Below are 106,287 nucleotides of genomic sequence, written 5' to 3' on the forward strand. Positions count from 1 at the left end.
TATGCATTTGATGGATTAGGAACACGTTTAAAGTTTAGTTCGGAACTTTATTTTAAATATATGGACAGGTTGGTGCCTTATATGATGGATAATGTGCGACTGAAATACCTGGCAGATCAGGAAGCGAAAGGTTATACTTTAGGAGCTGATTTTAGTTTGGGAGGGGAGTTTGTGAAAGACTTGCTGTCCTATTTTAGAGTATCCGTGATGAAGTCGAGCCAGGATATTAAAAATGATGCGTATGGCTATATGAAAAGACCTACAGATCAGCGGATCAATTTCTCAGCATATTTTCAAGATCGTTTGTTAAATAGTCCAACTTACAAAGTTCATTTGAGTTTGCTTTTTGGAACCAAACTGCCTGTGGGATCACCACTTACACAACAATACAGTGACAACTTTCACATTCCAGCTTACAAACGTGCAGATATTGGATTCTCTAAAGACTTCTTAGATGATTTTAGTGTAAAAAAATCAAGTTTCTTAGAGAAATATTTTAGTTCGTTTACAGGATATGTTGAAGTATTTAATTTGCTAAATATTAATAATACAGTTTCTTATTTGTGGTTGAAGGATGTTGATAACGTACAATATGCTGTTCCAAACTACTTAACGGGTAGGCGCCTCAACCTGAAATTAGTGATGAAGTTTCAGAAAACCAAACGATAAACGGCATAAAAATGTTACATTTACCATCAATAAAACTACTATAAAAAATGAGACATAATTTCGGCGCAGGACCCTGTATTTTACCGCAGGAAGTATTCAAGCAAGCATCAAGGGCTGTTTTAGATTTCAAAGACGGCCTGTCTATCCTAGAAATCTCTCACCGAACATCAGAATTTGAAGCTGTTGTTAATGAGACTGAAAATCTGGTAAAAGAATTATTAAATGTTCCTTCAGGTTATTCCGTTGTATTGTTACAAGGTGGTGCAAGCTTACAATTTGCTATGGTTCCTATGAATCTATTGCCTGAGGGCGGTACTGCTGCTTATCTGGAAACAGGTGTGTGGGCAAATAAAGCAATCAAAGAAGTGAAAAACTTTGGTAAAGCGAATATCGTAGCTTCGTCTAAAGATGCAAATTATACTTTTGTTCCAAAAGATTATAGCATCCCTGAAGACAGTGCTTATTTCCACTGTACTTCTAACAATACTATTTACGGAACTGAAATGTTTAGCTTACCAGAAACAAAAGTTCCTGTAGTGTGTGATATGTCTTCTGACATTATGAGCCGTGTAATTGATGTATCTCAGTATGACTTGATCTACGCTGGTGCACAAAAAAATATTGGCCCTGCCGGCTTGACAATTGCAATCGTAAAAGATGAAATTTTAGGTAAATCAGGTAGAAACATTCCTTCAATGCTGGATTATAAAGTTCATATTGATGGTGGTTCAATGTACAACACTCCACCGGTATTTTCTATTTATGTAGCTATGCTAAACCTAAGATGGTTAAAATCTAAGGGTGGTGTTGCTGAAATTGAAAAAGAAAACATCGCAAAAGCAAAAGCTTTATATACAGAGATTGATAGAAATCCTTTGTTTAAAGGTACTTGTGCTGTTGAGGATCGTTCAAGAATGAACGTTTGTTTCGTAATGGAAAACCCTGAGCTTGAAAAACCTTTCCTTAAATTTGCTGAAGAAAATGGTATCGAAGGCATAAAAGGTCATAGAAGTGTAGGCGGTTTCAGAGCATCAATGTACAATGCTTTGCCAATTACAAGCGTTCACGCCCTAATAGAATTAATGCAGATTTTTGCAGAGAACCACAAATAAAATAAATAAATGATTAAGATTCTTGCTAACGATGGGATTGATCCTATCGGTAAAAAATTATTAGAAGAAGCCGGTTTTGTGGTGGATACCGAAACTGTTCCTCAGGATCAATTGGTAGAAGCCTTGAAAAATTATGATGGCATTACAGTTAGAAGTGCAACCAAACTACGTAAAGAGCTGATCGATCAGGTACCTAACTTGAAATTGATTGGAAGAGGTGGTGTTGGTATGGATAATATTGATGTAGAATATGCTCGTAGCAAAGGTATTGCAGTAGTAAATACACCTGCAGCATCTTCATTATCAGTTGCTGAATTGGTATTCGCACATTTATTTACTGGTATCCGTTTTTTACAGGATTCTAACAGAAAAATGCCAGTTGAAGGTGCTACAAAGTTCAATGCTTTGAAGAAAGCATATGCCGGTGGTGTAGAGCTTCAAGGTAAAACTATGGGTATCATCGGTTTCGGTCGTATTGGTCGTGAAACTGCTAAAGTTGCCCTTAGATTAGGAATGAATGTATTGGCTTATGATCTTTATCCTGCTGAAGGTACTTTACCTTTAACTTTCCAGGGTGGTGCTTCTGTAGAAATTCCTTTCAAAACGGTATCATTGGATGAAGTAATTGCAAACAGTGATTTCATTAGCTTACATACTCCTTTTGCTGATAAACCTATTTTAGGTGCAGAAGAGTTTGCAAAAATGAAACAAGGTGTTGGTGTAGTTAACTGTTCTAGAGGTGGAACAATTGATGAGGCAGCTTTAATTGCGGCTTTAGACAGCGGTAAATTGGCTTTTGCTGGTTTAGATGTGTTCGATAATGAACCTACTCCTGATACTGCAATTTTACAGCACGCAAAAATATCTTTAACGCCTCATATCGGTGCTGCAACTAATGAAGCTCAGGAACGCATTGGCGTTGAGCTGGCTTCATTAATTATTGAGCACTTTAGTAAATAAGTAAAATTATATAAAGGGTACCCAATTAAATCGGGTACCCTTTTTTTGTTTCTAACCAAATATGTCTTGTATAAAACCCTTCTGCGCATTTATGCCCGCAGGACCTTTGCTATCGGCAGTAGTCACGCGCCCGCTTGAAAATTACAGTACGGGAGAAGCTCGTTTAATTGCTTCTGAAAATGCATGTAGCTTTTTACATCTGATTGATCCTGAATTGGATAATCCATATTTAAGAGGGACAAAACAAGAGCTGATATTCAAAAAGATTAGTGAGAATCTAGAAAGTTTTATTGAACAAAAATACCTGCAGCAATATGCTGAACCAGCTATTTACATTTATCAGGTTAAGCATGATGGTTTTTTACAAACCGGAATCTGGACATTAACGCATATTGATGATTATTTGGAAGGCAGGATAAAAAAGCATGAAGCTACAGTTGAACGACGAGAAATATTACTGGCGGATTATCTGCAACAAACAGGGCTGGATGCCAATCCGGTACTCATTACTTATCAACCTGATGTAATTATCGATAGCATTACAAATCAATATCTGGAGCAAACACCTACACTGGATTTTAGTTTTACTGATGGTACAGCGCATAAAATATGGGCTGTAACTGATAAAAAGGACATTGATGCTGTAGTAAAAGCATTTGCTGATATGCCAGATGTGTATATAGCGGATGGACATCACCGTGCTGCTTCAATGGCAAAAATGGGACTGCAAAAGAAAATGCTGGGTGGCAAAAAACATCAGGGGACTGAGCTGTACAATTATTTTAGTACAGTCTATATGAACACCCATGAGGTTAAGGTACTTGAATTTAACAGATTAGTAAGGGATCTAGGAGGATTAAGTGATGAAGGTTTTTTATCAGGTTTAACTCATTCTTTTATAGTAGAAAAAAGTGAAAAGTCAATAAAGCCTGATGCTCTTCATAAAATAGGAATGTATTTTAAGGGCCAATGGTATATACTTTTACCAAAGCCCGAAATATATGATGCGCATAATCCTGTTGATGTACTTGACGTGAGTATTTTGCAGAACTTTATTCTTGAACCTTTATTGAAGATCAAAGATCCGAGAACTGATGCCAGATTAACATTTGAAGGGGGGAGAACAGCGGTTGCAGATTTGCAGACTAAAGTTGATAATGGATTATTTGCAGTAGCTTTTGTCTTGTACCCCACATCTGTTTCCCAGGTTATAGCCGTAGCTGATGCCGGAGGTGTAATGCCCCCAAAATCGACCTGGGTTGAGCCTAAATTTTTAGTAGGTCTGCTAACCAGTTATTTCAACTAAAGAGAATTGGTTAGCGTCCAGTATTTGTAGCCAAGTATGGCCTTCTGTACATTGGTTAATTTCATTGGATCAACCTTATATAGTTTTGGCAATAACAGCTTATTTAGCTTAACCAGTATTTTAAAAAACTGCTTTTTCATTATCGTATGTTAAAGATGTCGTTTGTTAAAGATATCCGTTTTATTTTCCTTGTAAAGAACAAGATCAGTGCTGCTATTGATAAAACAAGAAAAGCAATAACTAAATTTGAAAGATTGCGGCCTACTTTATGCGACTGTGCTTCTTTATGAAGCTTTTCATTTTGATCTTGTAATGTTTTGATGGCTAGTTTATAATTCTGAATCCTGTCGCTGGTTTGATTAGCATCATTTTTAACCGCTGTTACCTCAAGATCTTTATATTCCATCAGCGTCTTAAGTTCTTTGAAGATATTGTTGTCATTCAAGACAATCTGCCGTAGAATTTCATTTGAGTTTCTGATGTCTCTCTTAGTTTGAAATCCGAATATCCCAGTGCGGGCATTCAGACTTTCATCATATTGACCAAATTTAGAACTACGTTCTGCCAGTAAAGCATTAACCCTTAAACGTTGTGTTTGGTATGCACTGGTATCGCCTTGCAAAGACAGGCTTTGTTCTCCTAAGGCCATCACATCAAAGCTGATGCAGACAAATAGGATGATAAATAAGTTTTTAACCATTTTTTCGCCGTTTGCTAAGTATCAAGCAAACTCCATGCCTCAGCCTTCACTTTAAAGTTTGGCTTTACAACAGCCCAGGTTGTTTTGAAAAGATCGGATTGCCGATAAGCATTTAAATGTTGTTCATCGTTCCAATGACTAATCGTAAAGAATATTTCAGGATCATTCTGGTCCTGGAGCAATTGTACACTCGAGCATCCATCAAATGATTCTATTTTCGGTTGTACCGATTTAAAAATTGTGCTGAACTCGCTAACAAATGCTGCATTAAAGTGCATTTTGACAATTCTGATTAACATATTTATTTTTAAGAATGAAATTCGACCCTAACAATATCATTAAGGTGTAAGCCCAGTAAGCCACTTGCTTTACCTTTGTTTATGGCAATTTCTAAGTGATTACTAATGCCAAACAAGCAGAGTTTTTCTCCTTCTGGTACTTCGTTGTAATGCCAGCTGAGCTGACTGATTGTTTCGCTCTTTCTGAAATATAAAGTAAAATCTCTGTTCCGTTGAATTTTCGTGAATAATTCTTTAGTAATATTGGTAATGACATTACTGAATGTGTCAATATAGATCACACTTCCACGGATGATGTCGCGCTCAATAACTGGGCTTAACAGCATTCGTTCTTCAACACTTTCTGTAGGAACACCAATGTCTTTTAATTTTGCACCCTTTGCTAATTGTGTTGCTGCTTTCACAAAAATATCAACCAATGGAAAATGTAGATATTTCAAATCCTGCATGATATTCAGCTCTACAACTTCATCAGGTTTTTCATCAAAAAGCAAAGAAAAAATTCCATTGTCAGCACCCACAAAATAATGATCTTTATATTTTAAAGCAATGTACTTTGTATGCTGACTATATACAGAGTCAATCCCAATAAGGTGGACGGTCTCTTTTGGAAAGTAAGGATAAACGTTTTTTAAAACGAAGGCGGCATGAGAAATATTGAACGAAGGCACTTCGTGTGTTACATCAACAATTGTAGCTGAAGGCAAGATACTCAGTATACTACCCTTAAGGGCAGCCTGATAAAAATCTTTTGAACCTAAATCTGTTGTTAAAGTAATAATGGCCATTAAAAATTGAATATTTATTCTTAACCTTGCGTAAGCGGCAAATCGCGTACAAATATATCAAAATATACACTCCTATCTAAAAAACAATATTTTGAACGAACTAAAATTAACATTAGAATCGGTAAATCCGGCCCAGTTTTGGGGTACTAATAATGAGCATTACGAATTAATGAAGAATGCTTTCCCAAAATTAAAAATCGTAGCAAGAGGTAATGAAGTTAAGGTACTTGGTGATGATCAGGAACTTAAGGGTTTTGAACTGAAATATAATCAGCTGATTGACCATCTGGAAAAATATAGTTCGTTAACACCAAATGATGTGGAATCAATTTTAGCATCAAAAAAATCAACAGCAATTGTTGAAAATGGAGTGGAAAAAACTACATCTGGTTCTGGTGGTGGCGGTGGTGAGGTGATAGTTTTTGGAACGAATGGCCTGATGGTTAAAGCCAGAACAGCCAATCAGCGTAGAATGGTTGATAGTATCGGAAAGAACGATGTTCTTTTTGCGATCGGACCTGCCGGAACTGGAAAAACTTATACCGCTGTAGCACTTGCAGTAAGAGCATTAAAGAATAAAGAGATTAAACGGATTATACTTACACGCCCAGCTGTTGAAGCGGGTGAGAATTTAGGTTTCCTTCCGGGAGATTTAAAAGAAAAAGTAGATCCTTATTTACGTCCTTTATATGATGCCCTGGATGATATGATTCCGGCAGAAAAGTTGAAAACTTATATAGAGAACAGAACCATTGAAATTGCACCTTTGGCATTTATGCGCGGAAGGACATTGGATAATTGTTTTGTTATTTTGGATGAGGCTCAGAACTCAACTGATTTGCAATTGAAAATGTTCCTGACTCGTATGGGACCTTCTGCTAAATTTATTGTTACCGGTGATGTTACGCAAATTGATTTACCTAAAAAACAGATGTCCGGTTTGCATAATGCTTTGAGGATTTTGGATGATATACCTGGGATTGAAATTATCTATCTGACAGGGGAAGATGTGGTAAGACATAAATTGGTGAAAAGAATATTAAAAGCTTATGGGGATATACAGTAGTCTGTAGTGCCCAAAATTAGGTTGAAAGAATCGAGTTAGAGATTAAGGATGAAAGCGCAAAGAATTAAGGAACAGGGAACAGGATTTAAGGATTGGTGAGTGAGGATTAACGAGGACAGAGAAATGATTAGAATACAAGAAGCTAGAGACGAGTTGATCGTCTAAACAACAAATAAAAATAACAATGACAGCAATTAAAGGAACAAATTTTAGTTTTCCAAAACAGACCAGTTTTTATAAAGGAAAAGTGCGCGACGTGTACACAATTAATAACCAGTATATGGTTATGGTAGTTACAGACAGAATTTCTGCGTTTGATGTGGTTTTACCTGAAGCAATACCCTTTAAAGGGCAGGTGTTAAATCAGATTGCGTCTAAGTTTTTAAATGCAACAAAGGATATTGTACCGAACTGGGTGATCAGTGTACCGGATGAAATGGTAACAGTAGGACGCATTTGCGAGCCATTTAAAGTTGAAATGGTTGTGAGAGGATATATGGCAGGTCACTTATGGAGAGAGTACAGTGCTGGCAGACGTACGGTTTGTGGTGTTACTTTACCAGAAGGATTAAATGAAAATGATAAACTTCCAAATCCTATTATTACGCCAACAACTAAAGCGGCAGTGGGTCATGATGAAGACATATCAAGAGAGGATATATTGGCAAAAGGAATTGTTTCTTTAGCTGATTATACCTTATTAGAAAAATATACTTATGCTTTATATGAGCGTGGTACACAAATGGCAGCGGAGAGAGGTTTGATCCTTGTAGATACAAAATATGAGTTTGGTAAAGTTGGTGATGAAGTTTATTTGATTGATGAGATTCATACACCTGATTCATCACGTTATTTCTATATGGATGGTTATGCAGAACGTCAGGAAAAGAAAGAACCACAGAAACAATTATCTAAAGAGTTTGTGCGCAAATGGTTAATCGAGAATAATTTTCAAGGGAAAGATGGTCAGACGATTCCTGAAATGACACCTGAAATCGTTAACTCTATTTCGGAGCGATATGTTGAGCTTTATGAGCAGATTATTGGTGAGAAATTTGTAAAAAACGAACAAGCAGATGTCAATGCACGTATCGAAAAAAATGTAATTGCTTTTTTGAATGGCCTTTAATATTCAAAACAGATTTTACATATACAGATAAAATTAATTACTTTCGTATTAGACTAAACAATCAATATCATGAAATTTTCAGTAGATAAGCATGAAAAGTATGTAGTTTTAAAGCTTAACGAATCGAAGTTAACGAACGACAATACACCGAAGTTGAAATCTGAGTTCATTTTATTGAACACAGATGGATATTGCAATATCGTATTAGACCTTTCAGCAGTAAAACAATGTAATGATTCACAAGATCTGAGTAGTTTGCTTTTTGGAGACAGACTTTGTAAACAGCATAGTGGATTATTTATTGTGACTGGTGTTAACCCAGATGTTGCGAAGATCCTGGAGATGTCTAATCTTGATCAGTCATTAACCATCGTTTCGAAAGTTGATGAAGCTACGGATCTGATTTTTATGGAAGAAATAGAGAAAGAATTGCTAGGGAGCGTAGATAAGGATTAATGAAATTTGAGGTTACTATTTTAGGCAGTAGTTCTGCAACCCCTGTATACAATAGGAATCCTACAGCTCAGTTATTAAACTGCAACGAGAAGTTCTATTTAATTGATTGCGGTGAAGGAACCCAGCAACAGTTGATCAGATACGGATTCAAAGCAAATAAAATAGATTATATTTTTATTAGCCATTTGCATGGCGACCATTATTTTGGTCTGATTGGATTGCTTTCCAGTCTGCACCTAAATGGACGCATGAAGCCTATGCATATATTTGCACCGGCGGCATTGTTGGAAATACTTACTTTACAATTCAAACATTCTGAAACAGAAATCAGATATCCGATAGAGTTTGTAGCTACACAAGCTGAAAGACCTGAACAGATATTTGAAAATGCTGACCTGACGGTTGAATCTTTTGTTTTAAACCACAGGATTCCCTGTACAGGATTTTCTTTTGTACAAAAGAAAAGATTACGTAAGCTGATTATAGAGAAGTTGGAAGCAGAGCAAATCCCTATTGAATATTATACTTTGTTAAAAAGAGGGGTAGACCTTGACTTGCCTGATGGTAGTGTATTGCTAAATGCAGACTATACTACGGATTCAGATATACCAAAAAAATATAGCTATTGCTCTGATACTTTAATGGATGTGCGTTATTTAGATAGCATCAAAGGTTGTGATACTTTGTATCATGAGGCAACATTTTTACATGAGATGTTGGATAGAGCTAATCAAACGCATCATACAACTGCACTACAAGCCGCACAAATTGCTAAATCTACCCATGCATCCAAATTGTTGATTGGGCATTTTTCATCCCGATATAAGAGCTTACAGCCTTTGCTGGATGAAGCGAGGACCGAGTTCCCTGAGACAGAATTGGCTATAGAGGGAATTACCTATACAATATAACAAGCGTACAAACATTCATATAATAAGAGAGGGCTTCAACATTGTTGAAGCCCTCTCTTATTATAGCTTTTTTAGCAATGCTATTTATCTTTTTTGCCTCCTCCGAATACAGAGAAATGAACATAGCGTTTAGGATTCTGCTTTAGATCAATAATCAGGTTATCCAGGTTTTTTGAAGCATTGTTCAGGTTGTCGTACATTTTAGTATCGTTAACCAACAAACCTAAAGAACCTTGTCCGTTATTTACTTTAGACACGATTCCCTGTAAGTCAGCTACAGCTTTATTAGCATTGTCTATAGTCTGTTTAAAGTTAGCTGCAGCAACCTGATCTGTTACGGTACCAATATTATCTAAGATAGCATTGATCTTTTCGTTGTTCTTCTTCAGGTTATTGGAAATAGATTCTACGTTCGCTAATATAGCAGATACTCGTGAACCTTCAGAGCCAACTAGGTGATCTACTTTTTTAGAAGTAGCTTCTAAAGAAGAAAGGGTAGAAGCGATGCTGTTAAAGCTCTTGTCAACGTTTTTCTGAAAGTCAGGATTCAGGATAGAGTTAACACTTGTTAAAATAGAATCCATTTTAGCAATAATCACCTCTGCCTTTTTTTGAACTGGTTGTACAGTTTCAAGTAAACCTTTGGCTACATTGGCATTTAACGTATCCCCATCCAGAGCATAATCAGTTCCTGCACCTAAAGCCATTACAATTGCTTTACTACCTAAAAGATCTGTTTGTTCCAGTTTTGCAATACTACTTTTAGGAATTTCATATTTTCCCTTAATCTTTAAGGTAGCCAGAATGCTACCATCAGGTTGTAATTCCAGTTTATCTACACGTCCAATCTGGAAACCATTAATCAAAACAGGTTTTGATACCGCCAATCCATCTACATGAGAATATTTGGCGTAAAGAATCGTTTCGTTCGAGAAGATGGCATTACCCTTTAGGAAATTGTAGCCTATAATCAATATGGCGATAGAAAAGGCTGCCATTATGCCCACTTTGGTTTCGTTTGCGATCTTCATTAGGTATGATATTTAATTTATCTCAGTTTCTTTCTTATATGTTTTTACAGCTTTGAAAATCGAGTTTACGATTTCATCCTGACCACTAGCCGAATTCATGTAGTCTTCTTCAGTTGGGTTCGAAATAAAGCCTATTTCGGTTAATACAGCAGGCATTCCACATCTTTGTAAAATCAAAAGCCCTTGCTCTTTTACACCTCTGTTTACCCTTTTACTATCTTCTGTATAGTTGTTCTGGATCAAGCGCGCTAATTTTAAACTTTTATCTCTAAAAGTATTTTTGAACAAAGATAATATAATAAATGTCTCTGGATCGTTGGGGTCATAACCATCATAATTTTCTTTATAGTTCTTTTCCAGTTTAATATCCGCATTCTCACGAATTGCAGCATCTTGTTCATTTAAACGATGCGAACCAGCTACAAATGTTTCCGTACCACTGGTAGATGTATTTTTTACATAACCATACTTAGGCACCTTTTTACCACTTCTTGTTTTGGTATAACCAGTTACCACTCTTCTGTCTGGCATAGAGTTACAGTGTATAGAAATGAAGATATCAGCTTTGTTGTCGTTAGCCAATGCAGCGCGTTTGTGAAATTCCACATCAATATCTGTCTTTCTGGTGTATAAGATCTTAACATCTGGCATTTCTTCTTCAAATTTCTTGCCTAATTTTAAAGCTACTTTTAAAGCAACATTTTTTTCTACAGAATAACTCCCTGCAGCACCAGGTTTAGGACCTCCGTGTCCAGCATCAATAACGATGGTTTTAACTTTATATCCCTGCGAAAAAGCAACTTGTGAACTTGTAAATAATGAAAGCGCAAATAGGAATACAACTTTTTTTAATCTCATCTCTCTATATACTTTTAATCTTTATAATCTTACTCTTTAGTCTTTAACTTTTGTTTCTTCTTCCAGGATCTTTAATCCTTGTTGTTAATCCTTGTTCTACTTAGCCTTCAATACCTTTTCTATAGTTTTGAATAGCTTTCAATAAGCAGGCCGTAATTTCATGCTGACCAGCTTCGGAGTTCATATAATTTTCTTCTTCAGGATTACTGATAAAACCTATCTCCGTTAAAATAGCCGGCATTCCTGCGCGGGCCAATACTGCAAGACTTTTTTCCTGCACTCCGCGGTCTACACGGCCAACATTAATATATTGATCCTGAACCAATTTTGCCAATTTCAAGCTCTGAGTCCGGAACGTATTTTTCATCAAAGATAGGATAATATAATTTTCGGGGTTGTTTGGATCAAAACCTTCATAATTTTCTTTGTAATTATCCTCCAGAAATATGGCTGCATTTTCTCTTTTAATAACCTCATCCTGTTCATTCATGCGACCCATACCCGAAACAAAAGTTTCTACACCTCTGGTAGAGGTACTTTTGCGGTATACGGTTTCAGTAATAGGTACTCTTTTACCTTTGATTTTTTTATATCCGGTAACAACAGTGGATCGGTGTACCGGCATATCATTGCAATGGATAGAGATAAAAAGGTCCGCTTTTGCATTATTTGCAATAGCAATTCGCTCGTAAAGAGGGATAAATTCATCAGTACTACGAGTATAAATGACTTTAACATCTTTCATTTGCTCCTTAATAGCCTCGCCAAGATGAAGCGCTGTTTTTAAAGCTACATCCTTTTCTGTCGAGAATATCCCCCTTGTCGACCCATCTTTACCTCCATGCCCGGCATCGATAACAATCGTTTTTATTTTATATTCTTGCGTAAAAGCTTGATTAACAGATGAAATGTTGATGATTATAGAAATAAATAAAATCAAAATAACATTTGCTCTAAGCAATGGTATATTTTTCATTAATTTTGAACGTTTTGGATTAAACATTAATGCAAAAATAACATTCACACACGAATTTGAAACTTTTACGCTATATCATTTTTTTAAAAGCGATTGTTTTATTAACATCTGTTAGTAACCATGCTCTTGCTTTTGCTTCTTTTTCTCCTTTTCAGGTTGTTCCTAAAAGCGATGTAATTAAAACAAACACGCTTAAGAAAAACGCTGGAATTGAACAGGACACGCTAAAACGTCGTACAACGGTAATTAATCAGGATTCGTTAAAACGTAGTATTCCTGCCGATCAGGATACATTGAAACGGGGCGGGATTCCAGGCGACCCTAAAGGAGATCTTAAAAGCAATCCGAACGATACTACAGCCTCAGAAAAAATTCAATACACAGCAAGAGATTCTGTTTCATTCAGTAAAGACAGCAGTATAGTTTATCTGTACGGAAAAGCAAGGGTAATTTACCAGGGACTTGAGCTGGATGCTGATTATATCACTTTTAATAATAAAACCAGTCTGATTTATGCCAGCGGAACTACTGATGCCAAAGGTAAGTATATAGGCAGGCCGATTTTTAAGATGGAAGGTCAGAGCACATCAATGGCCGATTCGCTAAGGTTTAATACAGTAACCAAGGCTGGTAATATCTGGGGTGTGTATACAGAGCAGGAAGGTGGTTTTTTTACTGGTGGTAAAGCCAAGAAGCAACCGGATGACGAGATACATAGTAAGGGGCAAACGTATAGTACCTGTAATCTGCCGCATCCTCATTTTGGAATTCATTTTACCAAGGCTATTGTTACGGAAAATCAGATTATAGCAGGACCACTTTATCTAAAGATTGAAGATATTCCATTGCCATTGGGACTACCCTTTGCTTTCTTTCCCAAACCGAACAAGAAGAGTTCTGGTATTATTTTGCCAACCCCCGGTGAGGACTTCTCAAGGGGTTTCTTTTTACAGGATGGCGGGTATTATCTGGGACTGAGTGATTACTGGGATGCGAAAATAACTGGCTCCATTTATTCTTATGGATCATATAGCGGTCGTGTTGCCTCAAACTATACTAAGAGGTATAAGTTTAACGGCAATGTAAATCTGGATTATGCATTTAATAAATTTGGTACCCAGGGTACTTCAGATTACAGAACAAGTAAGGATTTTAGAATCAACTGGAGTCACTCGCAAAATCCAAATGCTAAGCCTGGAACAACTTTCTCTGCAAGTGTAGATGCGGGAACAAGTAGCTATGATAGAGAAACAGCTGCGGGTGGTACATATGATCCAAATCAAATTGCCAGAAATACTTTAGGATCCAGTATTGCCTATAGCCGTGTTTTTGGCAAAGGGATTAATATGACCGCTGCTTTGCGTCACTCACAAGAAACGCAGACAAAGAGCGTGAGTTTAACTTTGCCTGATATTACCTTATCCGTACCTACGTTTAATCCCTTCGCCTCTAAAGACAGAGTAGGAGAGCAGAGATGGTATGAAAAGATATCTGTTGGTTATAGCATGCAGGCTACTAATAGTATAACCTCTCCAGATTCATTGTTGTTCAAAAAGGAAACATTGAGCAAGTTCAGGAGTGGGGTGCAACATAATATTCCTATTAATATGTCTTTCAACATCTTGAAATACTTTAATTTTAATACGGGGGTAAATTACCTGGAAAGATGGCATTATCAAACCATCAGAAAAACTTATGCTAAGGTTCCAAATGCTCCAGATGCAGTTTTTATAGATACTATTCCTGGTTTCAACAGATCTGGACAATATACGGTTAGTGGTGGTTTGTCGACTAAGATCTATTCAACAGCACAGTTTAAAAATTTGGGTAAATTTAAGGCGCTACGTCACGTGATGACTCCAAGTGTGAACTTTGGTTATACTCCTGATTTTTCTGATGTAAGTAAAGGGAATTTTAAAAATGCATTTTACCAGAATGGCGATATGGTCTATACCACTAATTTCAAAGGTGAAACCGTTCCGCTTAAATATTCTATTCATGAAGGTTCTGCTTATGGTGGTCCTGGTGAAGGTAGGAATGCATCGATAGGTTTCTCTATCGATAATACCGTGGAAGCAAAGTTTTTGAATCCAAAAGATACGACTGGTACAGGGGAAAAGAAAATCCCAATTATTCAGGGTTTGGGAATCAGTGGAAACTATAATCTGTTAGCAGAGAACTTTAAATTATCAACGCTAAGTTTAAGCGGTCGTTCGCAATTCACAGATAAGTTAGGGATTAACTATTACGGTACCTTGAATCCATATTTATATGCAGATTCGGTAAATGCAATGACAGGTCAGAGACAACGTTACCTGATTGATGAATATACCTGGACAAAAGGTAGGCTGCCACGTTTAACCAATTTTGGTTTTTCTTTTAACTATAGCCTGAACCCTGAAGCTTTAAAGAGAAAGAATGATGAGCAGGATAAGATTAAAGACCAACAGAATACAGGAGCAATAACTGCTGAGCAAGCAGAAGCACTGGCTAAAGTAAGTCGCGATCCGAATGCATTTGTTGATTTTAATATTCCATGGAATTTCGCTTTCTCTTATACTTTCAATTACAATACAGATGCTGTTGGTCAAAACGGAACTGTTACCAATACGCTGAACTTTAACGGGGATGCCAATATTACTCCAAAATGGAAAGTTACTTTTAGTTCAGGTTGGGATTTTCAACGTAAAACCATCTCACAGACCAACTTCTCTATATACAGAGATTTACATTGCTGGGATATGAGCTTTACCTGGGTACCTTTTGGTTTTTACCAGAGTTATTCAGTTGATATTAAAGTTAAAGCTTCTGTTCTTCAGGATTTAAAACTGAGCAAGAGAAAGGGATATTATACCAGATTCTAAAACCTATTTTATGTTAGCAGAAATTATAACAATTGGTGATGAAATACTGATTGGTCAGATTGTGGATACAAATTCGGCCTGGATGGCAAGAGAGTTAAATCTGATAGGTATAACGGTAAAGCAGGTGAGTTCTGTTTCTGACAATGCAGATCATATTATTGAAGCTTTACAGCTTGCCGAAAAACGTGCGGATATTATTTTAATAACGGGTGGGCTAGGGCCAACTAAAGATGATATTACTAAAATTACCATGGCAAAGTATTTTAATATGGGTTTTAGACGTGATCAGGAAATCCTGGATCATGTAACTGATATTTTTGTGCGGTTTAATAAACCGATGATTGAAATGAACCGCAAGCAGGCAGATGTTCCAGATGGTTGTACGGTGATTAAAAATAAAAATGGTACAGCACCATGTATGTGGTTTGAAGAGCGGGGGAAAATATTTGTTTCTATGCCTGGAGTACCATTCGAAATGATGTACCTCATGACAGAGGAAATTCTTCCACGTCTGAAAAAAGCATTCAAGCTTCCGTTTATTACACATAAAACTATACTTACCGCTAATATTGGTGAATCATTTTTAGCAGTTGAAATTGAGGATATTGAAGATAGTTTGCCTGAACATATCAAGCTGGCTTATCTGCCTAAACTCGGACAAATCAGACTACGGCTAAGTGCTACAGGAACAGATGAAGCTGTACTGAAAGCTGAAGTAGAGGTATATGCTCAACAAATTATTTCAAGGGTAAAGAAATATGTGGTTATTGATGAGGATGTGGCATTGGAGAAAGCATTGCTGGATATTATGGAGGCCAATCAACTTACTTTATCTACCGCCGAAAGTTGCACAGGGGGATATATTGCACATTTAATTACGCAACACCCGGGATGTTCATCTGTATATGCAGGTGGAGCAGTGACTTATTCTAACGCACTTAAAATGTCGGTCTTAGGTGTTCACGCTGAAACTTTGGATACTTATGGTGCCGTTAGCGAACAAACGGTAAAGGAAATGGCTTATGGTGCCAGAGTTCATTTTAAAACAGATTATGCTGTTGCTGTAAGCGGAGTGGCTGGTCCGGATGGAGGATCGGAAGAGAAACCAGTTGGTACCGTTTGGATTGCGGTGGCCAATCAACATCATGTAATTGCCCGTTTATTCAATTTTAGCAATCGTCGCATACAAAATATTGAACGTTCTGCTATAGCCGCATTAGCTATGGTTTTGAATGAACTTAAGCAGGATGTGGTTTAAGTCTTCAAAATACTTTACTTTTGCACTCGATACAAATCATAAAATAAAAAATGGCTCAATACGAATTATTGTTACCGAAAATGGGGGAGAGTGTTGCAGAAGCAACTATCATAAAGTGGGTTAAGCAACCAGGTGATAGAATTGAACTTGACGATACCGTTTTAGAAATTGCAACTGATAAGGTGGATTCTGAAGTTCCTTCACCAATAGCTGGTAAGTTGATAAAGCAATTATTTAAAGAAGATGATATTGTACAGGTAGGAGCTGTCATTGCAATTATTGAAACAGATGGTGGTGATGATCAGGTTGCTGCTGAAGTTATTGAGAGTCCTGCCGTTGTAGAAGAGAAGAATGTTGAAGTTGCCCTGGAAGATATACCAGGGATTTCTCAACTCGAAGTTGAAAGTACGTCTGAGCGTTTCTATTCTCCATTGGTGAAAAATATTGCGGCTCAGGAAGGAATTCAGTTCAATGAATTGGATGCTATTGCAGGTACAGGATCTGAGGGGCGTTTAACAAAAGATGATTTGTTAAACTATATTCAAAATAAAAAAGGAGGAGCAGCTCTATCACCTGCTACAAATGGCTTAAAGCAAGCAGAACAAGCTTCATCAGTAATTCAGCAAGCTGCAACACCTCAAATTGTAACAGCACCAGCGAAACAAGTCGCAACAAGTGTTGGTGGCACAGATGAAATTATAGAGATGGACAGGATGCGTAAGCTGATTGCTGATCACATGATTATGAGTAAGCAAACCTCTCCGCACGTTACTTCTTTTGTTGAAGCTGATGTGACGAATATGGTTATATGGCGCGAAAAAGTAAAAAGGAATTTTGAAAAACGTGAAAACGAAAAGATCACTTTTACACCAATCTTTGTAGAAGCAGTTAGTAAGGCTATTAAAGATTTTCCAATGATCAATGTATCTGTAAATGGAACACAGATCATTAAGAAAAAAGATATTAATATTGGTATGGCAGCAGCTCTTCCTAGTGGAAATCTGATTGTACCGGTTATAAAAAATGCAGATCAATTGAACCTTGTTGGCTTAACAAAATCTGTTAATGATCTGGCTTCACGTGCGCGTAATTCGAAGTTAAAACCAGATGAAACTCAAAATGGTACTTTCACTTTAACCAATGTAGGTTCTTTTGGTAATATCATGGGTACACCTATTATTAACCAGCCCCAGGTTGCTATATTAGCTGTTGGAGCGATTAAAAAGAAACCAGCTGTATTGGAGACTGAATTTGGGGATGTAATTGCTATCAGACACATGATGTACCTTTCTTTATCTTATGACCATAGAGTGGTTGATGGTGCCCTTGGCGGCTCTTTTGTACGCAGGGTAGCAGATTACCTGGAGAACTGGGATGTAAACAGAGAAATATAAAATCGATTGAATAGAAAAAGGCCTCCTAAGAGGCCTTTTTCATGATCAAAACAAAATAAATTTAGCTTAATAGAACACCTTCTTGAGCTAGTGCCTCAATCTGCTTTTCAGTATAAGTGTATTTGCCTGTATGGGCAATAAAAACATCTTTCTGCTCAAGTAAAGCCCAATTGGCAATCAGGTTTTTTAAGTTTACATTTCCGATTACATATTTGTAATCATCACGTGAGAATCTTTCTACGATGTTTTCAATTTGCAGTTTTTCTACAGTATACTCATGAGTATAACGCAGGTAAACTTCAAGGTTTACATCATCAGTATGTAGCAAGCCGTTGTGCTGATTGTATTTTCTGTATTCGTAACGGTAATCGTACCTCAACGCAGCAATGTCAGACAATACAGCCGCTCCTGTAGGGTGACCTCCAGCTCCTTTTCCAAAGAAGAATTGTTTATCAGCAAAAGCTGCTTGTACAGTTACACCATTATATTCATTCTCTACGTTGTAAAGGAAATCGTCCGACTTAACAAATTTTGGCAATACATAGGTAACCACTTGTTTGGTGCTGATTTTACGTGCAGTAGGAACCAGTTTTATTTTAAAGTTCTTTTCTCTTGCATACCTGATGTCATTTTCAGAAAGGTGTTGAATACCTACATTCAGAATATTATCAGGGTTAATAAACAGACCGTAAGCATGTGCAGTAGCAATAGCCAGTTTAAATTTAGGATCGTAGCCTCCAACATCCAGAATAGGGTTTGACTCCGCAAAACCAAGATCCTGAGCTTGTTTTAATGCTACTCCATATTCCAGGTTTTCATTGAAAATTTTAGAAAGGATATAGTTTGAAGAACCATTAAAAATACCACTGATACCATGAAGTAATTCGTTATCATAATATTCTTCAAGGTTACGAATAATTGGAATACTACCACATACAGCACCTTCATAAAGTAAAGATGCATCATGTTTATTCTGCAATTCAACCAGTTCAGCAAGGTGAGTAGCGATCATTTTTTTATTCGCTGATACTACATTTTTACCACTGATTAATGCTCTTTTAACAATGTTATAAGCTGCATCTGCATCATCTATCAATTCAACAATAGTATTGATTTCACTGTTATTTAACAGTTCATCATGATCTGTAGTAAAAAGATGTGCATCTAATGTGCGCTTCTTTTCAGGATTTTTAATTGCGATTTTAATGATTTCAAGATTTAAGTCCTGACCGCGAATAATATCGAGTAATCCCTGTCCAACTACCCCAAAACCAAATAAACCAATTTTAAGTTTCTTGCTCATCTAATTATCATGCTGTTTTAAGTAATTTAATTATTTTCTTGTTGATACTTTCTTTAAGGAAAGTGCCAATTACGTTTGTTAATGTGTCGGTTTCAATAAGAAATCCGTCATGCCCATATGCAGATCTTAGTTTGTAAAATTCTGCATATGCAATATGTTTAGACAAAAACTCTTGTTCTGATAAAGGGAAAAGAACATCATTCTCAATTCCAATGACCAATGTATTTGCTTTTACTCTTGCCAATGCTTCAGTAACACTTTGTCGGCCACGCCCAACATTATGACTGTCCATCGCTTTACTTAAATACCAGTAACTATAAGCATTAAAACGCTTGCATAGTTTTTCTCCCTGATAGTTCTGGTAAGATGACGCTCTGAAATTGTCAGTTTTATCATTTACACTTTCCAACTGTGTTGCTCCGTAAGCATCGTAAGTCCTGTAAGATAATAAAGCGATACTCCTTGCTACTTTTAGTCCTTTTAAACCCCCATTATGTTGTTGTGCATAAAAACTGCGATCGGCCGCAATAGCCAGACGCTGACTTTCATTGAAAGCGATGCCCCATGGTGAATGCAATGCATTTGTAGCCATAAGAATCAGGTTTTTAATCATGCTTTGATCCAAAATAGCCCATTCTAAAGCTTGCTGACCACCTAAAGAACCACCAATAAGAACTTTGATTTGTTGCACATCAAGATGTGCTGCCAACACTCGATGTGCAGCTACGAGGTCTCTGATGGTAAATTCAGGAAAAGAAAGATAATAGCTTAAGCCTGTTGCCGGATTTACACTTAACGGACTGGTGCTTCCATAATGGGAGCCCAGTACATTAGCACAAATGATAAAATGATCATCAGGGTTAAATAAAGCATTGTGGCCAAATAGTCCTTTCCACCAGTCCAATACATCTGAATTGGCTGTAAGTGCATGACAAACCCAAATTACATTATCCTTTTTTGCATTCAGCTTACCATAGGTCTGATAGGCAATTTCAAGATCATGAATCATCTTACCATTTTCAAGCGTAAAGGGTTTGGTGTAATTATATATGGCTACAGTGCTCATTAATTATTTTTTTATAGCAGCAAAGGCCTGTTCAAAATCTGCTTTGATATCATCAATATGTTCAATACCAACAGATACCCTTAATTGATTAGGAGTAACACCGGCACTGATTTGCTCTGCATCACTTAATTGCTGGTGCGTGGTTGCTGCAGGTTGTATGATCAGTGTTTTAGCATCTCCAACATTGGCAAGGTGACTTACCAGTTTCAGGCTGTCTACCAATGCTGTGGCTTGTTCTTTAGCACCATGTAATTCAAACGACAATACAGCTCCAAATCCATTTTTCAGATACTTTTTAGCATTTGCATGGTATGGACTGCTTTCCAAGCCTGGGTAGCTTACACTTTTCACTGCTTCATGACCTTCAAGCCATTTCGCTAAAGCAAGTGTATTGTCTACGTGACGTTGCATACGCAATGACAATGTTTCTAAACCTTGAAGTAACTGGAAAGAGTTGAAAGGAGATATAGCTGGACCAAAATCTCTTAAGCCTTCAACACGTGCACGGATGGCAAATTGAATATTTCCGAAAGGACCTGCAGATCCGAATACGTCATTAAAGACCAATCCATGATAACCATCAGATGGCTCACTGAATTGTGGAAATTTACCATTTCCCCAGTTGTAATTTCCACCGTCAATGATTACACCACCGATACTTGTACCATGTCCGCCGATCCATTTCGTAGCAGATTGAACTACAACGTGTGCACCATGCTCTAAAGGCTTAAATAAGTATCCGGCAGCACCGAAAGTATTGTCTACAATTAAAGGTAGATCATGCTTGTTGGCAATTGCAGATATTCTTTCGAAATCGATGATGCTGTAAGCTGGGTTACCAATAGTTTCCAGGTAAATCGCTTTAGTATTTTCGTCGATTTTAGCTTCGAAATCTTCCGGATCATCTCCATTTGCGAATTTAACTTCAATGCCAAGACGTTTAAAAGCAACTTTAAATTGATTGTAAGAACCACCGTATAAGTGAGAAGAAGAAACGAAGTTATCGCCAGCTTCTAAAATGTTATTTAATGCAATAAATTGTGCAGCCATTCCAGACCCAACTGCTACTGCAGCTACACCACCTTCAAGGGCAGCAACACGTTTTTCAAAAACATCCGTAGTAGGGTTCATGATACGTGTGTATATATTTCCGAATTCCTTAAGAGCAAAAAGATTTGCACCATGTTCAGAATTTTTAAAACCGTAAGAAGAAGTTTGATAAATAGGAACTGCTCTTGAGCCTGTTGTTGGATCTATTTCCTGACCTGCATGTACTTGTAGTGTTTCGAATTTATGAGTAGTCGACATGTTAATTTATTTTTTATATGGTTTGACTAATTGTGTTAATAAGGATATGCTTCAGATAAAACATGAATGCATATTGTATTGCGTACCCGTATGGGCCTTCCGGATGAATTAAAGAATACAAAAGGAAGATTTAAAGATTACTGCATGCAGCTGCACATACACATGGTATGGGGCGTACAACAATAATGATTAAGATTAGAAATAATAGTTTTCATACGTTTAAATTTATCTTTCCAAACAAGCACCATGCTGATTGGTCAGGAATTGGCACCTTCTCCATTTTGGGAGGGTTGCCAGTGGGTCAAAGAGCCTGTCTCTCGCCACTTCTTTATAAATCAAACCTTGAAATTTCGAGGTTGACTTGATTAGCTTTCGCTAAAGAATTATTCAAATATAGGGCTAAATACAAATATATTCAAAATTTAATTCTGAATTTTTTGTAAATATTTGATAATTAGTTATTTGTGTTTCTTTATTTAGCGGTTGCTATTAGCCAAAGCTTGCTCTATGTCGGCAATTAAATCATCTATATGTTCAAGTCCGGCAGATATCCGAATTAAATTCGGTGGAGTGGTGGAGGTTGGTCCTTCTATCGAAGCACGATGTTCGATTAAACTTTCTACGCCGCCTAAGCTTGTAGCCTGAGTAAATAATTTTACCCGGTTGACAACTCTTCTTGCTTCATCACTTCCGCCTTTTACAAGGATAGATAGCATACCTCCGAAGCCATTCATTTGTTTTTTTGCAATTTCATGTCCTGGGTGACTTGATAATCCGGGATAGTATACTGCTTCTATTGCCGGGTGATTTTGCAGGTAAAGGGCCAGGGCCATACCATTTTCACAATGTCCGCGCATCCTGTAGGCTAAAGTCTTGATACTGCGTACTAATAAATAACAGTCGAAAGGAGAGGGAACAGCTCCTCCAACTTCCTGTATATTTCTGATTTTGTCCCAGAGTTCATTTTTCTCTGCAGTGATCAATATGCCGCCAAGTACATCGCTATGCCCTCCTATATATTTTGTTGAAGAGTGCATCACAATATCTGCTCCTAGTAAAATTGGGTTTTGCAATGATGGTGAAGCAAAAGTACTGTCGCAAGCCATAATTAATCCATTTTCCTTGCAAATTGCCGAGATTGTTGAAATATCTGTGATTTTTAATAATGGATTTGATGGCGTTTCTGTCCAGATCATTACCGTGTTTTCTTTGATATGACGTTTGATCTCTTCAAAATTATTAAGGTCTATAAAGTCAATACTTAAAGTATCTGCAAAAATGGTTAGTAACTGTTTTTTAAATCCCCAGTACATGTCATCTGGTGCAATGATATGACTTCCAGGTTTTAGTGCCTGGAAAACAGTCATACCTGCTGTATTGCCTGATGAAAGAGCACAAGCATCTGCTCCTTTTTCTAATTCGGTAATGATTTTCTCCAGAGCCGACCTGTTTGGATTGCTGAGTCTGCTATACATGTGTCCACCAGAATAGCCACCTTCTTCATTTCTTAAAAATGTTGTGGATAAGTTTATTGGTGGCGTAACATCTTTTGTACTGATGTCGTATAAATTTCCTGCATGGATAGCTAATGTTTCTGCTCTCATTACTATGGGATTAAATGCTTGTTTTAAAGCTGGACTGCGATAACTGTAAAGGTAAAAATTATTATCTTGAAGTTTTGGCAGGATTTATGTATTTGATATGTAAAAATACATAATATGAAAAGAATATTCCTGATAGCAGCCCTTTTTTGCGGTGTATTAATGGTGCTGCAAAGCTGTTCACCAAAAGGTGCAGCCACGACTCAACCTGTTAAAAGAAGTAATGTAACCGGTAACTGGATTTTAAATGACATTACTTTTGAAGGTATTCCAGAAATGAATGTTAAATCTTTATTCGGTGAGTCTTCTTATAAGTGCTTTATTGGAAGTGCATGGAGATTGACTAATAGTGGTAACGGTAGCTACACACTAGGAAGTGAATGTGGAAGTAAAATGCAGACTATTTACTGGTCGGCAAGCCCAAAAGAGGACACTTTCCAGTTTAAAAAGATCTATGAAGGAGATAAAGCTAAAAATGTAACTGAAGGTTATAGAATGCTGCTTTCGTCTGCGACTAAAGAAACGTTGACAATAAAAACACCGGTAGAGTATGGTAATGGTACTGCTTATATCGTGTTGAACTTTCAGGCTACAAAGTAAAAAATAACCATTCTCTTCAGAGTCTGGCATCTTTTGCTGAAGAAGCAAAAGCGCCTCAAGCCTCTTCTGAGAAGGTGATTTTTTAGTCAAAAAAAAGCCTGTGTATTGCAGGATTTAACAAACAAGCTTGTTCTTCATGCGAAGAACAAGCTTGTTTGTTTTAGCATCCTTCGGTAAAGCTTAAAGTCACCTTAATGACTCATACTAACCTCATACTGCTCTGATACTAATATCGTACTACCTGGACAGTATCAGATCAGTGGAAAAGCAGTTTAATGGTAATATTTAGCTGGAAGCAGGGCTTAATGTTATTGTTCTTCAATTAGTTCTTTGATGCGGATCAGGCGATCGTAGAAGCATTCGAAGGGACGTACATTACCGTGTTGTTTAAGTAAGGTGAGATGGGTTTGAATTAAGAGGGGGATATCATTTGCTTTTACGCCAGGACCAAGTTCTAAGGATTGGGGTAAATCTATTCCTGAAAAATAGTCTTCTAGTTCTTCAATAGTCATGGTGCAAAGATAGGATTTATTGTCTTTTACACAGGGCTGACAGGTTAAATGGGTTTAAAAAAACGCTATATGATGATTTTATACTAAATTTGTACATTATACATTACGGATGGATACTACTTCAAAACTAACTTTGATTTTAGAAGATGCTGATCTGTCAGCCGAACTAAAAGCAATAGCCTCGAAAGTTCAAAATCAGGAAAGAATTACATTTGATGAGGGCGTTTACCTTTATGAACATGCAGAGCTTGGTTATCTGGGTGTTTTGGCAAATCATATCAGAGAAAAGAAGCATGGTGACAATACCTATTTCAACAGAAACTTTCATATAGAGCCTACTAATGTTTGTGTGTACGACTGCAAGTTTTGTTCTTACTCGCGCCTGATCAAACAGCGTGAAGAGGGATGGGAAATGAGTGTAGAGGGGATGATGGATGTATTAAAAAAATACGATAATGAACCCGTTACTGAAGTCCACATTACAGGAGGTGTAGTGCCTAAACAGAATCTGGAATTTTATAGTGACTTCTTTAGACAGGCGAAAGCACATCGCCCTGATCTTCATATTAAGGCTTTAACTCCGGTTGAGTATTATTATATTTTCAAGAAGGCTAAGTTAAGTCATTATGATGGTATGAAATACTTACAGGAAGCCGGTTTGGACTCTATGCCAGGTGGAGGCGCTGAGATATTTCATCCAGAAGTTAGGGAAAAGATTGCGCATGATAAATGTAATGCTGAACAATGGCTGGATATTCATGAGCAAGCACATAAATTAGGGATGAAAACCAATGCAACCATGTTGTATGGTCATATTGAAGAGTTCTGGCATAGGGTAGACCATATGGAACGCTTACGTCAGCAACAAGATAAATCCGGAGGTTTCCAGGCCTTTATTCCACTTAAATTCAGAAATCAGAATAATCAGATGGATCATGTTCCTGAAGTTTCGGTGATTGAAGATCTGAGGAATTATGCAATTGCCCGTATCTATATGGATAACTTTGATCACATTAAAGCATATTGGGCTATGATCAGCAGGCAAACTGCACAGCTATCCTTAAATTTTGGAGTAGATGATATCGATGGAACACTGGATGATACTACCAAAATCTACTCTATGGCTGGTGCAGAAGAACAGCACCCGGCTATGAACACTCAGGAACTGGTAAATTTAATTAAACAGGTAAATCGCAAGCCTATTGAAAGAGATACATTGTATAACGTGGTTACAGATTATACTGATTTCGTTTTTGAAGATGAGGTAAAGCCTCAGTATTATAAATTGCCGGTAATAAATTAGAATGAATAAGGAACTATATATCATCAGACATGGTGAGACAGATTTAAATAAACAGGGAATTGTACAGGGACGTGGGATAAACAGTGATCTGAATGATACTGGTAGGGCACAGGCAGCTGCCTTTTATGAAATGTACAAAGACATTCCTTTTGATAAAGTATACACTTCCAAATTAAAACGTACACATCAGACAGTTAAGGGGTTTATTGATGCGGGTTTAGCCTGGGAAGAACTTTCGGGATTGGATGAACTGGCATGGGGAGTATGGGAAGGACAGCCTAATGATGAGCACGCTATTACCGCTTTTAAAGGTCTGATGGAAAAATGGGAATCTGGTGATTTTGATGCACATTTTGATGGAGGTGAAAGTCCGAATCAAGTTATGGCAAGGGAAAAAGAAGCTTTGGAGGTAATTAAAAATGCTGCAAATGAGAAAACTGTGCTGATTTGTATGCATGGACGTGCAATGCGTTTGTTCTTATGCCTGCTGACTAAACTTCCCTTATCGGAAATGACCAACTTTCCTCATTTGAATACTACTCTTTATAAAGTTACGTTAACCGGTGATGATTTTGTAATTACTGAATTTAACAACACCAACCATTTAAAATAAGCAGCATTGTTGAATAAGATTAAAATTTCTGCCGTTTCCTATACCAATACCAAGCCCTTTATTTACGGAATTGAACATTCAGCACTGCTGGATCAGATAGACCTGAGTTTAGATATACCTACTGATTGTGCTGCTAAATTAATTGATGGACAGGTAGATATAGGATTGATTCCTGTTGCTGCAATACCATTAGTTCCAAATGCTAATATCGTTGCAAATTATTGCATCGGCTCCATTGGAGCTGTGAATTCTGTATTCATTTTTAGCAAAATACCCGTTTCAGAAATTAAATCAGTAAAGCTGGATAGTCATTCGCGTACTTCAAACAATTTGGCTAAAGTATTGCTGAAATTCCACTTTAAGCAAGAAGTAAGTTTTACGACTGATCCGGATATGGAAACAGATGCCATTGTACTTATCGGCGACCGTACTTTTGGTAAAAAGGATAGCTTTGCTTATGCTTACGACATGGGCGAAGAATGGATGAAATTTACCGGCTTACCATTTGTATATGCTGCATGGGTGGCTAATAAAACTATACCACAATCATTTATCAATGATTTTAATGAAGCATTGTCTTTCGGTTTATCTAAACGCAAAACGTTGCTGGAAGAATTGCCGAAACAATCAAATTTTGATCTGGATGATTATCTGATGCATAAATTAGATTTCGAATTGACGGATAAAAAGCGCGAGGCGTTGACACTATTTTTATCTTATATTACGAAACTATAAAACCTATTCACATTTTTTAAATTTTCAACAAATCGTAATGACTACTACGCAAATAGTATCTTTACGATTTTGTAAAACATAATCATTTTGGCTAAAGATAATACTAAGGAAACCCCGTTAATGCAGCAATACAATGCGATTAAAGCAAAGTATCCGGGTGCATTATTGCTATTTAGAGTTGGCGATTTTTATGAAACATTTGGTGAAGATGCAATAAAAGCATCCCAGATTTTAGGAATTGTTTTGACTAGAAGAGGCACCGGACCAAATGGAGCCTTGGAATTGGCTGGTTTTCCACACCATTCATTGGACAATTATCTTTCTAAATTGGTGAGAGCCGGACAAAGGGTAGCGATTTGTGATCAGCTGGAAGATCCAAAAACAACAAAGACCATTGTAAAAAGAGGCGTAACGGAATTGGTTACACCAGGAGTGGCTTACAATGATAATATCCTGAGTCAGAAATCTAACAATTACCTGGCTTCAATATATTTTGATAAGAATCTGTTGGGTGTATCTTTTGTAGATATTTCGACAGGAGAATTTCATGTTGCACAGGGAAATGTTGAATATATCGACAAGCTATTGCAAGGGTTCAAACCTAATGAAGTCGTTTTTCAAAAGAGCAAAAGAAAAGAGTTTATGGAATTGTTCGGTGACAGGTTTTATACCTTTCATCTGGACGACTGGGCTTTTACCAGCGATTATGCTAACGAAATTTTGACCAAGCATTTTGAGGTTAATTCCTTGAAAGGCTTTGGTGTTGATAAACTACAGACCGGAATTGTGGCTGCCGGGGTAGCTTTACATTACTTGAATGAAACTGAACACCGTAATTTAAAGCATATTTCATCTATTTCCCGCTTAGAGGAAGATAAATATATGTGGCTTGATCGTTTTACCATTCGTAATCTGGAATTGGTAAGCTCGGCTAATGAAAATGCGGTTACGCTTTTTCAGGTTCTGGATGAGACTTCAACGCCTATGGGTGCCCGTTTGTTACACAAATGGATTATCATGCCGCTTAAGGAACTAAAGCCTATTCAGGAACGTTTGGGAATGGTCGATTTCCTGGTTAAGAACGATACACTGTTGCAGGATTTCTTATCACACATTAAACAAATTGGTGATTTAGAAAGATTGATTTCTAAGGTTGGACTGCAAAAAGTAGGACCCAGAGAATTATGTCAGCTTAAAAAATCATTGTATCATATTGAGGCCATTAAGAACCTGGCAGAAGCCTCGAAGAATCCTTTTCTTATGGCGCTTGCGGAGCAATTGGAGCCTTGCCTGAGTATCAGAGAGAAACTGGAAAGAGAGCTGCATCAGGATCCGCCAGCTTTATTGATTAAAGGAAATGTGATTGCTGATGGGGTAAATGATGAACTTGATCGTTTACGGAAAATATCTTTTGGGGGTAAAGATTATCTGGTAGAGATTCAGAAAAGAGAAGCGGCAATTACTGGTATTCCTTCATTAAAAGTAGCTTTCAATAACGTTTTTGGTTATTACCTGGAAGTTACTCATACGCATAAAGATAAAGTTCCTACAGATTGGATCCGGAAACAAACACTGGTAAGTGCTGAGCGCTATATCACACCAGAATTAAAAGAATACGAAGAACAGATTTTAGGAGCTGAAGAGAAAATTCAGCAGATTGAAGTTAAATTATACGCCGAACTGATTTATCAGGTTAGTACTTATATTAAACCTATTCAGCTCAATGCATTTTTAGTAGCACAGCTGGATGTATTGCTTTGCTTTGCACAATTGGCTGTTAAAAACCATTATGTAAAGCCAGAGATCAATAAGGGTAAAGCCCTGGATATTAAGGGTGGCCGACACCCGGTGATTGAAAAACGCTTGCCGGTAGGAGAAGAATACATTACAAATGATGTGTTTTTGGATAATGAAAGTCAGCAGATCATCATTATAACCGGTCCCAATATGTCGGGTAAATCGGCCATACTAAGGCAGACCGGCCTAATAGTATTAATGGGACAAATGGGTTGTTTTGTGCCAGCTAAGGCAGCAACCATTGGTCTGGTAGATAAGATCTTCACGCGTGTTGGTGCATCGGATAACTTATCATCCGGAGAAAGTACATTCATGGTCGAAATGAATGAGACGGCAAGTATTCTGAATAATATATCAGATAACAGTTTAATCTTATTGGATGAAATAGGAAGGGGTACGAGTACTTACGATGGGATTTCTATCGCCTGGGCTATTGCGGAGTTTTTGCATACACACCCTAATGCTAAGCCAAAAACGCTCTTTGCAACGCATTATCATGAGCTAAATGAGCTGGCCAATACCATGAGCCGTATTAAAAACTTTAATGTATCTATAAAAGAGGTTGGAAATAGAATTATATTTTTACGTAAGCTAATTCCTGGAGGTAGTGAACACAGTTTTGGTATCCATGTGGCTAAAATGGCAGGGATGCCGCCTAAATTGATCAACAGGGCTAACGAGATTTTAAAGAAATTAGAAATAGACCGTACAGAAGGTCAAAGTATAAAAGATAGTATTAAAAAAGTGCAGAACCAGGCTTATCAATTACATATGTTTGCTGTTGATGATCCTATTTTGGTTCAGATCAGAGATATGTTAAATAATCTTGATGTGAATGTGTTGACTCCAGTTGAAGCTTTATTGAAGCTGGATGAGATACAGCGATTAATTAAACAATAGTATGAGTGTATATAAAGGAACAAAAGGAAGGATTTTAATAGTGGCACTGATGTCTGCCTTGTTTTTATCTGCTTGTAGTTCAAGAAAATATACAGCAAGACCAAGTGCAGAAGCGGCTGCTAAAGCGGCTGATGCCATGTCACATTTGAAAAATAAGCAATTGTATAAATTCATTACCGATTGGGCAGGGGTTCAATATCGTTATGGAGGCCTGGATAAAAGAGGAATTGATTGTTCTGGTTTTGCTTTTTTGCTCCAAAAGGATATCTATGGTAATAATCTTCCAAGAAGATCAAGAGATCAGGCGGATGCTGTTAAGAAAAAGAGTCTAGGTAGTCTTAAAGAAGGTGATCTGATCTTTTTCTCGTTTGGCGGGGGCGAGATTGATCATGTTGGTGTATATCTGAATAATAATTTTTTTGTTCATGCATCTACCACACGTGGGGTTGTAGTGGACGATTTAAGTATTCCTGCTTATCAGAGAGCTTTTGTAAAAGCAGGTACATTATAAAAAATATCATGGCGAAAGAGAAAGAAGATTTCACATTTTGGGCTAAGTATAAAAAGTTTGCAACTACAGAAGTGCTGATGTACCTGATTATGGCTATTGGTATTGGAGTAGGGATTTTAGTGCTGAGTTAGAACGATTTTAAGTACAGCTTTTATCCTGTCGTTTGAACTTATTTTATTCATGAAAGTTGAGAAGTCAGCATATTTATCTGCTGAATAAGTTCCGTTATTTAGAACCATTTTTCTGATATAAATCAATTTTTTATCTTCTTTTTTTACACTTACGCTGTAAGAACCAAAGCTGTTTTTTATTTCTATATCCTCTGGAAGATATTCAACATCCCAATTGTCAGGAATGGTATAGGTAATTTCGTCCAGATCCATATAACCTCTATTGATAAAAACAGGGAGCGTTCTGTTTTTTATCTCTGGAATAGTCCGGTTTTTATTAAAAGCATTTAGGACAAGGTAAACGTTATTGTTATTGGTTTTCACAGCATATTTTTGAATGCTGAGATTTAACATTTCTTTGCTGCTGGGATTAGCGCTTTTATCATAACTAAGATTAAAAGAATCAAAATTAATATTATCTACGTCATAGAACTTTTTAAGAAGTTTTAGTTGTTCCGATAAGGGCTGATTTTCGAACTGTGCATAATTGTCGTATTGAGAACCACTGAAAGTCGTATTTATAGAACCATTGACATTGCCATTTGCATCAATAACAAGAGCTGCTTTACGATTCTGTAAGTTCATTTGAGTAGATAGGGTTGGGGTCTTTAATATTTTTCCACCTTCTTCTCTACAAGCCAATACGGTACGGTCGTCGGTAAAGCTGCCCAAAAAGCCGAAAGGAGTATTCTGACTGGTACATTCAAGCCAGGTCGTATCGCCTTTTAAAGGAAGACAAAGTATGATGTGATTTCCCTGTGCCATACTTGCAAAGTCGTATTCCATATCCTTTTTGAAATCACCAGCATTGACAACACAATACCAGGAAGGAATATCTACTGCTTTGAGCAGACTTTGTGTATAATTAACCAGTGCCTTACAATCCCCGTATGAAAGTTGGTGAACTTCGTTTGCATGCATGGGTTGTTGCCCTCCAATACCTATCTGTACACTAATATAACGCGTCTTTTTCTGTACATATTCATAAACTTTACGTGCTTTATCTTTATCATTCGTTAAGTCTTTCACCAGTTCCTTGATTTCAGCAACAGCCACTGGGTTTAATACTTGTCTGTCTTTTATCAGGTCATTAAAAATCCATTTGCCCAATTCTTCCCAATTCTGATATTTTCCTTTATAACCATAATAGCTAAAATCTTCAGGAGCTATTTTAACACAGGTAAGATAGTTTTCCCTATTGGGTGTATAAGGTTCAGACTTAAAAGGGAGTAAATTTTTTACAGTCCAGGTTTGACTCCTGGCTTTTTCCTGGTCTGCAACCTCTGGTTCCCCCTTATAATTGTATGTTTTTATCCTTACTTTATCTGTTGGTTTGCAGATAAATGTATAGGTGCTTTCTTCAACTGAAACATCAGGAATACGGTTGGCATACCAATCAGGTATGACTAGATTTTGTTTAGATCTGACTTCAAACTCATATGATATCGTATAAGGATAATCAGATACAGAAGGTGCGAAATGTTTTACACGGTCATCTTCAAACAAAGAGGAATTGCTTACAGCGCTATGGTCTGTAAAATTGTTCAGTGCAAATTTACCAATTGATTTCCCATCAGCATTGTATATGATCCCTTTAACGTATTTAATGCTTGTATTTTTATTATACCCAAGTACAATTTCGGAATTGCTGTCACCACCTTTATTCAATACAGTAATAACACTTTTAACTGTTTGTACCACATTATCAGGGCTGCGCATATCAACCGTAGTTTCCATTTTTCTGATTACAGTATTTACACGATTCTTTAATGTGGGAGAAATCCTATCAACAGCATAATCAGTCTGGGAATAACTGCTGAAAGAGCAGAGTATAAGTATGGCTAAAGTAATTTTTTTCAATATCATTTTTTTAACGTTTAAGAATGATATCTGTTTTTTGCAATTGTATAATTCTACTGTAGAATTCCTTTAGAGAAAGGTAGTCATGAGATTCATAAATTGGTTTGTTGAATTGCAAAAGTTGATTAAAACTGAGTAGACCTTCATTTAGGGACGTATTACATAAATATCGACCTCCGTTATTTGCCAAACCGATGCTCAGATCTTTTGGTTTATCTGTTAAAGTATAATTATCAGGCAGTTTTATAGACATGCTGATTCGAAGTTCACTTTCAGACCCCAGGTCAACGGGATAAGTACGTTCATTCAGATTAAAAGGATTTTTGGAGATTTTTTCAATAAAAAAAGGATTAAAGAATAAAGGATTATTGTTCATATCCTCAAAAACCGGCATTTCAATATCATAGGTTTCAACTAATGGATTTTCAAGACTATCTACATTATTAATTTCATGTTTAAGGATGCTAATGCCAGGCATACTCTCATCCAGCTTTTCGACATATTCATTTACGGAACTTGATTTTAGTATTTTTTCACGCTTGTTCAATGCCGCATAGCCAAAAGAATAGGATGTTAAAGTTCCTTTCAATTTCCCATCTTTTCCTAGCTCTGCACTTAAATTGTAACGTGTTGTTTGTTTCTGGCTCGCTTTAAGATCTAACCAGTAAGATGGTTTCTTCAAAGAAATTACCCGGCCTTGTCCATTGATGCAATGTAAAGGCAATAAGCCAAAAGGTAGTAAGGGTTCTGAAGCATCAAGTAAATAAGATTTACCATCAATATTTACTTTGGCGATTACGTAATTAAAATCTGTGATAACCGGAAATAAGTTATTCACTAAACCATTGGCCCGTGTTGATAAAATAACGGCTTCAGCATCCAGGTCTGCGGCATTTAGAGCTGCAATCAATGCAAAATTAATATCAGCAGTATTTCCAGATTTTACATCCAATGCTTTTTTAATTGTATTTTCACTGTAAATACCAATAAATCCACTGCTTTTAATACTATTTCTTATATAGGAATAAATAGTTTTGGCTTTACTGAGCTGGTCGGTAGTATTTCCTGTTATAGCTGGAACAATATCTTTAAAAATGTCTTTTCTTTTTAATTGTCCACCAAAATTTCTTTCAGATATGAGTTCATAATCAACGTTTTTCCATTCTTTAGTAATGCTTGTTTTAACGCCTCTAATGCTTACATAGTCTGACAATTCAAAGTTAATAGCTGACCTGAAATTACTTGGTGCAGTCATATAGTCCTCTTCAATCAGAGCCGGAACATCTTTCATGATATAGGTCATTTTTGAGCAGTCTATAGCTTGTCCCGCTATCCTTAAACATTCTCTGTAGATTTCAGCATTTTGCGAAGTCAGTTTTTGTGCTCCACGTAGTGATACGTTATAATTGTAATTGGCAGGAATATTCGCAATGAATTCGCTATGTAGCTTAGGGATTTCCGATTGAAATTCCCAGGTTCTGAAATTAAAGATGTAAGGTGATTGGATGCGATAACTGTATTCAATTATGCTTCCTTCAGATAAGCCGGGCATAGTGAATTTAGTTAGGGTAACATATTTATTCTTCTTTTCCTCGAATATTTTCTTCCTATCCAACTCAGTCATCACCATCGTTCCATTAATATAATTAACAGTACTTGCTTTTAATTCATAGATCCGATCTTCCCTATCACCGTATTTGCGTTGCGGAATGACAATGTTAGCATGATCAAATCCATTTTTGTTCAAGATTTTGATTCTTACGTGATATTGGAAGTCAATATATAGATAACCATCAGTATCATCGATACCAACTGAAGCGGTTCCAAATTCACGTAAAACCACAGCATTTGCATTGGTGTCAATTGTAGTTTTTTTAAGATTCAGCTCTTCCTGCTTAATTTTAAGGTAATCGAAATCCTGGCCAAATAATAAGGTTGAAAAAGAAAGGGAGAGCAGTAAAAGAAGATATTTCATTTTTGAGCGTTATGTATGAGCATTATAATTTATAAACTGGTGCAAGATAAGTTAGATTTTTGAAAATAAAAATCGATATCATAAGTAATAATAGATATAAACAAAGGTGTTATCAAATAAGTTAAGGTTTAATGGATGATTTTTACGACTTTTGAAGCGCTACCAATAAAGTTAAAAATGAAATTAAATTTAAAACGTCCTCTAGCTTTTTTCGATCTTGAAACTACTGGTATTAATGTAGGATCTGATCGTATTGTTGAAATCGCTATTTTGAAAGCAATGCCTGATGGGTCTGAAGAGATCAAATCATTGCGCATTAATCCGGAAATGCCTATACCTTTGCATTCGTCATTGATTCATGGGATTTATGATGAAGATATAGCTGATGCACCTACTTTTAAAGCAGTAGCAACAGAGCTATCAGATTTTATTGGTGATGCTGATCTTGCGGGTTATAATTCAAACAGATTTGATATTCCTGTATTATTGGAAGAATTCTTGAGATCAGGAATTGATTTTGATATGTCTGATCGCAAGTTTGTTGATGTTCAGAACATTTTTCATCAGATGGAGCAGCGTACATTACGTGCTGCCTATAAGTTCTATTGTGGTAAAGATATCGTAAATGCACACTCTGCAGAAGCTGATATTACTGCAACGTACCATGTTTTACTTGCCCAAATTGAACGTTATAAAGACGTTGATTTTGAAGATAAGCAAGGGAAAATATCGCAGCCTGTTTTAAATGATGTAGAGGCACTGCATATATTTACCAATATGAACAAACCTGTTGACTTTGCAGGTAGAATGGTTTTTAATGAGAATGAAGAAGAAATATTTAATTTTGGAAAGCATAAAGGTAAAACTGTAGAGCAGGTTTTTGATATAGAACCTAGTTATTATGCCTGGATGAAACAAGGTGATTTCCCTTTGTATACTAAGAAAAAGCTGGATGAGATCTGGGCAAGATGGAGCAAAAAGAAAGAAGCTTTAAAGCAGGAAAGACAGCAACAGGCGGAAGCCAACAGACCTAAACAGGTACAACAGACTAAATCTCAGCAAGGCTCAGCAAATCAGCAGGCACGTCCACAAGTTAAAAAAGATAAACCGGTAGTTGCAGTAACAGACGATATGTTAGAGCAACTAAAAATGAAATTCGGTAAGTAAGAACAAAGAATATATGATAGATCGGACTGTATAATTATACAGTCCTTTTTTATGATGAAAGTAGTCCGCTTTTTAGGAAATCAATATTCCTGTTTAATCCCTTAAATTTAGTACGTTTTACTGCTGAGTTTTTAAAAATGGTCTTAAAAACATCTTCTGTAATATCTAGCCAATCTTCCTTTTTCATATTCAACAATTGCTCATTAGCCTTAAATCTAGGCTCAGTATGCGGGGTTGAAAAGCGGTTCCATGGACATACATCTTGACAAACATCACAACCAAACATCCAGTTGTCCATCTTATTCTTAAAACTCTGGTCAATTTCCTCTCTAAGCTCAATAGTAAGGTAGGAAATACATTTCTTTGCATCAATTACAAAAGGAGATAAGATCGCTTCAGTAGGACAGGCATCAATACATTTGGTGCAGGTTCCACAATGATCAGTTTGGAAAGGTTGATCATATTCGAGTTCCAGATCAATGATTAATTCTGCTAGAAAGAAGAATGAGCCACTTTTTTTATTAATGAGATTACTGTTTTTACCTATCCATCCAATACCAGCTCGTTTAGCCCATGCGCGATCTAATACTGGTGCAGAGTCTACAAAAGCTCGCCCAGCTACCTCTCCAATTTCTACTCTGATGAAGTTTAACAACTGGAATAATTTATCTTTAATAACCTCGTGATAGTCTGCTCCATATGCATATTTTGATATTTTAGGAGCATTTGGGTCTATTTGTCTTTGTTCTGGAAAATAATTGAGACTTAATGAAATGACTGATTTTGAGTCCTCCACAAGGAGTCTGGGGTCTAGCCGCTTATCAAAATGATTTTCCATATAAGCCATCTGACCATGATGCTTGTCCTGCAACCATTTTTCCAGTTTTGGTGCTTCATCTTCGAGGAATTCTGCTTTGGCAATGCCACAATGCATAAAGCCAAGCCGCAAAGCTTCATCTTTAATTATTTTACTATATCTGGAGGCAGTGTTTAACATCGCTTACAAAGATAAGGCTTTGCATTGGAAACTTTTTAAACGCTCGATTGTTGTTAGTTTAAATAAATAAAATTGAAGTTATGGAAAATTTAGAATCACAACATACCGAAGATCCAAACAAACCACATAAACCAATAGAACACGATTATCCCAAGCACCAGGATGATCCGGGTCCTTCCCGTGAATCAATTGAAGAGAAAGATATAAATGGGGCTGCAGTAGTGCTCAGATGGCTGATACCTATATTGGTTATTGCCTTGGTTGTGTACTGGTTTGTTTATATGAAGTAAAGCTGTTATTTTAACAGCTTTACTTCATATAGGTCTTTTCTTCTGTCTTTTAATATTTTAACGGTTCCAAAATGATGAAGCTCGTCCAGTAAATGTAGGTCTACATCCACTACCAGCATCATCTCTGTATTTGGAGTCGTTTCAGCTTTCACTGCATTGGTAGGGAAGGCAAAATCGGAAGGAGTGAATACGGCCGACTGTGCGAACTGAATATCCATATTATTTACTTTAGGTAAATTACCTACACATCCAGCAATAGCCACATAACATTCATTTTCTATGGCTCTGGCCTGTGCACAATGTCTGACCCTGGTATATCCATTTTGTGTATCCGTTAAGAAAGGAACAAAGAGTATTTGCATACCCTGGTCTGCTAATATTCTACTGAGTTCCGGGAATTCTACATCATAACAGATCAATATGCCTATTTTCCCACAGTCTGTATCAAATACCTGGATATTATCCCCACCTACCATTCCATAATATTTTTGCTCGTTTGGAGTGATATGGATCTTTCTGTATTCATCGGTTTTGCCACTTCTATGGCAAAGGTAGGTAGCATTATATAACTTATTGTTTTCAATTATCGGCATGCTGCCGGATATGATATTTACATTATAAGAAAGTGCATACTGCTGTATTCGTTCTACAATTTCTTCAGTTTGCTCAGCTAGTTTGCGCATAGCTTCCATTTCGGGCAAGTGATTATATGGCTGAAGTAGGGGTGTATTGAAGAATTCAGGGAACATGATAAAATCAGATTTATAGCCGCTTACTGCATCTACAAAAAATTCAACCTGTTCGTAAAAAGCTTCGATATCAGGAAACAAACGCATCTGCCATTGCACTAAACCTATCCTAATTGTCTTTGCTGAACGTGCAGAAGCATCAATACCCTGATAATAAATGTTATTCCACTCAATGAGTGTGGCAAATTCTTTTGATTCATGGTCGCCTGGGAGATAGTTTTTTAGAACTTTCCTAACGTGGAAATCATTAGAGAGTTGGAATGTTAGGGTAGGATCATACAGCTCCTTAGCTTTTACTTTATCGATATACTGTCTGGGCGTTAGCTTATCTGCATGTTCATGATAGCCTGGGATACGTCCGCCTGCGATAATACTTTTTAAATTAAGACTTTCACAGAGTTCTTTTCTGGCTTCATAAAGCCGGCGGCCCAATCGCAATCCCCGGAATTCGGGTGAAACAAAAATTTCTATTCCATACAAAGTATCTCCATTTGGATCATGGGTAGAAAAAGTATAGGCACCGGTAATTAATTGGTAGGTATGTTTATCGCCATATTCATCGTAATCGACAATAATGGATAGGGAACAGGCGACTACTTTATCATCAACAGCAATACACAGCTGTCCTTCCGGGAATAGCTTTAAAAGTTTTGCAATGGTAACTTTACTCCATATCTGACCGCCCAGTGTATCGTATGCCTGCTGCATAGATTCTTTGAGGTCATCATAATCTTCTAAAGTAAGTTTTCTTGTTTCAATGTTCATATTAGCAAATTTAGCTAATATGAACAGAAATGATGCCTAAAATCTGTTATTAAAACAATCTTCCGGTTTGTCCTGGGAAGTTTCTCTGCAAGTGCTTATAAGCAGCTTCTGTAGCTTCTCTGCCTCTTGATGTACGCATTAAGAATCCTTCCTGAATTAAAAAGGGTTCATAAACTTCTTCAATGGTGCCTTCATCTTCACCAACTGCTGTTGCTATGGTTTTTAAACCTACTGGTCCACCTTTAAACTTATCGATAATGGTAGTAAGGATTTTATTATCCATTTCATCCAGACCATGCTCATCTACATTTAATGCTTTTAATGCATAGCGGGCTATGTCGGTATCGATTTCGCCAGTACCTTTAATCTGAGCAAAATCTCTGGTTCGTCTTAACAGGGCATTAGCGATACGAGGTGTACCACGACTGCGCCTTGCTATTTCGTAAGCACCCTCATCAGTAATTGGGGTTTTTAAAATTTCGGATGACCTCAATACAATTGTTGTCAATAGCTTGGCATCATAATAAGCCAAACGCGAGTTGATACCAAATCTAGCTCTTAAAGGAGCTGTCAACAAACCTGATCGGGTAGTTGCACCAACTAGGGTGAAGGGGTTTAAGCTGATTTGTACAGAGCGGGCATTAGGTCCGCTCTCCAGCATAATATCTATTTTAAAATCCTCCATTGCCGAATACAGGTATTCTTCAACTAAAGGGCTTAATCGGTGTATTTCATCAATAAAAAGAATGTCACCTTCGTCCAGACCAGTTAATAGGCCTGCAAGATCACCTGGTTTATCCAATACAGGGCCGGAAGTAACTTTAATTCCAACGCCCATTTCATTGGCAATGATAAGGGAAAGGGTTGTTTTACCCAGTCCGGGAGGACCGTGCAACAAAACATGGTCCAGAGGTTCGCCGCGTAACTTTGCTGCTTTTACAAAGATCTTCAGGTTTTCCATCACCTTTTCCTGTCCGGTAAAATCATCAAAAGCCTGCGGACGCAAGACTTTCTCGATGTCGCGTTCTATGGGTGAAAGGCTTTCGGATGAGGGATCAAGATTCTCGTTCATTGTTCAAAAATACGCTTAAATATTAGAATTATAGAATGGCTAACTAAATTTAGACGCCACAACAGCCTCTTTTACACCATTCGCATAGTTATAAAAACCTTCGCCAGATTTAATACCTTTATTGCCAGCAGTAACCATATTTACCAGCAACGGACATGGTGCATATTTCGGGTTCCCGAAACCATCTTGTAATACACGTAAAATAGCCAGACAAACGTCAAGGCCAATAAAATCTGCCAGTTGCAATGGTCCCATTGGATGTGCCATTCCCAGTTTCATAACGGTATCGATTTCTTCAACACCTGCAACATTTTCATAAAGTGTATAAATTGCCTCGTTGATCATAGGCATTAAGATTCTGTTAGCTACGAAGCCAGGATAATCATTTACTTCGACAGGAACTTTAGCTAGTTTTTTAGAGAGGTCCATAACCAGAGCTGTGGTTTCATTGCTTGTTGCATAACCTCTTATCACCTCGACCAGTTTCATAACTGGAACGGGGTTCATGAAGTGCATGCCAATGACTTTGTCGCCACGATTGGTAACAGATGCTATTTTAGTGATGGATATAGATGAAGTATTGCTCGCTATAATAGCTTCTGGTTTAGCAAAGGTATCCAGATCTTTGAAAATCTTTAATTTAAGTTCCAGGTTTTCTGTTGCAGCTTCTACAATAAGATCGCTTTGAGCGATGCCCGATTTCATATCTGTAAAAGTAGTAATGTTACTTAAGGTAATGGTTTTCTCTGATTCAGTAAGTGTTCCTTTTGCTACCTGACGATCGAGGTTTTTACTAATGGTATTTAGAGCTTTTTCTAAAGCTTCATTATTGATGTCGATCAGGTTTACCTGATAGCCAAATTGCGCAAAAGTATGTGCAATCCCATTGCCCATCGTTCCAGATCCAATTATTGCGATGTTTTTCATTTAGTTTTTTATGAGGTTAGTATCTTTTTATGGAGCTAATCTATTTATAATCCACGAGCCATCCACTAAATCGTATGAAATTCTGTCGTGCAACCTACTTTGACGGCCTTGCCAGAATTCAATATGCATGGGTTCAATAAGGTAACCTCCCCAATGCTCTGGATGGGGAACCTCTTTGTTTTCGTATTCTTTTGTAAGGCTGGATACTTTTTCTTCTAAAGATTCACGGCTTTCAAGTACGCGGCTTTGTGGTGATGCCATAGCACCAATCTGACTTCCGGTTGGTCTGGAATGGAAATATTTAGCGGAGGTTTCTTTATCAACTTTACTAACTATGCCTTCAATTCTTACTTGTCGTTCTAATTCCGGCCAGAAAAATACAAGTGCAGCTTGAGGATTTTCAATTAAATCCTGACCTTTTTTACTTTCGTAATTGGTATAGAAGACAAAGCCATGCTCATCAAATTCTTTTAACAGTACAATACGAGCTGAAGGTTTTCCGAAACGGTCGGCCGTAGCGAGGGTCATTACATTGGGTTCATAAAGCTGTGCATCTATTGCGGCAGAAAACCATTTTCCAAATTGCAGGATAGGGTTGCTTTCCACATCTTTTTCTGAAAGCTGTGCCGCACGGTATTCCTGTCTTAAATCGTGTAAATTATTTTTATTAAGCTCCATGTACAAAAATAGGTTTTAGTTTATTCAAATTTATCCCTAAATTTCCAAAATGATAAGCAGGTTACAACCTACAACAGGAAGATTATTGATATCAGAACCATTTCTAATGGATCCTAATTTTAAGCGTTCAGTGATTCTGATTACTGAACATCAGGAAGATGGAACAGTAGGATTTATCCTGAATCATTCTAGTGCTTTAATACTGAGTGACGTGATCCCAGAAATGGAAGATGCAAGCTACCCGATTTATTTGGGAGGGCCTGTTGAAACTGACACCATACACTTTATACATAGATGTCCTGATTTGATTACAGATGGTCAGGAAATCGCAAAAGGAATATATTGGGGTGGTAATTTTGAAGCGTTAAAGGTATTGATCGATAATAAAAGTATTAGCGGGGCTGATATTAAGTTTTTTCTAGGTTATTCGGGCTGGGGAGAGGAACAGCTAAAAATGGAGATGAAGGAGAATACCTGGATCGTATCTGATCAGTTTCATGCCGATGTGGTTTTCTCTAATAATGAAGAAAACCTATGGCGTGAGGTGATTATTAACCTGGGGCCTAAATTTGCTCATGTGAGTAATTTTCCCCAGGATCCTAATTTGAATTAATTACATATCTGCTGCGCTTTCTTCAACTTTTTTTCTCAAGTCGTCTTTATAAGACTGCATTTTTTCTGCCAATGATTCATCAGCAGTAGAAAGTATTTGAACCGCCAATAATCCTGCATTTTTAGCTGCATTTAAAGCTACCGTTGCTACAGGAATACCGTTAGGCATTTGTAAGATGGAAAGAATTGAATCCCATCCGTCAATGGAATTTGAAGATTTAACAGGTACTCCAATTACAGGTACTACAGTAATAGAGGCTACCATACCAGGTAAATGAGCTGCACCACCTGCACCTGCAATAATTACTTTTATTCCTCTTGAAGCAGCATTTTTAGCATAATCGAACATTCTTTCCGGAGTACGGTGTGCCGATACTACGGTCATTTCAAATTCTACCCCAAATTCTTTAAAAATATCAGCAGCATCTTGCATAATGTGAAGATCTGATTTGCTGCCCATGATAATACCGGCTTTTATGCTCATTTTATGAAATAACTTTTAGTGTGTTTTTAACGAAATTGGCTTTTTGTATGGCTGCTTCCCTGTTTTGATCAACAATAGTGATGTGACCCATTTTACGGAATGGCTTGGTATATTTTTTACCATATAGGTGTAAATACACACCATCTATGCCCATTATTTTTTCTAATCCCTGATACTTTGCTACACCGTTATGGTTCTTTTCTCCCAGGAGGTTAATCATTACAGCATTGCTGATGCAACGGGTATCACCCAATGGTAAATTAAAAATAGAACGCAAATGCTGTGCAAACTGTGAAATGTAGTTGCCTTCAATGGTTTGGTGGCCGCTGTTATGTGGGCGAGGAGCTAACTCATTTACAAGTAGATCGCCATTTTTGGTTACAAACATTTCTACGGCTAGCAGACCGGTAACGTTAAGAGAGGAAGCAATATTTTTTGCGATTACTTCAGCTTTGTGTTGTAAAGCTTCAGGGTAAGTAGAAGGACCGATTAGAAACTCTACCAGATTAGCTTCTGCATTGAATTCCATTTCTACCATTGGGAATGTTTTCATATCTCCCTTTGAATTCCTGGCTACAATAACTGCAACTTCTTTTTCGAAATCAACCAACTCTTCAATCAGGCAAGGTGCATCAAATGCATTGTCAATATCAGCTGCACTGTTAATTCTCATTACTCCTTTACCATCATAACCATCTTTACGTTGTTTAAGAATATATGGGAAAGCAAAATTGCTGTTTCTGATGTCTTCTCTTGTGTTTACAAGTTGAAAAGGTGCTGTAGGAATATTGTTTTCCTTGAAAAATTGTTTTTGTACACCTTTGTCTTGTATTAAGCGGATTACTCTTGATTGTGGAAATACATGTTTTCCCTCTTTTTCTAGTTGCTCAAGAGCCTCTATATTAACCTTTTCGATTTCGATAGTAATGATATCGGCTTTCTTTCCGAAATTATAAACGGTGTCGAAATCAGTAATAGAGCCACATTCAAAGTAGTTTGCTATATGTTTACAGGGTGCATCGGTATCCGGATCTAAAACCAGGGTCGTGAGGTTATAGTTGATGGCTTCCTGGATGAGCATTCTGCCCAATTGTCCGCCACCGAGTATCCCTAATTTTAAATCACTTATTTGTTTTGCCATATCTAAATGAAAAAGTTATGCTTATTTTGCACAAAAATAAACAATATAAACGGATTGATGGATGCAGATGCTATAATTATTGGAGCCGGAGCTTGTGGTTTGATGTGTGCGGTACAAGCTGGGTACCTTGGTAAGCGTGTTGTTTTGCTGGAAAAGAATGAGCAGGCGGGTGCTAAGATCCTGATTTCAGGAGGTGGACGCTGTAATTATACCAATTTGTTTGCAACGGACGAGCAGTTTATTTCTGTTAATAAACATTTCGTGAAATCTGCATTTACACAGTGGACAGTGGCTGATACGATTAGCTTTTTTGAGACTTATGGGATTGAGGGAAAAGAAAAAACACTGGGACAGCTTTTTCCTGATGGTAAAAATGCGAAGGATGTTGTTGCCGTATTCACTTCTATTTGCGAGGATTTTGGACAAGAGCTGATTTGTGGTGCTGAAGTCTCGGATATCCAACAACAGGTGGGCGGCTTTCAGGTGAAGTATAGTAAAAATGGTAAAAGTCGTATGTTAACTGCACCTAAGCTAGTGATAGCTACAGGGGGCTTACCTATTCCTAAAATGGGGGCAACCGATTTTGCTCTGCGTTTTGCGCGTAAGCATGATTTGAAAATCGTTGAAACAATGCCTGCATTAGTACCGCTGACAATTACAGGAAAAGATGAGGAATGGTATGCTCAGCTGTCCGGAAATAGTGTGTTTTGCAGGGTTAGTAATGATAAAATATCATTTGAAGAGAATATTCTTTTTACGCATTGGGGCCTAAGTGGGCCAGCCATATTGCAGATTTCATCGTATTGGAAAAGAGGAGAGATGTTTAACATAGACTTGTTGCCAGATCAAAAGGTACTCGGCTTAATTGAAACTGAGCGTAAGCAAAATGGCAAGTTGTTATTGTCGACCGTTTTTAATCGTTTTTACGCCAAGAAATTTACTGAAGCATTAGGTAAGTTTTTACCTATAGAAAAGCAGGTGGCGGTACTTACCAAAGTTGAACTTGAGAATATTGAACAGGTAATTCATCATTTTACAGTGAAGCCGGCAGGGGATAAGGGGTATGATAAGGCAGAGGTGATGCGCGGTGGTATTGATACTAATGAATTGTCATCAAAAACTTTGGAATGTAAAAAGGTTCCAGGTGTTTATTTTGGTGGGGAATGTGTGGATGTAACGGGATGGCTTGGCGGTTATAATTTCCAATGGGCCTGGGCCAGTGGTTTTGTAATAGCCCAGGGATTGTAATATACTACTCACAATTTGGAGTTGTATACGTCCATGTCTCTGAAACACCGGTCGGAAAAGTATACACCATGCCTTTGCCAGTTTCGAACCACAATTTACCTCTTAATTTTTCTCTGCTACCAATTTCATTCATCGATAAACTATCGTAAATACGGCCATTTATCATTACATATTTGATCTTTTCTGAATTTCTGATATCATCCAAAGGATTCGCATCCATAACGATTAAGTCGGCAAGTTTCCCAACTTCTAGTGAGCCGATTTCTTTGCTCATACCGAGGTAAGCAGCTCCATTTACTGTGGCACAACGAATCGCCTGTAAGGGAGTCATTCCTCCTTGTGCCAGCATCCATAATTCCCAATGTGCACCTAAACCTTGTATTTGTCCATGTGCCCCTAAATTAACTTTAGTGCCTCTGTCGGCAATGAGTTTTGCAGATTTAGCAACTTCAATATGACCATAATCACCATATTCTGATGTTGTTCTTCTTCTTGCTCTTGGATCAATAATTGATCTTGGTGTGAACGCCATCAGGCGTTCATTCTCCCAAACATTTGTTCTGTCGTACCAGTAGTTTTCTCCCCACTGACTGCCGTAGCTAACGATTAGGGTTGGTGTATAGGCTACTTCTGTTTTGTTCCAAAACGAAATAACATCCTTATAAACGGGAGCAACAGGGATGCTATGTTCAATGCCCGTATGTCCGTCGGCAATCATATTCATATTGGTGAAAAATGTAGAACCTCCTTCGGGAACAACCATCATTTTTAACTGTCTGGCCGCTTCAAGAATTTGCTGACGCTGATCACGACGAGGCTGGTTATATGATTTTACGGAAAATGCACCAACAGCTTTTAATCTGCGGAGGTTTGACAAAGCATCATCAAGGCTATTAATGACTACCTTGAAATCACCATCAGCACCATAAAGTATAGAACCAGTGGAATATAAGCGAGGACCAACCAGGCGGCCGGCCTTGATCATTTCCGACTGACTAAACACCATTTCTGTATTACTTGATGGGTCATGTGAAGTAGTTACACCAAATGCCAGATTGGCGAGGTAAGACCAGTCTTGCTGGGGACTAATTCCATCTGGACTGGTGCGTAAATGAGCATGTACATCGATCATTCCCGGCATAATTGTTTTGCCAGTTACATCTATAATCCTGGTGTTTGTCGGGATGGGAAGGTTCTTGCCGATAGACACAATCTTATTGTTTTCGATTAGAATAGAACCGTTTTCTATCACTTCATCGCCTTTCATGGTAATAATTCTTGCACCTGTTAAGGCGATTAGTCCGGAAGGAACATCAGTTTTAAGTTTTAAATTTAATGGTAGTCCAATGCTATCGGGTTCAGTAGCTGGTATCCTAAGTCCATCAGAAAAATTAAAAATGGTGTTAATGTCTCTATTGAAATACTGATCGCCCAATGTCCAGAACATTTTATTGCTATCGCGGCTCCAATGTATATATGTCCCTGCGTCTTTAGTAATTCGGGTTAGTGGGATAGCTTTGTTTGCTGAAGAAAGTTCAAGAGGTGATCCTGTTGTCACCATTGGTGTTACATAGCTATTGAAGAGTTCTGTAAAGGCCATCCATTTGCCATCCGGACTGGGTGCAAATTGAGTGGCATAGGTAGAAGTATAATGTGTCCGTTCATTGCCCCCATTCAGATCTATACTTTTAAAAACCTTTTTTCCTGCTTCTGATGATTGAAAATAGATTCTGCTATCGTCCGTATTGAATTTTGGTTTGATACCACTTTCTGAGATCAGGGTTTTTGCACCTCCAGTCACTGGCATAGTGAAAATTCCTGTTCCACGACCATAAGCATAGCCTAATACATCATTGCCTATACCTTTTCTATACACAATCTTATCACCTTTATTAGAGAATGAAGGAGAGTAGTAAAAGCCCTTTTCGTCAGTAAGCGCTGTAATTTTCCCTGATTTTATGTCTGCCTTTTTTATAGCTCCTTTAAATTCATCACTCCATGTAGCAAAAATGACTGTTTTACCATCTGCACTTATTTCTGGCTCAAATTCAAAATCCAGTCCTTTGGTAATTCGTTCAGGAATTCCGTTTGGTAAATCTTTTTTGTATAAAAACCCCGCTGCATTAAATACTACAAACTTGCCATCTGCAGAGGTGGTTAGCTGGCGGATCATTTTTACGGTAAAGTCTTCATTAAATACCTGCTGTGGGAAATGTAAGGCCTGTTGTACAGTTTGAGAGCTGGTTACATGGAACGGAATATTATTGGTAAATAAAGAGTTAAGGTCAATTTTTTTGATCTTTCCACGTGCGTAAAAAATAATGCTCTTGCCGTCCGGTGTCCAGGCATAGTTCGGGTAAACACCAAAAATTGCCCATGTTTCCTGCTGATCGTGGGATAAATCTTCATAGATAGGCCATTCCTCAGCAGTTTGCAGGTTCTGTAATACCAATACTGATTTTAATCTGATGCGTTTTACATAAGCCATTAACTTGCCATCTGGTGATATTTGAGGTCTGGCAGCGCCACCAGGTTGGGCAATTAGATTAGTGGTCTTTCCTGTTACAAGATTCAGCTGTCTGATGGCATAGATCATCCCATTAGGGTCTTTGCTATATTCAAAATTTGGGCCGGGCGACATATCTTCACTATAATAGAGGTATTTGCCATTGGGAGAAACATTGGGTTCCCCGACATCTTGCTGATCGTTTTTTCTTTTCGTTAATTGTACTCCTTCGCCACCATAAATGCTATACATCCACATTTCACCAGCACCAAGGGAACGTGTGCCTGTAAAATGTTTACGTGCAATCAGGTATTCACTATTGGGCATCCAGGTTGCATTGTTTAATAAGCGAAAGGTTTCTTTGGTCACCTGACGTTTAAAAGAACCGTCACGGTTCATGATCCATATGTTATCAGCACCGCTTTTATCACTGGTATAGGAAATGTATTTGCCATTCGGACTAAAACGAGGTTGGATATCCCAGGCTGGTCCACCACTTAATAATACTGCAGAACCGCCAGTGATAGGCATGATATATAGATCGCCCAGCAGGTCGAATATAATGTCTTTGCCATCAGGACTCACATCGAGATTCATCCATGTACCTTCATTTGTGTTTAAAGTAAAGGTTTGGGTACTCCCTCTATATTTTTCAATATCCCAATTCTCTCTCTGTGGGTTGGTCTGATCTTGAGTTAACGATTGTCCCTGACTACGTGTTTGAAGGGACGTTTGTGAGAACGACGATTGAAATATTAATGACAGAATTAATAGTATAAATAATCTTCCCATATTACCTGAATGTAATTTAAGCCGCAATTTACTAATATCAGTTCATTTTTATAGTTTTGAAGATTAGAGTTTGTGGAAAAGATGAAAGATTAAGGATAGAGGAATCAGGATTAAGGATAAAAGCGCTCAGTATATGAATGAAACAGAAGTATTAAGGCGGTATTGGGGATATGAGGGATTTAGACCTTTGCAGGATGATATCATCAGATCTGTTTTAGAAGGGAATGATACATTGGCGTTATTGCCAACAGGTGGGGGGAAATCTATTTGTTTTCAGGTTCCTGCGATGGTTAAAGAAGGGATTTGTATTGTGATTTCTCCTCTGGTTGCTTTAATGAAAGACCAGGTAGAGGGACTGAAAGCGAAAGGAATTGAGGGTGTAGCCATTTATGCAGGGATGGGTAAACGTGAAATTGATATTCTATTAGATAATTGTATTTATGGAAATATCAAGTTTCTTTACCTCTCGCCCGAACGATTGATGTCGGAATTGGTACGTATTCGCATTTCTTACATGAATGTGAATCTGATTGCTGTAGATGAAGCGCATTGTATTTCACAATGGGGATACGACTTCAGACCTCCTTATCTAAAGATCAACGAGATCAGAGAAATTCATCCAAATGTACCTGTATTGGCATTAACAGCAACTGCGACACGTTTTGTAAGGAACGATATTGTAGAGAAACTACATTTTAAAGAACCGAATATTTTTGTCCAAAGCTTTGCCCGGAAAAATCTGAGCTATGTGGTATTGGATGATGAAGATAAATACCGCAGACTAATCAAAATTCTTACGAATGTTAAGGGCAGTGGGCTGGTATATGTTAGGAACAGGAGGGAGACAGCTGAAGTAGCCGCCTTTTTAAATAGAAATGGGATTGCTGCTGATTATTATCATGCTGGTATAGAAAAGGAAGAACGTTTTAGAAAACAAGAAACCTGGAAGCTGAACCGTATAAGAGTAATGGTAGCCACTAATGCTTTTGGGATGGGGATTGATAAACCTGACGTACGTTTTGTAGTGCATCTGGATTTACCAGATAGTCTGGAAGCGTATTATCAGGAAGCTGGAAGAGCTGGTAGAGATTTACAAAAAGCATATACAGTTTTACTGGCGAATAAGTCTGATGAAGCATCTTTGAAAGCTAAATATGCAGATAGTTTCCCTTCGGTAGAGGAGATTAAAAAAGTTTACCATTACCTGGGTAATTATTATCAACTGGCTTATGGTGCTGGAGAGGGCTTGACTTTCGGGTTTGATCTGGCTGATTTTTGTAAGCGTTTTAATGTTGGTGTGCTGAAGACAATGGCTGCACTGAAGTTTTTAGAACATGATGGATATCTGACTTTATCAGAAAATATATTTTTACCATCCAGGGTTTTATTCCTTGTAGGAAGCGAGGATGTGTATCGTTTTCAGATAGAGAATGCTGGTTATGATCCGCTTATCAAAGCGATATTAAGATCGTATGGCGGAAGCTTTGAGCAATATGTGAAAATAAGTGAATCGGAAATTGCAGGGAAAATCAGAGTTTCTTATGCAGATGTGATTCGTATGATTAATAACTTGAATGAGCAGGGTTTATTGTCGTACCTGCCACAATCAGATCAGCCACAGTTACAGTATTTACGTCCCAGGCTGGATTTTAGTCACATGGACATTGATGTCAAATATATTGAACAGCGTAAGGAACTGCAGACAGAACAGATTAAAGCGGTGCTTGCTTATGCCGGTAAAAAGGAATGCAGAAGCGTTCAATTGCTAACTTATTTTGACGAGCCCGGGTCTGAGAAATGTGGAATTTGTGATGTATGTCTGGCTGAGAAAAAGGCAAATGATGCTGATCAGCTGGAAGATAAGATTGATTTTGAGATTGTAACTCTTCTGCAAACAGAAACATATTCTTTGGATGACCTGGTAAATACTATTGCTACAGGGACAGATAATGAGCGTTTAGAACGAATTCGTGCATTACTAGACGCAGGAAAAATTAAAACAGATGGTAAAAATTATTACCTTTAATCTCATGAAGAACATATCCCTTATTGCCCTATTTATTCCTGTTTTGTTAGCAGGTTGTGATAGTAAATGCATAGAAGATTCCGGTATTCCGGTTAGCAGAGCGTTAAAAGTAAAGAGTTTTGATAAAATTAAAGTAGACGGAGCAATTAAATTAATCCTTACACAGGATAGTAGTTATGTTGTGCAGGTAGATGCCGATTCTAACATCATTAGTTATGTTAAAGCAGATGTTTCAGGTTCTGAGCTTAAGATAAAATTGGATGCGGATAAATATTGTGGGACTGATTCTATTGTTGTTCATGCGGGAATTGGAGAGCTAAAAGATTTGTCTCTTGCTGGTGCAGTTAAAGTGGTTGGTGATGGACGTATTTATGCCAATGATGTTAATTTTTCTTTTTCAGGTACAACTGACCTAACAATGGATATAAATGCAGGTAAATTGACCACAAAAGTTGATGGCGTTGGTAAATTAGTATTAACAGGGCAAGCGGGGGCACATGATCTGAAGATTAACGGAACTGCGAAAGTTGATGCTTTTGATTTTATTGTGGGTATTTACAATATTGATACAGATGGAACTGGGAAAGCTAATATTAATGTGCTGAACGAGTTAAAAGTAAAAACCTCAGGTTCAAGTGAAATCTATTACAAAGGGAATCCCAAAAAGGTGGACGAGAAAAAGTCTGGCGCAACTAAACTGGAAAAAGTAATTTAGTCCTGAATGTTGTTTTTTAGCTACTTTAGTAGTCTTATTTAATACATGGAAAAAAACGATAAAAAGATTATCCGGTCCTGGGCTTTCTTTGATTGGGCCAACTCAGCTTATAATTTAGTTATCACCTCAACGATTTTCCCAGCTTACTATACTATTATTACAAGGACAGATGAGTTTGGCGATCAGGTAACTTTTTTTGGCAGGACATTTACCAATACCGCATTATCTAATTATACACTTTCTGTTGCTTACTTGTTGATGGTGATTTTATTGCCAATTCTGTCTTCGATGGCAGATTACAGGGGGAATAAAAAACTGTTCATGAAATTTTTTACCTATATGGGCGGTTTAGCCTGTATTGGGTTGTATTTTTTTGAATTGAAAACCCTGGAGTTTGGTATAATCTGTTTTGGTTTAGCAGCGATGGGCTATGTTGGAGGGGTGATGTTTAATAATTCATACCTTCCAGAAATTGCTAGTCCGGAGCATCAGGATAGGGTTAGCGCCAAAGGATTTGCTTACGGGTATGTTGGAAGTGTTTTGCTGCAATTGATCTGTTTTGTATTTGTAATGAAACCGGATTGGTTTGGTATTACTGATGCTTCTTTTCCACCGAGGTTGTCGTTTTTGCTAGTAGGTTTATGGTGGATCGTTTTTGCTCAGATTCCTTTCCGGAAATTGCCTGCGGGAAGCCCTAATTTTAAAAAGATTAATAAACATGTAATAAACAGTGGATTTGCTGAACTTGGTAAAGTATGGACACAATTAAAGCATATGCCTTTTTTAAAGGTATATTTGATCGCTTTCTTTTTTTACTCGATGGGGGTGCAGACCATTATGTTGGCGGCTGCAGGTTTTGGTGAAAAAACATTGCAACTGGGAACTGAGAATCTGATTATAGTTATCCTCATCATTCAACTGGTAGCTATTTTGGGTGCGATAATTATGTCGAAATTTGCCAAAAAAATCGGGAACATTAATGTGCTGATTATTGTTGTTGTGATTTGGGTTTTCACTTGTGGTTGTGCATATTTTGTAACAACGGCAACTCAATATTATGGCCTGGCAGCAATTGTAGGCTTAATTATGGGGGGGATTCAATCTCTGTCCCGGTCTACCTATTCTAAGAGTTTGCCTACTGATACGCCGGATAATGCCTCTTTTTTTAGTTTTTATGATATTACAGAGAAGATGGCGATTGTGATTGGACTTTTTAGTTTTGCGTTGATTGAAGAGATGACAGGTAGTATGCGCAATTCAATTATTGCTTTAGCATCGTTTTTTATCATAGGTTTGGTATTTTTGCTGGTGTTAAAGGGAGTTGAACGCAAATTAATTAGAAAGACGATCGACTAAACATAATATAAAACGTTTTATATACTGATGAAGATAGAATTATTTGTGCCGTGTTTTGTAGATCAATTGTATCCTGAAACGGCATTTAATACCATTAAGTTATTAGAAAAGTGCGGTTGTGAGGTGTTTTATAATTCAGCTCAGACTTGTTGTGGACAACCGGCATATAATGCGGGATATTGGGAACAGGCTAAGGAAACTGGTACTAAGTTTTTAAATGACTTTTCGGAAACAGATTATATTGTAGCGCCATCGGCTTCCTGTGTAGGGATGGTGAAAAGTGGTTTCAATGATTTGTTTACCAATACGATAGTGCATAATAAATGCAGGAATATACAGAGTAATATATTTGAACTTTCCGATTTTCTGATCAATGTATTGAAACGTGATTATTTTGGTGCCGAATTGGAAGGGAAAGCAGTTTACCATGATTCATGCAGCGGATTGCGCGAATGTAAGATCAAGGAGGAACCCAGACAACTATTGTCGAAGGTTCATGGTCTGGAAATGGTAGAAATGAAAGATACAGATATGTGCTGCGGATTTGGTGGTACTTTTGCAGTTAAATTTGATGCGATTTCTTCTGCTATGGCAGAGCAAAAAGTAAACAATGCATTGGAGCAGGGGGCTGAATATATGATTTCAACAGATCTATCTTGTCTGATGCATATACAAGGTTATATCGATAAAAATAATATTCCATTAAAAACCATGCATTTAGCTGATGTTTTAGCAAGTGGCTGGCTGGAAAGTACAGAATATTAATTAACTTTGCAATCGAAATAAGATCACATTGTAAGTGATTGGTATTAAATATTTTATTAATTTTTAAATCATAGTTGTAGATGATTAATATTACACTGCCTGACGGCTCTAGTCGTCAGTATGAAAAGGGCACAACCGCTCATCAAATCGCATTATCAATTTCAGAGGGGCTTGCCCGTAATGTTTTGGCTGCCGAAGTAAACGGCGAAGTTTGGGATTCATCAAGACCTATTGAGGCTGATGCTACTGTAAAATTATTGACCTGGAATGATCAGGCTGGTAAAGCTACATTCTGGCATTCTTCTGCTCATATCATGGCAGAGGCTTTAGAGATTTTGTATCCAGGAACGAAATTTGGTATTGGTCCGGCTATTGAAACCGGCTTTTACTATGATGTTGATTTTGGCGACAGAGAGTTCTCTTCTGATGATTTTAAAGCTATTGAAGCTAAGATCATCGAGCTGGCAAAACAGAAAGAAGTTTTTGAACGTAAAGCTGTTTCTAAATCAGATGCGATCGCTTATTTTGAAGAAAAGGGTGATGAATATAAGTTAGACCTTTTAGAAGGTCTAGAGGATGGTAAGATCACTTTCTATACACAAGGTGAATTTACAGACCTTTGTCGCGGGCCACATATTCCTAATACAGGTTTTGTAAAAGCAGTAAAACTGATGAACGTTGCCGGTGCTTATTGGCGCGGTGATGAAACCAGGAAACAATTAACACGTATTTATGGAGTTACTTTCCCTAAGGCAAGTGAATTGACTGAATATCTTCATATGATTGAGGAGGCTAAGAAAAGAGATCACCGTAAATTAGGTAAAGAATTGGAACTGTTTGCTTTCTCTGAGAAAGTTGGTATGGGTTTGCCATTGTGGTTACCAAAAGGTGCTGCATTACGTGAACGTCTGGTTCAGTTTTTAACTAAAGCACAAAGTAAGGCTGGTTATGAGCAGGTGGTTACACCGCATATCGGTCATAAAAATTTATACATCACATCTGGCCATTATGAAAAATATGGAAAGGATGCTTTTCAACCTATCAAAACACCTCAAGAGGGAGAAGAGTTCTTCTTAAAACCGATGAATTGCCCGCACCACTGTGAGATTTATAAGGTTAAACCTCGTTCATATAAGGACCTTCCTTTGCGTTTTGCAGAGTTTGGTACTGTATATCGTTATGAGCAGAGTGGTGAATTACATGGTTTAACACGTGTTCGTGGGTTTACTCAGGATGATGCACATTTATTCTGCAGACCTGATCAGGTAAAAGAAGAGTTTAAGAAGGTAATTGATCTAGTACTATATGTATTCAAATCATTAGGTTTTGATGACTATATCGCTCAGGTTTCTTTAAGAGACCCAGAGAATAAGACTAAGTACATCGGTAGTGATGAAAACTGGCGCATGGCAGAATCTGCTATTATTGAAGCTGCTGATGAAAAAGGTTTACCTACAGTTGTGGAATATGGTGAAGCAGCTTTTTATGGCCCTAAGCTGGATTTCATGGTTAAAGATGCTTTGGGTAGAAAATGGCAGTTAGGTACTATTCAGGTAGATTATAATTTGCCAGAGCGCTTTGAGCTGGAATACACAGGTAGTGATAACATGAAGCACAGACCGGTAATGATTCACCGTGCTCCATTTGGTTCATTGGAACGTTTTATTGCTGTTTTGATAGAACATTGTGCAGGTAATTTCCCATTGTGGCTATCACCAGAACAATTTATTATTCTTCCGATCTCTGAAAAATATGAAGAATATGCAAAAAAAGTTTCAGAAGAACTAAATAATTCCGATATTCGCGGGCTGATTGACTTTCGCGATGAAAAGATTGGAAGGAAAATCAGGGATGCAGAGGTTAAGAAAATCCCTTATATGTTGATTATCGGAGAGAAGGAAATGGCAGAAGGTAAGGCATCGGTAAGGAAACATGGTGAGGGAGATTTAGGTGAAATGACGCTGCAAGAGTTTAGTGAATTATTAATTAAAGAAATTACAGTTTAAATAAGATACAAATTTGGCATTAGGCAGACCAGGATTTAATAGGGGACCACGTCCTCCTTTTAAGAAAAAAGAAGCAGAACATAATATTAATCAGCATATCAGAGCACAAGAGGTGCGATTAGCTGGCGATAATGTTGAACCAGGGATCTATCCTTTGGCAAAAGCTTTGGCCCTAGCTGATGAGTTGGAATTGGATCTGGTAGAGATTTCTCCAAATGCAGTACCTCCCGTTTGTAGGATTATTGATTACAGTAAGTTTGTTTACGAGCAAAAGAAAAAGCAGAAAGAGATTAAAGCAAATGCTAAGCAAACTGTAATCAAGGAAATACGTTTTGGACCTAATACTAACGATCACGATTTTCAGTTTAAGCTAAAACATGCGGTTAGCTTTTTAGAGAATGGTGAGAAGGTTAGAGCTTATGTTCACTTTAAAGGTAGAGCAATCGTTTATAAAGAGCAAGGAGAGATTCTTTTGCTTAAGTTTGCTCAGGCTCTTGAAGATATAGGTAAGGTTGAACTTTTACCAAAATTAGAAGGTAAGCGTATGTTTTTAACGCTTGCACCAAAAGTTGCTAAGAAATAAATAAATTACATAAATAAACACAGGTTATGCCAAAAATGAAAACCAATTCCAGTGCTAAAAAGCGTTTTACGCTTACTGGAACAGGTAAAATCGCAAGGAAGAATGCCTACAAAAGCCACATCTTAACAAAGATGTCGACTAAACGTAAGCGTAACTTAGGACACACTTCAATGGTGTCAGACGCTGACATGGGCAACGTTAAACGTATGCTTGCAATCGGTAAATAATTAATTTTTAACCAGGTACCCGGTAGTAAGTTTGCTGTAATACGCAACACCGTTTATCAAAAAACAACAACAACATGCCACGTTCGGTAAACGCAGTAGCTTCGAGAAGAAGAAGGAAAAAGGTCTTAAATTTAGCCAAAGGTTATTGGGGATCAAGAAGCAAGGTATTCACCATTGCTAAAAATACGGTAGAAAAAGGTTTGCAATATGCTTACCGTGACCGTAAAGTTAAGAAAAGAGAATTCCGCGGATTGTGGATTCAGCGTATTAACGCTGGAGCACGTCAGCACGGTATATCTTACTCTCAGTTAATTGGTAAATTAGCTAGCAAAAACATCGGTTTAAACCGTAAAGTTTTAGCAGATTTAGCGATGAACCATCCAGAAGCTTTTAAAGCAGTAATTGATACAGTAAAATAGATATAACTGATCATATAGAAAAGGGGAAGTCAAATGATTTCCCCTTTTTTTATGGCATAAAACTGAGTTTGTCTGTGATTTCTTTTACAAGGTAATGTGTTCAGCTGCTTTCTTAATTGTTTCAGCATTAAGAATACTCATTTTAGGAATTCTCCCCAGGACTTTTACATTACTATAGTTTTCAATATACTGTTCGCTTTCTTCATTTTTTATACCATTAAATATTAGACCTGCTATTTCAATATGATGTATTTTTAGCATTTCTATTGTTAATAGCGTATGGTTAATGCTACCCAAATAGTTCTGCGACACAATAATCACTTTAGCACCCAGGCTTTTAATCAGGTCAAGGATCAATTCTTTATCATTTAAAGGAACCATTAAGCCTCCTGCACCTTCTATAATTAGGTTATTGTCTGTTTCTGGTTTTTTTATTGACGACAGAGAGATTTCAATCCCATCTAATCTTGCAGATAAATGAGGAGAAAGTGGTTCACTAAGACGATAGCTTTCCGGATGTATGATGGTATCAAGGCTAACCAGATGTTTAACAAATAAACTGTCACTGATCTCCAGATCTCCAGATTGAATAGGTTTCCAGTAATCAGCTTTTAATTTCTCTGTAAGTATGGAGCTGATGATTGTTTTGCCAATTCCAGTTCCAATCCCTGTAATAAAATAGGTATTATTCATATTTTAATTTCTTTAATTCATTGACCAGCATTTCAATTTCCTGATCGCTGTTAAATAGGTGAAGGCATATTCTTAATCTTTCTTTTCCTTTGGCAACTGTAGGACTTAATATGGCCCTTACATCTAATCCTTTACTTTGTAATGTTTGTGCAGCAAGCTTTGCGTCATTTACATTGTTGTAAAGAACCGTTTGTATAGTACTTGTACTTTCTATTGTAGGAATAGCTGTGTCTTTCAGTAAGGATTTGTACAATCGTATTTTATGTTCAATCTGTTTGGTGTAATCTGTTTTGATCAGCATTTGATAAGCTGAATTTATTGTTGTAATGGAATGAATGGGAGCTGCAGTTGTATATATAAAGGAACGTGCAAAATTTATAAGGTAGTTTCGCAGGTTTTTACTACCTAAGACTATGGCACCATGACATCCTAAAGCTTTTCCAAATGTTACAATTCTAGCAAAAATATCTTGTTCAAGTCCCAGCATTTGAACTACTCCTGAACCTTGTGATCCAAATATACCCAGGGCATGTGCTTCATCCACAATGAGGTTAGCCTGGTATTGCTTGCAAAGCTTTGAAATTTCAGTTATAGGGGCAAAATCTCCATCCATAGAATAGATGCTTTCTATAAGGATATAAACATTGCCTTTCGAAACTCTAAGTTTAGCCTCCAGTTCATTAAGGTCGTTATGTTTAAAGGTATACCGGTTGGCATGGCTAAGTCGGGCTCCATCGATCAGACTGGCATGTATGAGTTCATCAGCTATGATTGTGTCTCCACGTTGTGCCAAACTGGATATCAGGCCGATATTTGCATCATAACCAGAATTAAAGATTAATCCCGCTTCAGCATGATGGAAATTAGCAATTGCTTGTTCAGTTTCTTCGGTAAAAATATGGTTTCCGTTAAGTAAGCGTGAGCCAGTAGCTCCATTTTTATAATCGGTTATTTGTGTTAATGTTGCTGCGCTGATGGTTTTTAATTCAGCAGAGCGAGCAAACCCGAGGTAATCATTGGAAGAGAAGTCAACAAGGAGTGGTTTAGAGCTAAGTATCCTTAATATGCCCTTTTCAGCTCTTTGCTGTAGCCTGCTTTGAATAAATTCTTCTGCTTTGTTCATGATTTCCAAAAATATGCAAAGCAGTTTAAAGTATACCCGTCAAACTTAATTATTCAGTGAGACGGGTCTTATTTTATTAGCGTATCAGGTTTATGTATTTATAGATAACTATTAGTTTTTGTTTAGTTGCGAAATAGATTTTTGCATCTGCGCCATCATTGAACTTAGGGTTTCTATAGTAGGTTCTGGTGTAGGGTCAGGTAATGCGGTTGATATATAAGCTTTAGCTTTCCAAATTTCCAGGATGTCATCTGCCGGAACAGTATAAGGATCATAGATCTTATTATCCGATATTAATTTTAAATCCTTATTTTCTTTAAAACGGTTTCCAGCTCTTTTGTATACGACACCTTCATTTTTGCTGATTACAATGTAAGTTTCGCCTGTTTTAACATCATTCCAGTTATCCATATATTCAGCTACAATGATACTTCCCGGTTGTATAGGGAGCATTGAATCACCTACGATTTCAAAAGCCCTAAAGGTTCCCTGTTTTAAAAAGGGAAGTGGCAGTTGGAATTTTGGAAGGTCCTTAATGTATTGAGGGTCTGAGAATCCATTTAAGTAGCCTGCACTAGCCTTTACGGGAACCATTTCTATATTTTCATTATCATCCTTATCAACTGATATACTTAATATACGAAGATTCGATCCCTGGCTTTTGGGCTTTGGTTTCCAGTCTTCGTTGATACTTTCGTTAATAAACTCATCTATTGTTAAGTCAAAGTATTCTGCTATTTTTTTTAGCAAATCATATTTCGGCTCAGCCCTGTCTTCTTCGTAAGCCCCAATAAGTGACCTTTTAATTCCCATAGCATCAGCGAATTGCTGTTGTGTATGGCCTTTTTTCTTTCTTAAGTACTTAAGGTTGGATGAAATGTTTGACATAAAATAAAAAGTTAAAATAAATTTGTTTTTACTAAAATTGTTAGTATTATTGTGCCAATAAAGTTAGTAATATTTATTCAAATAGCAAATAGGTCTACTAACTAATTTAGTTTATTAATATTTAAGCTTAATGTTATGAAAAAATTTGTATACGTGATAACGGACAGGAACAGAGCAAGTTTACATGTAGGGATGAGTTCAGACCTAATTAAAACTTTGGATTTCTATAAGCAAATGCCTTGTTTATTCTTTGATAGCAGTCAGCAGTTAACCAGGCTGGTTTATTTTGAAGAGTTTAAAACAGAGGTTCAGGCATTAAGTCGCTTTAAACAGGTGAGCAGATTTACCAGGATGCAGAAGGAGCGTTTAGTCAGGTCTTGCAACCCTGATTGGGTAGATCTGACCATAGGATTGGATTTTGAGCACATTACTTCAGGAAAGAAAATGATCAATCAGGTAAACCTGGCATTTAACATTCTTTCTTAAATATACTTGAATAGGATTTTGATATTAACGCAATTAAAACTAGGCTTACGTTCTCAGGTTTTAGCACTTTGATATTAGCGCTCTCAAATTATTAACGCACTCGTTATTGACTCTTTTAAATGGATGAGGGTACATTTATTTCTAAATGCACCCTCATCATGTATCTTATTCGGTAGGTTTTATATTTTGGAACTTACCAGCCAGGGGCAAATGTTAAACCAAACGTACCCAATTTCAAGTCTGTACGTTGGAAAGGAATTGCATAGTAAGGCTCTAAGACAAATGCTCCAAATACATTTACCCTCACCGATATACCCACACTCAAAGCTGGAACGCGATCTAACGTTCTTGTATAAATTGGGTTTCCATTTTTATCATTTAATATTTCTCCCTGGTCATTAGTCAATGGATCAAGATCGTATGTTGGTTGGCCTTTGAAACGAACTTTAGAATCTTCATTCCATGCTAAACCAGCATCAAAAAACAAGTTCAGATCAGTAAATAGTAAATTGGAAGGTATTGCCGATAGTTTCTTCGGACCCGTAAATGGAAGTCTTATTTCCAGATTAAATACTGCCATTTTACTTCCAGATAGCTGGTTGATATCAAAACTATTTGTATATCCCGCTCCATTATTGCTATTGTACATTGAATTTGCTTCATAGCCTCTGATAAAGTAAGGATAACCAACAAATAAAGGATACAGGTTTTCGCCTTCTTTACCTAATCTGAGATAGTTGTAAGTTCTAGCTGCTATGGTTATAGGTTTAATTCGCCAGTATTTTCTTAAATCCACAGTAACTGCAGAAAATTTATAGTCTCCAAAATATTGTTCCATTCCTACTCGGTATCTAAAACCATCTAAAGGAGAAGTGATTCCATTGATGGAATTGTCTCCTACAAAAGCAGCATTTGCCTGGAAAATAGTAAAATCTTTTAACTGGGTACCGAAATAACTGGTCGCCTGGTCAATTGGTATTTTTCTCTTGTCTGAGGTAATATACCTACCAATAATATTACCACCTAAGTCCTCATAATAATTACTTATACGGTCTACCCTATAACTATACCGAGAAAATGCACCTCCTGCTTCAAAACGATGTACTTTGTTGAAAGGATAAGCACCAAATAATTGTGCCTGGTCTTCAAATGTCCTGATCAGGTCAGTTCTGTCATCCCAAACAGGAATTGCTGTTCCGTTGTTATCTAGTTGATCTTGAATAATATTTCTGACACCCGAGATATAAGGAATATGAGATACTGCTGCTCCCCAGTTAATCCTGCTTTGTTGATTAATATAACCTACCAGTCCACCAAAATCATAGATTTCTCCATTAACAGATAAGTTGGCCACAATCTGATTTTGTCCAAGTATATCACTAAACATACCTACAATACCACCTTGAACACCTGTTCCAAATCTACTGCTTGATACACCTACACCACTATTAGCCAAGTAATCCAATTTAAATTTAGGTCTGTAACGTACAAGACGCATGGAGTCAGCTTTAGTTTTTTCGAAACGCTCAAAGTTATTCAAGTTGGCATTCACAATGTCTACACCCAAGCTTTCCATAGGAGGGAGGATGGCAGCATCAAAATTTACCTCTGTTGCATCAACAGTTTTAGCTTTGAAAGAACTGGCGGGAGCATTGTAAAGTGTATATCTTTGTGAGCGATAGTAGCTATATACAATATCGTCATTTCTTGAAACAGAAATGGCAGGAGAAAACTCTGTAATACCACTTATCCCGGTAAAGTAATCTGTCAATTGTTTAACGCTATTATCACCTAGTGTGTATTCATACAAGTTTCTAAATCCATCTCTGTTTGATAGGAAGAATAACCTTTTACTATCACCAGAAAATTGTGCGTTAAGGTTATTAGCTTCTGGAAATACAGGTACATCAGTTAGTGATTTGCTTTCAACATCATAAATAGTCAGATTGATAGGGTGTACCGCTTTTTTGTTAGCACTCTGCATCGAAACCCTGTCTGAAGAGAATGCAATTTTCTTTCCATCCTGAGAATAAGCAGGAGCGTAGTCAGAGTAGGTATCATTTGTAATCTGTGTGACCTTTTTGGTTTTTAGATTGTAAGAGAATATATCACTTTGACCTTGTACCATTCCTGAGAAAGCAATGTCGTCTCCATTGGGCGACCATGACAGGTTTCCGAATTGAGCTACATTGCCCATTTCTGCACGTAGAGCTACATTTCCATTATTAACATTCACGATCATGAGCTGGTTTTTACCTTTACTGAAAATACTAAAGGCAAATTGTTTACCATCTGGCGACCATGTTCCTGCTGATTCCAGGAAGTTAAAGTCATCGATGTGAGAATTGGAAACCTGACTACTTAATTTTCTTAGGATTTTTCCGGTTTTGGCATCAGCTAGAAAGAGATCTATCCCGAAAAGGTCCTTTTCCGATAAAAAGGCGAGATATTTACCATCAGGACTGATTGCAGGTGCCACATTCATATTACCCGCATTTTTGTTATCTATGATTTTTGTACCCGTAATTCTGATTTGTGAACTATCTGCCTTTAACATCGGACGATAATGTGTTTCAATTGCATTTTTCCATAAGCCTGATAAAGCTCGGTCGTCATAACCAAAAGTATATCTTAGTCCATTTTCATAACCATACTTAGCCGTTGCTTTAAATAAAGGGACGATGGTGGTATCTCCATAAACAGAGCCTACAAATGTCCAGAAAGCCTGTCCATAACGATAAGGGAAATATTTATTAGAGTTTGTAAGATCTTTTAAAGAAGGGATATCTCTGTTTAAAAGGGCATCACGCATCCACATAGAAGTAAAAGCATCATTTTTACCTACTGAAAGATATTCTGCCATTCCCTCGATCATCCACAAAGGAATCTGACTGATACTTTCAAGACTGATAGAATCTTTTTCGAGTAACAAGTGATATTGAAATGCGTGAACTAGCTCATGACCCAGAACGTGACGTGTTTGATTGTTCAATTCCATCACTGGCATAATTACCCTGTTTTTAAACGCTTCTGTAACCCCACCTGTACCAATTCCTATGTCTCCTTGTAATGCAGTTGTTTGTTGAAAATCTGGATGGTTATTATAAAGGATAATAGGATTCTTTTTCTCGAAAGTAGCCTTGAAAATTTCCTGATGCATTTTATACCAGGTTTCTGCGTCTTCAGCAAATTTTGCTATGAGATTTTCATTCTGCAGGTAATAGTAAATTTCAAAATGAGGAGTTTGCAACACCTTAAATTTCTCGTTGTTGTAGCGCACTTTGTTTTGTCCAAAATATTGGGCCTTTATAGCAAGTGTAGATACGATGAGAAGAAAAAAGATAATCATTGATCTTCTAAGGAAAGTATAGCATTTATTCATACGGCTTATATTTCAAGAGTTACAGTTTAAATTTACAAAAAATAGCAATACATATGTTTACATCCGAATTGTATTAAAATATGGATCTAATTGTACATGTTACTGCTGTGATAAAGGTTACTCGTTATTGTTTTTCTTCTTTTCTTTTTCTTCCTGACGCTGTTTCCGTCTGAGTTCCCTTTCTTGTTTTTTTGTAAGAGGAACCTCAGTAACAGGTTGTTTTACTGGGTCAGGATTTTTCTTTTCGTCAGATTTTTGAACTACAGGAGCATTTTGAGCAGGTTGAGTTGGTTCAACCGTTGGGATTTCAAAATTTGTAGAGTCAACTTCAAGACTATCATTTGAAGTAGTATCCGGTACGTATCTTGGTGTAGGACAGTTAAGATCCTTCGTGATTTTCACTTTGGCTTTAGGGAAAGGCCCCATAGTATAACCTGTAGACTGGTCTTTGTAAACCTTTTCCATAAACTTACCGAAAATGGGAAGTGCTGTTCTTGATCCTTCGCCTGTTTCTCCGTTTTTAAAGTGTGCGGTACGCTCATCACAGCCTACCCAAATACCAGTTACCAGGTCTTTCGTAACTCCCATATACCAGGCATCCACATAATCACTGGAGGTGCCCGTTTTTCCGCCAATCTGGTTTCCTTTTTTCCAAAGATCCCATTCCCATAAAGCTTGAGATGTTCCTCCAGGTTCTTCCATACCACCTCTAAGCATGTAAAGCATGAGCCATGACATTTCTTCTGTTAGCACTCTTTTTGTTTTGGCTGTAAACTCTTCTATAATATTGCCGTCAAGATCAGTGATCTTCTCAACGAGAATAGGATCTGTTTTTAAACCTCCATTTAAGAAAGTTCCATAGGCTCTTACCATTTCAAAAACAGTAACATCATTTGGACCTAAGCTAACAGAAGGGACAGATTCTAAATGGCTGTCTATACCACATTCATGAGCCCACTTTACCACATTGTCCCAACCAACTTTTTCAGTAATCTGTGCGGTAATGGTATTCACAGATCTTGCCATTGCCAGACGTAGTGACATTTCACTATAGGTATTGCTCCAGCTTGCATTTTTAGGCTCCCAGTATTCTGTTTTTCCTTTTTCCTGATAGGCAATCCTAACCGGTTTATCCGTGAATTTATCACATGGGCCTAATCCGCTTTCCAGTGCAGCCAGATAAGCAAAAGGTTTAAATGTAGAACCAGCTTGTCTTTTTGATTGATTTACATGGTCATATTTAAAATATTTATGGTCTAATCCACCTACCCATACTTTTATTTTACCATTAAAAGGATCAAGAGTCATCATCCCGGTATTCATCATTTTTCCGTAATAACGGATAGAATCCATGGTAGAAAAGAGTGTATCACGATCACCTTTCCAGGTAAAGATTCTCATCTTTTTCTTTTTATTAAACCAGGATGTTATAGAATCTGGATTATTGGGATATTTCTTTTCCAGTAATTTATAAACAGGAAGGCTACGCATTGCACGATCTGGATAATCCACTTTTTTACCTTCAGAATCTTCCCATGGATCTTCATTGCCCCAAACACTATAAAATCTCCTCTGAATGGTTTTCATTTGCTCAGCTACGGCTTCTTCTGCATATTGCTGAAGCTTGGAGTCGATGGTTGTATATATTTTTAATCCATCTTCATATAAGTCGTAATTGTTGTCTTTACACCATTTTTCCAGGTATTTATCTACTGCTGCTCTTAAGTAAGAATCACCGTCACTACCATCATCAACTCTTCCTTCTTTAAGTTTTATCGGGGTGCTTTTATAAGTATTTAATTCGGCTGTTGAAATGTAATTGTACTTATTCATTTGTGCAAGGGCCACGTTACGACGTTCCAATGCCTTTTGAGGATTTTTAATAGGATTGTAGGTTGTTGTTCCTTTCAACATACCCACCAGAAGGGCTGCTTCAGGTACATCCAGTTGGTTGGCTTCTTTATCAAAATAAATGCGTGATGCTGTTTTGATACCATATGTATTGTTACCAAAGGATACCGTATTTAAGTACATGGTAATGATATCATTTTTAGAATAGTTAGATTCTAATTTTACTGCAGTGAGCCATTCTTTAAGTTTCGCAATAAGGGTTCGGACTACAGGAATGCGACTTAATGCACCCTGGGACTTATTGTATCTTGTTCGGTAAAGGTTTTTTGCCAATTGTTGTGTAATGGTACTTGCTCCACGTCTGTCGCCAGTCGCAGTCGAGATTCCGCTTGAAAGTAAGGAGCGAAAATCAATTCCCATATGTTTGTAGAAGCGGACATCCTCTGTCGCAATTAAAGCATTTACAATGCTTGGTGATATTTCCTTAAAAGTTACCGGTGTACGGTTTTCTTTGTAATACCGGCCTATTAATTTACCGTCCGAGGTGTATAATTCTGAACCGACACGGAGTGTAGGTGTTTTGATGTCTTCGTAAGATGGTGAGTACCCAAATAGCCATAAGAAATTGAGTTGCAGTGCACAAAAGAAGATAATGATACAAAAAAGGAATATGCTTGGATAACGGATGTACTTATTGCGAATTTCTTTAAACATGGGAGTAAAGATGAAAAAAACGTAAAACAGTTTGTGTTAAATAGTGTTAAAGTTATCAGGCAAAATTAACATATTTAATCAATAGAATTTTATTCTAAATTTAAAGCTGGCCGATTAGAATTGAAAAAAAATGGAAAATGAGATCAAACAATATTTAGTTGGAGTTGGTAAAAAGGTTTCGTTAGAGAATTACAGTACTACTTATAGCGGTGACAGAGATAAAAGAACTTCTCAACAGGAATTAGAAGAAACTAAGGAAGAGCTTGCAAAGTATCAGGAAACAATGTATGCTGCTGATTCTCGATCTGTGCTGATCATTTTTCAGGCTATGGATGCTGCAGGGAAAGATAGTGCTATTCAGCATGTGATGACTGGGTTTAATCCACAAGGCTGTCAGGTTTATAGTTTTAAAACACCAACTTCGGAAGAATATGATCATGATTTTTTATGGCGTCATTATAAAGCTTTACCCGAGCGTGGCCGTGTAGGAATTCATAATCGATCTCATTATGAGAATGTGTTGGTTTGTAAAGTGCATCCAGAATACGTGTTGAATGAAAAGATTCCTGGGTATCAGGATGTAAAAGAAGTAGATAAAGATTTTTGGAAGAGAAGATATGAAAGTATCCGGAATTTTGAGAAACACATTAGCGATAATGGAACTGTTATTGTAAAAATATTTCTGCATGTCTCTAAAGAAGAACAAAAACAACGTTTTCTGGATAGGATTGATGATCCTTCAAAAAACTGGAAGTTCTCTTCTGGTGATATAGCTGAACGGGCTTTATGGAATGATTATATGAAAGCCTATGAAGAAGCTATAGCTGAAACCTCTACAGAATCATCTCCATGGTATATTATTCCTGCAGATAAAAAATGGTATGCCCGGTTGGCAATCAGCAAAATACTGATAGAAACCTTTAAAGGTTTAAACCTTAAGTTTCCCGAGCTTCCTAAAAATGAACTGTTAAAACTAGATGAAATTAAACAGCAATTGCTGGATGAAAAATAGAAGAATCATTACTTTTTCGTATGTTTTCTGTGTAGTTCGTAATCGTAAATTAATTTCCCTATGTTTTTCATAAAAGGATAACAGATGGTTTCGTATTCATATATGCCATCGTTGTAAATGCCATCCTCATTGGATTGTACAACAGCTGTTAAGAAGAATTCGATATTGTTCTTATTATCTTTGAAGTAAGCATTATCTATAATGAAGCCATAGGAATCTCCATATTTATTGAATATTTTTAAATCAGGGTTTAATACAGCATTTTTCTCTCTGCCATAATATAGCATTTTGGCATAAGTAGGCCAGAATTCCTTAGGATTATAGGAAGGGTAACCGCTGTTTGTAGGTAGTTTACTCATGTAAGTATAAATAAGTTGATAATCTTCAGGAGTTAGTTGAAAACGTTCAGAAAGAGGAAAGGATTCTGGATAAATGAGTCTGATCATCATAGATTGCTGATCAGAAATACTAAAAGCATTCTTATTTGAAAGGTTAAAAGGCTTTGAAACAAGTTTCTCTGCGCTGTCTAAATATCCTTTTCCCATTATTGTATTTGTTAGTTCCAATGGATATTCTTTCGGGTCGTATTGAGCCTTTTGTTGATATATCAGTTTATTTGCATTGTAAAACTTTACAGGGTTAGTGTGTTTTGCAGATTCGCCGGCATCACCAATTGCCAGTCGATTTAAAATGCGACTATCATTTAAACCGTATTTTTTTAATTTTTTGTTGATTTCTGCTCGTCCAATAAATTCAAACAAGCGGTTAAAGGCATCATTATCACTTGTTAAAAGTATTTTTTTGATGTAATGTTCAATAGATGGTAATCCATTTTCAGAAGTTATGTCTTTATCAAACCTCGTTTGACCTTTCCTGGCACTATCGGTAATCATGGTACTTTTGGCTGTTAAGTCAGTTATTCTAAGCGCATTTATTTTTTCCAGTGCAAATATTACTGCTGCCAGCTTTACGGTGCTTGCCGGATAAAAGTATCTATGGTTATCTAAGTTGTAGCTATAAGTTTTAAATTTTGGACTGGTATTCTTTTTTTTAATGATTTGTGTATATAATACTTGTATCTGGTTTTTCTGAGGATGGTTTAGTACAGCAGAAAACAGATCTGGATGCTGTTGCATTAATTTTTCTATAAATATGGAGTCTGTTTTTTGAGCCATAACAGTGCTGCTGATGAGCATGAATAATGTGGAAATTAATTTATTCATTTGCGGTATGATTATTTATAAATATAAGTATTAAAAGAATATAAGAAATGCCCTTGTTGCTGATCAATAGATAATTGAGTACATTCGCATCGCTTTTGGTTTCCGTCAGGGTTAACCTGGTTGAATTAAAAGGGAATACGGTGTAATTCCGTAACTGTCCCGCAGCTGTAAGCTCTATAACGGTGTTCAAATCACACGCCACTTTTTCAAGCCTTTAAAAGGTTAGGAATGGGAAGGCTGGATACCGGGAGTAAGTCAGAAGACCTGCCATAAGTTTTAATATTTCATAGCTTTCGGGGATTGAAGCTAGGAGTGAATACTGATTTATCATATTTCATTTCCTGAATCTTTCTGTTTGCTGTGGGGAAAATCTCACAAACAAAACATTATTAAAAATGAAACTTAGTAACAAACTATTAATTGCAATGAGTGCCGGCTTTATCCAGCTTGGAGCTACAGGCAATTTACATGCGCAGGAAGTTGTTGATCTGAACGATGTGGTCATTTCTGCAACAAAAAATGATCAGAAACAATCACAGACCGGTAAGGTCGTTACGATTATTGGTCGCGAAGTATTAGATCGTAGTCATGGTCGAAGTCTTACAGATCTGTTAAACGAACAAGCAGGAATTGTAGTGGGTGGTGGAACACTTAATTCAGGCTCTAATAAAAGTCTGTTTATGCGGGGAGCATCAAGTGGCTATGCTGTGATTTTAATTGATGGGATTCCAATGAACAACCCCGCCAGTATTGGTGCTACGTTTGATTTACGTGCGTTTTCTATTGATCAGATTGATCGTATTGAAATCCTTAAGGGTGGGCAATCTACTATTTACGGCTCTGATGCTGTTGCTGGAGTTGTAAATATCATTACTAAAAAAGGATCGCAAGCAGGAAATAGTGTATATGGAGTGGGTAGTTATGGAACATATAACACTTATAAAGGAACTTTAGGGATGAACTATCATAGTAATGATTTTTCATATAATATAGCCTATACCCAAACTAAGACTGATGGAATTTCTGATGCTGCAAACCCGGTGGGTAATACTGATGTTTTTGATAAAGACGGAAATAAAACATCGGCTGTGAATGCGAATTTCTCCCTTAAGGCTACAGATCAATTAAGCATAAGTCCATTTATACGTTATTTCTATGGGAATTATGATACAGATCAGGGTGTTTTTAAAGATAATCCAACAAGCTATGTTAAGTTAAAGCATTTTAACAGCGGTGTAAATACCAAATACGATTTTGGTACTGGTAAAATTAACCTTAATTACAGTTATGAGAATTCGCAATTAGCCGATCCTACAGGTTTTGTTCCTTTTTCAGAAGGGAAAATGCATTTGGTAGACTTATTTTATAATCAGAAATTAGGTTCAAAACTAGATGTATTAGTAGGTTTGGATAACAGAGCTACAAGATTAAGTACAAGTTTAGTTGCTTCTACCAATCAGTTCAGTACTTATGCATCTGTATTTGCCCATGATTTAAGTATTTTTAACCTGGAAGTAGGAGGTCGTTATAATAAAGCAAAAGCATTTGGAGAAAATTATACTTATAATATTACACCATCTATAAATGTGGTGAAAGAAGTAAAGCTTTTTGGAACTATTTCAACAGCATTTAAAGCACCTAATTTAGATTATCTATTTACACCTTATGGAGGAAACTTAAATCTTGTTCCAGAAGAATCGAAGAATTATGAAGCCGGTGTTAGTTTGAATCTTGCAGAACAGAAGTATACACTTCGTGTTTCAGGATTTAAACGTGACCTGACAAATGCAATTGTTTATGCAGGCAATGGATATATCAATCAGCTAAAGCAAAAGGTTAAAGGATTTGAGATTGAACCTGCAGCGCAACTTGGTATTGTAAATATCAGGGGATATGTGGCGTATGTAGAGGGAAATGAATATACGTACCTGACCAGTACTGTTCTGGATTACTTATTCCGCAGGCCGAAAAATGTTTATGCAATAAATGTAGGTGTACAGGCTACAAAAGACCTTTTTATCAGCACTAATTTCAAATACAATTCAAAGAGCTATGACGCCGATTATGATACAGGGAATGTGGTTAATCTTGATGCTTATAAGTTGTTGGGGGTATATGCAGAATATACACTTATTAAAAAACAATTGAGATTATTTGCGGACCTTAAGAACGTATTGAATGAGAAGTATACAGAAATATATGGATATAACAGTATGGGATTCAATATGAATGCAGGCCTTAGCTTTATAATTAAATAAAGGATCGTTATCTGTTGATATAATCAGGATTGTATGATATAAATAGGCTGTATTATGATGATACAGCCTATTTTGTTTAAAATGTTTTTCGGTATCTAAATTATGGGTACCTTTGCGACGCTTTTGGTTCCTGATAGTATTGTGTTATCTGGATTAAAAGGGAATACGGTGTAAATCCGTAACTGTCCCGCAGCTGTAAGCTCTATTAAAAACGGTATTCAAATCCAAGCCACTTTTCAACCTCAAAAGGCCATGAAGGGGAAGGCAGGATGCCGGGAGTAAGTCAGAAGACCTGCCATTCGCATTATGATTTCATAGCTTTCGGGGATTGAAGCTAGGAGTGAGTGCTTAATTATTGTATTTCATTTCCTTGATCTAAACTGTTTGCTGTGGGTAATACTCACATCAAAATGATAAAAAATAAACTCGCCTATAAAGGCGTTAATTATTATTTATTGGCTTTCGCTTTGGCGATATGGTCAAGTATATTAATGCCCCTTAGCTCATTTGGGCAGGTGGCTGATTCGGTTAAGCAGGTTATACCAGCTAAGTTTAAGGCAGATTCTTTAAACAAAGTAAATCAGCTTAATGAAGTTCAGATCAATAGTATTAAGATCACTCGTCGCCAAACTTCTTCTACACCTTTACAAATCCTTTCAGGGGTAGAACTCGAACGGTTAAACAGTTTATCTGTTGCTGATGCAGTTCGTTTTTTCTCAGGTGTTCAATTAAAAGATTACGGGGGTATAGGTGGTTTAAAAACCATTAACGTACGTAGCATGGGAACAAACCACACTGCTGTGTTTTATGACGGTGTACAGCTTGGAAATGCACAGAACGGGCAGGTTGATCTTGGTAAGTTCTCTTTAGATAACATAGAAGAAATTGAATTATATAATGGACAGAAAAGCTCTGTTTTTCAATCGGCCAGAGGCTTTGCCTCTGGAAGTGCTCTTTATTTAAATGCTAAACAGCCTGTTTTTGGGCAGGGGCAGTCGGACCACTTAACTGCCACATTTAAATCAGGTTCATTTGGTTTAGTTAACCCATCTGTTCGTTGGCAAAAGAAAATTAACGATCAGGTATATAGCTCGATTAATGCTGAATATAAAAATGCGCATGGCAGGTATAAGTTCCATGACCGTAATGGTGCTTATGACACGACTATGGTTAGGAAGAATGCCGACATAGAAACTATGAGATTCGAAGGAGGTCTTTATGGCAAGCTGGCTGATAGCAGCATATGGAGTGCTAAGGTTTATTTTTATACTGATGAGCAGGGTTTACCAGGAGCTATAGTGAACAACGTATACGATTTCACCCAACGCTTATGGAACAGGAATTTCTTTGTACAAGGGAATTATAAAAAAGAAACCGGCAGGTATAATCTCTTGGCTTCTGTAAAGTATGCCAATGATTATTCAAGGTACCTGGATCCTAATCTTGTTAAAGATGATGGGCTGACTAATAATATTTATAAGCAGCAGGAATGGTATTTAACCCTTTCTAACCGATATAAAATTAATTCTTTATGGGATGTTGTATTGTCTGTTGATTACCAGCGTAATATTTTAGATGCCAATCTATATCGTTTCCCATATCCAACAAGGCAAACTGTATTGCTTGCACTGGCAACAGAAATCCGCTTAAACAGATTAAACATTCAGGCCAATCTACTTGGAACTTTAGTTAATGACGAGGTTAAACAATATTATTCTGCAGGAGATAAAAGTGAACTTACACCAACAATAATGGCTTCCTGGCAGCCCTTCAGTGCTAAAGAGTTCCGCTTACGTACATTTTATAAGCATATCTTCAGGATGCCAACTTTTAACGATCTGTATTATACTTTTATTGGTAATACTTTTCTTAAACCAGAATATACCCGACAATATGATCTTGGTTTTACTTATATCCGGCAGTTTGAGGGTAAATGGCTAAACCAAATCAGTATACAATCTGATGCTTATTATAATATAGTAAAGGATAAGATTGTTGCTGTTCCAGGGGCTAATCTGTTTAGATGGAGCATGCAGAATTTAGGACGTGTAGAGATAAAAGGATTAGATGTAAATGCGCAATCAGCCTGGGAAATTACATCGTTATTAAAGGCAAATGCAGGATTTACCTATACTTATCAGCAGGCGCTTAATGTAAGTAATGTGAATTTAAACTATAAGCATCAGATTCCTTATACACCAGTTCATAGTGGCTCTGTAATAGCTGGGGTGGATTATAAAAACATTGGTTTTAATTACAGTTATATCTACACAGGGGAACGCTATGACCAGAGTGCAAATATCGCTGTTAATTATGTTCAGCCCTGGTATACACACGATATCGCTTTTCAATATCATAAACAAATAAACCAAAAGAACATCCGGTTTCTGGTTGAAATAAATAACCTACTGAATCAGACTTATGAAGTTATTACCAATTTCCCTATGCCAGGCCGCTCATATCGTTTCACCTTATCTTATTCTTACTAATGATGAAATACAAAAAGCTATATTTTTTTAACCTTGTCTTGCTTAGTACGCTAATATTTAACGCATGCAGAAAGGATTTAGAACCAGTAAAAGAGGACACAGAAATAGTTCCCCAGGAACCTAGAGATACTGTTCCTGATTCTTCAATTGAATTGAAAGGTTTTTACCTACTCAATGAAGGGAATATGAATATGAACAAAGCTTCATTGGATTATTTCGACTTCAATTCAGGTTTATATAGTAGAAATATTTATGGTCAGGCTAATCCTGAAGTTGTAAAAGGTCTTGGAGATGTGGGGAATGATATGGCTATATATGGTTCCAAATTGTACGTAGTAGTCAATATATCCAATAAAGTAGAGGTGCTGGATGTTAAAACAGGTAAAAAGATCAAGCAAATTGATGTGATCAATTGTCGTTACATTACTTTCCATAAAGGCAGTGCTTATGTAAGTGCTTATTTAGGAGAGGTTGGAGATCCAAAGGCTCCTAATGGGGTAGTGGTAAGGATAGATACGACCACATTGAATGAAGTACAAAGGGTATCGGTAGGTAGACAGCCAGAAGAAATGGCTATTGTTGGTGAAAAATTATACGTTGCCAATTCAGGTGGCTATAGTCCACCTAACTATGAAAGAACAGTTTCAGTAATCAATTTGAATACTTTTCAGGTGGTAAAGAATATTGATGTAGCTGTAAATCTTCATCGACTCAAAGCTGATCAATACGGGGATCTGTATGTAACCTCCAGGGGTGATTACTATGATATTCCATCCAAACTTTTTGTAATTGACACCAAGACTGAAACCATTAAAAAGAAATTTGACATTGGTGTAAGTAACCTGGTTATAGATGAGGATCATGCTTATTACTACAATACTGAGTTTAGTTATATAACCGGCGAAAACGTAATTAATTACGGTGTTTTGAATATAAAAGATGAAGTGCTGACAGACCAAAAGTTTATAACTGATGGAACTGAGGGAAGTATAATGATCCCTTATGGTATTGCTGTTAATCCGATTACCAAGGACCTATATGTTACAGATGCAAAGGATTATGTTTCGCCAGGAACATTGTATTGCTTCGATAAAATTACTGGAAAAAAGAAGTGGTCAGTTCAGACCGGAGATATACCTAATAAGCTGGTGTTTGTTTACGAGTAGAATTTCCCTGATATATTTTAAAAAAAATATAAATGTCAATAAATCAGATATATATTATAGTTAATTAAATAATAAAATCAAATAAATAAAAAACAAATTTATAATTATGAAAATCAAAAGTTATCTACTCCTGGCGTGTTTATTCGTCATTACATTATCCGCCTGTAAAAAAGATAAATCAATACCTGCTCCACAAGTTGAAATGGGGGATTCAAAAAAAGATGTTGAGGGTAAATTAAATGAAAAGCTTTCTTTTTCGGCAAGCGTTAAAAATGGAGTTGCCTTTCAGCAAGAATGGAAACTGGATGGAGAAGTGAAAAGCACAGATAGTATTTATGAATTTACTCCAATTACATCTGGTATTTACCTAATTGAATATACAGCTTTTAATAATTCCGGTTCATTCAGTTTTCTGTATACCATCAATGTAGAAGCTCCTGTTATACCTGTTACTCCGGAAAGCTCTATGTATGTAACAAAGCTTTTTGAGTATAATCCTGCTCCTGGACAATTTATAAATAAAGTACCTGGAAATCTTATAAGTGCAGAAGGTATTCTTGGTAAAAAGGGAATGGTAACCTTAGGAGCCTGGGGTGGAAACATTATATTGGGCTTTGATCATACCGTTATTAATGGTGAAAAGGAAGATATTATTGTTTATGGAAACGCAATGGGCAATTTTGCTGAACCGGGAATAATATGGGTAATGCAGGATGAAAATAACAACGGAAAACCTGATGATACCTGGTATGAAGTAGCGGGAAGTGAGTTTGGAAAAGCAGGTTATAAAAGAAACTATTCAGTTACTTATACCAGGCCAACACCAGATACTGATCCCATCCCATGGAAAGATAGTGATGGCAATACAGGTTTTGTAGCAACAAATACTTTTCACAAGCAGAGCTATTTTCCATTATGGATAACTGGCAATGAATATACATTAACTGGTTCTATACTGCCATCTTCAGGTATTGATATGACTAATCCTAGTTATATCACCAGTGCGCCTTTTGCATGGGGTTACGCTGACAATACTGCTGGAGGGGATAAGATAGATATTAGTAATGCGGTAGATAAAGATGGTAAAAAGGTATCATTGAAAGGTATTGATTTCATTAAAATACAAACAGCTTTACAAGCAAATATGGGCTGGCTGGGAGAATTGTCTACGGAAGTACTAGGGGTCGCTGATCTTAGTTTAGTAAAGTAAAATCATCATAAATGAATAAAATTAGTTTTAAAAAGGTAGCGTTAGTACTGGCATTTGCCAGTACTTTACTGTCATGTAATAAAGAGGATCTGGTTATAGATGAGATATCTGAACCAGGTAAATACGAGAACGGTTTTTTTGTGATCAACGAAGGATGGGCTTTTACTGGTACAGGGTCCATCAGTTTCTTTGACTATGAATCAGGAACACTTAAGGATAGTGTTTTTCAAAAGGAAAACCCAGATAGCGACGGCTTTTTGCCAAAAAGTTCAACTGTGCAATTCGGCGCTAAGTTCAATAATAATATTTATGTAGTGAGCAAAGCGAGGGGGCCTGTTGTGGTAGCTGATGCTAAGACTCTGAAAGAAGTAGGGCGAATTCCTGGTTCTACAAGTTATGATTGGCGTGCTTTTGTTGGTCTGGATGAAAATCGAGGCTTGTTAAGTAGCAGCGATGGGGTACATGTAATTGACCTTAAGAATCTTAATGTTTTATCTAAACTTTCAGGTGTTTCTGGGCAGACTGGTGACATGTTAAAAGCTGGTAAGTATATCTATGTGCTTAATCAATCAGCTGGTGCGGTTATATACAATGCTGAAGATTTTAGTGTGGTTAAGAGAATAGCAGGAGTTACATTAGGTTTTGCCCAAACGCCAAACAAAAAAGTATGGTATACAAAGGATAAATTCCTGTACAGTTCTAATCCTCAAACTTTGGAAACAGACAGCGTGGAGCTACCATTTAAACCTGCAACTACATGGGGGACTTGGTTCTCTTCTCCAATCATTGCTTCAACAAAGAATAATACACTGTATTTATTGCAGGCGCAAAACTATGGTGGTGGTAAGGCAATGTATAAATACATTGAGGGTGATAAATCTTCTCTTAATCAAGCTTTTATTACTACGCCGGCAAAGCAATCATTTTATAAAAAGAACCTGGGTTATAATCCGCAAACTAATCAGATTGTTACCACCACAGTACAGGACGGCTTTGGTGAGAACTACCTGGTCAACAATATCTATTTTTACAATGCAGAAAGTGGAGAGCTGATTAAGCAAATACCTTATAGCGGATATTATTTTCCTTCAATGTTTGTATTCCATTAATGCTGGAACATGATCATTAAGGGGTGTTTTTATTATCCGTAGAAATAATATAACTTTGTATAATAAATTGATATAAACATGTCTGGAACTAAATTTAATCCAAGTACAATAATTTTAGTAGCTATTGTTGTGCTGGTTAGTGCTTTCCGCATTGCGGCACCTTATTCTGATGATTTTAAAGAAATTGCAAATTTCTCTGCAGTAGGGGCTATTGCTTTGTTTGGAGGAGCCTATTTTAACAATAATCTTAAGGCTTTTGGTTTTCCACTAGCTGTATTATTGATTAGTGATATTTTTATTGCCCAGACTTCTGGATATGGATTTTTCTATGGTGGATGGTACTGGACTTACATTGCCTTTGTATTAATGGTATTGGCAAGCAAAGCGTTGCTTAAGAAAAAGAATGTACAAAGTATGGTAACAGCTACACTTGCTGTGGTTCTGATTCACTGGATTGTTGCTGATATTAGTGCTATGTATGTACCAGGATTATATCCGCCAACATTAGCTGGCTTTGGTGCTTGTTTGATCGCAGCTATTCCTTTTGAACTGAAGTTTTTATATGGAACTGTAATATACGGTGCTGTTATGTTCGGTTTTATGGCATGGTATCCAGCGTTAAGCTTTAAAAAAGGTTTAAGTGCTTAATTAATAGACTGCACTTATTAATGATAAAAAAAACGTTGCTCCGAAAGGGCAACGTTTTTTTTATGCTTTGTTTTTCTAACTGGCTAGCCACCACCTTTAACTCTGTTTTGAATATCTTCACTGCCGGTTTTTCTTTCTTTTTTAACCAGGTTCTGATTTCCGAAGCGGTAAGAAAACGAGAGTATTGCCCTGCGACTGTCAAAGCCAATATGACTTCTCATATCTATATTCCCATAAAGTGTATTGCCTCTAAGCTGTCTACTTTGAAATATGTCATTTACGCTGAGTTTTATAGTTGCTTTTTCTTTTAAAATTAGCTTTTGTGCCCCTGCAGAGACCATATAATTGGCTTTGTATTTCGAGATACCATAAACTGAGCCTCCATTGTACAGGCCATTTAATTCCATCGTATAGCCTTTGCCCAGTTTAAAACTGTTTTGTGTATTGAAATTAAAGCTTGTTGCATTACTATTAAAGCTGCCACCTTCTCCTGTACCCTTATATTCGTTGCGATAAAGATTAGCGAACTGTGTACCCATCCACCATTCAGTAATGGCAGTCGAGGCCGTAAAACTAATGCCATAATTGATCAAACGGTTTAAGTTCATAGGCATTTCATACGTAGTATTGATATCATCAATTTGTCCGTTCATCCAGGTCATTACATCACTGGTTTGACTATAATTAATTGCTGTAGTATACTTTTCTTTAAAACTATGACTCAATTGAATGGTGTTGATGAGCTCCGGCCTTAAAAATGGATTGCCCTGGTAATATAATAAAGGGTCCCTGAAAACGCGAAAGGGATTTAGGTCACCATAGTCCGGCCGTTCTATCCTGCGACTATAAGCGAGCTGTAACTGATGGTTTTTGCCAATTGGCTTGTTAACAAAAACACTTGGAAATAATTGAAAATAGCTGCGGGATATTAATGAATCTGTAGTAATCTGGTGTCCCTCTGTATGCGTGTATTCACCTCTTAATCCGGCCTGTAAACTGAAGCTTTTAAATGATTTGTTAAAGTTTAAATAACCAGCATGGATCTCTTCTTTGTATTTAAAATGATTACTGCCATTGTTATCATATTCCCAGTTACCATTATTAAGTAAGTCATATCTTAAGTTATTATCAGAATTGGTTGCACTACTTTTAATTCCAGTTTCGAAATTTAATGTTTTGCTGATTGGGTCAGTGTAATCAAGTTTCGCCAGGTATACATTAGTCACTGCTGGAACATAACCTCGTCTACTGATATCAGTACTTGTCTGGCTTGGCGCTGCGGCAAGAGTTATAGTGTTCAAATTGAGGTTTGAGGTAAAACTGTTGCTCGCAAAATCTGCATCGGCAGAAAGTTCTCTGCCTTCCTTTTTAAATTTATATAAGTAATTCAGATTATAGGTCAGGTTTTCCCAGTTTTGCTTGTCGTAATTGCTGGTAGCCATATTGTTTAATGGCATACCTGCATTATTGCTGAGCAGATTGCTGGTTTTACTATCGTGCGTGTATTTACCTATATTTCCATTTATAAGGATGCCCAGAGCACTATTGTCGTTTAATTGATAATCAAGACCCAATCTAAAATTATTGGTGTGTAAAGGCTCATTTGTTTTAGTATGTTGATTAGAGGTTCTGTCAGGCAGTCCTGCAGCAATTCCAGAATCATAAAAGTTCCTTACAAAATCAAGATATTCCGTTTCTCCACGATATCCATAGTTATAACTTCCGTAGAAATTTAGTTTATTGGTCTTGTAATTTAAGCCAATACCGCTGCCATATCTTGCATTTCGACCTGCTCCTCCATTTAATGAAACTGTACCATTAAAACCAGTTAAGGTATTCTTTTTCATTTGTATGTTGATAATACCTCCATTTCCGGCAGCATCATATTTGGCAGAAGGATTGTTCATGATCTCAATTTTAGAGATTGAATTTGCATTTGTACCCTTGAGTAAAGTGCCCAGTTCTTTTGGGGAGAGGTAGGTCGACTTTCCATTGATCATGACCATTACTCCAGGGCGGCCTTTTAAAGAGATTTTACCATCCTGGTCGACAGTAACTCCGGGTGCTTTTTCTAACAATTCTAAAGCTGTATTACCCTCAGATAAAATACTGTTTTCAACATTGATTATTGTTCTGTCTATACCTTGTTCAATCAGCTTTTTTTGTGCACTAATGGTTACACTGTTTAGAAGCTTGGCATCTTCAAACAAAATAAGTTTGCCTAGATGAATATGTTGATTATGGACAGAGATTTCAAATATCTTAGATTGATGGGGAGTAAATCCCATCGTACTGATCTTTATTTTGTAATGCCCCTCAGTAATGGCTGGAAATTGAAATGTCCCAACAGTATCAGTCAATGTTCCTTTTAAAGTTTGTCCATCTTTATCCATTAATGCTATAGAAGCAAAGGGTAGGGCTTGTCCATCCGCTGAAATGACTGTTCCGGAAACCTTTCCTTTGGTTTGGGCGGAAGTTTGTTGTATACATGCGAAAAGGATTATTAGCAATAAGTATGGCAATAGTTTTCTGGCAACAAGGCTTTGTCTTGTTGAAATCGTAATAGCTGACATCATATCAATTTGTTTAAGCGGTAGTTAAGCTGTTTTTGGGTTTAACTATTTTGTTAGACTTTTTCTTTTTGCCCCACCAGATATAGAAGCCAGTGATAGGCAAGCTAGCGCAGATAAGACTGGCAAGAAAGTAAATGATTTTGGTGGTTACCCCGCCAACTAAACCAACATGTAAACCATAGTTGGAGCGACGAATCCAGGAGGCAAGATTTTCCTCTCTTAGTCTTTTGTTGGAGGCAGGCAACTCTTCCAATGTATATTGATCCAGGTAAACATCCCGCCAGGTGCCTCTGTACATATCTGTACAAACGTAAATGGCCTCAGTTGGTGTTTCTGGAAAATGCATCAGAATCTCGTAAGGGTTATGTTCCGCAAGTTCAAAAACACCTTTGTGCCATGCCTTATCAATTTGGCTGAACAGGTTGGGTTTTAGGTTACTTGTGGTATCTGATACGGCTTCGATCCGTGGCGCGTTTTCGCCTCCTGCTAACCAATAAACACTTTTGTTGAACCAAGTAAAGCTCATCATTAAGGCGGTAAAAGCCATGACAATTGCTATAATGACACTATAAAAACCAAGTACATTATGGAGGTCATAATTTATGCGTTTAAACTTTGCTTTCCAACGTATTTTAAAGCTTTGCTCTTTTCCTTTTTTATTCCATTTTTTTGGCCACCACAAAATAATTCCACTGATGAGTAACAAGAAGAAAATAAGGGTGCCCCAGGCAGTTACCTGGTGTCCTATCTCTTTTGGCAACCAAAAATAATAATGTCCGTCCTTAAAAAAATTAAAGATATCTTCATTACTAACCATGGCTATGACTTTTGCAGTATAGGGATTTACATAGACTGTTGAATCGGATTCGTGGATTCTAAAATGCGCAGTTTGGTTTTCACCATGGTACCATACAGATTCTATTTCTCTGGCAGGTAGCGCTTTCTCTACAGATTTATAAAGTACTGAAGGTGGAAGTATTTTGCCATCAACAGGCTTTTCTGCATGTAACCATGGACTACTGAGGCTTTTAATCTCTTGTTCAAATACTAGTACACATCCAGTAATACCTAATACAAATACAACAATTCCAGAAGCTATACCCAACCATAAATGAAACCAGGCATTAATTTTTTTGAAAGTCATGGATAGTGGTAAATAGATTATTTTAATTTTTCAATTCTAAGGATGTAATCAATACCGCCTACGAATTCAACACCCTTGGTTAATTGATCAGTTACAGGATTGTATTCCCATATATAGTCTCTATCTACTGCATTTACTGCAATAAAAGCCTTTCCATCTTCTACAATCACAGCATTTACCATACGTTCACCCTTATCAGTAGGTAAATCCAATTTTTTGATCAGACTCCCTGATTGTACATCAATAAGGCAATAATAGTGGTCTGCATCGATGGATTGACCCGCAATACGTGAACGAACTATGGCTTTGCCATTGCCTATGTACCACATAGCTGCCGTTGTTTCTTTGTTAGCTAAAGCAGAAAAATTGAAGTAATAGCTAGGGTCGATTTCGGTAGAACCATTTTTAATTCTATACATGGCAGATGGAGATTTGTAATCGTAAATATTTACAGGATCACTTATGAAATAAATGTCATTGTTCTCATCGATAAAAGAGGAGGGAGCATATACGCCAGAACCTCCTAGACCGTTGCTGCGTGTTTCTTCCAGTGTTTTTTCAACGTTCATAGTAGCATAGTCAATTACTGCGACAAATGATTTGGCATATACCGGCATGTTAGGGTAATTAGTCCAGTCGTTGGATCCGAAGCCATAACCAAGGTATAGTTTGTTGGCTCTGTATTCAGCAAATCCAAAGTTATAAATCTGAAATCCTGTGGGAATTGCATTAAGTGCTAGTTTGCCAGTTTTTATGGTCATTTTGTCAACTTTAATAATAGCATAGCGAGCTTCACCTTTACCATCTCCAAAAATTACCAGGGTATTATTGTCTGCCCATGCGTATGATGACCAGTTTAACCAAGAAAAGGGAATCTCTTTATCGATCAATAGAACACCATTTTCTACATGGTATTTTCCTAAACGGCCGCTGCCAGCATTAGCATGGTAATAAAATCCATCTCTTTGAATTACATCCTGGGCATAAACTTTTCCTGTCATTTCAGCTCCATTTCCTTTTAAACTTATGGTACCACTTGTTAACGAAGGAATGCTTGTGATATAATATGCAGTGTTTGGCCAGCTGCCAACACATAAGATTGCTGAATATTTGGACCCTTCTTCTACGTTCCCTATGTTTCTTTTTTCGCAACCACTAATGGAAAAAAGTAGGATTGTCGTTATAATTAGTTTTACTGTGCTGTTTATAAGTCGTTTCATATGAACTGTTATATTTTATTATGCTATTTAATATGTTGATCGTTTTTCCAGATAGCTACTGTATAAAATATCTGAATTTGACAGAAAAGGATCTTCCAGGTTTTTGTAGTTTGAAATTGTCGTACATTAAGCGATCTGTCAGGTTCCTGCATTCGGCAGAGAGGTTATATTTTCCATTTTTTATAGAATAGCTTAGGGTTGCATTTTGTACAAACTGGGTCGGTATATCAGACTTTCCGTTTGGATTTCCTTTGCTTTCCCAAGTCAGATAAAACCAGTTGATATATTGGGTGAACCAGTTAAACTGTAAACGAGTGTCTTTACCAAAAACATCATTTTTACCTATGCTGAAGTCGGTATTTCCAAATAACCAAGGCTGATTAGGAATTTTGTTGTTATAAGTGCCTTCCACATAATAAGATTCTGTTTGTCCAGTTTTTGTGGTGTTGATGGCATTTTGGTAAGTCATGTTGAGGCCAACAGCAAATAATTGATCGTAGCTGTACTTTACTTCAGATTCAAATCCTGTGATGCGAACGCTTGATTGGTTTTCGTTTTTTAGCAGATTAGAACGTACATCGGGCACAGGGAATATGAAGTCTTTGGCATTGCGATAAAAGCCTGACGCTTCTATATAAAATGTATTCTTACCAATCTGGAAGTTATAAAAGGCACCAAGGTTGATGTTGTCGCTGTTTTCAGGTTTTAAATCAGGATTCCCCTGAAGGTTCAGTCCATCGCCAAATACTTCCTCGGGTTCCTGTAGTCTATAAGCATGCTCGTAAGATGCTTTAATTCCTAATTGATTAGTAAGCTTATATCTAGAAGCAATTCCATAGCCTAAATTATTTGAGGTTGTATCCTGTGCAGTTAAAATACGGTTGATGAATTTGGCGCGGTCAAGTCCCAGGCTATAGTATTTTACAAATACAGTGTTAACTAATCTGCCTTCTAGCAGATCTTGCTGATAGGCTAGCCCTAATATCTGCTTATTAACTTTCCCAGGTAAACTATCTTTTTCTACCTGCAATACGTTATAGCTTTGGTTTCTCAAATGGTCTATCGTATAGTTTAGATTTATAGCATGTTGTGGACTGATGGTATAGCTCATATTGGCCATTGCATAAGTTCTTGGTCGTTTAATCACACCTATTGTTTTAACCCCATTACCCATTTCAGTATACCCACTGTCGAACCAGCTGCCATCCCAGTTGTATTTGTTGAAAAGTGTATCGATCGTTCTAAAAGAATCATTTGAACGAGCTGCAAAAGCACTTAAGTTTAAGCCTTTTGTGAAAAGATTATCCTTTTTATAACGTATGGTTGCACTTTTTGCATAACTGGTTCTTTTTACCTTGCCATATACAGTTTGTTGGTCGAAGCCTGTTTGTAGATCCTGATGTATCTCATTGTAACCACCTCCAATAAACAAAACATCAGCCCATTTTTTATTAGTGATCCCTACTTCCAATTGTCCCATTAAAGAGAAGTAGTTATCGTGGAAACGATTTACATTTCCCAGAACATATTCAAGGCCATTCAGTTCTTCCTCAGGCACATAATGACCTGCTTTAGCACTGTTGGATAATACATCTACACCTTTCATTTTATAATTGTTATCAGAGGAGTTACGGAATCCGCTGGCTTTTACAATAATGCCGGTTTTTTGATCTGCTAATTGAGCTGTTAATGCAGATCTGTTAGTATTAAAAGAGCCATAGCTATGACTAAAGTCTAAGTAATTGCTTGCTTTTTGGTTTGTAATCACGTTTACTGCTCCACCCATCGCATCGGCACCAAGCTGAACAGGTACCACACCTTTATAAACTTCCAATCGATCTGCAAGGTTTACTGGGATATTATTTAAAGACATGGCACTACCCATAACTTCCATGGGGATGCCATCGATAAAGAACTTTACTTGTTTGCCAGAGAGACCATTGATCGAGAATTTGAAATCTGAACCCAAGCCTCCCTGTTCTCTGATCCTTACTCCGGTGCTGCGGTTAAGAATCTGGTTCAGATCTGCGGTACTATTAGCGAACTTTTTGGTGTCAATAGCATTAACTGCAAAACCTGACTCTTTAACTTCTTGAGTTTTAGTTTTTCCCTGGATGCTAACATTTTGTAATTGTTGTTGATCCTTTTTTAAGGAAAAACTTAAGCTTAAGTTTTGATTGATATTTAAAGTAATTGTTTTTGACTCTTTTAAATATCCCAGGTAAGAAACAGTCAAAGTATACACTCCTGGTTTAACATCAACTAGTTCATAATAGCCTTGTTCATTAGATGTAGCACCAATTTGGCTACCCTTAACTATTACTGTGGCTCCGGCAATGGTTTCATTCCCATCTTTAATATAGCCGGAAATGATTGAAGAAGATTGCGAAAAAACGTTGAATGAAATTACGCTGAATAAGAATATGAGTAGGAATTTACCGTATGACATTTTATTTTAATATTGTGCATTTATACTAGGAGGTAGCATAACTGCATGTTTACCGAAGGTGGTAAACAAGAAATATTAAAATAATTCTAAATAAGGATTTAATTCATCGATTCTAAGGATGAAATCGGTGTTTCCAGATAGCTGTAAGCCCTTTTTTAGTTTGCCTGTTTTTTTGTTATAGATCCAAACATAGTTCCCCTCTGTTGAAGAGTTAACTGAAATATAAGCATCATCTTTATTTACGATTACACATTGCCTTCGTGTCCCTTTATCTAATGGAAGATCAAGTTTTTGTATTGCTTTAGTGATCAGGTCGACGATGTAAAATTCAAAATGTGCAGTGCTGTAATGATCATTTAAATCTTTAAAAAGATCTTTTCTTTCAGATCTGACGATAACTTTATTGTTGCCAAGATACCACATGCCGTAAGCATGGTTATGAATTGCAGAAGCACTAAGGTTAAAGAAATAGTTTTCATCTGGGGCATTAGCACCTGCTTTAATTTGCATGATGGCAGTAGGTAACTCAGGGCGGTTGCCCAAAGCAATGCCCGGACAGGTCATAAAATAATAATTGCCCTGTTCGTCATTAAATGAGTAAGGTTGGATGGTATTTACTCCTCCCGGATAGGTTGAACGAGTGTCTTTATCGGTTCTCACTACTTTCATCAATGGGAATCTGAATTCAGTAATATAGGTTGTGTCACTAGTTGTATAATTCGCGGTGCTAAGTTGTTCATGATAGGTATAGCCTAACAAAAGCTGCTGCCCTCGCAATTCAACAAAGCCTACAGACATATTGTTAAAACGACCTGAAGGACGAGGAATATCTAAATTGCCAGCGGCAACTTGATTCATGTCCTTCGTATTAATCATTGCATACTTTACTTGAGAGAAATCAGTTGAATTTAGGCCTGTTAGTAAAAGTGTATCTGCACTTTTCCAATAATAGTTTTCAATAGAAAAGTCTTTTAAAGGGACAGAAGCTATTTTTTTTAATTGTTTATCCAGAATTTTATATTTGACCAATAATTGATTTTTTCTATCTAATTGATAATAAAAGCCTTTTTTTACAATAGCTCCCCGACTAACTGGGATATTACTTAGATCTGCGCCATCCAGTTCTGGTTTTAATTCACCTTCATTTAATGAATTGCTTTCTATGATATATTCCTTGCCATCTTTAGCGAGAATGTAAATGCTGTATTTTTTATCACTATTATCTCCAGAGGCTTCTGGAGATTGAGTACAAGCTGTTAAACAAAAAAGCAATAAGTAAAGAAACTGCGAGCGCTTAAATTTTAAACTCATTGATGATTTGTTTTTGAAGTACCGGAGGAAGATCCATAATGTTTTTTTCGTTTATGATAATAACTTTATCATTTCCATCTTCTCCTTTTAGAACAATATAAGTTTGTCCAGCTTTAAATACTATGTTTTCCTGACTCCCTTCAAATTGGAGTGTAATATCCTTTTTGGGACTAATTAATAAACTTCCAGAAAGGTTTACAATGCCACTGTTATTATCAATTTTAGCAGAAGTATTCGGACCTATAGAAATGTTATAAGCGTTAGCTTCAAGCTGCCTAACATTTAATGATGAATTGTTAATAGCAATCAAGGGCATTTCATGTTTACTTCTTGTAATGTAATAAGTAGTAACGGAAAGTATAGCTAGCAGGAGACATGCAGCAATAGCACCTGTCCAAAATGAATAACGGTGTATTCCTGTTTTTTTCAAAGTAGGGCTGACCGGAGCAATTGGAATTATACGCTCAATTTCTTTCCAGATTTCGGCTTTGTGTACCAACTTTTCTTCAGTTAATGGAAGCTGCAAAGCTTCATCACTATCCCCAGAGAATAACCAGAATTCAACGGCATCACGTTCATCCTGACTACATTGGCCTCTATGATATTGCTCTATAAGTTCCTTACTGATCTTCATTATAGCTGTAACGCCTATTTTAATATTAAATGCAAACTTAGATAAAATATAAGTAGCATAACTAGCAAATACCCGTAATGCTTTTAAAAAAATTATGAAGAATAATTGGAAAGATTAACTCTTAGTACTGATAATGCTTTGGTAATGTGGTATTCTACAGCTCTTTCACTAATTAGCAGGGCTGCGGCAATTTCTTTATTACTAAGGCCTTGTTCACGACTCATTTTGTATACTCGACGGCATTGACAGGGTAAGGTATCGACCAAAATATCTACTTTCTCTTTTAAGTTGTTAAATAGCACTTTCTCTTCTGTGCAATTGGACGAATGAGTACAGTCCTGATATTTTATACAGATATGTTGCTGCTGGCTTACCTTATTTCTTATGTACTCGAAAGTTTTGAATTTTGCAGAACGGATTAGATAGTTGTTTACATTTTCCAGTTCCAATTCATGTCTACGTTCCCAAACAGATTTAAAGATATCTTGTACCATTTCTCTGGCAGGTTCTATTTCCCTGATATTGTTATAACAAACAGCATAAACTTTTTCCCAATACATTTGATAGATCGTCTCGAACGTATCTTTATCGATTCGGATCTTTTTATTACCGTTTGTATCTTTTGTCTGGTTTTGCAATGCTAGTTATTATGGTGCGCTGCAAATATAGTTATTTAGATTAATTATAAATACATATTGTGAAATTGTTGCTAGTCCAGTTGAGGAATATGCTTAATGACTATTTTCTTTTAAAAAAGCTGCGATTTCTTCTCCAATATAATTTATGGTATGTTCACATAAAACAAAGTCCAGGCGATCTGCGTTTAAATCTGGTTCATAAAGGGGAATATGACTTTTAGCAATATTATCATCTGGTACTTGCTCCCATGAGTCCCCATCTTCATCCAATTTTATAGCTCCGACAATGCAATCGTAATAAAGTACAATATAGTATTCTGTGGTAGGTAATATTTTCAGCGCCACCTCATTTTTTCCAAAACCAATTTTAATATTAAAGGGTCCCATGTTCATATAACAAGAAATGGGAAAGCTTTGTTTTGCAGGGATTTACATTATAGTGATTCCCGCATTGAAACCCAGCCAACCTTTTGTCGCATTCCCAAAGTTTGTGTGTCTGGATGGTACTATATTCTGATTATATCCTGGAGTGCTGGAACCTATGGAAGAGTCTCCATTATATATGACATATGATGGACCTCCAAATATGGTAAAGCCTTTAAATAGTTGAAATTGTAAATTACTCTGTAATCGATTGAGTAAATTATCTGCGTCCCAATTTCCAAGGTATAATAATTGTCCGGTTATTTCCAGCCCAATAGCCAGTCGTTTGTTGAGTATAAAGTCATGACCTATACCAATCCCTGCCGTCTTTATTTTCTCCTGATTTGATATATTCATCCCAATAAATAAGATAGTATATAGATTTGCATTACCTGTTTTTAAAGAGATATTGGTATTTATTGTTTCGTTGGTGTAAAGACTTACTTTATGATATCCGTTTTTTATAATGTTAATTAAGCCAAGACTATAACCAGAAGAGGTGTCCGCAACGTTGATGAGCCCTAATTGAAAACCATTTAATTTTTTCGCATAATTAAATACACCGGCAATCTGTATGCCATCTACATTTTTAGATACAAAGTTGCCGACGCCACTAATTTGTGTACCACTAAAGTCCTCGGCTATAATATTGGCAACCCCTGCTGCTTGAAACCCCTTCATGTTCTTTCGGCTCAGATTAACAATACCTGCGAGCTGAAAAGCCTCTGTATTTTTTTTTACATGGTTTAACAAACCTGCTGCCTGAAATCCCTTCGTTTCTCTTCGTACATCATTTAGTAAACCTGCAACTTGTATTCCATATACAGAACCACCTACCTGATTAAAGAGCCCGGCAAATTGCATTTTTCTAACATCACCTTTAGTAATGTTAAATAATCCAGCCATTTCAAATCCATCCGTCCCCGCAGTATAACCACCCAGAACATTTAAGGAAACCTTGTTTATAACCTGTGAGCTCATGTTGCCATGTGAGCTTAATCCTGGAGTTAGTGACGCCTGGAAAGGTGTATTGGCAAAAAAATCAGGAATATTAATACTTTGAATTCTTTGTTTGGAAGAGATAAAGAATCGGCCTAGGCCTGAATTTTCAATATTGTCATCTCCCATATTACCTCTGCGTCTTTCGTGATCATTATAACCCTCGGGTTTTATTTTAATATCTGATAGAAAAATCAAAGTGGTATCCCGGTAATTTTCCTTACTTGCAGTCAATATCACCTCATTATGATCCCCCTTAAACTTTAACTTGAAAAAACCCTTATTGTCGGTAAGGGTTGATTGCAATAATCGTTTCTCATAAACACTGGCCTGTTTTACTTTTATTCCTGTTTGTGTATCAATTACATAACCACTAATCAGGTATAGTTTTTCAGCTGTCGTAATATTCTCCGGCTCTATAGTAAAGTGGTTCGCAGCATATCTAAGGATAACGTATTCTCCATTTTCTGTATAATCAACTTTGTTGTTAAACAATCGATTTAATATCTCTCTTACTGGACTGTTTCTTATACTAATACTAACCAGACTATCTTGTTTAAGTAAAGTTCCACTATACGAGAAATAGAAGTTTCCTGCTCTGCTTATTTTTTGTAGTACTTGAGATATCTGTTGATCTTTTACTTCAATGGTTACCTTTTTCTCCAGGTTATGATAATTGGCCGGAATTTGCATCTGAGCCTTTGCACATGCGGTAATCAAAAAGAGTACAAGAGTTATCTTTAATTTCATTATTGGTGTTTAGACAATATAATTTCGTTTTGGTTACGTACAAGAGTCAGATTAAGCGTTTTACATATAACTTGTAAATTGTCATCCAGACTTGCGGAGGTTTTTAAAGTGGTATTCAAACTAAGATTCTTTATCGCTGAATCTTTAATAATTACTGTTGAACCATATGCCTCGTTGATCACTTCTATTATATGCCAGAGCGGAGTATTGTTTGTGACAAATTCATTGCTGCGGTAATAATTATAAAGCTGATCTGTATTTTGTGTTTTAACCAGCTGATCCACATTGTTGTTAATAATTACCTTTTCCCCTTTTTGAAGGTTGATTTCCTTTTTACCCAAACTTACTTTTACTATTCCTGTTTCAACAATTACTTCCGTTTGCTCTTCTAAATGTTTGATGTTAAAAGAAGTTCCTACTACAAGTACAGAAACCTTGTCTATGTCAATTACAAAAGGTTTTGTTTCATCATGAACCACATTAAAGAACACGCTTCCTTGTTCAAGATGAATGGTCCTGTTATTTCTGAAATTATTCGCGTAAGTGATGGTTGAGTTTTTATTTAAAGTTATTTCAGAACCATCAGGTAGTGTTTTTGTAGTTACTTTATTACCAGCCAATACAGGGATATAAGAAACAGGGGAAAGTATTTCATATAAAGACCATGAGGCTGCTACGACAAATAACATAGCCGCAATTTTTAACCAACTGAAGCTTGGTTTTATGTTTATGATCTCTGGTTCCTTTTTATGGGCTTTTTGTTTAAATCTTTCCCATGCCTCAATTTCACTGATATCTTTTTTCGTGGATAGATTTTTACTGCTGTCCCAGATTTTTTCAAGTTTAATAAAATGCGCTTTATTAGCAGGAGAGGCATTCATCCAGTTTTGTACTGAGATATGTTCATCTTCAGTTGTTTCTTTTAATAGAAACTTTATTAATAGTTCGTCAGTCATGCCGTTCTTAATTAAAGTAATCTTTATAATACATCAGACCTAATAAAATGAGCGAAAGGAAGTCTGCCAATTCTAAACGCAGTATTCTAAGAGCCTTACCCATCTGATTTTCTATTGTTTTAACTGATAAGCCCATCCGTTCAGCTATTTCCCTATATTTTAGTTCTTCAAAGCGGCTCATCTGGAATATAGTACGACATTGTTCTGGCAATTCATTAAGTGCCAGCCTAAGGTTGGATTCCAGTTCTGTCATTTCCACCTTAGATGAAGCAGGTAAATGTTGTTTATTCATCGAATAGGATACAAAGTCCTGATATTTTGTTTTTATTTTCTGGTGTTTTAAAAGGTTAAGGCTGTCATGGTATACACATTTATACAAATAGGCTTTGATAGAGGTTTGCACATCAAGTAATTCTCTTTTTTCCCAGAATTTTAAGAACATATTCTGGACTATTTCTTCAGCATCATCTTCATCCTTTAAAATAACGGAAGCATAAGCATGTAAGGCTTTAAAATGACTCTTAAACAATTGTTCAAAAGCCCTGTCGTCATAAAACAGATATTGGGGATTCATGTCTTTATTCTTTTTAAAATCTCCATTCCAGTAATGCTGTTAGTCGTAATCAAATCTATGTATTGAACCTTTGGGAACCAAAAGCTACCACGATTTACTCTTATAAATACTCTTTTTAAAAGGAGGTCTTTTCCTTCATCTTTAATGTAAAGATGGTATTTTTGATCCGTTCCTGACTTTTTTAAATACATAGGCATTTTTTTATAGGCTACTAATCTAATTTCATATTCATCTTCAGCAATTAGCTTAGATAGTATGCCATAAGCAAATTTCTGTTCAAGGGCTGTCAATTCTTTAAACTTCTGTTTTTCTTTATATCTAATCCATGAAGCCTTAATGGGAGCATTTTTTTGTATTGTCCCATCATTGTTAAAATTTAATTCATAAACCACAGTATTAGTGTCAGGATCACGTTGCAGGAAGAACAGCATGTTGCAACCATTAGGTTTAGACAGTTTGATCTGGTCAATTCCATTTTGCGCATAAGAGGTCTGGCTGAGTATTAATATTATTGTAATACTGATCATAAGACGTTGCATTAGGACCTGAACTAATACCATGTTCTGATGTTTTATAGTTTTATTACTTTTCCAGATCCACTTATATCTGCATCAACATCCGGACTTCCATTATAATAAACCTTTCCACTTCCGCTTATTTCTACTCTTAATTTATCCTGTATAGTCAAGCTGGCATTGCCACTGCCAGATATATCAACATCGGCATGTTCAGCGACTACTTTTAATAAATCTGCTTTTCCAGATCCGGATATATTTACCAGTATTTTTGTTGCTTCGAATGCATCTTTTACCAAAATATCACCTGAACCGCTAATGGAGATTTTTAGTTCATTTATGGCAGGGAAATCTCCTTCGATATTTATCTTTCCACTACCGCTTAAAGCCATTTTTCTGATGACAGGGAGTGTTACGAATACTTCAATATCATCATGTTGTACACTTGCATTTTCATAGCCTAAATATAATGTGCCGTTAATAATGTTGGTTTTGAAATAGGGAATAAGATTGTCAGAGCCCTTAAGTTCTACTTTGAATTCAGTGCCGTAACTGATTTTAACTGGAGTTGATCCACTGGAGTTAACACCTGTAAATTCTCCGGGAAAACGGATGTCAGTTGTTTTGTCGCCACTAGCTGTTAACCTGTCTTTTGAACATCCGATAAATAGGATGCTTATGCATGTAATTAATAATGAAAATCTCATAACTATGTTTTTAATGATTGATGTTAAAATATATATTGAAGTCCTCCACCATACCCAATGTATAGCGCCTGGAAGTTATTTCCCCATTTATTTTCCCAACTTGTGATATGCTTTTGGTTTAAACTGCGACCTTCTGCGGTGCTGGTATTTAAGTAGTTGAAGGATGGACCACCGAAAATTTCCAGGTTTTTGCTTATTTTTAACGCTGGCAATAGCCTAAGTGATGTCTTCATGTACTCACCAGCTTTAAAACTCTCTAAGCCGACACCTGAGACTTCAGCATTTAATCTGAATGAGTTGGATTTGAATAAGTGTGCTCCTAAACCTGCTTCAAAGGCATACACTTCATCAGTATTTTTGAAATTGTAACCTAAACCTATGATTCCATATAATACTCTTCCTCCAGAACGGAAAGAGAGTAGAGTGGTAAGTGTTTCATCGGTTGTAAGGCTGATACTTTTTTCACCACTTTTCACCAGGTTGATAATGCCGATTGGATAATCACTACTATCGACTACATTCATAAAACCTGCAAATTGCACTCCTTTTACTTTCTTTGCTACATTGATAAAGCCAGCAATTTGTGCACCATCTATATCTTTTGCTTTATTGATAAAACCTGTGAATTGGGAACCTTTTATATTGCCTGCCAGATTCATAAAGCCAGAGAATTGAGCTCCTTTAATATCTCCAGTTGAGATATTTGCAAATCCACCTAAAGCAAATACCTGACCGCCTTTATACATATTTAAAAAGCCAGAGAAAAGTCCGCCATTGGCCTGCTTCCCAATATGATTTGAGAATCCAGCTAAAAGAAAACCTTTAGTATCATTTCGAACAATATTAGACAGACCAGCAAATGCGACACCTCTTTCGGCTGCTGATATACCTGCAATCAAATGGAATGAAAAGTCATTCGTATCTAATGGAGCATGTGTGCCATTGCTACTTACCGGATAGATTAGTCCAAAATGGAGTTTATGAGATGAAACTGTTTTATCTTCCTGAGCAAATAAATTGGAAGCCAGTAAGGAGAGCAGGAGGCATGCCGTGATTTTTAAGGTCTTTAGACTAGTGTTAGTTTTGAGAATTGTAAAGTTCATTTTTGTCTTATTTTAAAATAGGACAACGAGATGAAGCTTTACCCCTACGTTGGGAACAAATAAAAATTAAGCGGGTAGATCGGCTATTTTACGTTTGCCAAAATATAAGATAACAATAGCAAGAATAGATGATAAGGTCATTATACTAACAGTCGGTACTGCCGATTTAACGTTAAACAAGCTTACACCTACTGAAGCTAATGCTCCAATACCCATTTGAATTGCACCCATTAATGCTGAAGCCGTTCCGGCATTTTTTGAAAATGGCAATAGAGAGAGGGCAGATGCATTTGGACTTACAAAACCAAGGCAGCAAAGGAAAATGAAAAGTAATGCTGTAGTTTCATATAAGCCAAGCCATCCATTAATGCTAGCTATCAAAAATATCAGAGCAGTAATGGTTTGTGTAATTAATGCTGCATAAATTAATTGCTGACTTGTATATCTTCTTAGCAATAAGGTATTGACCTGGCTTGAACCAATAAAGCCTATAGATAGGAGCGCGAAAATCCATCCATAAGTTTCTTCTTTCACTTGGAATATCTCCATAAAAATTAGCGGAGAACCAGATATGTAAGCAAATAAACCTGAAAAAGCGAGGGCACCTGTAAGCGCGTAGGTATAAAACTGAGGAGTTTTAAATACTGTCCAAAAACCATTGATGATAGGTTTAGGTTTCAAGGAAAGGTTTGCATCCGGTTTGTAACTGTTTGGCAACCAGAGCCAGCTTGCAATTAAGTTAAATACGCCTAAACCAAGTAGAACTAAAAAGATGGTGTGCCAGCCGAAAGCAACAGTTACATATCCACCAAGAGTGGGAGCGATCATCGGTGAAACACCTAATACGAGCATCAATAAGGCGAAAACTTTGGCGTTGTCTTTTACTGGGAATAGATCGCGTACCATAGCAACGGAGGCTACAGTAGCTGCACAGCTACCTAGTGCCTGTATAAATCTTAATCCGATCAGTGCGTCAATGCTGTTCGCAAAAGCACAACCTGCCGAAGCCAGAATGTAAACAAGCAGACCAATGAATAGTGGTTTCTTTCTTCCAAATTTATCAAGAAGAGGGCCATACAACAATTGTCCGGCAGAAATACCTATGAAATAACTGGATAAAGACAATGCTACACTTGATGTATTGGTATTTAGATCGTCGGCAATTGCAGGGAATCCAGGCAGATACATGTCAATAGAAAAAGGACCAAGTGCGGTAAGTGATCCTAATATTAAAATCAGACCAAAGTATTTTTTTTGAGTCATTTTGTTTTTTTATGATTCAGCACAAATTTAAGCCAAAAAAATGTGGTCAGGCTTGTGAAGATATGCAAAGATAATAATTGTATACAAGATGCGTTCAAGGCTGAAAATATTGTATAAGAATTGTTGCGGGATTTTTGACAGGGAATAGGATAGATGGATTAGAATTGCTTTATCTTTGTGTATGTTATATGTTAAGAATATGGTTTGCGACCGTTGCATTATGATTGTGAAACAACAATTAGAAGGCTTTGGCTTAAAAGTTAATGAAATCTCATTAGGTAAGATAGAGGTTGCTCCAGAACCTACTGAAGAACAGTTGCAAAAAATTGGTGACTCCTTACAGTCACTTGGTTTTGAGCTTTTAGATAAAGAAAAAGATCAGTTAGTTGAACAGATTAAAAATCAGGTGATTGAATTGGTTCATTATTCGGATCTTAATGAGATAGAAAATAGCTTAACTAAGCAAATTTCCGATAAACTAAATAAAGATTATGCTTATTTAAGTCGTCAGTTTTCAGAAGTAGAAGGCTTGACTATTGAAAAGTATATTATTCAGCAAAAAATTGAGCGGGTTAAAGAGCTTATGGAATATGGTGAGTTGAATTTGAATGAAATAGCCTATAAAATGGGGTATAGCAGTAGTGCCCATTTGTCAACTCAATTTAAATCGCTTACTGGCTTTACGCCCAGTAAATACAAGTCGTTAGCGATAAACAGTCGTAAATCATTAGATAAAATTAAATAATTCTGCTTTGGACGTTTTTCGATTGTACCTTAAAAATAAATTTTATATATAAGAATGGATAATTTGATTAATCATCCTGGTGTGCTCACCGGTTTTGCAGTAGTAGTAATAGGAATGCTCCTTTTAGATTTGGGTGTTTTTAATAAAAAGGTTCATGCCGTAACCAGTAAGGAGGCCGCAATTTGGTCAGTTGTATGGATTACGCTTTCAATGGGATTTAGTGGAGTCATTTACCTAACTTCTGGATTTGAAAAATTCACACAATTTCAATCTGCATATTGGATAGAAAAGGCATTGTCTGTAGATAATTTGTTTGTATTTATTCTGGTATTCGGTTTTTTTAAGGTTCCAAAAGAGTTACATCATAAAGTATTGTTTTGGGGTATAATTGGAGCCTTAGTGTTTAGAGCAATTTTTATTTTTGCTGGCGTTGGACTTATTAATCTGACTTATCTGCCTGAAATGGTATTGTTTGGACATACACTTCAAATTAATGTCGTTTTATTCTTATTCGGTTTATTCTTGATTTATGCAGGTATCAAGTCGTGGTCCGGACATTCTGAAGAAGATGAACATAAAGATTACACAAAGAATGCGGGAGCGAAACTAATCTATAAGTTTTTTAAGGTGAGCAAAAATTTTGATGGAGAAAAGTTCTTTACCGTAGAAAATGGTGTGAAGATGGCTACTCCATTATTGGTTGTGGTTGCTGTAATTGAATTTACCGATTTGTTGTTTGCTGTAGATTCTATACCTGCCATTTTTGCTATAGCGCCAGATGATCCAATGATTTTATACACCTCTAATATATTTGCTATTTTGGGATTAAGGGCACTTTATTTCCTATTAGCAAATTTTATTTATATGTTCAGTTTATTGAAATATGGATTGGCCATTATACTAACATTTATAGGTATTAAAATGGTAATATCCCCACTTTATCATATCTCTTCTCCTTTGTCATTATCAATAGTAGGAGGAGTGTTGGTTCTTTCAGTTATTGCTTCACTTATTTTTTCACGCAAGGAAGCAGCATAATTCATCAAATATCAAAAACATATCTCGGGGCTAGCTTTTTAAGTTAGCCCTTTTTTCTATCAAATAAGTTATAAGAGTACTTCTGTGGAATCCCAGGAAACGACCTTTACTCCAGGGGAATAATGATGGCTTTTAAGGTTGTGATTAGACAATATAAGTTGATCAAAGCTGTAATTCAGTTCTAAGGAATTTAATTTGATCTCTTTTAGATCCCATTCCTTATGATGGATGTCGTATCTTAAAATGCGTTCGCTTTTGTCTAGATAAAGACAGTATCTTTCAGTTATCCATTTATCAAAATCGGTCTTTTCGGAAACCTGATCAAGGACTTCAAAATCTGCTTTCAAATGTAATTGCTTTTGTGCGTTATAATTTGAATATCCGGTTTGCTTTCTTTTAATTTTTGATTTACCATAAGGTAGTCCTGATAGCGTTTTTGCAATGAAGGTAGAAAGAAGTTTTTCGGCTTCGATATTAATGAAGTAAACACCTTTCTTATTATCGTTATCGATATAAGTTCTAACATTTATTTCATAGAAATCAGAAATAAACTTAACTGCTGGAAGATTTCTTGGTCTGATGTTCTGCATTTTAAATGCAACCAGGGATACATAATATTTCCCGTTAAAATGATCGATGTTTAATTTCTTTGGAATAAGGTTTTTAAAGAAGTTTAGCTCTACTTCAAAGTGTAGAAATAAAGCATCATTCCATTCCTGATAGTATTGCCATTTACCTCCTGGAAGTTCCCAGTGTCTATGTTTAATCTCTTCCAATAGTGATGATATTTTGTACACGGTTGATTTTCTTGTTGAAGGGTAAAATTATAAATATATTCGAATATTGATTTTGTAAACCTTTTTGTTTGCTCTTGTGTTTAACGTTTATATTAACAATCATTATGAAGATTGCTACTTACAACATCAATGGGATAAATGCACGATTAGAGAATTTGTTACGCTGGTTGAAAGAAGCTTCGCCTGATGTAGTTTGTTTACAGGAACTGAAAGCACCTGATGACAAGTTTCCAGAGAAATCATTGTTGGATGCTGGTTATCATTCTATCTGGCATGGACAAAAAAGCTGGAATGGGGTTGCGATATTATCCAGATATGGGGAAATTCAGGAAACAAGAAGAGGGCTTAATGGAGATCCAGAAGATTTACATAGCCGATATATTGAAGCATTTATAAATGATGTAGTAATAGGTTGTTTATATCTACCCAACGGGAATCCTTTTCCTGGACCTAAGTTCGATTATAAACTTAAATGGATTGAAAGATTGATTGCTCATGCTGACAAGCTTCAATCTTTTGATATGCCGGTAGCGCTGATTGGCGATTACAATATCATGCCAACAGAATTAGATACTTATAAGCCAGAGAAATATGTGAATAATGCACTGTTTAGACCCGAAGCTAGACAATTGTTTGAGAAATTATTAAAGCAAGGCTGGACGGATGCTATTCGTAAATTATATCCGGATGAAAGCATTTATACCTTTTGGGATTATCTGCGTAATGCTTATGGCAGGGATGCTGGCTTACGGTTGGATCATTTCTTATTAAACCCAGTTTTAGAAAGTAGATTACAATATGCGGCTGTTGACAAAGACGTACGTGGGTGGCCGCATTCCAGCGATCATGCCCCGGTATGGATTATGGTATGATTTACCACTCTTGTGTATTTTTAATACCACATGCTTCAGCATTAAATACAGGATCCTTGCCAGCTCGTCTCTGTTGCTGGTAATCTTTAAAAGCCTTTAATGCAGGTTTACGTAGTAACAAGATGGCAATTACGTTTAACCAGGCCATTACACCCACACCAATATCGCCTAATGTCCATGCGGCTTCCGCAGTTTTTACAGAGCCATAAAAAGTTGCGATTAACATCAGAATTCTGAGTGCCCATATTGCCCATTTTCTACCTTTTTTATCCAGGTAACTGAGATTGGTTTCAGCAATATAATAGTAGGCCATGATGGTCGTAAAGGCAAAAAATAATAGAGATATAGCCACAAAACCGGCTCCTAGAGATGGAAAATGAGAGTTTACTGCATATTGAGTATATTCTGCGCCTATTTCCGCACCAGGTAGATTCTCTACAATAAAACCCCCATCAGGATTTATGACGTTATATTGGCCAGTAAAAAGAATCATGAAAGCAGTTGCAGTACATACGAAAAGTGTATCTACATATACTGAAAATGCCTGCACAAGGCCTTGTTTTACAGGGTGACTAACCTCTGCAGCTGCGGCAGCATGAGGGGCGGTTCCCTGACCAGCTTCATTTGAATATATTCCTCTTTTTATACCCCAGGCTATAGCCATACCAAAAACTCCAGCAAATGCCGGCTCCAGCTTGAAGGCAGATTTGATGATAAGAATAAGCACTGATGGGATTTGCTGTACATGCATAAACATAATGATAACAGCCATTAAGATGTATGCGCCAGCCATAAAAGGAACGACGATTTCAGCTACTTTACCAATACGTTTAACACCACCAAAAATGATTAATGCTAATAATATCGCTACTGTGGCTCCAGTATAAGCAACAGGTATTTGGAATGCATTGGTCATACTTAAAGCAATACTATTGCTTTGAACTCCTGGTAAAAATAATGCTGTACTTAATATAGTGGCTACAGCAAATACAATGGCATACCATTTAATACCGAGACCCTTTTCAATATAGAAAGCTGGGCCTCCACGGTATTGTCCATTGTTTACCTGTTTGTAAATCTGACCTAATGTAGCCTCAATAAATGCGGATGCACTACCTAGAAAGGCAATTAACCACATCCAGAAAACTGCTCCGGGACCACCCATAGCAATAGCTGTTGCTACTCCAGCAATATTTCCAGTGCCAATACGACCAGAAATGGCAATGGCAAATGCTTGAAAAGAGCTTACGCCTTTGGAAGAGCTTGCTCCACCAAAAAGCAAGGCTATCATTTCTTTTATGTATCGGAGTTGTACAAAACGTGTGACTATTGAGAAATAAATGCCTGCTCCCATACAGAGCAAAATGAGTGCATTGCTCCAGACCAGATCGTTTACTTTGCCAATGATTTCTTCCATGGGTTAAAATAACGCATTTTTTTTACCTTTTTGAAGAATTATTGAATGTTAAAATTTAGAATTATGAATGCCTTCTGGATGACCGTAGGATTGGGGATGTTTGAATAAAACAACAATGGATTATATTTGTTTAACTTAAAACTACGTATTATGAATACTGAACTGACTGCTCATGCAACCGTAACTTACCATTTCTCTGTGCCTGCTGAAGATGTTTTTGATGCATGGCTGGATACATTTATGATTGGAAGATTTATGTTTGGACCTGAAGTGAGGAATGAAGAGATTGTAAGTCTTAAAACTGATGCAAAAAAAGGTGGATCATTTTCGTATGTTGTCCGCAGAGAGGATACTGAAATTGACCATGTAGGAGAATATACAGAGGTGGAAAGACCTTTGCGACTCGTTTTTACCTGGGCCATTAAACAAGATTTACCAGATAATTCACGTGTAATTATTGATATTATACCTACACCCACTGGAACTGAGCTTACACTTACCCATGAAATGCCATCTGAATGGGAACATTTTATAGAAGGCTCTAGATCTTCCTGGATGAAAATGTTAACAGCTTTGGATAAGATACTTTAACTCTTTGTTTTGTCCATTAACTTACGACTTCTGATCATCATTTTTAAGCGCTGTCTTTTAAGTGAGAGGTTAATGCCTACTTCCTGGTTTTCTTTATGATATAATTTATAGGCATGAAGAACATCTTTATGGGTAAGCAAGCCAACAATTTCATTTGAGCCATTAGTCAGTACAACTGGTAAATATTCTTCTCCACTTGATGCCATTAGCTCTACTGCCTTGGACAGAGGGTCATTAGGATTTAAAATAGGTATTTCTCTTTTTAGTAGTTCATTTATAATTTGCTCTTGAATGGAGTTGATTTTTCCCATAACTTGTGAAACTGTGACTCTGCGTAGTATATCAGGTTCATAAGCATCAGGGGTGTAGATGCCTCTTCTGGCTATTTTCTCTGTCATGATGGTGTTTTCCATAAAGAAAAAGGAAACTAAATAAGAGGCTGTACATGCTCCAAGTAAGGGTAGTAAGGCATGTGATTGCATAGTAGCTTCCAATGCAAATGTGATGCTGGTTAAGTAGGCTCTTGAAGCACCGGCGAACATGGAAGACATGCCAATAAGTGCAGCCATAGGGATGTTGATTTCTGATTGAGGGAAGAACATCAGGACTAAAGTGCCAAGTAAAGCGCCTGCCGCTCCACCAATTGTTAACAATGGTGCTAGGGTGCCTCCTGATGTACCACTTCCTAAAGCTATTGCCCAGGATAGAAACTTAAAAAAACATAAGCTGAGCATTAATGCAAGAGTAGCTTTCCCTGAGAGCATACTGATGATATTTTCATATCCCACGCCGAGTGTATGGGGAGCAAAATATCCAATGATACCTACAGCAAGGCCACCTATTGCCGGCCACCACATCCAATGTATAGGAAGTTTTTCGAAAGTATCTTCAATCCAGTATACTACTTTGGTAAGTCCTAATGACATAAATCCTATAAGAATACCCATTCCACTATAAATTGCAAGTGCAAGATTGCTTGGCCCCTCAAGATTTGGCATTGGGAATACAGGTCCTGTTTCAAAAAGTAATTGATGTCCTGCTGCTCCGGTAATACAAGCCAATGCTACAGGTAAAATCGCTTTTGGCGAGAATTCAAATAATAACAATTCAATAGCAAGGAAAACAGCAGCTATTGGTGTACCGAATATGGCCGACATTCCAGCTGTTGCACCTGCAGCAAGAATTATCTTGCGCTCATTAGAGGTAATTTTAAATAATTGACCTATTGTAGAACCCAATGCACCGCCAGTAGCTATTATGGGCCCCTCAGCACCAAAAGGACCTCCTGATCCAATTGCAATAGCGGAAGATATGGGTTTTAAAAATGCAATAGATGGTTTGATTTTGCTCTGGTTAATTAGAATTTGCTCCATAGCTTCAGGTATACCATGTCCTCTAATGGCTTTGGAGCCAAATAAGGCCATTAATCCAACCAATACTCCCCCTATAACCGGTAATACAATAACAAATAAGCCAAGTTGATTATTAGCGGGGCTGCTAAATGTAAAGGCAAAGGTTCCGTAAAAACAAATATTGGTAACTAAATTAATCAACAAGACTAATCCTTTGGCAATGATGCTGATTAATACTGCAACGGCAATAGATAGCAGAGATATTTGGAGTAGGCGTTTTTTGAATAAGATTTCTTTTTTGCCTTTGGGCAAGGCAGGCATTAGACTAGGAAGTAAGGGAGCAATTGGAATACTGTTTTTTGATGGTTTCATCAGTGTATATGTCTTTTCTGTTTTAAAAGTGTGCTAACAAGCTACAAAGATAAGTTTTGGAGTTTGTATTTTGAAATAATAACATTGTTTAAAATATATTTATATTTAATATTATGGTTTAATTTTTTGTTTTTATATTGTTTTTATAATGTTTATTGTGCTTTTGGTTTTTTGCTGAAGAGGTTTGGCAGGCCGTCTTAATTTTGCATATTTGAAGAATGAAAGAATGCAATAATCTTTGTGATCTTAATAAGTGTTTTTTATGCAAGCTGTGTTTGCCGGAATGGCTACCGGCTCTTGCTGTTAGGAAGCGAAATTTTCAAGTGAAAAAAGGTGAATTGCTTTTTACTGAGGGGGATGCTGTTGGTGGAATCTTTTTTGTGTACGAGGGTACTTTTAAAGTACATAAGCGTTGGGATAAAGAAAAAGAGTTGATTATTCGTTTTGCTAAATCTGGAGATATAGTAGGGCATATGGGCTTGGGTGAGGAGCGTCTGTATCCAGTTTCTGCAACAGCTATTGAGCCTGCTATAGTTTGTTTTCTGGATATTGCTTTTTTTGAAAGTACACTTAAAGTCAATACAAATCTTACGTATGAACTTATGAAGTTTTATGCCAATGAGTTACAGAATTCACATAGACGAATGCGTGATCTTGCTCATATGTCCGTGAAGGCTCGAATTGCCCAGTCTTTTATTTCTCTTAAACAACAGTTTGGACAAGATGAAAATGGGGTTATTAATGTTGAAATGAGCAGACAGGATTTGTCGTCATTTGCTGGTACAACTTATGAAACTTTATTCAAGGTGTTGAATGAATTTGCGAAACACAATACTTTAACTATAAGCGGCAGAAAAATTAAAATAATAAATGAAGGAGAATTGGTGCGGATTGTTGCCAACGATAATATTTAATGAATAGTTTTTGTTATGCAAAAGAGGTAGTATCATGATGTGATACTACCTCTTTTATTTGGATACATTGAAATTCAAATTATTGAACTACTTTACCATCTTTGTCAATTTTAAGAGAACCTGTTTCTTCTCCTTTTTTCACATTGATCAAGTAGTATTCTGTTTTGTCTGCATTAGTAACTAAAAATGCAGCTGTTGGAGTCCATTCTTTAACTGTATCTGCTTTTAAAGCCTCTTTAACTGGCTCTGGAAGATCTTTTAGCTCAACTGGAGTTTTTGTAGTACTGTCTTGATATGCGATAACCTCAATCGGGTTTTTAATTTCACTTGCTTTTACTGAGGCTAATCCTGCTACGGCTAAAAATGCTGCTGATAAAATGATCTTTTTCATAATATTCGTTTTCAATTGTTAAAATTCTAGTTAATTATGAATAGGGTATGGTTCATTATCGTGCCTGAATTATTTGTTTTTGTTATTTTATTGTATTTCAGATGTTTATGATTTCGGTGTTCTTTGGAAACTGTGGATTAGCTCTACAATATGTTGCGTCATTAGGCATTTTTAATCATTTATCTATTAATAGATTGTTTTCGGTGATGTATATAGGGTTGATTAACCGTTGTTTCTTTATAGTGTAATTGTTGTTGTTGCTGCTGGTTTCTAATCGAATTTTAATCGGATTATATTGCATTGTTTATAATTTCAGTCCGTTATTGTTGATGAATAGTTTTATTGGCATAGTTATTTATTGAAAATTTATGATGATGATTTACTCGTTATGTGTAATTATTTGCTCAAAAATACACGCTATTATCATGTTTTTTGATTTTAATTTTTATTTAATAAATTATAAATATGCTTTTATTTGTGTTTAAATTAGTTTTTTGTACTGATTTTATTTTTTTGGCTCGATTATTATTAACTTGCGCTTTTTTTATTCATTATTTTTGAAAAATGATATAAATTCTGATTATTTTGTCAGTGGAAAATATGATTTTATTTTAAGGAAAATTGCGTAATCACTTACTATGCGAAAAGCGCTCAGAATCGATATTATGACTGATCTCAAAGTAAGTTATTTATTGGCGCTGCTTTTTTTGGTCTTTATCTCTTTTAACGTAAAAGCAGAAGGTAGTAAGGATCTATATCCAAATGGAGCTTTAGGGGCGAGAGCTAGTATGTATGCTACAGTAACTACTGATAATCATCCATCTTTTCCTTTTAAAACTCGTGGAACACATTACGTATATGTTAAGGCCGGAGAATGGATATGTGTAGGTTCGAGTATTAAGGGGATGACAACCTCTGGTAAATTTGGAGGAATAACTTTGACTAGTCCAAATGGGGTAGTCATTACTTCTACTTCTACTGTAGGACAAATTAAGAATCGAGTAGAGGAATTAAATGGGCCTAGTGGACCAAATGAGGCGGCAACAATAAATAAATATACTCCTTTTTATCATAAAGTTCTGGTAAACCAGGCAGGGATTTGGCGTGTAGAGTTCTCTACACCAAACGATCCTGATCCATCACCAGCTTCAGGACCTAATGCTGTAGACGTTTTAGCTAATTCATCTTGGACTCAAGATAAGAATGATCGTTTTATTTTAGCCTGGGATATTTCCGTTAGGAATACTGCGGATAATGATTGGGTTAAGGGACGGGTATATGCTAATGTGCTAAACCTTGGGATCGCAGGGGAATTTAAGAACTCAAATAAAAGTTATCATGGTAAAAATTATGTTTTAACAAGAGATGGGAGAGCATATTTCGTTAATAATAATGGGAATAACGGCTATGGTTTTACTTTTTTTGCCAACAATAAAGGTTTTATTGATGGCACGGGTGCGCCGTTATATAAAAGTTTAAACTTTAGTGACCAAACAATTGTAGACCACGTACATGATCCCCGGATTCAGGATGATTTATTGAAAAATTTGATTACACATAAATTATTTTATAATCCTCCTGCAGCGGATTTACCGGCAGATGCAAATGTTTGTATAAATGGGGTTAATAAGACAACTACCTGGTTAAAAAGAGAAGCTATTGTTCCGGTAATAACAAATGTTAAGTTCAAAGGTGCTGAGGATACACCTGATCAGGCTGGGCAAAAGGGGGGATATATTACTTTTGATGCGAATGTTCCTGGAACTTATAGGATTGTTATTCCGATTCCTGGCGGAGTAGAGAAAGTATTAACAGGTTCAGCAGTTAAAGATGAGAATATTATAAAATGGGATGGTACGGATGGTATTGGAGTTCTTGTGCCTGCAAACACCATTATCCCTGAAGTGAGAGTACGTTTAACATCTTCTGAAGTTCATTTTCCTTTTTTAGATATGGAAATTAATCCGAATGGGATCATTATAGAATTAACGAAGAATGATGGTACTTATGGTATTGAAAGTACTTCATTAAATGAGAGTATTTATAGTGATCGAGTTTATTGGGATGATTCGGATATTGTTAGTAATGACTCAGAAAAACCTTACCCAATTGTAAATACTAGTATTGGAATTTCAAGTAAGGAAAATGGGCATATATGGTCATCATATATCAATGGAAGTGGTAGTAGTTATGGGGATGCCAAGGCTATGGATACATGGGCTTATATGTTGAGTGATGATGCTGCAACACCATTAAATGTTTCAGTAAAAGTTGCTGATTTAAAGATTACCAGTATTTATGCAGAGCTTACTGGAAAAGATCTTGGTAGTACGGTAACATATAGAGTTACAGTCGAAAATAAAGGACCTAGTAATGTCTCTGGTGCTAAGTTTGCATTTGCTGTACCCGTTGGTTTACAAATAGATAATGTTGATTTCATGAATACTGGTTCTTGCGGGGCTCAAAGCAGCCCGGTAATAAATAGTCAGTCTGTTTCTGCTAAATTGGATCTTCCAAATAACTGTAAAATTGATTATGTAATAACTGGGACAATTACTCAAGCTTTTCCCTTAAACGGTTTTGGTGTTGAGGTTAGTATTATGCGACCAAACGACGTAACGGATCCAGATGCATCAAACCAGATATTTGAAAATACTCCGCCGACTGATCCACATGAGGAGTGCAGGAATGGAACTGCAGTTGAGGTTTGTAATAATATTAAATACAACATAGTTAAAGCATTGGATTTTTGTGTTGGAACGTCAATCCCATCATTTGCTTACGAATTGGCTACTGGTGGTGTTAATTATACTATTAGTGGAAAGCCTCTATGGTTAAATGCTGAGATAATTGATGGTAAGGTTGTCTTTACAGGTACGCCAACATCAACCGGGATATTTAATTTCACAGTTGGAACTTTGGGGAATGAACGTGAAAATACTACTTATCTGATCCTTGTCCATACTCTCCCTGTTTTTATTAAACATCCTCAATCTGTTACTGTTTGTGAAGGTAGTAACGCTGTGTTTTCAGTTGAATCGGCTGATACTGATACTTATCAGTGGCAATATCTAGAGGGTAATGTTTGGAAGGATTTTACTGACGCTGGGAGCATTGCTGGTTCGACTACCTCAACTCTAGATATTTCTGCTGTTCCTTTGACTTACAATGAGAAGAAGATCAGGGTTATTGTTTCCTCGGCGCTGGGTTGTTCCACAATATCTGATGAGGTGATCTTGATAGTAAATGATATTCCTACTAAACCTGTAATAGCAGGTACAAGGAATATTTGTGAAGATGGGAGTGTTTTGCTTACTGCCGATCCAGTGAATGCCAAAGGTTATCAATGGTATTTTAATGGGGTACTTATTCCAAATGAAAATAGCTATAGGTTGGTGATTTTTGAGCATGGTACTTATACGCTTGCCATTAAAAATGAGTTGGGTTGTTGGAGTGTGAAATCTGATCCGAAGGTGATTAATCTGGTGCTTTTCCCTAAGCCAGTAATTAATCATGATGATTTAATGGTTTGTGCTGGCAACAAGGTGAGACTTACAACAGGACTTGGAGCCATGTATCAATGGCTTAAGGATGGCCAAGATATACCTGGGGCAACGGATCAGGAATATATTGCTGAAGAGTCTGGTGAATATTCAGTTATTATTACCAATGCAATTGGTTGTGAAAGGAGCTCTGATCGTGTAACTGTAGAAATTTTGGCTCCTCTACCAGTTCCAACGATCAGTGTTGATCAAGATAAATTAACTTTCTGCGAAGGAGGTTCAATTGAACTGATCTCCTCATCAGCTGCTGGTAACCAATGGTACAAAGATGGCAACGAGATTGCCGGAGCAACCGATCAAAAATATGTAGCCACAGAATCAGGTATATATACAGTTCGATTTACTGATGCGAATGGATGTTATACGGTTTCTGCAGGTGTTACTGTATTAGAAAACCAATTGCCTCCGCCTCCAAGCATTACCGTTGATCAGGAGAAATTAACCTTCTGCGAAGGAGGTTCAGTAGAACTGGTATCTTCTGCTAGTACTGGTAACCAATGGTACAAAGATGGCAATGAGATCACTGGAGCAACCGATCAAAAATATGTAGCTACAGAATCCGGTATATATACAGTTAGATTTACTGATGTAAATGGATGTTATACGGTTTCTGCAGGTGTTACTGTATTAGAAAACCAATTGCCTCCGCCTCCAAGCATTACCGTTGATCAGGAGAAATTAACTTTCTGCGAAGGAGGTTCAGTTGAACTGATCTCCTCATCAGCTGCTGGTAACCAATGGTACAAAGATGGCAACGAGATCACTGGAGCAACCGATCAAAAATATGTAGCCACAGAATCCGGTATATATACAGTTCGGTTTACCGATGTAAATGGATGTTATACGGTTTCTGCAGGTGTTACTGTAGTAGAAAACCAATTGCCTCCGCCTCCAAGCATTACCGTTGATGAGGAGAAATTAACTTTCTGCGAAGGAGGTTCAGTTGAACTGGTATCTTCTGCTAGTACTGGTAACCAGTGGTACAAAGATGGCAATGAGATCACTGGAGCAACCGATCAAAAATATGTAGCCACAGAATCAGGTATATATACAGTTCGATTTACTGATGCGAATGGATGTTATACGGTTTCTGCAGGTGTTACTGTAGTAGAAAACCAATTGCCTCCACCTCCAAGCATTACTGTTGATCAGGAGAAATTAACTTTCT

Annotated in this window: 90 protein-coding genes, 1 pseudogene and 3 riboswitches (1 of these 94 only partly in view); of the genes and pseudogenes, 44 read left to right on the forward strand and 47 right to left on the reverse strand. The window is 36.8% G+C overall.

Going from position 1 to position 106,287, the window contains the following annotated elements; translation table 11 throughout:
- The 4 genes from WC623_RS09695 to WC623_RS09710 all read left to right on the forward strand — a co-directional run.
- Positions 1-669 carry the final stretch of a carboxypeptidase-like regulatory domain-containing protein gene (locus tag WC623_RS09695; protein WP_372850389.1) on the forward strand. 1,674 nt of this gene lie to the left of the window's left edge, so the window shows 669 of its 2,343 coding nt (coding positions 1,675-2,343); its start codon lies beyond the left edge, outside the window; its stop codon occupies positions 667-669.
- A 47-nt stretch (positions 670-716) separates the two neighbouring features.
- On the forward strand, positions 717-1,781 hold the full coding sequence (gene serC / locus WC623_RS09700) for a 3-phosphoserine/phosphohydroxythreonine transaminase (protein WP_372850391.1): 1,065 nt from the start codon (positions 717-719) through the stop codon (positions 1,779-1,781).
- Positions 1,782-1,790: 9 nt separating this feature from the next.
- Complete coding sequence (locus WC623_RS09705) at positions 1,791-2,741, forward strand: D-2-hydroxyacid dehydrogenase (protein ID WP_372850393.1); 951 nt, start codon at positions 1,791-1,793, stop codon at positions 2,739-2,741.
- 61 nt (positions 2,742-2,802) lie between these two features.
- Positions 2,803-4,047, forward strand: a complete 1,245-nt coding sequence (locus WC623_RS09710; RefSeq protein WP_372850395.1) for a DUF1015 domain-containing protein — start codon at positions 2,803-2,805, stop codon at positions 4,045-4,047.
- Here WC623_RS09710 and WC623_RS09715 read toward each other — a convergent pair.
- The 4 genes from WC623_RS09715 to WC623_RS09730 are packed head-to-tail and all read right to left on the reverse strand — an operon-like array spanning position 4,044 to position 5,834.
- A complete protein-coding gene (locus WC623_RS09715) occupies positions 4,044-4,187 on the reverse strand; it encodes a hypothetical protein (protein ID WP_372850397.1) in 144 nt (47 codons plus the stop codon). The two genes, WC623_RS09710 and WC623_RS09715, sit on opposite strands and share 4 nt — an antisense overlap.
- Entirely contained in the window at positions 4,187-4,747 is a 561-nt protein-coding gene (locus WC623_RS09720; RefSeq protein ID WP_372850399.1) for a hypothetical protein, read from the reverse strand. Before WC623_RS09720 ends, WC623_RS09715 begins: the two co-directional genes overlap by 1 nt.
- Positions 4,748-4,761: 14 nt before the next feature.
- Complete coding sequence (locus WC623_RS09725) at positions 4,762-5,046, reverse strand: putative quinol monooxygenase (RefSeq protein WP_372850401.1); 285 nt, start codon at positions 5,044-5,046, stop codon at positions 4,762-4,764.
- Between the two features lie 8 nt (positions 5,047-5,054).
- Positions 5,055-5,834, reverse strand: a complete 780-nt coding sequence (locus tag WC623_RS09730) for an SAM-dependent chlorinase/fluorinase (RefSeq protein WP_349787491.1) — start codon at positions 5,832-5,834, stop codon at positions 5,055-5,057.
- A gap of 91 nt (positions 5,835-5,925) precedes the next feature.
- Between WC623_RS09730 and WC623_RS09735 the strand changes: the two genes are divergently transcribed.
- From WC623_RS09735 to WC623_RS09750, 4 genes are all read left to right on the forward strand, one after another.
- Complete coding sequence (locus tag WC623_RS09735) at positions 5,926-6,900, forward strand: PhoH family protein (protein WP_372850403.1); 975 nt, start codon at positions 5,926-5,928, stop codon at positions 6,898-6,900.
- Between the two features lie 184 nt (positions 6,901-7,084).
- Complete coding sequence (locus WC623_RS09740) at positions 7,085-8,029, forward strand: phosphoribosylaminoimidazolesuccinocarboxamide synthase (protein ID WP_372850405.1); 945 nt, start codon at positions 7,085-7,087, stop codon at positions 8,027-8,029.
- A 69-nt stretch (positions 8,030-8,098) separates the two neighbouring features.
- Positions 8,099-8,485, forward strand: coding sequence for an STAS domain-containing protein (locus tag WC623_RS09745; protein WP_372850407.1), 387 nt, complete (start codon positions 8,099-8,101; stop codon positions 8,483-8,485).
- Complete coding sequence (locus WC623_RS09750; protein ID WP_372850409.1) at positions 8,485-9,396, forward strand: ribonuclease Z; 912 nt, start codon at positions 8,485-8,487, stop codon at positions 9,394-9,396. Before WC623_RS09745 ends, WC623_RS09750 begins: the two co-directional genes overlap by 1 nt.
- 80 nt (positions 9,397-9,476) lie before the next feature.
- Here WC623_RS09750 and WC623_RS09755 read toward each other — a convergent pair whose 3' ends face one another.
- The 3 genes from WC623_RS09755 to WC623_RS09765 all read right to left on the reverse strand — a co-directional run bounded on the left by WC623_RS09755 (position 9,477) and on the right by WC623_RS09765 (position 12,288).
- The gene (locus WC623_RS09755; protein WP_372850411.1) at positions 9,477-10,427 is read right to left on the reverse strand and encodes an MlaD family protein; all 951 of its coding nucleotides are present in this window, start codon (positions 10,425-10,427) and stop codon (positions 9,477-9,479) included.
- A gap of 12 nt (positions 10,428-10,439) precedes the next feature.
- On the reverse strand, positions 10,440-11,285 hold the full coding sequence (locus WC623_RS09760) for an N-acetylmuramoyl-L-alanine amidase (RefSeq protein WP_349787497.1): 846 nt from the start codon (positions 11,283-11,285) through the stop codon (positions 10,440-10,442).
- Positions 11,286-11,385: 100 nt separating this feature from the next.
- The gene (locus WC623_RS09765; RefSeq protein ID WP_372850413.1) at positions 11,386-12,288 is read right to left on the reverse strand and encodes an N-acetylmuramoyl-L-alanine amidase; all 903 of its coding nucleotides are present in this window, start codon (positions 12,286-12,288) and stop codon (positions 11,386-11,388) included.
- 29 nt (positions 12,289-12,317) lie between these two features.
- Between WC623_RS09765 and WC623_RS09770 the strand changes: the two genes are divergently transcribed.
- From WC623_RS09770 to WC623_RS09780, 3 genes are read left to right on the forward strand one after another with little or no spacing between them, the layout of a single operon-like run.
- The gene (locus WC623_RS09770; RefSeq protein ID WP_372850415.1) at positions 12,318-15,125 is read left to right on the forward strand and encodes a putative LPS assembly protein LptD; all 2,808 of its coding nucleotides are present in this window, start codon (positions 12,318-12,320) and stop codon (positions 15,123-15,125) included.
- Positions 15,126-15,135: 10 nt separating this feature from the next.
- On the forward strand, positions 15,136-16,383 hold the full coding sequence (locus WC623_RS09775; protein WP_372850417.1) for a competence/damage-inducible protein A: 1,248 nt from the start codon (positions 15,136-15,138) through the stop codon (positions 16,381-16,383).
- A 50-nt stretch (positions 16,384-16,433) separates the two neighbouring features.
- Positions 16,434-17,777 carry a dihydrolipoamide acetyltransferase family protein gene (locus WC623_RS09780; RefSeq protein WP_372850419.1) on the forward strand — a complete coding sequence of 448 codons (1,344 nt, stop codon included), beginning with the start codon at positions 16,434-16,436 and terminating at the stop codon, positions 17,775-17,777.
- Positions 17,778-17,838: 61 nt separating this feature from the next.
- On the opposite strand, the gene WC623_RS09785 is transcribed toward WC623_RS09780, so the two are convergent.
- The 4 genes from WC623_RS09785 to WC623_RS09800 all read right to left on the reverse strand — a co-directional run bounded on the left by WC623_RS09785 (position 17,839) and on the right by WC623_RS09800 (position 23,058).
- On the reverse strand, positions 17,839-19,080 hold the full coding sequence (locus WC623_RS09785; RefSeq protein ID WP_372850421.1) for a homoserine dehydrogenase: 1,242 nt from the start codon (positions 19,078-19,080) through the stop codon (positions 17,839-17,841).
- A 7-nt stretch (positions 19,081-19,087) separates the two neighbouring features.
- A complete protein-coding gene (gene metX, locus WC623_RS09790) occupies positions 19,088-20,146 on the reverse strand; it encodes a homoserine O-acetyltransferase (protein ID WP_372850423.1) in 1,059 nt (352 codons plus the stop codon).
- A gap of 3 nt (positions 20,147-20,149) precedes the next feature.
- Entirely contained in the window at positions 20,150-21,454 is a 1,305-nt protein-coding gene (locus WC623_RS09795) for an O-acetylhomoserine aminocarboxypropyltransferase/cysteine synthase family protein (protein WP_372850425.1), read from the reverse strand.
- A gap of 222 nt (positions 21,455-21,676) precedes the next feature.
- Positions 21,677-21,791, reverse strand: a riboswitch (SAM riboswitch).
- A gap of 139 nt (positions 21,792-21,930) precedes the next feature.
- Positions 21,931-23,058: a PLP-dependent aspartate aminotransferase family protein gene (locus tag WC623_RS09800; RefSeq protein ID WP_372850427.1), complete on the reverse strand. Its 1,128-nt coding sequence runs from the start codon at positions 23,056-23,058 to the stop codon at positions 21,931-21,933.
- Positions 23,059-23,172: 114 nt separating this feature from the next.
- Between WC623_RS09800 and WC623_RS09805 the strand changes: the two genes are divergently transcribed.
- Complete coding sequence (locus tag WC623_RS09805) at positions 23,173-23,655, forward strand: hypothetical protein (protein WP_372850429.1); 483 nt, start codon at positions 23,173-23,175, stop codon at positions 23,653-23,655.
- A gap of 308 nt (positions 23,656-23,963) precedes the next feature.
- Here the strand turns inward: WC623_RS09805 and WC623_RS09810 are convergent, their stop codons facing one another.
- Positions 23,964-24,167: a hypothetical protein gene (locus WC623_RS09810; RefSeq protein ID WP_372850431.1), complete on the reverse strand. Its 204-nt coding sequence runs from the start codon at positions 24,165-24,167 to the stop codon at positions 23,964-23,966.
- Between the two features lie 109 nt (positions 24,168-24,276).
- Between WC623_RS09810 and mqnE the strand changes: the two genes are divergently transcribed.
- From mqnE to WC623_RS09840, 6 genes are all read left to right on the forward strand, one after another.
- On the forward strand, positions 24,277-25,470 hold the full coding sequence (gene mqnE, locus WC623_RS09815; RefSeq protein ID WP_372850433.1) for an aminofutalosine synthase MqnE: 1,194 nt from the start codon (positions 24,277-24,279) through the stop codon (positions 25,468-25,470).
- Between the two features lies 1 nt (position 25,471).
- A complete protein-coding gene (locus tag WC623_RS09820; protein WP_372850435.1) occupies positions 25,472-26,083 on the forward strand; it encodes a histidine phosphatase family protein in 612 nt (203 codons plus the stop codon).
- Positions 26,084-26,092: 9 nt separating this feature from the next.
- Positions 26,093-26,818: a menaquinone biosynthetic enzyme MqnA/MqnD family protein gene (locus WC623_RS09825; protein ID WP_372850437.1), complete on the forward strand. Its 726-nt coding sequence runs from the start codon at positions 26,093-26,095 to the stop codon at positions 26,816-26,818.
- An 87-nt stretch (positions 26,819-26,905) separates the two neighbouring features.
- Positions 26,906-29,515, forward strand: a complete 2,610-nt coding sequence (gene mutS, locus WC623_RS09830; RefSeq protein WP_372850439.1) for a DNA mismatch repair protein MutS — start codon at positions 26,906-26,908, stop codon at positions 29,513-29,515.
- Position 29,516: 1 nt separating this feature from the next.
- Positions 29,517-30,026 carry a C40 family peptidase gene (locus WC623_RS09835; protein ID WP_372850441.1) on the forward strand — a complete coding sequence of 170 codons (510 nt, stop codon included), beginning with the start codon at positions 29,517-29,519 and terminating at the stop codon, positions 30,024-30,026.
- Between the two features lie 8 nt (positions 30,027-30,034).
- Positions 30,035-30,157, forward strand: a complete 123-nt coding sequence (locus WC623_RS09840) for a hypothetical protein (protein WP_372850443.1) — start codon at positions 30,035-30,037, stop codon at positions 30,155-30,157.
- On the opposite strand, the gene WC623_RS09845 is transcribed toward WC623_RS09840, so the two are convergent.
- The gene (locus WC623_RS09845; protein ID WP_372850445.1) at positions 30,143-32,062 is read right to left on the reverse strand and encodes a DUF3857 domain-containing protein; all 1,920 of its coding nucleotides are present in this window, start codon (positions 32,060-32,062) and stop codon (positions 30,143-30,145) included. The two genes, WC623_RS09840 and WC623_RS09845, sit on opposite strands and share 15 nt — an antisense overlap.
- A 4-nt stretch (positions 32,063-32,066) precedes the next feature.
- The gene (locus WC623_RS09850; RefSeq protein WP_372850447.1) at positions 32,067-34,031 is read right to left on the reverse strand and encodes a DUF3857 domain-containing protein; all 1,965 of its coding nucleotides are present in this window, start codon (positions 34,029-34,031) and stop codon (positions 32,067-32,069) included.
- 177 nt (positions 34,032-34,208) lie between these two features.
- Between WC623_RS09850 and WC623_RS09855 the strand changes: the two genes are divergently transcribed.
- Positions 34,209-35,198, forward strand: a complete 990-nt coding sequence (locus WC623_RS09855; RefSeq protein WP_372850449.1) for an exonuclease domain-containing protein — start codon at positions 34,209-34,211, stop codon at positions 35,196-35,198.
- Between the two features lie 49 nt (positions 35,199-35,247).
- Here WC623_RS09855 and queG read toward each other — a convergent pair whose 3' ends face one another.
- On the reverse strand, positions 35,248-36,195 hold the full coding sequence (gene queG, locus WC623_RS09860; protein ID WP_372850451.1) for a tRNA epoxyqueuosine(34) reductase QueG: 948 nt from the start codon (positions 36,193-36,195) through the stop codon (positions 35,248-35,250).
- Positions 36,196-36,275: 80 nt separating this feature from the next.
- On the opposite strand from queG, the gene WC623_RS09865 reads away from it, so the two are divergent.
- The gene (locus tag WC623_RS09865; protein WP_372850453.1) at positions 36,276-36,485 is read left to right on the forward strand and encodes a hypothetical protein; all 210 of its coding nucleotides are present in this window, start codon (positions 36,276-36,278) and stop codon (positions 36,483-36,485) included.
- Positions 36,486-36,490: 5 nt separating this feature from the next.
- On the opposite strand, the gene WC623_RS09870 is transcribed toward WC623_RS09865, so the two are convergent.
- From WC623_RS09870 to pdxH, 4 genes are read right to left on the reverse strand one after another with little or no spacing between them, the layout of a single operon-like run.
- Positions 36,491-37,999, reverse strand: coding sequence for a GNAT family N-acetyltransferase (locus tag WC623_RS09870; protein WP_372850455.1), 1,509 nt, complete (start codon positions 37,997-37,999; stop codon positions 36,491-36,493).
- 49 nt (positions 38,000-38,048) lie between these two features.
- Positions 38,049-39,071 carry a Holliday junction branch migration DNA helicase RuvB gene (ruvB, locus tag WC623_RS09875; protein ID WP_316815026.1) on the reverse strand — a complete coding sequence of 341 codons (1,023 nt, stop codon included), beginning with the start codon at positions 39,069-39,071 and terminating at the stop codon, positions 38,049-38,051.
- 39 nt (positions 39,072-39,110) lie between these two features.
- Complete coding sequence (locus WC623_RS09880) at positions 39,111-39,998, reverse strand: 3-hydroxybutyryl-CoA dehydrogenase (RefSeq protein WP_372850457.1); 888 nt, start codon at positions 39,996-39,998, stop codon at positions 39,111-39,113.
- A 27-nt stretch (positions 39,999-40,025) separates the two neighbouring features.
- Positions 40,026-40,676: a pyridoxamine 5'-phosphate oxidase gene (gene pdxH / locus WC623_RS09885; protein WP_372850459.1), complete on the reverse strand. Its 651-nt coding sequence runs from the start codon at positions 40,674-40,676 to the stop codon at positions 40,026-40,028.
- A gap of 49 nt (positions 40,677-40,725) precedes the next feature.
- Here pdxH and WC623_RS09890 point away from each other — a divergent pair, with 49 nt between their 5' ends.
- Positions 40,726-41,289 carry a YqgE/AlgH family protein gene (locus WC623_RS09890; RefSeq protein WP_372850461.1) on the forward strand — a complete coding sequence of 188 codons (564 nt, stop codon included), beginning with the start codon at positions 40,726-40,728 and terminating at the stop codon, positions 41,287-41,289.
- On the opposite strand, the gene purE is transcribed toward WC623_RS09890, so the two are convergent.
- Both purE and WC623_RS09900 read right to left on the reverse strand, forming a co-directional pair.
- Positions 41,290-41,772, reverse strand: coding sequence for a 5-(carboxyamino)imidazole ribonucleotide mutase (purE, locus tag WC623_RS09895; protein WP_372850463.1), 483 nt, complete (start codon positions 41,770-41,772; stop codon positions 41,290-41,292).
- A 1-nt stretch (position 41,773) separates the two neighbouring features.
- Positions 41,774-42,913, reverse strand: coding sequence for a 5-(carboxyamino)imidazole ribonucleotide synthase (locus WC623_RS09900; protein WP_372850465.1), 1,140 nt, complete (start codon positions 42,911-42,913; stop codon positions 41,774-41,776).
- A 57-nt stretch (positions 42,914-42,970) separates the two neighbouring features.
- Here WC623_RS09900 and WC623_RS09905 point away from each other — a divergent pair, with 57 nt between their 5' ends.
- Positions 42,971-44,161, forward strand: coding sequence for an NAD(P)/FAD-dependent oxidoreductase (locus WC623_RS09905; protein WP_372850572.1), 1,191 nt, complete (start codon positions 42,971-42,973; stop codon positions 44,159-44,161).
- A gap of 4 nt (positions 44,162-44,165) precedes the next feature.
- Here WC623_RS09905 and WC623_RS09910 read toward each other — a convergent pair whose 3' ends face one another.
- Complete coding sequence (locus WC623_RS09910) at positions 44,166-47,459, reverse strand: amidohydrolase family protein (RefSeq protein WP_372850467.1); 3,294 nt, start codon at positions 47,457-47,459, stop codon at positions 44,166-44,168.
- Between the two features lie 133 nt (positions 47,460-47,592).
- Here WC623_RS09910 and WC623_RS09915 point away from each other — a divergent pair, with 133 nt between their 5' ends.
- From WC623_RS09915 to rplT, 8 genes are all read left to right on the forward strand, one after another.
- The gene (locus WC623_RS09915) at positions 47,593-49,485 is read left to right on the forward strand and encodes an ATP-dependent DNA helicase RecQ (protein ID WP_372850469.1); all 1,893 of its coding nucleotides are present in this window, start codon (positions 47,593-47,595) and stop codon (positions 49,483-49,485) included.
- A 4-nt stretch (positions 49,486-49,489) separates the two neighbouring features.
- A complete protein-coding gene (locus WC623_RS09920) occupies positions 49,490-50,200 on the forward strand; it encodes a head GIN domain-containing protein (RefSeq protein WP_372850471.1) in 711 nt (236 codons plus the stop codon).
- Between the two features lie 45 nt (positions 50,201-50,245).
- Positions 50,246-51,556: an MFS transporter gene (locus WC623_RS09925; protein ID WP_372850473.1), complete on the forward strand. Its 1,311-nt coding sequence runs from the start codon at positions 50,246-50,248 to the stop codon at positions 51,554-51,556.
- Positions 51,557-51,583: 27 nt separating this feature from the next.
- Positions 51,584-52,321, forward strand: a complete 738-nt coding sequence (locus tag WC623_RS09930) for a (Fe-S)-binding protein (RefSeq protein WP_372850475.1) — start codon at positions 51,584-51,586, stop codon at positions 52,319-52,321.
- 80 nt (positions 52,322-52,401) lie between these two features.
- Positions 52,402-54,327, forward strand: a complete 1,926-nt coding sequence (gene thrS, locus WC623_RS09935; protein WP_372850477.1) for a threonine--tRNA ligase — start codon at positions 52,402-52,404, stop codon at positions 54,325-54,327.
- Positions 54,328-54,340: 13 nt separating this feature from the next.
- Positions 54,341-54,910 carry a translation initiation factor IF-3 gene (gene infC, locus WC623_RS09940; protein WP_090783770.1) on the forward strand — a complete coding sequence of 190 codons (570 nt, stop codon included), beginning with the start codon at positions 54,341-54,343 and terminating at the stop codon, positions 54,908-54,910.
- 26 nt (positions 54,911-54,936) lie between these two features.
- Complete coding sequence (gene rpmI, locus WC623_RS09945) at positions 54,937-55,137, forward strand: 50S ribosomal protein L35 (RefSeq protein WP_349787531.1); 201 nt, start codon at positions 54,937-54,939, stop codon at positions 55,135-55,137.
- Positions 55,138-55,211: 74 nt separating this feature from the next.
- Positions 55,212-55,556 (forward strand): 50S ribosomal protein L20, encoded by a 345-nt coding sequence (gene rplT, locus WC623_RS09950; RefSeq protein ID WP_349787532.1) that lies wholly within the window; start codon positions 55,212-55,214, stop codon positions 55,554-55,556.
- Between the two features lie 84 nt (positions 55,557-55,640).
- Here rplT and bioD read toward each other — a convergent pair whose 3' ends face one another.
- The 3 genes from bioD to WC623_RS09965 all read right to left on the reverse strand — a co-directional run bounded on the left by bioD (position 55,641) and on the right by WC623_RS09965 (position 58,260).
- Positions 55,641-56,249: a dethiobiotin synthase gene (gene bioD / locus WC623_RS09955; protein ID WP_372850480.1), complete on the reverse strand. Its 609-nt coding sequence runs from the start codon at positions 56,247-56,249 to the stop codon at positions 55,641-55,643.
- Positions 56,242-57,372 carry an aminotransferase class I/II-fold pyridoxal phosphate-dependent enzyme gene (locus tag WC623_RS09960; RefSeq protein WP_372850482.1) on the reverse strand — a complete coding sequence of 377 codons (1,131 nt, stop codon included), beginning with the start codon at positions 57,370-57,372 and terminating at the stop codon, positions 56,242-56,244. Before WC623_RS09960 ends, bioD begins: the two co-directional genes overlap by 8 nt.
- 111 nt (positions 57,373-57,483) lie before the next feature.
- The gene (locus WC623_RS09965; RefSeq protein WP_372850484.1) at positions 57,484-58,260 is read right to left on the reverse strand and encodes an XRE family transcriptional regulator; all 777 of its coding nucleotides are present in this window, start codon (positions 58,258-58,260) and stop codon (positions 57,484-57,486) included.
- 135 nt (positions 58,261-58,395) lie between these two features.
- Here WC623_RS09965 and WC623_RS09970 point away from each other — a divergent pair, with 135 nt between their 5' ends.
- Positions 58,396-58,746, forward strand: coding sequence for a GIY-YIG nuclease family protein (locus WC623_RS09970; protein WP_372850486.1), 351 nt, complete (start codon positions 58,396-58,398; stop codon positions 58,744-58,746).
- 193 nt (positions 58,747-58,939) lie between these two features.
- Here the strand turns inward: WC623_RS09970 and WC623_RS09975 are convergent, their stop codons facing one another.
- Both WC623_RS09975 and WC623_RS09980 read right to left on the reverse strand, forming a co-directional pair.
- A complete protein-coding gene (locus tag WC623_RS09975; RefSeq protein ID WP_372850488.1) occupies positions 58,940-62,128 on the reverse strand; it encodes a basic secretory protein-like protein in 3,189 nt (1,062 codons plus the stop codon).
- A 117-nt stretch (positions 62,129-62,245) separates the two neighbouring features.
- Positions 62,246-64,693: a penicillin-binding protein 1A gene (locus tag WC623_RS09980; protein WP_372850490.1), complete on the reverse strand. Its 2,448-nt coding sequence runs from the start codon at positions 64,691-64,693 to the stop codon at positions 62,246-62,248.
- A 130-nt stretch (positions 64,694-64,823) separates the two neighbouring features.
- Between WC623_RS09980 and WC623_RS09985 the strand changes: the two genes are divergently transcribed.
- The gene (locus tag WC623_RS09985) at positions 64,824-65,705 is read left to right on the forward strand and encodes a polyphosphate kinase 2 family protein (protein ID WP_372850492.1); all 882 of its coding nucleotides are present in this window, start codon (positions 64,824-64,826) and stop codon (positions 65,703-65,705) included.
- A gap of 8 nt (positions 65,706-65,713) precedes the next feature.
- On the opposite strand, the gene WC623_RS09990 is transcribed toward WC623_RS09985, so the two are convergent.
- Complete coding sequence (locus WC623_RS09990) at positions 65,714-66,928, reverse strand: serine hydrolase (RefSeq protein WP_372850494.1); 1,215 nt, start codon at positions 66,926-66,928, stop codon at positions 65,714-65,716.
- Positions 66,929-67,007: 79 nt separating this feature from the next.
- Positions 67,008-67,215: riboswitch (cobalamin riboswitch) on the forward strand.
- 108 nt (positions 67,216-67,323) lie between these two features.
- Here WC623_RS09990 and WC623_RS09995 point away from each other — a divergent pair.
- The 6 genes from WC623_RS09995 (at position 67,324) to WC623_RS10020 (ending at position 75,808) form a co-directional block, all read left to right on the forward strand.
- Positions 67,324-69,186, forward strand: a complete 1,863-nt coding sequence (locus WC623_RS09995; protein WP_372850496.1) for a TonB-dependent receptor plug domain-containing protein — start codon at positions 67,324-67,326, stop codon at positions 69,184-69,186.
- A 107-nt stretch (positions 69,187-69,293) separates the two neighbouring features.
- Positions 69,294-69,501: riboswitch (cobalamin riboswitch) on the forward strand.
- 95 nt (positions 69,502-69,596) lie between these two features.
- The gene (locus WC623_RS10000; protein ID WP_372850498.1) at positions 69,597-71,675 is read left to right on the forward strand and encodes a TonB-dependent receptor; all 2,079 of its coding nucleotides are present in this window, start codon (positions 69,597-69,599) and stop codon (positions 71,673-71,675) included.
- Positions 71,675-72,841 (forward strand): YncE family protein, encoded by a 1,167-nt coding sequence (locus WC623_RS10005; RefSeq protein WP_372850500.1) that lies wholly within the window; start codon positions 71,675-71,677, stop codon positions 72,839-72,841. The genes WC623_RS10000 and WC623_RS10005 overlap by 1 nt, the downstream gene beginning before the upstream one ends.
- A gap of 106 nt (positions 72,842-72,947) precedes the next feature.
- Positions 72,948-74,051 carry a cell surface protein gene (locus WC623_RS10010; protein ID WP_372850502.1) on the forward strand — a complete coding sequence of 368 codons (1,104 nt, stop codon included), beginning with the start codon at positions 72,948-72,950 and terminating at the stop codon, positions 74,049-74,051.
- Between the two features lie 11 nt (positions 74,052-74,062).
- Positions 74,063-75,160 (forward strand): DUF5074 domain-containing protein, encoded by a 1,098-nt coding sequence (locus WC623_RS10015; protein WP_372850504.1) that lies wholly within the window; start codon positions 74,063-74,065, stop codon positions 75,158-75,160.
- Between the two features lie 78 nt (positions 75,161-75,238).
- Positions 75,239-75,808, forward strand: a complete 570-nt coding sequence (locus WC623_RS10020) for a DUF6580 family putative transport protein (RefSeq protein ID WP_372850506.1) — start codon at positions 75,239-75,241, stop codon at positions 75,806-75,808.
- Positions 75,809-75,891: 83 nt separating this feature from the next.
- On the opposite strand, the gene WC623_RS10025 is transcribed toward WC623_RS10020, so the two are convergent.
- The 15 genes from WC623_RS10025 to WC623_RS10095 form a co-directional block, all read right to left on the reverse strand.
- Entirely contained in the window at positions 75,892-78,384 is a 2,493-nt protein-coding gene (locus tag WC623_RS10025; RefSeq protein ID WP_372850508.1) for an outer membrane beta-barrel protein, read from the reverse strand.
- A gap of 10 nt (positions 78,385-78,394) precedes the next feature.
- Entirely contained in the window at positions 78,395-79,525 is a 1,131-nt protein-coding gene (locus WC623_RS10030; RefSeq protein WP_372850510.1) for a PepSY-associated TM helix domain-containing protein, read from the reverse strand.
- Between the two features lie 17 nt (positions 79,526-79,542).
- Positions 79,543-80,745: a DUF4374 domain-containing protein gene (locus WC623_RS10035; RefSeq protein WP_372850512.1), complete on the reverse strand. Its 1,203-nt coding sequence runs from the start codon at positions 80,743-80,745 to the stop codon at positions 79,543-79,545.
- Positions 80,746-80,800: 55 nt separating this feature from the next.
- Complete coding sequence (locus tag WC623_RS10040; protein ID WP_372850514.1) at positions 80,801-83,194, reverse strand: carboxypeptidase-like regulatory domain-containing protein; 2,394 nt, start codon at positions 83,192-83,194, stop codon at positions 80,801-80,803.
- A gap of 75 nt (positions 83,195-83,269) precedes the next feature.
- Positions 83,270-84,505, reverse strand: a complete 1,236-nt coding sequence (locus WC623_RS10045) for a hypothetical protein (protein WP_372850516.1) — start codon at positions 84,503-84,505, stop codon at positions 83,270-83,272.
- Positions 84,489-85,139 (reverse strand): hypothetical protein, encoded by a 651-nt coding sequence (locus WC623_RS10050; protein WP_372850518.1) that lies wholly within the window; start codon positions 85,137-85,139, stop codon positions 84,489-84,491. Before WC623_RS10050 ends, WC623_RS10045 begins: the two co-directional genes overlap by 17 nt.
- Positions 85,140-85,231: 92 nt before the next feature.
- Positions 85,232-85,777 (reverse strand): RNA polymerase sigma-70 factor, encoded by a 546-nt coding sequence (locus tag WC623_RS10055; RefSeq protein ID WP_372850520.1) that lies wholly within the window; start codon positions 85,775-85,777, stop codon positions 85,232-85,234.
- Positions 85,778-85,870: 93 nt separating this feature from the next.
- Complete coding sequence (locus tag WC623_RS10060) at positions 85,871-86,164, reverse strand: hypothetical protein (RefSeq protein ID WP_372850522.1); 294 nt, start codon at positions 86,162-86,164, stop codon at positions 85,871-85,873.
- Between the two features lie 42 nt (positions 86,165-86,206).
- Complete coding sequence (locus WC623_RS10065) at positions 86,207-87,949, reverse strand: hypothetical protein (protein ID WP_372850524.1); 1,743 nt, start codon at positions 87,947-87,949, stop codon at positions 86,207-86,209.
- Positions 87,949-88,905: a FecR family protein gene (locus tag WC623_RS10070; protein WP_372850526.1), complete on the reverse strand. Its 957-nt coding sequence runs from the start codon at positions 88,903-88,905 to the stop codon at positions 87,949-87,951. Before WC623_RS10070 ends, WC623_RS10065 begins: the two co-directional genes overlap by 1 nt.
- Positions 88,906-88,912: 7 nt before the next feature.
- A complete protein-coding gene (locus tag WC623_RS10075; RefSeq protein ID WP_372850528.1) occupies positions 88,913-89,479 on the reverse strand; it encodes an RNA polymerase sigma-70 factor in 567 nt (188 codons plus the stop codon).
- A complete protein-coding gene (locus tag WC623_RS10080) occupies positions 89,476-90,039 on the reverse strand; it encodes a DUF4833 domain-containing protein (protein ID WP_372850530.1) in 564 nt (187 codons plus the stop codon). Before WC623_RS10080 ends, WC623_RS10075 begins: the two co-directional genes overlap by 4 nt.
- Before the next feature lie 11 nt (positions 90,040-90,050).
- Positions 90,051-90,701 carry a GIN domain-containing protein gene (locus WC623_RS10085; protein ID WP_372850532.1) on the reverse strand — a complete coding sequence of 217 codons (651 nt, stop codon included), beginning with the start codon at positions 90,699-90,701 and terminating at the stop codon, positions 90,051-90,053.
- A 23-nt stretch (positions 90,702-90,724) separates the two neighbouring features.
- The gene (locus WC623_RS10090) at positions 90,725-91,804 is read right to left on the reverse strand and encodes a hypothetical protein (protein ID WP_372850534.1); all 1,080 of its coding nucleotides are present in this window, start codon (positions 91,802-91,804) and stop codon (positions 90,725-90,727) included.
- 66 nt (positions 91,805-91,870) lie between these two features.
- A complete protein-coding gene (locus WC623_RS10095) occupies positions 91,871-93,067 on the reverse strand; it encodes a multidrug effflux MFS transporter (RefSeq protein WP_372850536.1) in 1,197 nt (398 codons plus the stop codon).
- Between the two features lie 220 nt (positions 93,068-93,287).
- On the opposite strand from WC623_RS10095, the gene WC623_RS10100 reads away from it, so the two are divergent.
- A complete protein-coding gene (locus WC623_RS10100) occupies positions 93,288-93,812 on the forward strand; it encodes a helix-turn-helix domain-containing protein (protein WP_372850538.1) in 525 nt (174 codons plus the stop codon).
- Positions 93,813-93,866: 54 nt separating this feature from the next.
- A complete protein-coding gene (locus WC623_RS10105; protein ID WP_372850540.1) occupies positions 93,867-94,850 on the forward strand; it encodes a TerC/Alx family metal homeostasis membrane protein in 984 nt (327 codons plus the stop codon).
- A gap of 68 nt (positions 94,851-94,918) precedes the next feature.
- On the opposite strand, the gene WC623_RS10110 is transcribed toward WC623_RS10105, so the two are convergent.
- Positions 94,919-95,647, reverse strand: a complete 729-nt coding sequence (locus tag WC623_RS10110; protein ID WP_372850542.1) for a YqjF family protein — start codon at positions 95,645-95,647, stop codon at positions 94,919-94,921.
- Positions 95,648-95,751: 104 nt separating this feature from the next.
- Between WC623_RS10110 and xth the strand changes: the two genes are divergently transcribed.
- Complete coding sequence (xth, locus tag WC623_RS10115) at positions 95,752-96,519, forward strand: exodeoxyribonuclease III (protein ID WP_372850544.1); 768 nt, start codon at positions 95,752-95,754, stop codon at positions 96,517-96,519.
- Between the two features lies 1 nt (position 96,520).
- Here xth and WC623_RS10120 read toward each other — a convergent pair whose 3' ends face one another.
- Positions 96,521-97,936: an alanine/glycine:cation symporter family protein gene (locus WC623_RS10120; protein ID WP_372850546.1), complete on the reverse strand. Its 1,416-nt coding sequence runs from the start codon at positions 97,934-97,936 to the stop codon at positions 96,521-96,523.
- 150 nt (positions 97,937-98,086) lie between these two features.
- Between WC623_RS10120 and WC623_RS10125 the strand changes: the two genes are divergently transcribed.
- Positions 98,087-98,527 (forward strand): SRPBCC domain-containing protein, encoded by a 441-nt coding sequence (locus WC623_RS10125; RefSeq protein ID WP_372850548.1) that lies wholly within the window; start codon positions 98,087-98,089, stop codon positions 98,525-98,527.
- Here WC623_RS10125 and WC623_RS10130 read toward each other — a convergent pair.
- Positions 98,524-100,251, reverse strand: a complete 1,728-nt coding sequence (locus tag WC623_RS10130) for a chloride channel protein (protein ID WP_372850550.1) — start codon at positions 100,249-100,251, stop codon at positions 98,524-98,526. The genes WC623_RS10125 and WC623_RS10130 overlap by 4 nt on opposite strands.
- A 323-nt stretch (positions 100,252-100,574) precedes the next feature.
- Here WC623_RS10130 and WC623_RS10135 point away from each other — a divergent pair, with 323 nt between their 5' ends.
- Positions 100,575-101,165 (forward strand): Crp/Fnr family transcriptional regulator, encoded by a 591-nt coding sequence (locus WC623_RS10135; protein WP_372850552.1) that lies wholly within the window; start codon positions 100,575-100,577, stop codon positions 101,163-101,165.
- A gap of 79 nt (positions 101,166-101,244) precedes the next feature.
- On the opposite strand, the gene WC623_RS10140 is transcribed toward WC623_RS10135, so the two are convergent.
- Positions 101,245-101,556, reverse strand: coding sequence for a hypothetical protein (locus tag WC623_RS10140; RefSeq protein WP_372850554.1), 312 nt, complete (start codon positions 101,554-101,556; stop codon positions 101,245-101,247).
- A gap of 665 nt (positions 101,557-102,221) precedes the next feature.
- Between WC623_RS10140 and WC623_RS10145 the strand changes: the two are divergent.
- Positions 102,222-106,287 (forward strand): annotated as a pseudogene (locus WC623_RS10145) (hypothetical protein); the annotation flags it as partial.

The sequence above is a fragment of the Pedobacter sp. genome (assembly GCF_041645105.1).
GTDB lineage: Bacteria > Bacteroidota > Bacteroidia > Sphingobacteriales > Sphingobacteriaceae > Pedobacter.

Bases quoted from the DNA above. Each gene is read 5' to 3' on its own strand.
- serC (WP_372850391.1), top strand. From the start codon at position 717: ATGAGACATAATTTCGGCGCAGGACCCTGTATTTTACCGCAGGAAGTA.
- WC623_RS09705 (WP_372850393.1), top strand. From the start codon at position 1,791: ATGATTAAGATTCTTGCTAACGATGGGATTGATCCTATCGGTAAAAAA.
- WC623_RS09710 (WP_372850395.1), top strand. From the start codon at position 2,803: ATGTCTTGTATAAAACCCTTCTGCGCATTTATGCCCGCAGGACCTTTG.
- WC623_RS09715 (WP_372850397.1), bottom strand. From the start codon at position 4,187: ATGAAAAAGCAGTTTTTTAAAATACTGGTTAAGCTAAATAAGCTGTTA.
- WC623_RS09720 (WP_372850399.1), bottom strand. From the start codon at position 4,747: ATGGTTAAAAACTTATTTATCATCCTATTTGTCTGCATCAGCTTTGAT.
- WC623_RS09725 (WP_372850401.1), bottom strand. From the start codon at position 5,046: ATGTTAATCAGAATTGTCAAAATGCACTTTAATGCAGCATTTGTTAGC.
- WC623_RS09730 (WP_349787491.1), bottom strand. From the start codon at position 5,834: ATGGCCATTATTACTTTAACAACAGATTTAGGTTCAAAAGATTTTTAT.
- WC623_RS09740 (WP_372850405.1), top strand. From the start codon at position 7,085: ATGACAGCAATTAAAGGAACAAATTTTAGTTTTCCAAAACAGACCAGT.
- WC623_RS09745 (WP_372850407.1), top strand. From the start codon at position 8,099: ATGAAATTTTCAGTAGATAAGCATGAAAAGTATGTAGTTTTAAAGCTT.
- WC623_RS09750 (WP_372850409.1), top strand. From the start codon at position 8,485: ATGAAATTTGAGGTTACTATTTTAGGCAGTAGTTCTGCAACCCCTGTA.
- WC623_RS09755 (WP_372850411.1), bottom strand. From the start codon at position 10,427: ATGAAGATCGCAAACGAAACCAAAGTGGGCATAATGGCAGCCTTTTCT.
- WC623_RS09760 (WP_349787497.1), bottom strand. From the start codon at position 11,285: ATGAGATTAAAAAAAGTTGTATTCCTATTTGCGCTTTCATTATTTACA.
- WC623_RS09765 (WP_372850413.1), bottom strand. From the start codon at position 12,288: ATGTTTAATCCAAAACGTTCAAAATTAATGAAAAATATACCATTGCTT.
- WC623_RS09775 (WP_372850417.1), top strand. From the start codon at position 15,136: ATGTTAGCAGAAATTATAACAATTGGTGATGAAATACTGATTGGTCAG.
- WC623_RS09780 (WP_372850419.1), top strand. From the start codon at position 16,434: ATGGCTCAATACGAATTATTGTTACCGAAAATGGGGGAGAGTGTTGCA.
- WC623_RS09785 (WP_372850421.1), bottom strand. From the start codon at position 19,080: ATGAGCAAGAAACTTAAAATTGGTTTATTTGGTTTTGGGGTAGTTGGA.
- metX (WP_372850423.1), bottom strand. From the start codon at position 20,146: ATGAGCACTGTAGCCATATATAATTACACCAAACCCTTTACGCTTGAA.
- WC623_RS09795 (WP_372850425.1), bottom strand. From the start codon at position 21,454: ATGTCGACTACTCATAAATTCGAAACACTACAAGTACATGCAGGTCAG.
- WC623_RS09800 (WP_372850427.1), bottom strand. From the start codon at position 23,058: ATGAGAGCAGAAACATTAGCTATCCATGCAGGAAATTTATACGACATC.
- WC623_RS09805 (WP_372850429.1), top strand. From the start codon at position 23,173: ATGAAAAGAATATTCCTGATAGCAGCCCTTTTTTGCGGTGTATTAATG.
- WC623_RS09810 (WP_372850431.1), bottom strand. From the start codon at position 24,167: ATGACTATTGAAGAACTAGAAGACTATTTTTCAGGAATAGATTTACCC.
- mqnE (WP_372850433.1), top strand. From the start codon at position 24,277: ATGGATACTACTTCAAAACTAACTTTGATTTTAGAAGATGCTGATCTG.
- WC623_RS09820 (WP_372850435.1), top strand. From the start codon at position 25,472: ATGAATAAGGAACTATATATCATCAGACATGGTGAGACAGATTTAAAT.
- WC623_RS09835 (WP_372850441.1), top strand. From the start codon at position 29,517: ATGAGTGTATATAAAGGAACAAAAGGAAGGATTTTAATAGTGGCACTG.
- WC623_RS09840 (WP_372850443.1), top strand. From the start codon at position 30,035: ATGGCGAAAGAGAAAGAAGATTTCACATTTTGGGCTAAGTATAAAAAG.
- WC623_RS09845 (WP_372850445.1), bottom strand. From the start codon at position 32,062: ATGATATTGAAAAAAATTACTTTAGCCATACTTATACTCTGCTCTTTC.
- WC623_RS09850 (WP_372850447.1), bottom strand. From the start codon at position 34,031: ATGAAATATCTTCTTTTACTGCTCTCCCTTTCTTTTTCAACCTTATTA.
- WC623_RS09855 (WP_372850449.1), top strand. From the start codon at position 34,209: ATGAAATTAAATTTAAAACGTCCTCTAGCTTTTTTCGATCTTGAAACT.
- queG (WP_372850451.1), bottom strand. From the start codon at position 36,195: ATGTTAAACACTGCCTCCAGATATAGTAAAATAATTAAAGATGAAGCT.
- WC623_RS09865 (WP_372850453.1), top strand. From the start codon at position 36,276: ATGGAAAATTTAGAATCACAACATACCGAAGATCCAAACAAACCACAT.
- WC623_RS09870 (WP_372850455.1), bottom strand. From the start codon at position 37,999: ATGAACATTGAAACAAGAAAACTTACTTTAGAAGATTATGATGACCTC.
- ruvB (WP_316815026.1), bottom strand. From the start codon at position 39,071: ATGAACGAGAATCTTGATCCCTCATCCGAAAGCCTTTCACCCATAGAA.
- WC623_RS09880 (WP_372850457.1), bottom strand. From the start codon at position 39,998: ATGAAAAACATCGCAATAATTGGATCTGGAACGATGGGCAATGGGATT.
- pdxH (WP_372850459.1), bottom strand. From the start codon at position 40,676: ATGGAGCTTAATAAAAATAATTTACACGATTTAAGACAGGAATACCGT.
- WC623_RS09890 (WP_372850461.1), top strand. From the start codon at position 40,726: ATGATAAGCAGGTTACAACCTACAACAGGAAGATTATTGATATCAGAA.
- purE (WP_372850463.1), bottom strand. From the start codon at position 41,772: ATGAGCATAAAAGCCGGTATTATCATGGGCAGCAAATCAGATCTTCAC.
- WC623_RS09900 (WP_372850465.1), bottom strand. From the start codon at position 42,913: ATGGCAAAACAAATAAGTGATTTAAAATTAGGGATACTCGGTGGCGGA.
- WC623_RS09905 (WP_372850572.1), top strand. From the start codon at position 42,971: ATGGATGCAGATGCTATAATTATTGGAGCCGGAGCTTGTGGTTTGATG.
- WC623_RS09910 (WP_372850467.1), bottom strand. From the start codon at position 47,459: ATGGGAAGATTATTTATACTATTAATTCTGTCATTAATATTTCAATCG.
- WC623_RS09915 (WP_372850469.1), top strand. From the start codon at position 47,593: ATGAATGAAACAGAAGTATTAAGGCGGTATTGGGGATATGAGGGATTT.
- WC623_RS09920 (WP_372850471.1), top strand. From the start codon at position 49,490: ATGAAGAACATATCCCTTATTGCCCTATTTATTCCTGTTTTGTTAGCA.
- WC623_RS09925 (WP_372850473.1), top strand. From the start codon at position 50,246: ATGGAAAAAAACGATAAAAAGATTATCCGGTCCTGGGCTTTCTTTGAT.
- WC623_RS09930 (WP_372850475.1), top strand. From the start codon at position 51,584: ATGAAGATAGAATTATTTGTGCCGTGTTTTGTAGATCAATTGTATCCT.
- thrS (WP_372850477.1), top strand. From the start codon at position 52,402: ATGATTAATATTACACTGCCTGACGGCTCTAGTCGTCAGTATGAAAAG.
- rpmI (WP_349787531.1), top strand. From the start codon at position 54,937: ATGCCAAAAATGAAAACCAATTCCAGTGCTAAAAAGCGTTTTACGCTT.
- rplT (WP_349787532.1), top strand. From the start codon at position 55,212: ATGCCACGTTCGGTAAACGCAGTAGCTTCGAGAAGAAGAAGGAAAAAG.
- bioD (WP_372850480.1), bottom strand. From the start codon at position 56,249: ATGAATAATACCTATTTTATTACAGGGATTGGAACTGGAATTGGCAAA.
- WC623_RS09960 (WP_372850482.1), bottom strand. From the start codon at position 57,372: ATGAACAAAGCAGAAGAATTTATTCAAAGCAGGCTACAGCAAAGAGCT.
- WC623_RS09965 (WP_372850484.1), bottom strand. From the start codon at position 58,260: ATGTCAAACATTTCATCCAACCTTAAGTACTTAAGAAAGAAAAAAGGC.
- WC623_RS09970 (WP_372850486.1), top strand. From the start codon at position 58,396: ATGAAAAAATTTGTATACGTGATAACGGACAGGAACAGAGCAAGTTTA.
- WC623_RS09975 (WP_372850488.1), bottom strand. From the start codon at position 62,128: ATGAATAAATGCTATACTTTCCTTAGAAGATCAATGATTATCTTTTTT.
- WC623_RS09980 (WP_372850490.1), bottom strand. From the start codon at position 64,693: ATGTTTAAAGAAATTCGCAATAAGTACATCCGTTATCCAAGCATATTC.
- WC623_RS09985 (WP_372850492.1), top strand. From the start codon at position 64,824: ATGGAAAATGAGATCAAACAATATTTAGTTGGAGTTGGTAAAAAGGTT.
- WC623_RS09990 (WP_372850494.1), bottom strand. From the start codon at position 66,928: ATGAATAAATTAATTTCCACATTATTCATGCTCATCAGCAGCACTGTT.
- WC623_RS09995 (WP_372850496.1), top strand. From the start codon at position 67,324: ATGAAACTTAGTAACAAACTATTAATTGCAATGAGTGCCGGCTTTATC.
- WC623_RS10000 (WP_372850498.1), top strand. From the start codon at position 69,597: ATGATAAAAAATAAACTCGCCTATAAAGGCGTTAATTATTATTTATTG.
- WC623_RS10005 (WP_372850500.1), top strand. From the start codon at position 71,675: ATGATGAAATACAAAAAGCTATATTTTTTTAACCTTGTCTTGCTTAGT.
- WC623_RS10010 (WP_372850502.1), top strand. From the start codon at position 72,948: ATGAAAATCAAAAGTTATCTACTCCTGGCGTGTTTATTCGTCATTACA.
- WC623_RS10015 (WP_372850504.1), top strand. From the start codon at position 74,063: ATGAATAAAATTAGTTTTAAAAAGGTAGCGTTAGTACTGGCATTTGCC.
- WC623_RS10020 (WP_372850506.1), top strand. From the start codon at position 75,239: ATGTCTGGAACTAAATTTAATCCAAGTACAATAATTTTAGTAGCTATT.
- WC623_RS10025 (WP_372850508.1), bottom strand. From the start codon at position 78,384: ATGATGTCAGCTATTACGATTTCAACAAGACAAAGCCTTGTTGCCAGA.
- WC623_RS10030 (WP_372850510.1), bottom strand. From the start codon at position 79,525: ATGACTTTCAAAAAAATTAATGCCTGGTTTCATTTATGGTTGGGTATA.
- WC623_RS10035 (WP_372850512.1), bottom strand. From the start codon at position 80,745: ATGAAACGACTTATAAACAGCACAGTAAAACTAATTATAACGACAATC.
- WC623_RS10040 (WP_372850514.1), bottom strand. From the start codon at position 83,194: ATGTCATACGGTAAATTCCTACTCATATTCTTATTCAGCGTAATTTCA.
- WC623_RS10045 (WP_372850516.1), bottom strand. From the start codon at position 84,505: ATGAGTTTAAAATTTAAGCGCTCGCAGTTTCTTTACTTATTGCTTTTT.
- WC623_RS10050 (WP_372850518.1), bottom strand. From the start codon at position 85,139: ATGAAGATCAGTAAGGAACTTATAGAGCAATATCATAGAGGCCAATGT.
- WC623_RS10060 (WP_372850522.1), bottom strand. From the start codon at position 86,164: ATGGGACCCTTTAATATTAAAATTGGTTTTGGAAAAAATGAGGTGGCG.
- WC623_RS10065 (WP_372850524.1), bottom strand. From the start codon at position 87,949: ATGAAATTAAAGATAACTCTTGTACTCTTTTTGATTACCGCATGTGCA.
- WC623_RS10070 (WP_372850526.1), bottom strand. From the start codon at position 88,905: ATGACTGACGAACTATTAATAAAGTTTCTATTAAAAGAAACAACTGAA.
- WC623_RS10075 (WP_372850528.1), bottom strand. From the start codon at position 89,479: ATGAATCCCCAATATCTGTTTTATGACGACAGGGCTTTTGAACAATTG.
- WC623_RS10080 (WP_372850530.1), bottom strand. From the start codon at position 90,039: ATGGTATTAGTTCAGGTCCTAATGCAACGTCTTATGATCAGTATTACA.
- WC623_RS10085 (WP_372850532.1), bottom strand. From the start codon at position 90,701: ATGAGATTTTCATTATTAATTACATGCATAAGCATCCTATTTATCGGA.
- WC623_RS10090 (WP_372850534.1), bottom strand. From the start codon at position 91,804: ATGAACTTTACAATTCTCAAAACTAACACTAGTCTAAAGACCTTAAAA.
- WC623_RS10095 (WP_372850536.1), bottom strand. From the start codon at position 93,067: ATGACTCAAAAAAAATACTTTGGTCTGATTTTAATATTAGGATCACTT.
- WC623_RS10100 (WP_372850538.1), top strand. From the start codon at position 93,288: ATGATTGTGAAACAACAATTAGAAGGCTTTGGCTTAAAAGTTAATGAA.
- WC623_RS10105 (WP_372850540.1), top strand. From the start codon at position 93,867: ATGGATAATTTGATTAATCATCCTGGTGTGCTCACCGGTTTTGCAGTA.
- xth (WP_372850544.1), top strand. From the start codon at position 95,752: ATGAAGATTGCTACTTACAACATCAATGGGATAAATGCACGATTAGAG.
- WC623_RS10120 (WP_372850546.1), bottom strand. From the start codon at position 97,936: ATGGAAGAAATCATTGGCAAAGTAAACGATCTGGTCTGGAGCAATGCA.
- WC623_RS10125 (WP_372850548.1), top strand. From the start codon at position 98,087: ATGAATACTGAACTGACTGCTCATGCAACCGTAACTTACCATTTCTCT.
- WC623_RS10130 (WP_372850550.1), bottom strand. From the start codon at position 100,251: ATGAAACCATCAAAAAACAGTATTCCAATTGCTCCCTTACTTCCTAGT.
- WC623_RS10140 (WP_372850554.1), bottom strand. From the start codon at position 101,556: ATGAAAAAGATCATTTTATCAGCAGCATTTTTAGCCGTAGCAGGATTA.